This is a genomic window from Arthrobacter sp. HS15c (assembly GCF_040812005.1).
Taxonomy (GTDB): Bacteria; Actinomycetota; Actinomycetes; order Actinomycetales; family Micrococcaceae; genus Arthrobacter.
Map to the genome: position 1 here is coordinate 57672 of NZ_JBFOHM010000003.1, position 114527 is coordinate 172198.

Sequence of the window (114527 nt, forward strand, 5' to 3'; positions counted from 1 at the left end):
GCATCCGGTCACCCCGATGCGCGAGTCCGACCTCGCCAAGCATCTCTCGCTGCAGACCCGCCTTCCCATCGGCTCCATGCACCTCACCGAATACACGGACGCGTCGAACGTCGCCCGTAACCTCAGGCTCCGGACCGAGGCCGCAACCGTCCTGGATGCCATGACGGACGGGCACATTGAACTTGTCGCAGAAGCCGTGGTGGCCAACTCCCGATCGAACGCACCGCAGTTCGTGATCGGCTCCGGCGGGTTCAGCCGTGGCCTGGCGGCCGCCCTCTCCCACGGCAACACGACCCAGGTGGACATGGCCGATGAGCTGAACGCGGACGGGCCCGTGCTTGCGGTCTCGGGCTCCCAGTCACCCCAGACGTCGCGGCAGATCGACGACGCCCGCCGCCAGGGCTGGACCGTCCTCGCTTTGTCCACACAGGATGATGGTCCGCTGAAGGACCGCGTCATTGCTGAGCTTTCGGCCGGCCGGAGCGTGGTGGTGACCACCGGCGATGCGGCAGAACCGCGCGACGGCGGCAGCCTGGTGGAGGCGCTTTCGGCCCGCCTGTCGGGTGTCGTCGAAGCCGCGCTCCGGGTGGGCGGCAACAACCGGGTGATCGTCTGCGGCGGGGACACGTCCAGCCACGTCCTCCGGCAGCTCGGCGCCCGTTCCCTGTCGATCGCAGCGAACCCGGTGGGCAACGTGGTCCTGTGCCGGGTTGCATCCCCGACCAGCTGGCTGGACGGCACCGAAATGCTGCTCAAAGGCGGCCAGGTGGGTCCGGTCGACCTATTCGAGCTGGTCCGGACCCTCCAGGCCAGGCCGCGGGTCGCGCCGATCAGCTGAGCCAGGCGTTTCAGCTCCCGGCCTGGAAGCGTATGCTCCAGGCGGCCGCTTCACGCGGAAGCCGGTATTCCTCAGGCAGGGACGGCCCGCACGCCGCTGATCCCAGCCCGAGCTGTGCGTGGTCGATGTTCAGCCACACCCGGCCGGAATCCGCCAGATCGTGGGGGTGCCGGGCGCGTTCCAGTGCCTCGCCGGTCCAGCGCCGTGCCGTGAAGTCGAACAACGGCTCACCATCAACCCGCAGGGTGGGCAGCCCGGTGCCTGACATCTCCAGCCAGCGCGTTTCCACGTGGTTGCCGTTTTCCTGGGGCACCGGGTAGCCAACCTGCAGGGCGTCAATACTCGACGCATATGTCCCGACGGCGGCGGCCTCCCGCGAATCCGCGTATGACTCCCCCGGTCCACGTCCGAACCACCGCGCTTCCTCGTAGGCGCCCGGCAAGCCAAGCCGCAAGCCCAGCCGCGGCAAGACGATGTCCCGGTGCTGATAGGGCGTGTCCGCCCACGGGCCGGTGAAATCCACCGAGACCTGGAGCCGAAGTCCGGAGCCGTCGGCGGTCCAGTCAAACACGTACTCCATCGCATGCGGGTGGGTTGCCGCGGCGCAGCGCCCCGCTACGCGGAGGCGGTCGCCGTCGGCCTCGATGCGGTCGGTGCGGTGCTGCATCCGGTCGAGACCGACGGCGGACCACACCGCCGCGAGGTTATTGTTGCCGCCCTGCCCGCGGTCGTTCTCAGTGGGGGCCCGGTACACGTCGAGCTGCGGACCGTCGAGTTCCAGCCGTCCCAGCCGTATGAGCCGGCCGGACACCGAATCGAATACAGCGTCACCGAGCCGCAGCCCGCCGTCGGACGACACATGATGCCGTGCGGACACAGGCCCCCGCAAAGGTTCCACGCGCCGCTGCTTGGGACGGACGGCCAAGACACCCTGGGACCACGCCACGAGGTGCCCGGCCCGGGCCCAAGAGGTGTCTTCCTTGAGTTCGGCTTCGATGGTGAGCCACCACTCGCCCGGTTCGTCACCCGGGGCAACCGGGCATGGCACCGTGACGTTCTCCCCGGCGGCGACGGCCGGGACGGCAAGGACGCCGTTGCCGCGCGGGACACCATCGAGCTCAAGGCGCCATGTGAACGTGAGATGGTCGAGCCCGACGGCGTCGTGGTCGTTGCGGATCACGATCGTCTCCCCAACGGAAATCTCCACCGGCTGGAGCACTTTCTTCAGTTCGGCCAGGCCGGGCGACGGTGTGCGGTCCGAAAAGACCAGTCCGTCCAGGCAGTAGCGGCCGCCGTTCGGTCGGTAGTCAACGTCAGAGCCGTGCATGATGAACTCGCGGCCGGCGGCATCCCGGTGCGTGAAACCGTGGTCGATCCATTCCCACACAAAGCCGCCGCAGAACCTCTCGTGGGCCTTCAGGATGCGGTGGTAGTCCGCGAGCGAGCCGGGACCGTTGCCCATCGCATGGGCGTACTCACAGAGCAGGAACGGCAGCGAGCGCCGGCGCGCATCGTCGTCGTCGTTGATTCCCTGAGGCCGTGGATCCTCACGCCGGCCTATCTGCTCCAACAGCTCCAGGGATGGGTACATCAGCGACGCGAAGTCCGAGTTGCGGTAGCTCGGGTCGCGTTCGTAGTGGAGGGGACGCGACGGGTCGCGGTCCCGGATCCAGGCCTCCACGGCGTCGAAGTTTTCGCCAATCCAGCTCTCGTTTGCCAGGGACCAGGCCACGACGCTGGGGCTGTTCTTGTCGCGCTCCACCATGCGGCAGGTGCGGTCGAGCATGGCCCGCAGCCAGCGGGGGTCCGCCGGCGGATTGCCCTCCCAGCCGGCGTAGATAAAGCCGTGCGTCTCCAGGTCGGATTCCTCCACCACCCAGAGGCCGTACTCGTCGCACAGCCGGATGAACTCCGGGTGGGGCGGGTAGTGGCTGGTGCGTACGGCGTTGATGTTGTGCTGCTTCATCAGCACGATGTCGCGCACCATCGTCTCCCGGTCGAGCGTGCGCCCCGTGTCCGGGTGGTGTTCGTGCCGGTTCACCCCGCGGAAGAACACCGGCCTGCCGTTGACGCGGAGCACGCCGTCGGAGATCTCCACGGTACGGAAACCTATCCTCAGCTCCACCGTCTCGCCCGCTGACGTGAGCGTCCCCCGGTACAGCCGGGGCGATTCGGCGCTCCACGGTTGAACGGGCACGGCGGCGGTTTCGCCGGCGGCCATGCTGATCCCCAGCTCCGGGATCTCAACGCGGGCGTGGGTTGAGGCGTCCACCCGGAGGGTGCCCTGGCCGGTCCGGTGGTCGAAGCCGGCGTGGACAAAGTAGTCGTCAATCGCACCCGCCGGCCGTTCGAGAAGCTCGACGTCCCTGAATATCCCGGGCAGCCACCACATGTCCTGGTCCTCCAGGTACGTGCCTGAGGACCAGCGGTGGACGCGCACGGCGAGCACGTTCTCGCCCGGAAGAACGGGGGCGTCGAATTCGAAGGGCAACCGGCTTCCGTTGGAAAAGCCCAGTTCCTGCCCGTTCAGCCAGACCTTCGCGCAGGAGTCCACACCCTGGAACCGAAGAATGGCCTTGCCCCAGTCCTCAGCCACGTCGAAGACAAGCCGGTAGTCGCCGGTGGGGTTTTCGGTGGGCACCCGCGGCGGGTCCAGCGGCATGGGCAGTGCCGTGTTGGTATAGAGCGGCCCCTCGTCGGTCCCCAGCAGCGACCGCGCTGGTCCGCCGGCCAGCGGAGTGACCGGTTCAAGGACCCAGTGGGAGGGTACACGGATGGTGTCCCAGGCCGTGTCGTCGAACCTGGCCTTGATAAATCCGTCGCCGGTGCCAGCCGCAGTCGGCGAAAGCCGGAACCGCCAGCTTCCGTTGAGGCTGAGTCGGCGCGCATTACTGAGCGCATCCGCACGCGGCTCGCGGCGGCCGGATCCCGGGGCGTGGTCCTCCCAATATTGGCGCATGGCAGTCCTGTTCAGTGTGCGTTGTTTGCGGCGGATTGCCGGATTCGGCGGATGCGCAGGGCGAGCGCCTCGCCGCCAGGCAGCTGGACAGGATCCGCCCCCGCGGCGAAGGCATCATTCCGCTGGACGTCAGTCAGTTCGAAGGCCTGGTCAGCGGTCTTGATGGTCATGTTCCAGGTGTCGATCACGTCAACCTCGAAGCGGTCCCCGACCTCCAGCTGGATTCCCAGGCCCGTATTCGGCAGCCGGAACGTCCACGACGCAGGAGCCGACCGGCCAAGGTACTGGAAGTACACCTGACGTGGAATGCCGGCGACGAACCCTTCGTCCCACCAGTTGTCGATGGGGTTCAGACCCTCGCCATCCACCTCGTCCAGCAACCTCCGCAGGAAACCCAGCCGTTCCGGACTCTCGCCCTGCAGGCGGCCACCTTCGACAATGTGAAGGCTGCCGCCGTCGAGCACAAAGCTCTCACCGTGCGAGGCGTAGCAACCTGACACCGTGGCAATCCAGAACTGATGGACCAGTTCGCGGGCGGTGAGGTGCCCCCAGCGCTCGGGCACATCGCCTTCGTACTTGATCTCGTCGAGCACGATCGGCTTGAGGTAGGCGTCGCGGAACAGCGAAGCGCGGCCGAAGTCCTCGGTGGCCTGGCCGAGCTGGATCGAGGCGTGCGTGACCCACGGCTTGTTGTGGTCGTAAAAACGGACCCAGTTATGGATGGAACGCAGGTGGTCATGGGGATCCAGGGCGGCGAGCAGTTCACCGGCCGCATCCCACCGCTCGGTGGGGCGGTCAAGGATGTCGAACTCGTTGCACAGGGACCACCAGATGTTGGGATAGGCCGAGAGCCGGGCAACTAGGTAACGCAGGTACGCGGCGTCCTCGGCTTCGGTGAGTCCGTCGAGGCCGAAGCGGCCGTTGTCATAGGCGTTGTAGATGAGGACATCGGCCTGGATCCCGCGGGACTGGAGGAGCACGACGGCGGCGTCGAGCCGCCGGAAGAACGCCACCACCGGGCGCGTCACGTCGTAGCGACCGTCGGCCCTGCGTTCAAAGGGCAGCAGCTCGGGGAAATGCTCCACATAGCCGCCCGCCTGCGGGAAGACCATAAAGCGCAGCTTGTTGAAGCCGGCTTCAGCGACCGAGTCGACCGTCGCCGCAAACTTTTCCTTGGGCTGGTGCAGCCAGTTGTAAACAGTGGCGCCGACCGGGCGGAACGGAGCGCCGTCCGCGTGGGCGAAATGGAACGTGCCGGCCACCCTGACCGGGCCATGCTCCGGCGGTTCGGGGCGGACCACGTTGACCGTGCCGGTGACACCGGAAAGGCGGGCGTCCTCCGACGTTGTGGTCCAGGTCCAGCGGCCTTCACGTTCGGGGGCGAAGCGCGCCAAGTAGCGGTCGCCGCCGTCCCAGAACCCGGGCACCCTCCTGATGTCTCCGGATTCGTGCTCAAAGACGGCCCAGAACGGAACCTGATCCGCCGGAATGGGTTCCTCCGGTCCGGTGAGCCCGACCTCGAGCACCGCGTAGCGGGGGTGCGTCATGGAAAGTCCTTTCAGGCGAGCGCCGGCGCTCGGGAACGTTAGAGGGGCAGCTATTGAACCGTATCAATAGATAATCCCACGAAACAAGGCTCCGAGAACGAAACTCTTGAAACGTGTCAAGAACTGCGCCATGATGAGGAGGACCCCGGACACAGTTCCACTTCCCAGGCCTGGGCCGACAGGCCCGCCCCCTCAGGAGTTTTTATGAGCATCACCGTTGGTGCACCAACGTTCGAACACCACCGCCAGGCCCTCGGCACCGGCGTCGCCGCGCCACGGATCTCCTGGAAGACCCAGGCACCTGCGGGTTGGACCCAGGCCGCCTACGAGGTACGGGTGGACCGCGGGGGCACCGTTGACTCGCCACCGTCAGTCGGCTCGGCCGATTCGGTCCTGCAGCCCTGGCCTTCTGCGCCGCTCGGCTCCCGCGAGCAGGCAACCGTCCGGGTCCGGGTCACCGGTGCGGACGGCACGCGCTCGGAGTGGAGCGAACCGGGCACTGTTGAGGCGGGGCTGCTGGAGCCCGGCGACTGGCAGGCGATGGCGATCGGCGCAGGCTGGGAGGAGGATCCAGCGTCGGACGAACGGCGGCCGCCACTGCTGCGCCGCGAGTTTACTGTGGGCGGCGACGTCGCCTCTGCGCGGCTCTACGTCACGGCCCACGGCCTCTACGAAGTCGAAATCAACGGTCGGCGCGTGGGCGACGACGCCATGTCACCCGGCTGGACCACCTACAACCATCGGCTCCGGTACTACACCTACGACGTCACCGGCCATCTCGCTGCCGGTGCGAACGTCATCGGATCCTGGCTCGGGGACGGCTGGTACCGCGGGCGGCTCGGCTGGTACGGCGGCTTCCAGAACCTCTACGGCACCGACCTGTCACTGCTCGCCCAGCTTGAAGTCCGGTACCGCGACGGCTCGGTGGAGGTCATTGCCACGGATGGCTCCTGGCGGGCGGCGCCAAGTCCCATCGTCCGCAGCGGAAATTACGACGGCGAGCTGTACGACGCGCGGCTTGAGCTGGACGGCTGGTCCCGGCCCGGATTCGACGACGCCGGCTGGCACCGTGTTGTCGCCGCCCACCGCAACCCCGCCACGCTGGTGGCTCCGGAGGGACCCCCCGTCCGCTGCACGCAGGAGCTGACTCCTGCGGCGGTGTTGACTACCCCGGGCGGCAGGAAGGTCCTTGATTTTGGCCAGAACCTCGTGGGGCGCCTTCGCATTCGGGTTTCCGGCGAGGCGGGCAACTCAGTCCTCATCAGCACCGCGGAGGTGCTGCAGGACGGCGAGATCTATACGCGTCCGCTGCGCAGCGCGAAGTCGACCGACGAATACATCATGGCCGGCCGGCCGGACGAGGAATGGGAGCCGCGGTTCACCTTCCACGGTTTCCGCTATGCGGAGGTCAGCGGCTGGCCGGGCGACCTTGAGGCTGCCGTTGCCCGCGGCGACATCGTTGCCCGCGTTTATCACACCGACCTTGAGCGCACGGGCTGGTTCGAGAGTTCGAACCCCAGCGTCAACCGGCTCCACGAGAACGTCCTCTGGAGCATGCGGGGGAACTTCCTCGATATCCCCACCGACTGCCCGCAGCGGGATGAACGCGTCGGCTGGACCGGCGACATCCAGGTCTTCGCGCCCACCGCCTCGTACCTCTACGACGTCTCCGGCATGCTCTCGAGCTGGCTGAAGGACGTGGCGGCGGAGCAGCTTCCCGACGGAACGGTGCCCTGGTATGTCCCCGTTATTCCCGCGCACAAGATGTGGACTCCCATCCGGCCGGGGGCGGCGTGGGGCGACGTCGCAACGTTCACGCCGTGGACTCTGTACGAGCGCTTCGGCGACCCAGGGATCCTGGAAGCGCAATATGACAGCGCGAAACGCTGGGTGGAACTGGTGGAGCGGCTCGCCGGCCCCGACCGGCTCTGGAATGAAGGATTCCAGCTGGGCGACTGGCTCGATCCGTCCGCGCCGCCGCATGATCCGGCTGACGCCCGGACGGACCGGTACCTCGTGGCCACGGCGTACTTCGCCCGCTCCGCGGACCGGATGGCCCGCATGGCCGGGGTCCTGGGCCGGCCCGAAGACGGGGAACGGTTCGCCCGGCTGGCCGCCGACGTCCGCCGCGCTTTTGCCGCCGCGTATGTGCTCCCCGACGGACGCATGACCAGCGACGCCCAGACGGCGTACTCGCTGGCCATCGGCTTCGAACTGGTGCCCGAAGCCGAAATGGCCGCCGCAGGGCGCCGCCTCGCCGAACTGGTCGAGGACGCCGGGCACCGCATCGCCACGGGCTTTGTGGGAACGCCGCTGGTTTCTGATGCCCTCACGGTGACGGGACATGCGGACTCCGCCTACAGCCTGCTGCTGGAAGAACAGGCTCCGTCCTGGCTGTACGCCGTGATGCAGGGCGGCACCACGATCTGGGAACGCTGGGACAGCATGCTGCCCGACGGTACGGTGAACCCGGGCAAAATGACCTCGTTCAACCACTACGCCCTGGGAGCCGTGGCCGACTGGCTCCATCGCGTGGTGGCAGGCCTGGCGCCGGGCGCCCCGGGGTACCGGCACATCGTTTTCCGGCCGCAGCCGGGCGGCGGGCTCACCCACGCTTCCGCAGAACACGAGACGCCGTACGGACGGGCGGCCATCGCCTGGCGCATCGACGGCGGGACCCTGCGCGTGGACGTTACCGTACCCACGGGCGCGACGGCGACAGTGCAGCTTCCCGGGGACGGCGCCGTGGAGATCCACAGCGGTACGCATCACTTCGAAAGTGCGGCAGCCGCCGTCGACCGCGTTCCCGTGCCGGTCCGCGAAGCCTCCGCGATGTAGCCGGTGACGGCGGCGGGACCGAATCCCCGCCGCCGGACACCTCAGGCGAGAGTCGAGGCCCGGACCATCAGCTTCGGCTGGAAGACGATCTGCTTGGCGGACTTCGCGTCATTGGCGATGGCCGCATGGAGGAGTTCCACGGCTGCTATGCCGAACTCCTCATGGGGTGCCCGGACCGACGTCAGGGGAATCACCGAGGCTTCCGCGAACTCGATGTCGTCGTACCCCACGAGGAGGATGTCGGCAGGGACGTGCAGTCCGCTGTCCACCACAAGGCCGTGCATCAGGCCCAAAGCCAGGAGGTCATTGGCGGCGAAAATTGCCTCGGGCCTGCGCTCCGGTGAGCGTTTGGCGATCTCAATTGCGACCTCCCGGCCCACGGCGAGGGTCCGGCTGCCCACATTGATCACCTCAAGGGTGGCATCCACGCATTCGCGCACCGCCCGGCTGGCACCCTCGATCCGGTCCGAGATCTGCGGGACCCCCAGAGGCCCGCCGACAAAGGCGATGCGCCGCGCCGACTGCTCAATGAGATGCTTCGCTGCCAGGTATCCACCCATTTCATCATCCACCGACACGGAAGGCTGATCGCCGGCCAGGGCCCGCTGCCCCACAAGAACGCTCGGCGTGCCTAGCCTGCGGATGTGGGCCAGCCGGTCCTCTATAGGGCCATGCGATGCCACCAGCAGGCCGCGGACGCGGTGTGCCTGGAACATTTCCAGGTACGCGTCTTCCCGTTCCCTGCTCCTGTTGGAGTTGGCCAGGAAGACCGAGAGGCCGTCAGCCGCGGCGCGCTGCTCGACCCCCTCGGCAATGGTGGCAAAGAACGGGTTGCTGATGTCAGGCGCTATGTACGCGATCGTTGCGCTGCTGCCGCGGCGCAGCTGCGATGCGGCGTCGTTGCGGACGAAACCCAGTTCGTCGATGGCACGCTGGATCCGCTCGCGCTTCTCGGGGGACACCTTGTCCGGATGGTTGATGAAGTGCGAAACAGTGCCCTGCGCCACCTGCGCCAGCGCTGCGACTTCCCGGATCCCTACCCTTGAGGCCATGGCCTAGTAGAACTCGACGGTGTTGACCCTGTTCACGAGCGGCTCTCCGTCAAGGAGCCGGGTCGCGTTCGCGGCGAACAGTTCGGCGATGAGCCTTTCCTCGTCGTCGTTGATCGCCGCGGCGTGCGGGCTGATCAGGACGTTCGGCATTCCCCACAGCGGGCTGTCCGCGGGGAGCGGCTCGGTGTCAAAGACGTCGAGGGCGGCGAAGCCGATCCTGCCGTCAGCGAGTGCCTCCACCAGGGCAGGCTCATCCACTGTCGCTCCTCTGCCGACGTTCACGATCGTGGCCCCTGGCCTGACGCCGGCCAGGACGGCCCGGCTGACAATCCGGTGGGTTGCCTGGGTTCCCGGGAGGCAAACGACGATGGCGTCCGCCGTGCCGACGGCTTCTGCCAACTGTTCCATGGGGAAAATCCGTTCAATCCCTGGCACCTCCACCTGCCTGCGGTGGGCACCGATGACCCGTGCGCCAAGGGCCGCCAGCTTTGCCGCCACGGCCCGGCCGATGCCGCCAAGGCCCACCACGAGGACGGTCTGCGCTGACAGCTGTGCCACTGTGCGGCGCTCCCCCCACGTCCGGTTCCGCTGATCGGCCAGGAGCCTGCCGAGGTCCCTGGCGCCGGCCAGCACCCCGAATACCGCGAACTCTGCGAGCGGCTGGGCGTGGACGCCGCCTGACGTGGTGAAGGCAACGCGCTCCAGCTGCATCTGGCTCAGGCCTGCGGCCCGCACCTGCCCGCCGCCTCCGGCAGGCGTGGTGTGCACCCACAGCAGCCGCCCGTTGGCCTCAACCGCGCGTCTGAGCTGCGACGACGACTGGTCAGGCACGCCGTACAGCGCGTCTGCCGAGTCGATTAGTTCCTCAAACCGCGCCTGCTCCCGGGCGGTGCGCGTGAAGGTTTCGTCACCCCGGTGATCACCGGGATACCGCTGGGGCGGCAGCAGCGCCTGGTCGCGGACGACCTCCACGCGGGGTTCGGTCCGCTCAATCAGGCTGCACAGTTCCTCAGGCAGCGGGGTTGGCACAACAACGCGGAGGGTCTTCATGGGTCCACTCTAATTGAACAGCTTGACACGTTTCATTCCGCGGGCCGGGCTAAACCCCTACCCAACGCACCAGCCCCGGACTACACTCGGAAACCGAGAGTCCGTGCAGGCAGCCGGACGCCGGGAGGGATCGGAGGTGGTTTTGATGACTGTTACAGCCGCGCGCCCAGAGCGCCCCGCACCCATCAAACCAATCACCCCCGTCTCCAGCCTCCGCACCGCCTAAGGGCGCGCACCAACAGGCCGCTGCCCACCGGGCTGCGCCCCACCAGGTGCATGGGGACTTTTCCCGAGGACTCACCTTGAACAATTCGTCAGGCACCAGCCTGGACAGCTTTGCCGTATCCACTTCCAGCCACGACGGACCCGAAAATTACGGCTACTCCCCGTCCGTCGCCGAACACTTCGACACGCACCAATCCGAACACAACCGACACCACCGGCCGGGACGGGTGGTGCGCGTTGACCGCAACCTCGTCCTGACTGCCGTCGGCACGGAACTCCTCCACCTGCCCTACCCCCTCGACGCCGGCCCGCCGGTCACGGGCGACTGGGTCTGGATCGGGCCCAACCGCGCCGGCGACCGCCAGATCACCGGGATCCTGCCCCGCAGGTCCGAACTCAGCCGCAAGCGCGCCTTTGAAGACTCTTCGGAAGCGCAGGTCCTGGCCGCGAACATGGACGTGGTGGGCGTGGTGGTCCCGGTGGACCGGCCGCTCACGCACAACCGCCTGCAGCGCACGCTCGTTGCGGCCTGGGATTCCGGCGCGGTTCCGCTGGTGATCATCACCAAGGCCGATCTTGCGGACGTGGCGGACGACGTCGTCGGAAAGGTCATCCTGCAGGCGGCGGGCGTGGACGTGGTCACCACCTCGGCCGAGAACGGCGACGGGATCGATGCGCTGCTGGCGCACCTTCCGCCGCAGTGCACGCTGGTCCTCCTCGGCCCGTCGGGCGCCGGCAAGTCCACCCTCATCAACGCCCTCGTGGGCCACCAGGTCCAGCACACCGGCGAGGTCCGCTCCGGCGACTTCAAAGGCAAGCACACCACCACGTCCCGGGAACTCGTGCCGCTGTCCAACGGCGCCGTCCTCATGGACACCCCGGGCGTCCGGGGATTCGGACTGTTCGACGCCGGCGAAGGCATGGGCGAGATGTTCGCCGACGTGGAGGACCTGGCCAGCCGCTGCCGGTTCTCGGACTGCGCCCACCAGCAGGAACCGGGCTGCGCGGTTCAGGCGGCCCTGGCGGACGGGTCGCTCGATGAACGCCGCTGGCTCAGCTACGGGAAGCTCCAGCGCGAACTCGCCGCGCTGGCCCGCCGCACCGATGCGGCCGCCCGCCGCGCCTACCAGCGCGAGTGGCACCAGAAGGTGGTGGTGGCCGGGAAATCGCAGCGCTCCGCGGAGCGTGACAGTTCCGAGCGGCGGGAGGAACAGCGGTCCAAACGGAAGCGGCGCTGAGAGGGGCCTGATAAAGGCCGCTTCATATTGACGCGGGTCGGGAAAACCCTTCAGGTGCCAGCCTGCTTTGGGTAGGCTGAAAGCGCTTTCCCGACCCGCTCTTCCAGAACCCCCGCCATCCCGAAAGGGCCTCCATGAGCCACCGCTCGCCGTCGTTCCCGCTGTCCAGCGTCCGCCTTCTGCCCAGCGCGTTCAAGAATGCCCAGGACGTGGACCTCCGCTACGTCCTCAGCCTCGACGCCGACCGGCTGCTCGCGCCCTTCCGCCGGGAAGCGGGACTTCCGACGGCGGCACCCGGCTACGGCGGCTGGGAAGCCGACGGCCTGGACGGGCACATTGGCGGCCACTACCTTTCCGCCTGCGCCCAGCTCTTCGCGGCCACCGGCGATCCCCGCATCCGCGAAAGGCTGGACCACGTGCTCGGCGTCCTGGCCGAATGCCAGGCTGCGGCCTGCGACGGATACCTGGGCGGCGTACCAGGCGGCCGCAGGCTTGGCGAGGAACTGGCGGGCGGGACTGTGGACGCGGACCTGTTCACCCTGAATGGCCGCTGGGTTCCGCTGTACAACCTGCACAAAACCTTCGCCGGCCTGCTCGACGCCTACACCTACGCGGGATCCGCCCAGGCCCTCGCCATGCTGACCGGCCTGGCCGACTGGTGGCTGGGAGTCTCCGCAACGCTGGGCGACAACGCCTTCGAGGCAATGCTTCACTGCGAGTTCGGCGGGCTTAACGACACCTTCGCCGCGCTGGCGGACATCACCGGCCGCGACGATTACCTCCGCGAGGCGCACCGGTTTGCCCACCGCGCCATCCTCGACCCCCTGGCCGCCGGACGGGATGAGCTCGACGGGCTGCACGCCAACACCCAAATTCCCAAGGTGGTGGGCTACGCCGGGCTCGCCGCCACTACCGGCGACGCCGCCTCCACCAAGGCTGCGGACTACTTCTGGGACACCGTGCTCACGCGCCGCACGGTCTCCATCGGCGGCAACAGCGTGCGTGAGCACTTCCACCCGTCCGGTAATTTCGCGTCCATGGTCCAGGACGAGCAGGGCCCGGAAACCTGCAACACCTACAACATGCTCAAACTCGCCAAACTCCGCTTCGAACGCACCGGCGACCCCGCGGCGATCGACTTCTACGAGCGCGCCACGTACAACCACATCCTCTCCTCACAGCACCCGGAGAACGGCGGCTTCGTCTACTTCACCCCTATGCGGCCGGCCCACTACCGCGTCTACTCCAAGGCCCAGGAATCCATGTGGTGCTGCGTCGGGTCCGGACTGGAAAACCACGCCCGCTACGGCGAACTCATTTACAGCCACGGCCCGGATGAGCTCTCGGTGAACCTCTACATTCCGTCCGAACTGGACTGGGCAGCACACGGCGTACGCGTCAGGTTGGAGACGGACTTCCCCCGCTCGGACACCGCCACTCTGCACGTCACCGCCGACGCGCCTACCGCGTTCACGCTGCGCCTTCGCCGTCCCGGCTGGGCCGCGGGCATGGAGGCCGACGCCGGCGGGCAGCTTCTGGAAGCCGGGCCGGGGAGCCGGGAAATCGCCATCCGCCGGACCTGGGCAGGCGCCACCACCGTCACCGTCCGCCTGTCGGCCGAAGTGCGGGCCGAAGCGCTGCCGGACGGCTCACCCTGGGTCTCGTTCACCTATGGGCCGGTGGTCCTGGCAGCCCGCAACGGCGCCGACGGCGTCCCCGGCTTCGAGGCCCCGGACGAGAGGATGGGCCACGTCGCGTCCGGACCGAAGACTCCCCTTGCCGGCACCCCGGTGGTCACGGCACCAGCCCCACTGACGCCGTCGTACTCCTGGACCGCAAGACGCTCACGGCCGAACTGACCGCGGAGCTCGACGGCCGCCAGGTCAGCGTCCCACTGGAGCCGTTCGCCGGCATCCACGACGAGCGCTACACCGTCTACTGGCCCGCCGGGCCCTCGGCTGCGGAGGGCACCGCCGGGCTGGCCGCCCTCGACGCCGCCGCCGCCGGCGCCGCGGATGTCATTGACAGCGTCACCGCCGGCGAGCAGCAGCCCGAATCCGACCACCATTTCGCCGGGGAATCCACCCGCGCAGGCGGCAGCGAAGGGTTGCACTGGCGCAGTGCCACCGGCTGGTTCTCCTATGCGCTGGCCGGACCCGGAGATGCCCCGGCGGTGCTGCGCGTCAGGTTCCGCGCCGAGAGCCTCGACGGCAGGGGACACGAACTGCGCCTCGACGGCGTTCCGCTCGGCGAACCCGGCACTGCGTGGCGTAGCGTGGACGCGGACGTGCAGGATTTCGTGGTTCCCGCCGGGACCGCGGAGCCGCTCGTTTTCGCAGTCCATGCGCTGCCCGGGACGGCCACCGGCGACCTGCTGTCCGTCCAGCTCCTGCGGGGCGATGCAACGTTGTAAAATATCCGTGACAGGCCGCCCGGGCCTGGAACAGCATCAGGGGGAGGCAGGATGGCGGCAACGCTTCACGACGTGGCCCGCGTGGCAGGCGTGTCCTTCAAGACCGTCTCCAACGTGATCAACAACCATCCGCACGTCCGGGACACCACCCGCGCCAAGGTTGAAAAGGCCATTGCGGAGCTCGGCTACCGGCCCAACCTGACCGCCCGCAGCCTGCGCTCCGGGCAGACCGGCGCCATTACCCTGGCACTCCCCCAGCTGAGCCTGCCGTATTTCGCCGAACTGGCCGACGCCGTGATCGAAGCCGCCGCGAAGCATGGCCTGGTGGTGCTGATCGAACAGACCGGCGCCGACCGGACGCGCGAGCTCGAGGTCATGGCCAGCCCCCGGCTCAAGATGTCGGACGGCCTGATCTTCAGCCCCCTCGCCCTCGGCCAGGAGGACGCGGACCTGATCAAGGCTGACGTGCCGATCGTCCTGCTGGGCGAACGCATCTTCGGCAGCGCCTCGGACCACGTCACCATGCAGAACGTCACGGCCGCCCGGGCCGCCACCGAACACCTGCTGGACCTTGGGAAGAAACGGATCGCCGTCGTGGGCGCCCATGAAGGGGAAGTGATCGGCTCGGCCGGACTTCGCCTGCGCGGGTACCGGGAGGCGCTCGAAGCGCGGGGAATTCCGTACGACGACGGGATCGTCGCCTACGTGGTGGACTGGCACCGGTCCAATGGTGCGGCCGCCATGCATGACCTGCTGGACCGCGGCGCCGCCTTCGACGCCGTCTTCGGGCTCAACGACACCCTGGCCCAGGGCGCCGTTCGCGTCCTGCAGGAAGCGGGCTTCCGTGTCCCGGACGACGTCGCCGTGATCGGCTTCGATGACCTCGATGAAACCCGGTACACCCTGCCCACGCTCAGCACCGTCGATCCCGGCCGGACGGAAATCGCCGAGACCGCCATCCGGATGCTGATGGAGCGGATCAAGGACCCGAACGGGATGCCGCCCCGGGAGATCGAGACGGCGTTCCAGGTAGTGGTGCGCGAATCCACGGTGGGCTCAAGCGCGGCGTAGGCCACGGTGTGCCTGTGCCCGCCCCCGGGTTTGGCGTCAGCTCCTGGCCTGCGTGGCGTAGGCGGTGGCCGTCTCCCGAACCTGGTTCACGTAGGCATCGGACTGGTTGTAGGCATAGATCGCGTCAGCCCAACCTCGGTCCGTCACCAGATCCCGCCCGCCGCCGCACAGGTAAGCGGCAGCACTGACGGCGGCGTCGTCGATGTTGAAGGGGTCGGCGTTTCCGTCCCCGTTGCCGTCCCGGCCGGCGAACTTCCACGTGGAAGGGATGAACTGCATTGGCCCCACGGCGCGGTCCCAGTGGGGGTCGCCGTCGAGGGCACCTGCGTCCGTGTCGGCGATGGCGGCAAATCCGTCACCGTTGAGGCTCGGACCGACAATCGGCCCGGTGGCCTGTCCGGCGGCCGAGAGGCTTCCGCCACCGTACGTCCCGTGGGCTGACTCGACGAAGCCGATGGCCGCCACCGTGTTCCAGCCGATCCCGCACCCCGGGTTGCTCGAACTGGCGGCAGCGGCCGCGGTGGCATAGGCCTGCAGCGCCCGGGCGGGGATGCCCGTTTCGGCGGCCGCGCCAGCCAGCCACTGGCCGTCAACAACCCTCGTGACGTTCAGCGCAGGGGTGCTGGTGGTTGAGAGCACCTCAAGCCTGGCCGCGGACTGCGGCGGCGCGGGCAACATCACGGCCGCCGGCTGGCCGCCCATGCGGAGCGCCCAGAACAGAAAGCCGGTAATGACGCAAACGAGGACGACGCACAGTACGGCCATGCGCTTGAGGCGGAGCATGACTCATTCCTATCAAACTTGTGAGTCGCTTATATCCGCACGAAGATCACCCTTGGCCGCACAGGCACCGGAGGACCTTGCGTGGCAGCGGTCCGGTCAGGCCTTTTCAACCCATTGGGCGCGCCACTCGGGCGCGTCGAAGGGCTCACTCCAGTAGGCCGTTTCCTTGGCGATTCTGCCGTCCCGGAATTCGAAGATGAACACCGTTTCGTACTGCGGACCGGCGTAATCCAGCAGGGCCTCTGCGATCACCAGGTCCCCGCCGCTGGACATCCGCCGCGGGGTGATGGTGGGCAACTGCGGGAAGGCGTTATAGATGCCCCGCCGGTTCTCCGCGCCGCGCACGATTTCCCCGGATTGCGGCCAGTGCATCACCGCGTCGTCATGGAACAGCTCGTCCATGACCTCAATCCGGCGGTCGTTGATGCATGCGATCAGCCGGTTGACGACGTTTTCATTAGCGCTTGTTTCAACCACGGTGTTGACCTGATTCCTCGCGAGTTTTCCCTGTTCGGCCGGTGCTTCATTTCGGGTCATCCTAGCCCGACTCCGGTGGCGGCGGCAGGGCTGCGTCAGGGAAATCGCCGGCTGAATGCCCGCGCGCTCCTGCCCAGTTGCTTTTGGCGGCACCACCCGTAAAACGGTTTCCCCATCCGACACGCCGTGTCCTGACGCGGTCAACATGCTGCGGGCGGAAGCAACCGGGCAGGAACGCACGCAGGACCTACTCCCACCGCGCGGTTGGCCACCCGTCCTTCCATTCAAGGTCGGCCAGCCCCAGCCGGAACGCACCGTCGAGCTCCTCGGCGTAGTAGTGGAACGCGAGGGTGTCCCCGGAGACGGACTGGCCGCCCGGCCCCACGCGTCCGCCGTCGGTGGCCAACAAAGGCGTGCCGCCGCCGTCGAGCAGTTCCTTGCCCTCGGCATCCAGATACGGACCCGAGATGCTGTCCGACCGCCCCACGGCGATGTTGTACGTGCTCTCCAGCCCCTGGCAGCAAAAATCCCGCGAGAAGAACAGGTAGTACCTGCCGGCATGCGGCACGATGTAGGGCGCCTCGATGGCGTTCGGCGGCGCCTTCCGGTCTGCGATGGTTACCGGATCCCCCGGGCTGGCGCGCAACCCGGTGGGCCACTTGAGCTCCACGAGCTGCAGGCCGGTCCAGAACGAGCCGAAGGACACCCATGGCACCCCGTTTTCGTCCTCGGCGATGCCGGGGTCGATCGCATTGAACCTTTCCCCCTCGGAGGAAATCACTTGCCCGCGGTCCACCCATTCGTACGCGGGATCGGCGGGGTCCAAGGTGGTGTTGGTGGCCAGCGCGATCACGGAACGGTTCTTGCCGAACGTGGACGCCGAATAGTACAAGTACCAGGTGCCGTCGTGCCGGATGAGTTCCGGTGCCCACAGGTTGTCCACGCCAGGGACGGCGGCCTCCAGCCACGCCGGCTTCTCCTGCCAGACCTCGCCGGCGTACTCCCAGTCCACGCCGTCGTCGGAGCGGCGGACCTGGATGTTGCCGTCCGCCACCTGCCCATTGCCCGTGGAGTAGACGAACCACGGGTCCCCGTCCTCCCCTTTGACCAGGGCGGGGTCATGGGTGAAGAAGTCGCCGGTGAGGTCCGCTGGCCTTTCCTCGGGAGCCGGCGCCGCACCCGGAGAGGCGCCGCAGGCTGTCAGGACAAGGACGACGACGGCGAGCACCGCTGCCAGCCGCACTGCTGTCAGTCGAACAGCAGGGCGGCGGGCTGCGGGGCTTTTCGGCTGGGAAGGCACGTCAGCCAAGCGCGACGGCGGACCAGGACACGGGCGGCAGGGTCACCGTGAGCGTGCCCTCCTCCAGGACGGCGCCGTCGAGCTGCTTCAGGCCCACCCGGTCCTGGTCCTCGAGGGTGTTTTTGGCGTAGACGTCCGCATCGTGCAGGGTCACGGCCTCGGTGATCACCTTGGCGTTGAGGTCCGCGACGTTGATGGTGACATCGATCGCCTCGGTCTGGCTGCGGTTCACCAGGAAGAGGGCCGACTCGCCGGTGGCGGCGTCGGCGGTGGCCACGGCGTCCACCAGCGGGGCGTCGCCGTAGACCGCCGTTGTGTAGGTCCCGGCGTCGATGCGCGGGCGCAGCACCTCGCCGCGGGCCAGCCGGGAGGTGACGGAGAACGGGAAGAACGTGGTCTGGCGCCAGGTGTCGCCGCCGGGTTCGGTCATGATGGGGGCGATGACGTTGACCAGCTGCGCGAGGGAGGCCGCGGCCACCCGGTCGTGGTTCTTCAGGAGCGTGATCAGCAGGTTGCCGAACACCACGGCGTCGGCCACGGAGTAGGTGTCCTCCAGCTGGCGCGGCGCGTGGGTCCAATCCTCGTTGACCTCGTCAGATGCCTGGTGCTCGTCCAGGTACCAGATGTTCCACTCGTCGAAGGAAAGCTGGATGGTCTTTTTGCTCTTCAGCTTGTGCTTGACGTGGTCCGCGGTGGCCACCACGGTTTCGATGAAGTACTGCATGTCCAGCGAGGACGCGAGGTAGGAGCCAAGGTCGCCGTTGCGCTCCTGGTAGTAGGCGTGGCAGGAGATGTAGTCCACGTAGTCGTAGCTGTGCTCCAGGACCACACGCTCCCATTCGCCGAACGTGGGCATGGAGGACCCGGACGAACCGCACACCACCAGCTCCAGGTTCTTGTCCGCGGTTTTCATGGCGGACGCGGTGCGGGCCGCGATCTTGCCGTAGTCCTCCGCACTCATATGGCCGATCTGCCAGGGGCCGTCCATCTCGTTGCCCAGGCACCACATGCGGATGTTGTACGGGTCCTTGGCGCCGTTGGCGATGCGCTGGTCGCTGAGTGCGGTGCCGGAGGGGTGGTTGGTGTATTCCAGCAGGTCAAGGGCCGCTTCGATGCCGCGGGTGCCGAGGTTGACGGCCATCATCAGTTCGGAGCCGGTGAGCTCGCACCACCGGGCGAACTCGTCCAGGCCCACCTGGTTGGACTCGAGCGAGTGCCAGGCGAGGTCGCGCCGGACGGGACGCTGGTCGCGGGGTCCGACGCCGTCCTCCCAGCGGTAGCCGGAGACGAAGTTGCCGCCGGGATAGCGGATGGTGCTGGAGCCAAGCTCCTTGACGAGTTCGATGACGTCCAGCCTGAAGCCGTCCTCGTTGGCGGTGGGGTGGCCGGGTTCGTAGATGCCGTCGTAGACGCAGCGGCCCAGGTGCTCCACGAAGGAGCCGAAGATGCGGCGGCTGACGGGGGCAACGACGGCGGACCTGTCGATGGTGATGACGGTGGGTGCCACAACAGCCAAGTCGGTCTGTTCAGCAGCAGCGGAGGTGATGGTCACGGTTCTTTCCTGTTCTGTATAACGTTGTAGAAGTTGGGGGGGTTGGACGTTGGGGATCAAAACGTTGAGGCATTTAAGCGGCGGCCGGGGCGGTGGGCCGGGCAGATGCGGAATGTGCCGCGGCCGGCGTCTCCGCAGTTTCGAGGACGGCCAGCCGGCGCCCAACCACCCAGCCGGACAGCAGCAGCGGAAGCGAGGCTCCCACCAGCGGTACCAGCACAGGCAGTGCGGCAAAGACGACGACGGCCGCCGCCAGGGTGGCCAGCAGCGACAGGCCCATCAGCGGTGATACGAGCGGCAGCACAAACGCCGTCCGCCAGATACTGACAACCGAGTCGCGGTAGCGGCTGCACAGGGCAACGGCCGCCGCGGCCGCGGCAAGAGTGCCCACGCCGGCCAGCGCAGCCAGCACCAGAAACACGGCATAGACCGGCGAGGCCGCTGCCGTTGTTCGGGCCGCGGTCAGGACATTAAGGAAAAGCACGACGCCGGCCAGCCAGAAAATGCTGCCCACCCGGCTTGTGTGCCAAAACTGGGCGCGGTAGACCCTAATGAAGTCCCTCACCACGTGGTCACTGGAGCTGTTATCACCGGCATCACCAAGACGCAGGCGGGCGAGGACGGTGGTGGCGGCGACTGCGGCCGGGAACAGCCCGAAGAGCACCAATCCAGCCAGGGCGCCGGCCACAAACAGCACGTTGACCAGCACCAGCCGGGTGGCGAAGCCCAGCCACATCATCACGCGCCCAGCCCAGCCGAGCGGAACATCGGTCATGAGACGCCTCCCCTGGTTCCGCTCCAGGCCACCCCGCGCTGGTCGATTCCACTGAACGACAGTGCAGGGCGGCCACGGACCGGGTCCCACGCCCCGAACACCACAGCATCAAGCTCAACGGCCCCTCCGGATCCGTCCGGCTCCCCGGCGATTCGCAGCCGCGCCGGGGCGGGTGTCCCGTCGGAAACCATGGGAACCTCGATTGCCACTTCGGCGGCGACGGCGGCAACCAAGTCCGTCGACTCAGGGTCGAACCGGAGCACCTGCCAGGTGCCGTCAACATGCTCGGACGACGGCAACGTTTCGGATTCCCGGCCGGCGAAAGGCTGGGGTGAGACCACAGGCCAGCCGGCGGAGTTGAAGAACAAACGCCGCAGCTGCACCACATGCTCGGTGGGGTCAGCAGCGAACCGGACGTGGTGCACCATAAAGTGCTCCGGAGCCCCGTCCGGGCCGTCCTGGGTGAGGACCGAGTTGTGGCCGGGGGCAAGCCAGCCCGTGCCGCCGTCGAACTGGTGGCTGCCCAGCATCTTGGTGCCGACGGACCCCGGCGGTGCGTCCAGGTCCGTCATGAGGCGGCCGTGGAAGTCACGGTACGGGCCGGTGACGGCGTCCGCCACAGCCACCCTCACGTTGTAGGAGCTGAAGAGCGAATCGTAGGAGGCGAAGAGGACGTAGCGTCCGTCCTCGGGCCGGCGGAGGATAAACGCACCTTCCACGGCGCCTTCCACCGAATTTGGCCGGCGCGCAATGACCGCCCCGAGGTCGCCCTCCACCAGCGGCAGCCCGGACGTGCGGTCCAGCGGCAGGATGTAGATACCCGAGAAGAACGAGCCGTACGTCAGCCAGGGGGCGCCATCGGCATCAACTGTCACGGCGGCATCAATGGCGTTCTGGGAGTGCTGGCCCGACCGGGTGGCCACCACCAGGCCGCGGTCCTGCCAAGGACCGGACGGCGACGGTGCAACCGCCAGTCCGATGGCCGACGTGTTGGACCCGAAGGTAGAGGCGGAGTAGTACATGTGCCAGTCCCCGGACTCCCAGCGGACCACCTCAGGTGCCCACAGTCCCTTCGCACCGGACCAAACAGCTGCCGGGCCGGGGACGCCATCCAGTGCCGTCCCGGCATATGTCCACTCGACCAGGTCGTCAGACGTGCGGACATGTACTCCAGTGGGAATATATTCCGAGTTGGCCACGGAATCGGTGGAGAACATGTAGTAGGTGCCGTTGTCGTCGCGGACGACTGTGGGGTCATGGGCATGCCGGGCACCCCAGGCAGCCGGGTCTGCGCTGGGGTCAGCGCTGGTGATGTCTGCGGTTGTCATGGTTCAGCCCTTGGACCCGGAGAGGGCGATGGATTCGATGATCTGGCGCTGGAAGACAATGAAGACGATCAGCACAGGCAGCAGCGCGATGAACGAGGCGGCCATGATCAGGGGGTAGTCGGTCTGGATGGCGTACTGGGCGTTGAAGTTGGCGATGACCAGCTGCAGGGTCTGTGTACCGGGCGAGTTCAGGTAGATGATGGGCGCGAGGTAGTCGTTCCACACCGCCATGAACCAGAGGATGAACTGCGCGGCGAGGGCGGGCCTGATGGCAGGCATGATCAGCGTCCAGAAGATCTGCAGGTAGGACGCGCCGTCGATCCTTGCGGCTTCCACGATGGAGTCCGGGATGCTGTTCAGGAACTGGCGCAGGAAGAAGATCATGATGATGTTGCCGAAAAGACCGGGCACGATCAGCGGCAGCAGGGTGTCCACCCAGCCGATGCTGGCAAAGATGGTGAACTGCGGAATCATCAGCGTGGGGAACGGGATCATCAGGCCGGACAGCAGCCCCAGGAACAGGACGTTCTTGAACGGCATCCGCATCTTGGCGAACGCGAAGGCAGCCAGCGCCGAGGTAAGCGAGCCGATGATGGTTACCGAGCAGGCAACGATCAGGCTGTTCTGGATGCCGGTCAGGAGCGGGCCGGCCGTCCAGATCCGGGCGTAGTTCTCCCAGACAAACGGGTCCGGAATCCACTGCGGGGGAAGTTCGAACACGCCGTCCTTGGTCTTCAGGGACGTGGAGAACGTCCAGGCCAGCGGGGCGATCATGATGACGGCGCCCACGGACAGGATGAGCGTGGTGATGACGTTGCCCAGCTTCAATGAAGACTTGGCCGAGCGTTGGCCGTTCCCCCGCGGCGGGCCGGACGGGCCGCGCCTCGCGGGGGCGGGGATGGCGTCGGTGGGGTCCAGCGGAGGGGTGGTGATGACGTTCTGTGCGGACATGGCTGCCTGCCTCAATCGATCGAAAACTGGTTGCGGCGGTTGAGCCGGAACTGGATGAAGGTAATGGTGAACACCAGCAGTCCCAGGACCACGGACATGGCCGAGGCGTAGCCCATCTGGAGGTTGTCGAACGCTTTTTGCCAGATGTACCAAACGATGGAAGCCGACTCGAACTCCGGTCCGCCGGTGGGGGTCATGATGTTGATCTCCACGAAGATCTGCGAGCCGCCGATGATGGACGTGACAATCAGGAAGAACGTGACCGGGCGGACCATTGGAATGGTGATGTGGCGGAACTGCTGCCACGCTGAGGCGCCGTCCAGCGAAGCCGCCTCGTAGAGGTACCGCGGCACGGACTGCAGCGCGGCCAAGTACAGCAGCATGGAATATCCCAAGCCCTTCCAGACGGCCATGATGATCAGCGCGGGCTTCACGGTGGACGTGTCCTGCAGCCAGTTGGGGCCGTCAATGCCGATCAGGCCCAGGCCCTGGTTGATCAGGCCGAAGTCCCCGTTGAAGGCCCACTGCCACAGGATGGCGACGGCGGCGATCGAGGAGATGACGGGCAGGTAGTAGACGGTGCGGAAGAACGTGGTGCCGCGCATCTTGCGGTTCATGGCCAATGCCAGCGCCAGCGAGATGACCAGACCGACGGGAATGCCGATCATCATGAACAGCGTGTTCCACAGCGACTTCAGGAAGTAGCGGTCACCGAACATCTTGGTGTAGTTGTCCAGCCCCTTGAAGACCGGGGCGGAGATGCCGTTCCAGTTGGTGAAGGACGCGTAGACGGAGAACAGCAGGGGGAAAAGCGTGAAGAGGAGGAACCCGATCACCGGTATGGCAACAAAGAGCAGCGCGGCCTGGTGTTCCTTCCGGTGAAGCCGCGAGCGTCGCGGGCGCGTGATGGTTGTCATCGCTGGATCCTCTTTGATTCTTGATGGTGGCGCCGGTGGGGCACCAGGAAAAGAGTGGTGGGTAAGGTGCCGCGGCCACGCTCGGGCACGGCCGCGGCACCTGGTCTGCTGGGTTAGGTGCCGGCCTGCTGGTTGGCGGCGTCCAGGAATTCCTGCATCCTGGGCTGGGCTTCCTTCAGGTAGTCCGCGGCGGTCTGTTTGCCGTCCAGCACGGGCTGGATGTTGGTGAACAGTTCGTCGTACCACTCGGCGTTGTAGGTGTTGCCGCCGGGCAGGGCACGGCCGTAGTCCTTGACGATCTCCAGGAACTCGGCCTTGTTGGCCGGCTTGGTGGAGGTGTCCGCGGCCCAGGTTTCCGCCATGTCCTTCAGGTTGGGGATCTGGATCCCGGCGTCAACCAGGCTCTGCTGGGCTTCCTTGTTGGCCGTCAGGAATTCGACCAGTTTGACGGCGTCCTCCGGGTACTTGGTGCTTTCGGAGACGGCGATGCCGAGGGTGCCGATCCAGCTGGCGGTCTTGCCGGACTCACCTGCCGGGTAAGGGATCACATCCCAGTCAAAGCCCAGCTTCTGGTAGGTGGAGAGGTCCCAGGGGGCGATGGGGAAGAACCCGATCTCGCCCTTCATCCAGCGCTGGTAGGTGTCCAGGGTCTGGGCTTCGGCCGCGGCGGGCGTCACGCCGTGGACGTTCTGCAGGTCGGCGAACCACTGGAGGGACTCGGCAAACTCCGGGGTGTCCACAGTGACCTTGGTGCGGTCCGCGTTGAGCCAGTCCCCGCCGTTGGACCAGACGAACGGCTGCAGGTTCCACTGGACGTTCAGGCCGGTGCCCCACTGGTCCAGGGCGCCGTCGCCGTTGGTGTCGGCAGTGAGCTTCTTGGCCGCAGCCACGAACTCGTCGAAGGTGTAGGGCTTGTCCTTGTCCGGCAGCGGGATGCCGGCCTTTTCCAGCATGGTCTTGTTGTAGCCGAAGGAGAACGGTCCCACGTCCTTGGGCAGGGCGTAGATGGCGCCTTCGCCCACGCGCTTGCCGTCGAAGCGGTAGCTGTCCACGCCGTATTCCCAGATGTTGTCCAGGTCGATCGTGTCGGAGCCTTCCACGTATTCGGTGATGTCCTTGACGATGCCGTTCTGCACGTAGGCCTGGACGTCGCCGGGACCGATGTAGAACACGTCCGGAACCTGCTTGCCGGCGATGGCTGCCTTCAGCTTGGTGGCGTACTGGTCCGCGGTGGTGACGATGATGTCCACGTCCACGTTGTTTGCCGTTTCAAACTGCTGAACTGCTTTTTCGTAGGCCTTCTTCTCGTCCTCACCTCCGCGGAACATGAAGGTCAGCTTCTTTTCGCCGGTGTCCCCACCGGTGGGGGCGGAGCATCCGCCGAGCATCAGGCCGGCGGCGGTAAAGAGCGCCAGGGTAGCGGCCATGGGACGTGACTTCATCATCACGCAGTCCTTCCGGGTTGGGTTGAGCGATCAAGTTTATGGGCTGGTGGAGAGCCGGCCCCGCAGTCCGCTGTGGCGGACCCGCATCCGGGGCGGTTCGTTTGCAACGTTGTAAGAAACAATCACACAGCCACTCGGACGCCGTCAAGGGGATATCCGAAATTAGTTTCCCCTCCGCTACCGGGCGCCTTGACGGTGGCGGGGCCGCATGCAATATTTCTCTTTACAACGTTGCAACAATTGTTGGCCTCGGCGCATCCCCGACGCCCGTGAACACATTTCCCGAACAACTCTTCGGAAGGACCACGTGATGACGAAGTCACGTTCTTGGGCTGTGCGCGCCGCAGGATTGGCGGCCATTACCGGCCTCGCCCTGTCGGCCCTGGCACTGCCACCAGCCACGGCCTCAGCCCCCGCCCAGGCAGCAACGAACCCCATGACCGCAACGGCCACGAACGCACCGGCCGCCCAGCAAAAGGTGGGCCAGAACCTGCCCGCCGACCTCCCCGGCGGCAAATCCGTGGTCGGAGCGACCTCACCCATCCACGATCCCGCCCTGATCATCGCCGACGACGGCACCTGGTACGTGTACTCCACCGGACTCCTGAACCGGGAGAACGGCGGCACCATCCAGATCTTTTCGTCGCATGATGAAGGAACCACGTGGGAGTACACCGGCACCGTCTGGGACCGGATACCGGCCTGGATCGATCAGCATTTCTCCGACGGCGAGCTCCCCGGCAATCTCTGGGCGCCGGAAATCACCGAACATAACGGAACCTACTACCTGTACTACTCGGCGTCGCGCTTCGGCGGGAACAACTCCCTCACAGCACTGGCCACCAACACCACCCTGGACCCCAGCGATCCCGACTATGAGTGGGTGGACCAGGGCCTGGTGGCGTCCTCCCCGGCCACGGGCCTAGATCCGAACAACCCCGGCAAAACCTTTAATGCGATCGACGCCGGGATCATCGAGGATGCCGACGGCACCCCCTACATGGCGATCGGATCGTTCTGGTACGGGATCTTCCTCGTCCCGCTCGAGTGGCCCACGGGAAAGCCGGTGGAAGGCTGGCAGTCGCAGACCGTGAATATCGCGGACCGTTTTATGCCCGGCAACCCCGTCGAAGCCCCCTACATCACCGAGCACGACGGCTACTACTACCTGTTTGTCTCCTTCGACTCCTGCTGCCGCGGCGCCGACTCCACCTACAAGGTTGCGGTTGGACGCTCCACCTCGGTGAAGGGTCCGTATTTGGACAAGGACGGCCGCGACATGTTCGGCGGCGGAGGGTCGGTGGTCCTCGATTCACACGGCGCCATCACCGGTCCCGGCGGCCAGTCGGTCTTCGGCGATTACCTGGCGTTCCACTACTACGACGGCTCCAACGAGGAGATCCCCTACTTCCCCACACTGGGCGTGCAGAAGATCAACTGGATGGACGGCTGGCCGGAGTTCAATCAGACCGTGGAACTGCCGGCAGTCCAGAAGCAACCGAAGGACACGGCGGTGAAGGCGGGCAAGCAGGCCTCTTTCAGCGCCACCGCCACGGGAACACCCGGGCCGGTTGCCGTCTGGGAAACATCGTCCGACGGCGGCGCCTCCTGGCAGCCGATGGAATCCCAACCTGCCACCCGGCGGACGGATGAGGGCACCTACCGCTCCACGCTGGAGTTCACGGCGGGCGCGGAACAGGACGGACTGCAGGTCCGCGCGGTGTTCCGGAATGCCCACGGGAAGGTGACCACTGACGCCGTCGGACTTTCCGTGAAGCAGTAAACGCCGGGGATCCATCCCGGCCCGACACATGCGGCCACCGTAATACTGCACGCTGGAGTATTACGGTGGTCCGCTGCGCGGGATTCACCCTTTCACGGCAGGCAAGGCTAACCTAAGTAGTCCCCATTTTTCACCCGACGTCCCTCTCGGGTCCTGCTAGGCGGTTTTCGTGCGTCCACTCCACCGATCCCGGATCACTTTGGGCGTTGCCGCCCTCCTGACACTGAGCGGCTGCGGCTTCAGCGGCGGGCAGGCCCAGCAGGGCACTGCGACGGCCACGGCCGACACCAACCAGCGGATTGTGGTGGACAACTTCCGCGCACCGGTGGCCAACTGGGCGCTGGAATCCGACGCCGCGTACGTCCTGTCACTGTCCGGCTGCCTCGAGACGCTGACCAGCTACGACGCCGCCAAGGGCGAAGTGGTGCCCATGCTGGCCACCGAATGGACCCAGTCCAGCCCGCTCGACTGGGACTTCACCATCCGCGAAGGCGTGAAATTCCAGGACGGCACCGCCCTGACCGCCGAGTCGGTAGCCGGCGCCCTGAAGCACGTCCTGGCCGCCACCGTCCCGGCCCGCGCGTTCAACAGCAAGATGGTCAGCTCTGTGACCGCGCTGGATGCTGACACCGTCCGGGTCACCACCCCCACCGCGAGCCCGCTGGTCCCCTACCGGCTCGCCAGCGTCAACGCCGGCATCCTCGCACCGGCCGCCTACGCCGGAGTGAATCTGAATCCCTTCGGGACCTGCACCGGACCCTTCGTCCCCACGTCCGAGGTGTCCCAGCAGTCCCTGACCCTGGAGCGGAACGGGGACTACTGGGGCGGCGGCGTGCAGCTCGCCGGCGCCGAAGTCCGCTTCATCACCAACGGTGCCACCCGGGCCGCCCAGGTCCAGACCGGCGAGGCCGACATTTCCCTCTCCATCCCCGTGGCCAGCCTGTCCCAGCTTGAAAGCGCCGACGGCGTGAAGGTCCTCAAGGCCGATTCGCCTCGCACGGCCACCCTGTACCTGAACAACAGCAGGGAACCGCTGAACAACGTGGACGTCCGGGCCGCGATCCGGGATGCCCTGGACCTCGAGTCGCTGGCAGCCAGCGTGTACGAGGGTGCTGCTTTGCCGGCCAAGGGTGTCTTCGCGCCGTCCGAACCCTGGGCCGGCGACAAGCAGGAAGCCCCGAAGCAGGACCTGGACGCGGCCAAGAAACTGCTCGCCGACGCCGGCTACACCGCGGCCCGGCCGCTGGAGATCATCGCCATCGTGGAGCGGGCCGAGTTCGCCGACGTGGCAGCCGTCATCCAGGAGAACCTGAAGGCTGTGGGGATCCCCGTCAGTATCCAGGCCAAGGAATACGCCGCGGCGGAGCCCGCGGTCCTGGCGGGCAACTACGACATGCTGCTCAGCCAGCGGAACCGGCTGATCGACATCGCCGATCCGATCGGCTTCCTGACCGCCGACTACACCTGCACCGGAGCGTACAACCTCAGCCACTTCTGCAACGCGGAGTATGACCGGATCGTGGCCGAAGCAGCCAAGACCGTGGACGCCGACGCCCGCTACAAGCTGTACGCGGACGCCGGAAACATCCTCGCCGAACAGGCCGTCAACGTCTGGCTGGTCAACGAACAGGCAACCGATGCCGTCCGCACCAACGTGCTGGGCTACGTCCAGGACCCACTGTCCCGCTACGTCCTGACGGCCAAAACGGCCAAAACGGGTTCCTAGGAACCTTCCTCCGCCATGCTCCCCTTCATCGCCAAGAGAACAGCCACGCTGGTGGCGGCCGTTGTGGTGTCCTCTTTCGCGGTGTTCCTGATCCCTTACTTCACCCCCGGCGACCCCGTCCGCAAGATCATCAGGTCGCGGGTGTCCGGGGATGTGGTGGATGACGCCGCCGTGCAGTCGCTGAGCCTCAGCCTGGGCCTGCAGGATCCTCTGGCGCTCCAGTATTTCCGCTGGCTGGGCCGCATCGCCACCGGCGACATGGGCCTGTCCCACGTCAGCCGGACGCCGGTGGCGGACCAGGTCCTGCCTGCACTGGCCGTGACCCTCAGCCTGGTAGTCCTGTCCCTGGGCCTCGCCGTCGTGGTGTCGCTGCCGCTGGGGATCGCGGCCGGACTGCGGCAGGGGAAGGCCACGGACCGCGTGATCACCACCGTCACCCAGTCCTTCATTGCCATGCCGGAATACTGGGTGGCGCCGCTGCTCGTACTGGTCTTCGCGCTCAAACTCTCCGTCCTGCCCTCCGCGGGCTGGGCCGGCCCGGCGTCGATGGTCCTGCCCGCGGTCACTTTGGCCCTGCGCCCCATCAGTTACTTCACGTCCGCAGTCCGCTCCGGCATGATCGAAGCCGCCGCTGCGGAACACGTTCCGGCCGCCAGGGCGCGGGGGCTGAGCCAGGCCCAGGCGATCCTTCACCACGTGGTGCCCAACGGGCTGGTCCCGCTGTCCACGCTTTTCGCCGTCTGGTTTGCCGGCCTGCTGGGCGGTTCGGTGATTGTGGAGGTCATCTTCGCCGTGCCGGGCATGGGCCGGCTGCTGTTCGACGCCGTCATCAACAGCGACATACCGCTCGCCCAGGGCGGGGTGGTGGTGGTTGTGGCCCTCGCCGTCACCGTGACCACCCTCGCCGACCTCGTGCACCGCCTGCTCAGCCCGGCCGTGGAAGGCAGCTATGCATAAGCGAACAGGGCTGAACCGACCGACGACGAGGCGCGGGGTCGCAACCGTCGCGGCGGGCGCCGTGCTCGCCGTCGTGGTCTTGGCCGTGCTCATTGCACCCTGGATCTACCCGTACCCGCCCTCGGAGCAGAACCTTGCCGCGCGCCTCGCCCCGGCGTCCGCCGATCACTGGCTGGGAACCGACCACCTGGGCCGCGACACCCTGAGCCGGCTCCTCGAAGGCGGCCGGTTCTCGATGTCCGTGGCCGCCCTGGCCACGGTGCTGACGTGTGTGCTCGGCGTGGCCGCCGGTGTGCTCAGCGCCCGCCGGCGCGGCTGGCTGGACGAATTCCTCACCCGGACCAACGATGTGCTGCTCGCCGTTCCCGAAATGGTGGTGGCGCTCTTCATCGTGGCCACGCTCGGCACCGGATTCGGGCCGCTCCTGCTCGCCCTGACCGTCACCGGGTGGACGCCTTTTGCCCGGCTGGCACGGACCCTCGCCTACGACGTCTCCAGCCGCGGCTTCGTGGAGGCCGCGCGCGTGGTGGGCTGCCCGCCGTCGTTCATCATCTTCCGGCACGTCATCCCGCACCTGGCGGCCCCCATCCTGGGCCAGGCCACGCTCCGGTTCGGCCAACTGCTGATCAGCGTGGGCGCCCTGTCCTACCTGGGGCTCGGGGTCCAGCCGCCGCAGTCGGACTGGGGCTCCATGATGGCCGCCGCTCAGCCGTACACCGAACGCGCCCCGCTGGGGATCCTCGCGCCGGGCCTCGCGATCTTTGTGGTTGCGCTCTGCGTGACTTTGCTGGGCCAGCGCGCGGCCCACATGGCTGCCGGTCCGCTGCTGTTGCCCGCGGCGGAGGCGAAATGAGCGGCCTGAACAACGTGCTGGAGATCAGCGGCCTGGAGGTCCGGAACCTTGGGGCTGCCGGAACGTACGACGGCGGCGCGGCCGTGGGTGCCGCGGCTCCCCTCGTCCGGGACTTGTCGCTGTACGTCGGCGCCGGCGAATTCGTGGCGCTGGTGGGCGGCTCCGGATCAGGAAAGACCCTCACCGCGCTGTCCTGCCTGCGGCTGCTGCCGGCGCAGCTGGGCATCACGTCCGGCTCCATCCGGCTGGGTCCGGTGGACGTCACCGCCGCCAGCGAGCAGGAGCTGACGGCAGTCCGCGGCGGCCAGGTGGGCATGCTGTTCCAGCAGCCCAAGCGGATGTTCAACCCCAACCGGACCATCGGCCAGCACCTGCTGGAGCCGCTGCGGATCCACGGCGGCCTGCGCGGGACGATGGCCCGGGATGCCGCGGTGGAGATGCTTCACGAGGTCGGTTTCGCCGACCCCGCCCGGGGTTTCCGCGCCTATCCGCACCAGCTGTCCGGAGGGATGGCACAGCGGGCGATGACCGCCGTCGCCCTCGCCGGCCGTCCCCAGCTGCTGCTGGCGGACGAGCCGACGTCGGCCCTGGACAAGATGCTGGAACGGCAGGTGCTCCAGCTGCTGGACCGTGAGCGGCGGGAACGCGGACTCGGCGTCCTGTACATCACGCACAATATTGCGTCCGTGGCTCCGTTCGCCGACCGTGTGCTGGTGATGGATGCGGGCAGCATTGTGGAAAGCGGTCCCACGGCTAGGGTCCTGGCCGCACCGCAGCAGGACTACACGCGTGAGCTGCTCGCGGCGTCGCAGCTGGCGCCGGACTCCCGCCGCCGGCCAGCGCCGGCCGAACGCGACGTCCTCACCCTCGCCGGCGTGCACAAGACGTTCGGGCGTCGCAGGCGCAAGCACACCGTCCTTGAGGACGTGAGCCTGGAGCTGAAGGGCGGGGAAATCCTGGGCATCCTGGGCCAGTCCGGCTCGGGCAAAAGCACCCTGGCCCGCGCCGTCGTCGGGCTGGAAAAGGTCACCCACGGCACCATCAGCCGTCACCTGGAAGAAGCGGGCAGCGTCCCGGAGGCAACCGCCGTCCAGCTGGTGTTCCAGGAGCCGCACAGTTCCTTCGATCCGCGGATGACCCTGCGCGCCAGCATGGAGGCACCCCTCCTGCGGCGGCGGGGGCTCACTGCCGCGGCGCGCGCCCGGCGGATTGCTGAGGCCATGGCCGAGGTGGAACTGGACGAATCCATGCTGGACCGGCGGCCGGGGCAGTGCTCGGGCGGGCAGCTTCAGCGCGCCACGATTGCCAGGGCCCTGCTCCTGGATCCGCGGGTGCTGATCTGCGACGAGGCCACCTCGGCACTGGACGCGCTGACCCAGCGGACCGTCCTCAACCTGCTGCTGCGCCTGCAGCGTGACCACCGGCTGTCGCTGATCGTGATCTCCCACGACATGGACGTGGTCCGGTACATGTGCGACCGGGTGGCCGTGCTGCTGGAAGGACGGGTGATTGAGGTTGCCGAAACCCAGGCGTTCTTCGCCAGCCCCGCCCATGAGCACAGCCGCGCCCTGGTGGACGCTGCCATCCCCTGCCGCGGCGACCACCTCCGGTCTCTGATGCGCGGGACTGCTTCCGTCCAGGGCTGACTCCTGGCCCGTGCGCTTGCCCTTGAGGGGCAGGAGCGGCGCCGGTAGGGTTCGGTCATGGACATCATCCTGGTACCCGGATTCTGGCTGGACGCGTCGTCGTGGGATGAGGTCACTCCTCCCCTGGCCGCCGCCGGCCACCGCCTGCACCCGCTCACCCTCCCCGGCCTCGAATCAGCCGACGCGTCACGCGCCGGCATCGGACTGCGGACCCACATCGACGCCGTCGTGGCGAAGCTGGATTCCCTCGAAGGCAAGGCGGTCCTGGTGGGCCACTCGGGCGGCGGGGCCATCATCCACGGTGTGGCCGACGCCCGGCCGGACCGCATTGAGCGGAACATCTTTGTGGACAGCGGGCCGCTCGGCGAGGGGGATGTCATCAACAATGAACTGCCGGCCGACGGCGACGACATTCCGCTTCCGCCGTGGGACGGTTTCGAGGACGCCGACCTGGTGGACCTGACGGACGGGCTCCGTACTCAGTTCCGGTCCCGGGCCATCCCGCAGCCCAAGGGCGTGGCCTATGACAAGCAGCACCTCCACGACGTCCGCCGGTACGACGTCCCGGCCACGGTGATCGCGTGCGAGTTCCCGTCGTCGCTGCTGACCGAGTGGATCGACGCCGGCCATCCGTTTGTTGCGGAGCTCGCCCGGATCCAGGATGTGGAGTACGTGGACCTGCCCACCGGGCACTGGCCACAGTTCACCAGGCCGGCCGAACTGGGCCAGGCGATCCTGAAGGCGGTGGACCGCACGGCCTGAGGGCCGCCGTCGTACATCCTGCAAAAGTGACCCGTGCGCTTCGTGGACTTAGGGAATAGATTAGTAGTGCGACTTAGTGAACCGGCGGCCTGACTGCCGGTTCACTCCCAAGGTGGGGTTTGGGAAACATGCCGGGGCCGGCGGTGAGATGGCCTCAGGGTGAGACCAGGCCACGCTCCCCAGCCACCGCCGGCCCCCTGACGTGTCCGGCGTCGAAAAGGCTCTCGCGTTCGAACCGCCTCACTTGCGCGGCCGGCTGACCAGTCCAAGGCAAAGGACGGCCGCCGCTGCAGAAACAGACGCGACGACGCCGAACGGAACCGCATCGTTGGCGCCGCCGATGCCTACGAGGGGTGCGGCGAGTCCGCCGAAGGCAAAGCGTGCCAGCCCCAGGAGTGAAGAGGCCGTCCCGGCGATGTCCGGATAGTCCTTGAGCGCCAGCGAAGTGGCGGGCGGGCTGGTGACGGCCACGCCGCTGACCATGGTGAACAGGGACAGGATGATGGCGGCCAGCGGCAGGTGCAGGAGTGCGGTGGCAAGCAGCCCGAGAGCGCCCGAGGTTGCCATCATGAGGCCCAGGGTGAGCGTTCCGCGTTCGGACCACCGTTCAGACAGCCGGCCGGCGGCGAATCCGAAGACCATAAAGCCGAATGAATTCAGCCCGAACGCCAAGGAGTAACCCTGCGGGGACAGGCCGTACATGCCCTGGAGTATGTATGTTGCCCCGCTCAGGTAGGCGAAGATCGCGGCGTAGCTGAAGCCGGTGATCAGCACGGCTCCGACGAACACGCGGTCTGCGAGGAGTCGGCGGAAATCGTTGAGGGTGTGGGAGAAGCCCCCGGTGACGCGCCGGTCTGCCGGCAGGGTCTCCCGGAAGACCGCCAGACAAGCCGCCAGGATGGCGATTCCCACGGCCGCAAGGAACAGGAAGACTCCGCGCCAGTCGGTGACCGTTGCGAGCTGCCCGCCGATGACGGGTCCGATAATGGCGGCCAGGCCTCCGAGCACTGTGAGCCGGCCATAGTAGCGGAGCAGTTTGCCGCCCGAGTAGACGTCGCGGCCTGCCGCCTGCGCGATCACTATGCCGACGGCGCCGGCCAGGCCCTGGACGAACCTTGCCAGGATGAGTGTCTCGACGGTGGGGCTCACCGCACAGAGGGCGGAAGTCAGCGTGTAAGCCACCACCCCGATCAGCAGCGGCGTCCGACGGCCCAGGCGGTCCGAGAGCGGCCCGGCCACGAGCTGGCCTATGGCGAGGCCCAACAGGCAGGCGGTGATGGTCAACTGGGCCACCGACGTCGTGCTTCGAAGCTCTGCCGTGAGGGCAGGCAGGACGGGCAGGTAGAGGTCCATGGAGATCGGACCGAAGATTGTCAGGAGGCCGAGCACAACCGCGAGCGGGCGGCCGACCGTTTGCTCACGTGCGGGCGTCGGGGTGTCGAGGGCTGTCACGCGTGCTCCGTTCAGGGGTGATGGCACGGCCCGGGGCTGGGGGCCGGGGATTCCGGTGGAATGGGCCTTGTCCTCAATGCAACAGGGTCCGCCCGTTCCTAGCGAGGGCTCCGCTTATCCGGGTCCTGGCAGTACCTCCCTAACGTGCGGGTCCGGGGGTAGCGTGGACGGGTGGACAACAGGATGGAAGTGCGCGAGTTCCTCGCCTCACGGCGTGCCCGGATCACTCCGGAAATGGCGGGGCTGACGCTCTTTGGGGGCCGACGCCGCGTCCCGGGCCTGCGCCGCGAAGAGGTGGCGATGCTCGCCGGTGTCAGCGTGGACTACTACACCAAGCTGGAGCGCGGGAACCTGTCCGGCACATCCGAAAGCGTCCTTGACGCCATCGCCCGGGCGCTGAAGCTCGACGAGGCCGAACGGGACCACCTCTACAACCTTGCCCGCGCGTCCAGCCCTTCCGGCAGGGCACGACGGCGGCCCCTCCAGAGCGGCGCGGTCCGGCCGCCCCTCCAGTTCATGCTCGACGCCATCACCACGTCGCCGGCCTTCATCGGCAACCACCGCATGGACATCGTGGCCGCCAACCAGCTTGGCTTTGCCCTGTACTCGGAGATGTACCGTGGACCAGCCCGGCCCGCCAACCATTCCCGGTTCATCTTCCTTGACCCCAAATCCCGCGATTTCTACCCCAACTGGGATCTGGCGGCCAACACCAACGTGGCTATCCTGCGGACGCAGACCGGACGCAACCCCTTTGATAAGCGGCTGGCAGACCTCGTCGGGGAACTGTCCGTGCGCAGTGAAGAATTCCGGACCCGCTGGGCCGCCCACAATGTCCGGCGCCACTACGCCGGCACCAAGGTTTTTCACCACCCGGTGGTGGGCGAACTCGAGCTTGCCTACGAAGCGATGGAGCTGGCCGAGGACCCCGGCTTTACCCTCACCGTCTACCCGGCAGTGCCCGGATCCCCGTCAGATGAAAGGCTGCGCCTGCTCGCGAGCTGGGCAGCTACCGAACGGATCCAGGACGTGGCCAGTGCAGCCGAGCCGCAGGACAGCCGCCGCCCGTGAACGCCGCCACGGTTCGGTCGGGCTGGGTTGGACGGGGCTAGGCGGAGGGCACGAGCCTGAAAGCGTAGCGGCCCTGGGGTCCGCTGCCGGGATTCATCGAGAGGTCGACTCCCTCGGTGTCCAGCTGCACCTGCACCTTGAAGACGCTGCCCTCGCAAGGGACCTGTACGGGTGCCAGAACCTCGACGCCTGACCAGGAGGACACAGACAGCTCCGCCTCGGATGGTCCGTCGCAGATGAAGTGCAGTTCGTAGTTTCCAGGTTTGGCCGACAGCCCGGAGCCGATGGTGGTGTTTGAACTGGCGGACCCGGCCAACTGGCCAGGCAGGGGTGGTTGCAGCTGCTGTGATGACCATTCACGCATGTCATCGAAGCCAGAAGGCTTCGGGACGCTGTCCGCGTGGAACGGGGTCGGCTCCATTGATGCCTGTGGCGATGTTTGGACCTGCCCCTGACCCGGGCCACTGTACTCGCAGCCCGACAGCGGAATGACAAGCGCGGCCGCAACGAGCAGTGCCCGCTTGCGCTGAGTCTTCGTCCCCCAAAGAGCTGACATGCCCCGAGTCTAGGGCCTAAACCGCAGGGTGGTGGCATGATGGGGCACATGAGCCGAGTCACGTGTGATCTGACTATCTCCCTCGACGGGTTCGTCGCCGGCCCGAACCAAACCCCGACCGACCCGCTGGGTGACAACGGGGAGCTCCTGCACCGGTGGCAGTTCGAGGAACCCGAGGACAACGCAGCCGCACTGGAAGGCATCCTCGCGGCTGGCGCCTACATTATGGGACGGAACATGTTCGCCGGGCCCGGGGAGTGGGATGCGGAATGGCGGGGTTGGTGGGGTGAGGATCCTCCGTATCACGCACCCGTTTTCGTTCTCACCCATCAGCAGCGCCCGCCTGTGCAGATGCGGGGCGGTACAACGTTCAACTTCGTGGCCGACGGGATCGAATCGGCGCTGGCCCAAGCGCGGAAGGCCGCCGGAGGCAAAGACGTGGCCATTGCCGGAGGGGCGCAGACCGCCCGCCAGTACCTGTCGGCAGGGCTGATCGACGAGCTGAGGCTCCACATCGCGCCCATGATCCTTGGGGCGGGTGAACGGCTGCTCGACGGCGTCGGGAACCTCAACCTTGAGCCGACGGAAGTGAGCGGCACCCGCCTCGTCACCCACGTGCGCTACCGGGTCATCCGCTGACGAGCTACGCGAGGGCTTGTTCCCAGGCCGTTTGATTCCGCACGACGTATTCAGCTGCTGCGCGCCAGTGCTCGCCGTGTCCGTCGACGTACATGTCTGCCCACGGCTGGAACCCGGTCTCGTTCGAGGATTTCAGGAGGTTGAACATCGCTGCAGTCCGTTCCGCCATGGCGGCCGGCAATGCCTTACGCAGCGCGTCATCAGCTTGGTATCCGTCAACAACTGCTCGCAATCTCCGGGCGGCGTCTTTCACCGGCTGCCCCTCGCACAGCAGGCCGAACGACTGCGCGGCGTACGCCAGATCCCACAGCCGGGTGCTGGGCCCGGCGCCGTCCCAATCAATGAGCACCCACCGGTCGCCCATGATGAGGTTCCACGGCGCGAGGTCGTTATGGCACATCAGGTCCGGATTCTCAGCGGGCAGCAGCATTTTCCAGTCGCCCGGATTGGGAATGGGGACTGTTTCGCTCGCCTCATGGATTTGCCGAATCATCCGGCCGACCCGCCGCAGCTCGTCGTGCCCGAGCGGCAAATGATCCATCGCGAGTGCGCCTTCGACATACTCGACCACATTTCGACCGTCGTCGTCCCGGCCCAGTGGCTGGGGTACATCCACCCCGAACGACCGGAGCGCGCCAAGGTAGCTTTGCACGGCGGCTGAATTTTCCAGCCAGGGCTTTCGGACGGTGTAACCAACACGGACCACACGTCCGGACGCATTTCCGCCCGTCAGTTCCTGCTCGTCCCCGCCCATCCCAGCAGGCTACCGGATGCAGAACCCGGCGACGACTGGGCCCCTCACTCGCGCTCGACCGAATAACGGAGCGAAACCACGCCGTTGCTGAACGTCCGCGTCCCCTCAAGCTTGACGTTCAGCCGCAGATCCGGGACCTCGAACAGCCGCCGGCCCTGCCCCAGAACTATGGGATGGACGAAAATGTGAAAGTCATCGATCAGGCCGTGCCGCATGAACGTGGAGGCTAAATTGGCGCCGCTGAGGACGATGTCGCCGCCGGGCTGCGCCTTCAGTTCCGCTATCTGTTCAGGCACGACGTCGTGAATCACCGTGGTGTTCCAGCCCGCCCGTGTGACGGTCCGCGAAAACAGGAACTTGGGAATGTCGAGCCAGATTGCGGCGAACTCGATCTGGGGCGCCGAGAGGCCGGGATTCCTGTCGGCCGCGGGCCATACATCTGCCATCAGCTCATAGGTGACTCGCCCGAACATGAACGCTCCCGCCGTCCGGAACTCATCGTTCAAGTAACGGCTCAATTCGTCGTTCACCAGATGCCAGCTGATGTCCCGGTCCGGGCCCTCGAAGAATCCGTCCAGGGAAACCGACGACATCAGCATGATTCTGCGCATGGGACCTGATCAGCTCGCGGCGAGCGGCAGCACCATCAGGTAGCCGGCCGGCAGGTCGCTGCTCCACCGTCGCGGCTCGCGGACCACGAACTGCGTCGCCAGCTGCTCGGGGGTGAGCAGGGTGTTCGGCGCGGGCGAGGGGCCCCACTGCCCGCTGCCGTGCGGGTAGAGCGGATCCTGGACGCGGACGCCGGTGACGGAGAACTCCGGGAACTGGGCAGGGTCGCCGATCGACTCGAACCCGCTCATCACCCATGCGTGGCGACCGCTCCACATGACCAGCCCGACCGGCCGGCCCGTGGCGGCGATGGCGCGGGCCGCGGTCTGCAGGGCTTCGTCGCGGTCGACGATGCTGACCACGGTGTACGGCCCCATCCCAACCTCGGTCAGCACCTGCGCCCAACCGAGCGGGTTGGCGCCGTTGAACGAGTTGGACGACCGCGCCCGGGCCATCTCCCACAGCTCGCCCTGCTGGGCGGGATCGGCCCACGAGCCGCCGCCCGTGTCATCGATGAGGTTGTGCGCGATCTGGATGCTCGCCGCCACACACCAGTCGAAGGTGTACTGCGGCACGAAGTCCCCCTCCTGGTAGAGGTTGACGGCGAAGGCCTGGGGCACCGCCGGTGGTGTTGGAACCGGCGTCGGCGTGGCTGTCGGGGTGGGTGGGAGGGCGGGATCGACGTCGGCCGGCGGGGCCGAGGAAGACGTGATCGCTCGCTCGGTGGCGGTCTCGTCGAGGTCGACTGCGGGCGTGCAGGCCGTGAGGAGGGTCGCCAGGACAACGAGCCACGCCAGAAGACGGGCAGGGGCACCGGTCATGATCCAGTTTAGAGGCCGTAGTATCAGTCCGGCCAGCGATAAATATCGCTAGGGTGCAGGGTAGCTTTCAGCAGAATAGTCCTTCGAATACGATCTTGTGATGCCTCTCCTTATCGCTCCGGACGTCAGTTACCACTCCTCCTGGCTGGAAGGATCCGCAGAATTTGACGGCGCTCACCGGGACGGCGGCGGCGCGGAGGACTGGCCCCTGCAAGATCTCAAGGATGCCCGGTCGTTCCGTCGCTTCGTCGACGCCCTGCTCAACGATGCTTTGCCGGAGAGCCCGCGGAAGCCGGGGCATGTACCCTGCACGTACTTGTGGATCGTGGAGGGTGACACATTCCTTGGTTCCCTGGCCATCAGGCACGAACTGAACGATGTCCTTCTCAATCAGGGTGGACACATCGGCTATAGCGTTAGGCCCTCCGCGAGGCGCCGCGGCCACGCAGCGAAGGCGCTGGCTGATGCCCTGCCGATTGCCCGGGAACTGGGAATCTCCCGGGTTCTTCTCACGTGCGACGAGGACAACGCCGGCTCAAGGGCAACCATCGAACGGAACGGCGGTATCTACGAGGACACCCGCAACGGCAAGCGCCGCTACTGGGCAGCTACCGTATGACCGTGCTCGCCGTCAGTGAACTGTGAGCTGAGCCAGGTTTCTTTCGACTCGTGGTGGAAACACGCGAATACCGATGAGCATCTCCCGGGCATAGCATTTAGGGTCCCTTCCGCGGGCAGTTTTGCGGGCGGGTCATATGGGCGTGACTTTCGGCAGTAAATGGCGGCTTTTTCACGGCACTATTTGTCGCATGGCGCAGCCCGCAAGGGGATCCTCGTGCGGGACAACACCTTCTGGCACGATGTGATCATGAGCATCAGTGCTGCGCAGGCAAGCGCGTTTTACGACGAAGTCCTCGGACGCAGGATGGTTTGGGCTGTTCACGACCAGAACGGATATCCGGCACCTGTTGGGGAAAATGGGCAACGAAGCATGCCCTTTGGGTCGTTGATAACCCGCGCCGAAAAGATTGTGTCCTCGGCGGCTGCCTACAAAGACTTCCAGGTGGTCTCAATTCCCCTGGACGAATGGCGCTCAAAGTGGCTCCCAGGCCTCGAACAAGACGGGATCCTGGTAGGGCTCAATTGGTCCGGATCCCTCGCCACTGGGTTCGACGTGGCACCCTCCGCTGTATTGGACTCCCTGTCAGCCCGTGAATCCTCGTAAATGGCTTCGCATAGGATGCCAGTTCCGTAAGACGTTCCCTAGCGGGACGGCGGCAACTGCCATTTCCAAGTGGCCCCTTAACGGGACGTTTGGTGGCTGCACAACAATAATCCTTCGAGAATCGCCGGGACGCTCTAGGCTTAGGCACCAAGCAGCGTCAGCGAAGCATTTGAATTGGGGGCAACGTGAGAGATGGCACTGGCAATATCTTCTGGCGGATCTTCGGCTGGATCATAGTACTGGTCGTTGTGGGGTTCATCGTGGCGGGGTTGTGGGCCATTACAACTGTTATGCCGGCAAAATCGTGACCGGAGAGGGTTCGCCTTACGCCCAGGGGAAGCAGCAGCTGCGGCTCCTGTGTAGACGAGACCGTCTTGAGGGTAACGAACGCGAAGCCTAGACTCCCTTCAATCCATACGGAGGGTGGGAGTGCACATGGCGCCCGGAACACTGTTCGGCCTTGTTGTGGTCGTAGCGGGCATCTTGATCCTGCCAGTGTCACCGTTTCTAACGAATGTTGCGGCGAGAAGCCAGAAGTATTTGAGGCCTGGTCTGGACGAGGAAGCCTTCAGGCGGCGCAATCTCCGGATATTGAGGTTTATGGCAGGGGCTTGGATTGTGATCGGCGTAGGAGTCGCCATCTTCGGCTTGTTGACGGGACGGTGATTATGAGAGCGATGCCGGTCCTCTTCCTGATAATCGCGGGGAGTTTTTTCATTCTGGCCAGGCATTTCTACTCGCGTTTCCTCTTCTCCCTCATCCGGCAGATACCGCCGATGAGGAATAGTGAGAAGTCTTTCCTGAAGTTGATCGCGGCGGTTTCCGTGTGTTTCGGCGCAGCATTCATCGTTCTGGGAGTACTTATGGCCGCGAATGTTGCCTTCCCGTCGTGACAGATCTTGATGGCCGGCAAGGGTTGCATTGTCCTGGACCCGCTCATTCTCGGCCGTTTTGGGTGGGATGTGTGAAACGTGAAACGGCCCGGTAGAGGTTCCTATAACGGACGGTCTTGCGGGCACGGTCGAAGACGAGAAAGTCTGTCTTGAAACCCCTATGATCCAGTTATGCCCGTCGATGACCTTTCGTTCCTTGCAGCCGATCTTCAAAGCGGAGCACGACACGACCCCAACGGTGAGGTTATGTGGCCGGGTTCCCAGGCCCCCGCCGTAATCGAGGCACTCGCAAACGCAGGCCGATTGATCTTAGGGCTGGATATTAGAAACTATGGCGCTGACGGCACGTTTGTTGAGGTGCCGTGGTCGTCGTATACGGGTTCCGATCTGCAGGAAGGCCGTGATTTTGCGCTGGAAGTTCTTAGCCATGGGGATCTTCCGGGCGAGTGGGTCTTGATTACTTGGTGAACCAAGATCCATGCGCTGGCGACCCCCGAGAACGTCCCACTAGCGGATCGTCTACCGGCCGCCGACACCGTCGCGGGCCGGCCGTCTCGTATGTTTGGGGATTCAAGGCGCAGAGGTTTCGAGACACTGAATTCATAGTGACTGTTGGCCGGAGCAATGTTGAAACGCAGCTCACTTCAACCGAGTCAATGACGCCCCTATCCCGCCCGTGACACTTGTGGTCGATGACGATACCGGGTTGGATCAGGCCATGAACGTTATTATGGGGGTCGCCGCCATGGTCATCGGAGCACTGGGATTTTGGCAGCGGGACAGAATTTCTCAGATGAATCGTGATTGGAACAAGCGTTTCGGCAAACCGGGCGAGCTGGCGGCAGAAGTCGGGACCGCAAAGTACTTTGGTATAGGCGCCATGTTCATGGTTCTGGCGGGCGCAGCCACCGTTATTTACTCGCTGGTCACGGGGCAAATGGGTGGGTCAAGTGACAGATCTGCCGCACTAATGACTATCATCATTGCCGCCGTTGGGTTCGTCGTGCTGGGTGTGGTTTTCGCGGTGATGCTGTTTAAGCGTCGGTCGAAGTAGTCGGGCCAGCGGCAAGCGAGTGCTTCACCCCGACCAGATTCAGGAGAGCCCTCAAACGCTGGAGACTGCCCGTAGAGGGATCGGCTAACCGGGGACCTTAGCGCAAAAGCTGAGGGCTCCAACTGGGCCGGTAGGCTCTGGTTCGTGATTGCTCAAATCGTAGGAGAAGGCCTTCCACTCGTCGTGATTCACGGATTCGGCGTTGATCATCGGATCATGCTGCCGTTGGAGGACGCTATCGATGACTGCGGATGGCAGCGGATCTACATCGACCTAGCGTGGGCCGAAGGGAATGTTGACACCAATGTCTCCAGCGCGAACGAAGTCGCGCAAGGGGCTCTGGACGATATCCATGAGTATCTTGAAGACCGTCCCTTCTCGGTGATCGGCAACTCCTTCGGAGGCATGATTGCCCGGCACGTAGCCCACGTGCTTCGAGATCAGGTTCTTGGCCTGGCTACTCTGGCGGGTGTGTTCGAGCCGATCCATCAGGCGCGTAGCCTTCCCCGCCGACAGGTTGTCCGAGAAGACCCGTCCGTTCTGGCTTTGGCTGGCCAAGTAAGGGATGACTACGAGGAGATGTCCGTCGTTCAAAGCGAGGCCACACTCAATGCGTTCATCCGGTATGCACTTCCTGGCCTTCGCGGCGCGAATCAAGCTGTCCTCGAACGGGTGGCGGCAAATTACGCGCTCTCTGTCGAACCGGAGGTTGCACATCCTGCTCCCTTCGAGGCGCCCTCGCTGCACCTTTTCGGGCGTCAGGACCATGTGACTGGCTACGAGGACGGGTGGAAGCACCGGGACCACTATGTTCGGGGCACCTACGTGGTGCTGGACGCCGCTGGCCATAACGCTCATCTCGAACGTCCGGATCTTACTGCCGCGCTGGTGAAAGATTGGCTCGTACGGATCAGCACGTCTGCCCGGTGAGGGATCCCTTTCGTGCACTCGAGCTTGTCCGTTTAGCGTTCCTTTCGCAACCCAAGCTCCGGAGTAGTCTCGGAGACCAAAGAGCTTGCTGTGCCAGGATCGAGGGGGCCGAAATTGGAAGGCATCGTGTTCATGCTGGTCGCAACTGCTTGGTTCGTTTTGCGGAGGCGTATCGCGGAATATCAGGTGTACCTCGTTACCGAGAGGTTCAAAGTCCTTCCTGCAACGGGCAAAACGGAGCAAGTCCGGGCCATGCAAATTGTCGGCACCTTGTTCTGCACATTACTTTTCTGCGCCGGGGCAGTCATCGTGATCCTCCGAGTGTGGCTTAGATAGCCCCGTAACCCAGCCACGCCCGACAGTTGGCTTCAACGATGGGGTGCCCGGTGATAGCTACGCGGCCAGCCGGCAAAGGGTCGAGTTACGGGGCGACTTCGAGGCGGGTCTTTACGGGGCTCAGCGCCGTGAGACGCTCAGCGGAAGGTTGTCATCATGTGCTTCCTGACTGATAGTCGGGGTATCTCGTTGATAATCCAACCGTTGATGGCGGCCTGGTTACGTAGAGCACTCCGGTGGATACACCCCACATTTCGCGCGTATAGTCCGGCTATGAAGGTGCCCTGGTTACGACTGGTCACTCTTGGATTGGCCTTGCTGCTGCCTACGGTGGTCGGTGCCTGCGCATCCCCGCCGCGTTCGTCCTCTCTCCGGCTCGTCACTGTCGATATGCCGCAGGAACAAGGCATGGACGCGCGTTTTGAAGGCACGCTGGGAGTTGATGGCAACGGCTGTGTTCATGCCACGCTTCCAGACGAGACGGTATATACCCTCGTGTGGCCACAGGGGTACACGGTTCAAGGTGATTCGAGCTCCATTGAAATCCTCGACGCAAGCAGGAACGTGGTGGCGCGTTCGGGATCGAACTTTGTCGTCGGCGGCGGTCTTGTTCACGATGATGCGTCCAAAGACCAGTGGACCGAGCAGGACTGTGCCAAAGGCAGACTTTGGCTGGTATCGCAGGGGTGACACGTTCGAGGTTCCCCAAACGGAACCACACAACCACCAACCCAAGATGGGCCTGACATCCCTTGTAGCCAACTTCGGCTGATCAAAGTCTTGAAAGCTGGCTTATCCCGAGATCCGTTGACATAGAGACGAAGGCACGCTGACAGTAGTCAATGGACACATCGGCGCGGGATAGAAGGATTCGGATCGGTGCGGGACTGGTCATGGCCGGACTCGCCGTCACGTCGATGATCATTATTCTTGCCTCCGGCCCGGACCTCAGAACTGACGTCATTCCGATCATGGTCGCCTGCGTTCAAGCGCTCCTTACGTTTGGCCTCGGAGCCTGGCTTGCCTCCGGCAAACGCGGCACGGCAGAACTGGTTCCGGTCCCCGACCTCTGGAGGAGAATCTTTCTCTTCATTACTGTTCTGCTCGGCGTTTTACAGTTTGTGTGGCAGTTGATCGATGATCCCCGCCACCTGGTGCTGGCCGCGTCATGGGCCAGCTTGGTAGGCATGGGGATCATGCTGCAGTTCGGGACGGGCCGGCATCATTTCCAGAACGAGGAGCAATGGATCACCGCGTTATCCCCCCAGGACGCGGTGGACGCCTTGGCCCGGGCGTTCAGCCGGCCCGGATTGACCACGAAAATCACGGGTTCGGACATTTGGGTGGAAATTAGCCGAGAGTGGCAGGGCGACTGGCGCCACCGCGATGCTGCCAGGCACCTGAAGGTACGACCTCACATCCATTTCGTGATTGATGCCACCGACAGCGGAACCCGGGTTACAGCGTTCAGCCGGGAATTACAGCTAGGGATGTACGACGTGTTGAAGCTCGCGGAAGAAATGAGTGAATCAGGGGTTGCTCTGGCCAGACAGGCCACATCCTGACAGGAACGCTTATTTGTTTCGAGTCTTCAATGGCCACGGCGACGGCCTGACTAACACACCCTTTCCAGTCCAGAACGACCTGCAGCGCCTCAGGTTTAGCGCCTGAGATCCAACCCGCCCCGGGCCCGCGGACTGTGTCGTTCAAGGTTCCCCCAGCGCCCACTTCATGGCTGACTTCACGGCACGGCGACACCCGGACATCGCCGACGTGAGGATCCAACCTACTGGGAGCCGAGCCGCCGATTTTCGCTTCGCTAATAAAGCAGCTGGACGTTCTCGCACTCCGACTGGCTACACTTGGCACCACCATCAGGACGTCGGACTCGTGCAGCTTATTAGAAGTGACATCCACCGCGCGACCGGACATACCGGGGGATTCTCACTGAGGTAAATATGAAAAACGAATTCTTTGAAGACGACGAGTACTATACGTGCCCTCCGCTTACGCCTGACCTGGTTGACCGAGCTGAACGTTCCCTCGGATACCACCTTCCACGCGCGTACGTGGACCTCCTCCGAGAGCGAAACGGAGGCGTTCCTCGCAAACGCTGCTATCTAACCCAGTTTCCGACTTCCTGGGCCCCCACTCACTTCGAAATTTCAGCCGTGCTTGGACTCGGCGGACGCCTGGGTGTTGACTCTGAGGAAGGACAGGGGAGCGCTGATCTGATCCGTGAATGGGGTTATCCAGATCTGGGCGTAGTCGTATGTGACACGCCATCCGGAGGTCATGACACTGTGATGCTCGACTACACGGAATGCGGCGAGGTAGGGGAACCTCGCGTTGTTTATGTCGACGAAGACCGAGTCACTCGGGTTGTCGCCTCCTCATTTTCGGACTTTCTCCTTTCTCTCGTTACATGCTCTTACGCCGAATGATACGGCCGCCATTTGTCGCCGAAAGTCACACTTATTGCTGAGACTCACACGCGATTGGAGCCCCACAGGCGAAAGTGTCCCGTAGAAAGGTTCCTACAACGGACCGTCTATTGGGACAACCTGAGGGCGAGCCCTATTCGAGGGATAAGGCTCTGAACCTGACGGAGAGAAAGAGGTCCGAATGGTTGATGAGGGGGCCCGGTCAGACCAGCCAGCGCCACCAGCGTGACTTCTCCGGTGCCGCCGTCGGTTCTGGCTCCGGCTCCTCGCCCAAGGCCAGCGCGGCCTCGACGATGTCGTCCGCGGTGAGCGTCATGACGGCCTCACGGTCGAGCGCGTCGAGACTTTGTTTCTCGTCGAGCGACAGCCGCAGCGCCTGGCGGTTGAGCGCCTGCTCGAACAGAGTGCGGGCGAACCGTGCGTTGCCGGAGTCCTCGCCCGCGTGGAGCCCGGTGAAGATGCGGCGCAGCATCTGGTCCGCATCCGGCCCCAGCGTGTACTCGTGCTGGGCCAGCATCTGGTGGAAGATCGTCTGGAGTGCGTCGACGGAGTAGTCGGGGAACGTGATCTCGCGGGCGAACCGGGAGCGCAGTCCGGGGTTCGATAGCAAGAAGGACTCCATCAGCCGCGGGTACCCGGCCACGATCACGACCAGTCGGTGGCGGTGGTCCTCCATCCGCTTGAGCAGGACTTCGATTGCCTCGGGGCCGAAGTCCATCCGGCCGTCCTCCGGGGCCAGCGCGTAGGCCTCGTCGATAAACAGGACCCCGTCCAGCGCACGCCGGATCACCCGGTCCGTTTTGATGGCGGTCGAGCCGACGTACTGCCCCACCAGGCCCGAACGGTCGACCTCGACCAGGTGGCCTTTCTGCAGCAGACCGACCGCGCGGTACATCTCGGCCAGGAGCCGGGCCACGGTGGTCTTGCCCGTGCCCGGGTTTCCGAGGAACACCAGATGCTGTGATGTGGCCACCTCCGGCAGGCCGTGCGCTTTACGGCGGGCCTGAACCTGGAGCAGTGCGACGAGGGCCCGCACCTGTTCCTTCACGGTCTCCAGTCCGACCAGCGCGTCGAGCTCGGCCTGCACCTCGGACAGCGGCCGGCCCGGTCCGGGCCTCGCACCGATGAAATCGCCGACCAGGTCATCAACGCGCTCCGAACCGTGCAGCCTGAGCTGATCGGTCAGATGGCCGATGGTTTCGCGCAGGTCATCGAGCGGATTGCGGCTGCCAGCCATGCATCCACTGTAGTACTCGATACCCGACCGGGGTGGGGTTGGCCTCACCCAGTATCCATGGTGGTGACTTCCCGGCTACCCATCTGGAAACTCTCCTGTTCCTGGGGGCGTGGCACGTCGCGGCGATGTTTGGGTGTCGCGGGATCGGCGGTCCTCCGCTGGTGAGTGGAGCGGGGCCTTTCGGTGCGGTGAGGTTCGGCCCGACAAGGGGTCTTAATCGGCCGCGTCGTCCTCTGCTGACTTGCCGCTGTCGAGGTTGATCTGTTCGACTTCGCTGGGGGTGCAACAAGGGCGGTCACTCTTCTTCTGGTCGGGCTCGATCGAGCCAGTCGCCGAACAACGCGGCGAGCAGTTCGGGCCGCTCGTGCATGAGCGCATGGCCGGCGTCCTCGATGACAGCCAGGGTGGCGTGGGAGTAGCGCTCGAGCAAATCGGCCGCGTCGGAATACCCGACGACCGAATCGCATCGGCCCGCGACGACCAAGGTCGGCGCAGAGAAGGCAGCCGACCCGACGTCGACCGTCCACCCCGCGAAGATGCGCCCCAACGCAGCCTCGTCCACAAGCGCCGCACCCGGTGCAACGCGATCGCGGTACCGGCGGGCCGTAGCCTGTGTTCGCACAACAAAGTACTCCTCGAACCCCGCCCGCTGTGCGGGTTCGAGTTCGTCGTACGCATCGGCGTCCTGGCGAACCACGTCGTGGCCAGGCACGCTGCCCGACCGCTCGGCGACGGGGCACAACAACGCCAGACCGAGCACGGTGTCCGGTCGCCGCGCGGCCACCCCACGAGCCAGGTAGGCACCGTAGGAGTGCCCGAGCAGCATCACCGGTCCCGCGCCCAGGTGATCGATGAAATCGACGAGCAGCGTCACCACATCGTCGTTGCAGGTCAGGCCATCGGCCGTCGACAGGCCCATTCCCGGTAGATCCGGATAGATCCGCCGGTATCCCGTGTCGGGAAAGATGGCCTCGATCGCCGCCTCGATCTCGCGGTGATCAACACCGGCGCCGTGCAACGCAACGAGCGGCACGCCGACGCCATGCTCGACGTAATGGACCAGGACGTCGTTGATCCGGCACTCCATACCCGACACCCTAATCCAGGCCGACGAAATGAACCGCGCGGTTCCCCAAGGGACACCGCTCTTTTCAAAGGTCCGACTTCAGACGAGACTCGTCTCCGGCGCGGGCGGTTCAGGGGCGCAGCCGACCATCCACAGCACTAGTGAAAGGGAATCTCTGCGCCCTGCGGGAAAGGCAGGACGCCTTGCGCGGGGGTATGGGTGAACCACTCGCCGCGCTGCTTGGTCGCAAAGATGATGACTCTTTCAGCTGTATCGAGCGGATCGCCGTCCGGGTAGGTTTCGCCTCCAGTGCAGGTCGGGGGCATAGACGTGATACGCAGGTCCCCCTCTCCGGGATTCCCCTTGAGGACCTGCTCGACTTCTACAAGGTGGGTCGTGGCCTCGGAACCGTAAATGGTGGTTTCGCCGGCCCGGCTTACAGACTTTCCGATGAGCACGACGCTGGCTTTGTCGTATTGGTCTTGAGGGGTCTCGAACCGGGCCCAGTCAACGCACGCTACAGTGCCACCGCCTGTGACGGGGCTGCTGGCAGAACTGGCGGAGTTCGGCGTGGGTTCCGCAGTTCCCGGTCCACTAGTCACCTTGTCGCCGCATGATGTAAGCAGCATGGTGATAAGCACGTACGGAACTATGAATTGCCACAACCTAATCCGTTTCATTGCGCTCCCTCATAAGTGGATGCTGACCGGAGCATATAGGGTGCGTACCCGTATTCATAGGAGATGAAGGGATGAAATGATCATTGCCCCTGGCACCGGCCCAGTAATTGGAGAACGAAGCATCATTTTCTTATACAGCCTCGGCTTCGGGTCCAACGAAAATCCCCGGCCATACGGCCGTCTACTACCGAATTGTGCATAAACACCTCATTAAAGGTTCCGCTACTGGTCACCCCGATCTACGCTGACAGTAAAACCGGACTTAGTGAAAATGCTGGGGAGCAGAAATGGAACCAGTCACTGTTTATGGTGGCAAGGGCACAATCGAACTAGGCGTCAACGGAATAATCCATCTCAAATGGAAACCCGGGATCGTTCTGGACGGTGACGACGTGCACGCGGCCATGGCAACCCTCAACAAGATTGCCGACGGCTCCGAATACCCGATGTTGGTAGACATGGGGACCACCAAAGCTGTGACCCGTCAGGCCAAGTCCGCTTTCCAGATCCCCTGCGCCGCTTCGCGCATTGCCTTGCTTGGCTCAAGCCCGGTCGACCGCGTCATTGCCAATTTCACCATCGCACGGCAGACCCTGCCGTGCCCAACGCGGTTCTTCACCTCCCGCGATGAGGCCCTGACCTGGCTCCTCCTCAGTCCGCTTCCCTGACCAACGTCCCGATTTGCCTCTTTCGTCGCAGCTGCGATTCCGTCAAAGGAGCGCCACTGTCTCCCCCTGCCTGTACACTCAAAGTATCGAACATATATTCGAATAAAGGTGTGTTGTGGGCGTTGTTGTCGGTCCCCGTGTGATAGATGCGGGCCTCTCCTTGCGGCTGGTGCTGTTAGCCCCAGTAGCCGTCGCTGCCGGCTACCCGTCGCCTGCCCAGGACTATTTCGACGGCCGGATCGACCTGAATGAACACCTCATCAAGGACATCACCAGCACGTTCGTTGTCCGCGTGACAGGCGACTCGATGGAGCGGGCAGGAATCAGCGACGGCGACGAACTCATCGTCAACCGGGCGCTCGAACCCAAGGACGGCTCCGTGGTCATCGCCGTCCTGGACGGCGAACTGACCGTCAAGCGGCTCCGCATCACCGCCACGGGCGTGGTGCTGCAGGCAGAGAACCCCCGTTACCCGGACATCCGCGTACCCAGCCTCAGCGAGCTGACCATCTGGGGCGTAGCCACAAGGTGCCTGCACCATGTCTAATGCGCGGAATGACAGCGGGCGTCCGAGGGCGCGCTCAGAGGAGCCGCACCATGCGGATCTCGCGCACGCCGTCGTCCACCATCACCGTCCCGTCCGCCACGAACCCGTGCTTGCGATAGAACGCCTGCGCCCGGGGATTCGGATCGGCAACCCAGAGGGCGGCGGAGTCGTGCGGGCCGATGACGGCATCGAGGAGGGCGGCCCCGGCGCCGGTCCCGTGCTCAGCCGCGAGGACGTACAGCACATACAGGTGCGTCCCCCACTGCGCCGCGGAGTCCTGCGGCGGCCCCGCCATCGCAATCCCGACCACTTCGCCGTCGCGCTCGGCCACCGCGACGCGGTTCGCCTGATACCTCTCATCGCTGAGCGCGGCGGTCCAGAACCGTTCCCGGGCGGCGGGCAGCTCCGGGTCGTCGAGGACGCGGTCCGACATCACGCCGCGGTACGTCTCACGCCACGACCGCACATGCATGCGCGCCATCCCGGGAGCATCCTCGACGCGTGCCTGGCGGACTCGCACCTCGGTATCCATAGCCGAAACTCTACCGAGAGCACCGGCCGGTCCTATGTCTAAACCAGCACTGATGCGTCAAATGCAGGAAATAGCCCTGGTGGACGTGAACTGCTTCTACGCCAGCGCGGAACGCGCGTTTGACCCTTCCCTCGAAGGCAAACCGCTGGTGGTGCTGTCCAACAACGACGGCTGCGCCGTCACCCGCTCCCCCGAGGCCAAGGCACTGGGCATCGGGATCGGGGAGCCGTGGTTCAAGATCGCGCCCCGGGCGAAAGAGTGGGGGCTGATTGCCAGGTCCAGCAACTACGAGCTGTACGGGGACATTAGCGCCCGCGTGATGGAACTGCTGGGCCGGTACTCCGCCTGGCTGGAGGTCTACAGCATCGACGAGGCATTCCTCGGCGTCAAAGGCACCCCGGAGGCACTGCTCCAGCTGGGCCGGGACATGAAAGCCGCCGCCGCGCGGAACGTGGGTGTCCCCGTCTGCGTTGGCATCGCCCGGACAAAAACACTGGCCAAGCTCGCCAACAAATGGGCCAAACACAACCCAGCGTTCGACGGCGTCTGCCGCTGGGATTCGGTGCCTGCAGCCCGGCGGGAGGTACTGATGGCGGGCCTGTCCGTCGTCGAACTCTGGGGAGTGGCCACGCGCCTGACCAAACGCCTGAACGCGATCGGCATCCATTCCATCCTTGACCTCAGCCGGGCGGACCCCGTCCGGATCCGCGACAAATTCTCCGTGGTGCTGATGCGGACCGTCCTGGAACTGCAGGGCACCCCCTGCATTCCCATGGAGGAGGAGCGCGTGGGCCGGGACCAGCTGATCTTCTCCCGCTCGTTCTCCACGCCCATCACCACCACCGCCGAACTCCGCCAGGTCCTGAGCGTCTACGGCCAGCAGGCCAGCGCCCGGCTCGCCAAACACCACCTCCAGGCGAAGGTGCTCACAGCCTTCGCCGGCACCTCGCACTTCAACCAGAAAGACACCTCCTACCCGTCCGTCTGCGTCCCGCTCCCCATGCCCACGGCAGACCCGGTGATCCTGACCAAGGCCGCCCACGCCCTGCTCCCTGCCATCCACGAGGGCGTGAAGTACGCCCGTGCCGGGATCATGGTCACCGACCTGCGGCCTACCGGAAACCAAAAACCCCTGGAAATCTTCGAAAACCCGCACGAGGAACGCAACATCGGCCCCCTCCTCGAAGACATCGCCCGCCGGTACGGCCGCGGCTCCATCGGGCTGGGCCACGCAGGCATCCGCGGCGGACCGGACTGGAGCATGAAACGCGGCATGCGCTCCCCGCGCTACACCACCCACTGGGACGAACTCCCCCTGGTCAAAGCCGCCTGACAGCACGGCATCCCGGGAGTATTCTGGACCGCAGTGATTCTTAATATGTCTCTGTGACCCAGAGTTCCCGCAGCCTCCCACAGCTCCGCCGGCCGTCCCGTCCAGGAGCGCTGATTCCGCGTGCCCGCAAGGGGAACTCGCCACGAGTTCCCCCTCTCCCCGCACACACCGGAACCACCATCGGGAGAACCCATGTACATCACCACCAAAAACCATTCAGGCACCACACCTGGCCACGATCGGGACAGCCTTCGCCCGGACTGCAGCAACTGCTTCGCGCTGTGCTGTACTGCCTTCGGCTTCGCCCGGTCCGCGGATTTTGCCATCGACAAGCCCGCTGCCACGCCCTGCCCGAACCTGGACCAGGACTTTTCCTGCACCATCCATGACCGGCTGCGGCCCCGCGGATTCCGCGGCTGCACGGTTTTCGACTGCTTCGGGGCCGGCCAGGCCGTGTCCCAGCAGCTGTTCGCAGGCATCAGCTGGCGCGACGCCCCGGACTCGCGGCAGGACATGTTCGCCGCGTTCAAGGTCGTGCGGCAGCTGCACGAGATGCTCTGGCACCTGGCCGAGGCACAGGAAAGAACGTTCGACGCCGACAGCGCCCGGGAGGCGAAGGAGCTCCGGAAAATTATCGATGACCTTGGCCGTGGTCCCCTGCCCGGGCTGCTCGCCTGCGACCTCGAGAGCCTCCACTCGGCGGTCAGGACCATCCTCGTGGCGGTCAGCGAGGAAGTGCGCGCGGGCTACTTTGCCGCGGGAACAGACCAGTTGGATGCCACGCTCCGCCCCGGTGCCGACCTGGCGGCCGCCAACCTGCGCGCCCGGAAGCTGTGCGGGGCGGATCTGCGGGGTGCCTGCCTGATTGCCGCCGACCTGCGCGGCAGCGACCTTGCGGGCGCGGACCTGCTGGGTGCGGATCTTCGGGACGCAAGGCTCGACGGCGCCGATCTCACCGCTGCGCTGTTCCTCACCCAGCCGCAGCTCAACTCAGCCCGTGGCAGCAACGCAACGCTGGTTCCGCCGGACCTGTCCGCCCCGCCGCACTGGCAGGATGGCTGAACTGGCCAGCTCATCGGTTTATGCGCGAACGTACACTTGGGGCCCGGGCCGGAAGTGTACGTTCGCACTCCGGCGCGGGTGCTCAACTGTACGTTCGCGCTTAGTGGCCGGGGAAGCGATAGAGCTTCGCGCCGTGCGCGGGCAGCTTCACTTCGAGTGCTGGCAATCCGTCCTTGAGCCCGAGCGTGGCGTCATCCCCGCTCCATGCCTCCCGCACCTCGCCAGGGGAACCATCGGCCCCCACACCCAGATCCCCCAACGGAACCGTCCGGACGAGGTCCGCTTCCCCGGTGTTGAACGCCGCGACGAAGCGGTCCTCCGACGTCGTGCTGTCCGCCGCCCACAGCACCAGGTCGCCGTCGCGGAGCAGTTCACGGTTGTTGCGGCTCGCGTTGAGGACGTCCAGGAGGTCGGTGTTGGTCAGCAGCGCCAACGTTTCGGGCGGCGACGACGGCAGGTCGCAGCCGAGCATCAGCGGCGACCGTGAGACGCACCAGAGCGTCAGCATGGTCCGCTGCTCGTCCAGGGTCAGGCGGCTCAGCCGCTCACCGCCGCGCTCGGCCCGCAGCGCGATCCGCCCCACCGGGAGCATGTCGGCATCCGCCCACGCGCCTGCGCGCTGATGCGGGGCCCAGCGCGCCATCCGCGCGAACTGGGCTTCGACATCCTCCCAGACATCCCAGAGATCATCGGAGACGCGCCACATCTGGGCGTTGCCGCGGAGGTGTGCCAGGTGGGCCAAGGAGAGAGCGCGGCCCGGCGACAGGCTGAGCACCATGTCCCGGCCGCAGCGTGAGATGGCCCGCTGGTAGGCGGCGATCTCGGCCGCGAAGTACGGCCCCAGCATGTCGTCGGCCTTGACGAAGTCCACGCCCCATTCCGCGAACAGTCGCAGCTGGGAGTCGTAGTAGGCCTGCGCGCCGGGATGGCCGTGGTTAAGGCCGAAGTTATCGGTGTTCCACTCGCAGGTGGAGGACGTGTCGGCAATCTGGTCAGCGGTGGCGTCGGTCCCTTCAACGGGCAGCCCGTCCCGCACGGCCTGGCGGGGAATGCCGCGCATGATGTGAAGCCCGAATTTCAGGCCCATGCCGTGAATCCGCTCGGCGAGGGGCCCGAAGCCCCGGCCGCCCGCCGCGGAGGGGAAGCGGTTGACGGCGGGAAGCTGCCTGCCGAAACGGTCCAGCTCCAGTACGGCGCCGTCGTTGTAGCCGCCGGCCCGCGCCGCCGGCTCGTACCACTGGATGTCCACCACCACGGTGTCCCACCCATACGGCAGCAGATGCTCAGCCATAAAGGCGGCGTTAGCCAGCACCTCCTCCTCCGTCACGGTGGTGCCGTAGCAGTCCCAGCTGTTCCAGCCCATCGGCGGCGTCTTCGCAAGTGTCATCGGGCCAATTTACAACGATATAAACTGAAGCACCAGCACCCTCCGCTGGCCGGATTCTGAGAAACTTTACGAAATCCTTGACAACTTTCGTGAGCAAAGTAGCGTGGAAGCCACACCCTCCACCGGAAAGCGATCCAATGAAGAACTGGGCAGGAAACCTCGAATACTCCTCCGCCGAAGTCCACCGTCCGGACTCGGTGGCCGGGCTCGCCGAGGTGGTAGCCGGCGCCTCCCGCGTGAAGGCCCTCGGGTCGCGGCACTCGTTCAACCGCGTGGGCGATACCGATGGCGTCCACATCCTGCTGGACGCCCTGCCCCAGGAGATCGAGCTTGATTCGGAGCGGCAGACCGTCCGCGTCAGCGGCGGCATCAGCTACGGAGCCCTCTGCCGGACGCTGGAAAAGTCGGGCGTCGCCATCCACAACCTCGCCTCACTGCCCCACATCTCGGTGGCCGGCGCTATCCAGACGGGGACGCACGGCTCGGGTGTGGACAACCCCTCCCTGGCCGGCGCCGTCGAACGCATTGACCTGGTCCGCGCCTCCGGCGAGCAGGTGTCCCTGTCCCGCGGGGACGGGGACGAATTCCTGGGCAGCGTGGTGGGCCTCGGCGCCCTGGGCATCGTCACCGGCCTGGAGCTGTCTGTCCGGCCTAGCTTCCAGATGCGGCAGCGGGTCCTGGAAAACCTGCCGTGGGAACGGGCCCTGGCCGACTTCCCGGCCCTGGTGTCCAGCGCCTACAGCGTCAGCCTCTTCACCGACTACGCCGGGGAGGACATCAACCAGGTGTGGCTCAAGGCCCTCGATTCGGACCCTGTCCTGACCGACCTGTTCGGCGCCACCCCGGCCGTGGAGGCCCGGCACCCGCTGCCCGGGATGTCCGGCGAGAACTGCACGGCGCAGCTGGACGAACCCGGCCCGTGGCTGGACCGGCTCCCGCACTTCCGCCACGAATTCACGCCCAGCAACGGCGAGGAACTGCAGAGCGAGTACATCGTGCCCCTGGAGCACGGACCGGCGGCCATCCAGGCCGTCCGCGGCCTCGCGGGCAAGCTGGCGCCGCTGCTGTTCGTCTCCGAAATCCGCACGGGCGCAGCCGACGAGTTCTGGCTCAGCCCGTTCTACCGGCAGCAGAGCGTGGCCCTGCACTTTACCTGGAAGCCGCTTCAGGCCGAGGTGGAGGCCGTCCTTCCGGAGCTGGAGGAACTGCTCCGGCCGTTCGGGGCACGGCCGCACTGGGGCAAACTGTTCACCCCGGCCGGCCACGACTGGGAGGCGCTGTACCCGAGGTTCGCCGATTTCCGCGCCCTGGCAGCGGAGCACGATCCGGCCGGCAAGTTCCGCAACGGCCTGCTGGACAGCATCCTCGGCGCACCCGCGGCCAGCCTGCGCTGAACCAACGTCGTCCGCTTGAAGGGGAGGCGTCAGCCGATCAGCGCCAGCACAGCCCCGGCCATCACGACGCCGCCGGACTGGGCCCTCACGTCGGTGACCGTCCCGTCACGGTGGGCTGCCACCTGGGTTTCCATCTTCATGGCCTCGAGCACCACCACCGGATCGCCCGCCGAAACTTCGGCACCGGGCTCCACGAGCCACTTCACCACCGTGCCGGACATGCCGGCCCGGAGCTCACCGGGATCGGCGGCACCTGTGGTGGCACCGCCGTCGTACTCTCCCTCAAGGGAAACCCCCGCCGGAACGCCCCCGCCCGAGCGCGCCCAGCCATCCAGCAGGTCAGCGGGAAGGCCGACGGCGAGGCGCCGGCCGTCGACGTCGACGGTGATGGTGCGCCGCGCACCGTCCGGGACGGACGTGCCGAACTCCGGATCCGCGGTGATGGAATCGGCGAAGTCCGTCTCGATCCAGCGGGTATGGATGCCGAGCGCGGTCTCCGAGGTGAAGTCCGGGGCTTCGACGACGGCGCGGTGGAACGGCAGCACGGTGGCCACCCCGGTGATTTCCATTTCCGCGAGGGCGCGGCGGGCACGGCGGAGCGCCTGCTGGCGGTCGGCGCCGGTGACGATCAGCTTGGCCAGCAGGGAATCGAACTGCGGCGCCACGATGGAACCGGAGCGGACCCCGGAATCCAGCCGGATGCCGGGACCCGTAGGCCCGCTGAACGTGGCGATGGTTCCGGGCGACGGCAGGAAGCCCCGTCCCACGTCCTCCGCGTTGAGCCGGAATTCAAAGGAATGGCCGCGCGGCTCGGGGTCGGCGGTGAAGCGCAGCGGCTCGCCGGCGGCGATGCGGAGCTGCTCCTGGACCAGGTCGATGCCGGTGGTTTCCTCGGTGATGGGGTGCTCCACCTGCAGGCGGGTGTTCACCTCAAGGAACGCCACGGTGCCGTCGGCGGCCACCAGGAATTCCACCGTCCCCGCCCCCGAGTAGGCGGCTTCGCGGCAGACTGCCTTGGCGGCGTCGTAGATTTGCCGGGTCTGCTCTTCGCTCAGGAAGGGCGCGGGCGCCTCTTCCACGAGTTTCTGGTGCCGGCGCTGCAGCGAGCAGTCGCGGGTGCCCACCACCACCACGTTGCCGTGCTGGTCCGCCAGGACCTGGGCCTCCACGTGCCGGGGCCGGTCCAGGTACCGCTCCACAAAGCACTCGCCGCGGCCGAAGGCCACCACTGCTTCGCGGACGGCCGAATCGAAGGATTCCTCGATCTGGTCCATCTCGCGCACCACCTTGAGCCCACGGCCGCCGCCGCCGAAGGCCGCCTTAATGGCGATGGGCAGGCCGTGCTGTTCGGCGAATTCGCGGGCCTCGGCAGCCGTGGCCACCGGACCGTCGCTGCCGGCCACCAACGGGGCTCCGGCGCGGACGGCAATTTCGCGCGCGGTGATCTTGTTGCCGAGCTGGCGGATGGCTTCGGGCGTGGGGCCGATCCAGGTCAGTCCGGCGTCCAGGACCGCCTGGGCGAAGCCGGCGTTCTCGGACAGGAAGCCGTAGCCCGGATGGATGGCGTCGGCACCGGAATCCTCGGCTGCCTGCAGCAGTTTGGGGATGTCCAGGTAGGTTTCCGACGGCGCGTTCCCGCCCAGGCTGTACGCCTCGGTGGCGGCGGCCACGTGCATGGCATCGGCATCCACGTCCGCGTACACGGCCACGGATTCCAGGCCGGCGTCCTCGCAGGCACGGGCAATGCGGACGGCGATTTCTCCGCGGTTGGCGATCAGGACCTTGCGCATCAGTTGCTCACTTTGTCTGGGGATTTTTTGTCTGGGAATTGTCGAGGGAAGAAATGCTGGTGGGCAGCCCGTAGCCGGGAGCCCAGCGGAACCGGATGGAACCGCCGATCGGAACCTGGGCGGCCAGGTCCAGCTGGTGGTCCACCACCACGCCGATGACCGGGTAGCCGCCGGTGATGGGGTGGTCGGCCAGGAAAAGCACAGGCTGGCCTTCGGGCGGGATCTGCAGCGCGCCGGCCATGGTGCCTTCGCTGGGCAGTTCACCGTCCCGGCTCCGGCTCAGCGGCGTTCCGTCCAGGCGCATGCCCACCCGGTTGGAGCGGGGCGTGACGGCCCAGTCCTGGCTGCAGAGCGATTCCAGCGCGGCGGCCTCGAACCAGTCGTCGCGCGGGCCGGGCACGATGTCCAGCACGGTGACGCCGGTGTCCGGAAACTCCGGCTGCAGTTCGGGGTTGCCCACCACGTTGGAGGACATGGCAACGCCCGCGCCCAGCAGCTGCCCGGCGGCCAGCGGCGCAGGCCCGATCCCGGACATCGTGTCCGTGGACCGGCTGCCCAGCACCGCATCAGCCATCGCACCGCCGCGGATGGCAAGGTAGCCGCGGAAGCCGCGCTCGGGCGCCCCGATGGTCAGGATCTCGCCGTCCAGGAGGGCAAACGCCGTAGCCATGGGCACGGTGCGCACCTGCTCCGGCTGCCCGCCGTCGCTGTCCTGACCGTCTGATTCGGAAGCGTCCGACGGCGTCACTACAGTCAGTTCCGACGGCGCACCGGCGACCGCCAGGACCTGGTCCCCCACAGCCTGCACGCGCAGCCCGCCGGCAACGGATTCGACGACGGCGGCGGACGGCTCGTTGCCCACGACCCGGTTGGCGCGGCGCAGCGAGGAACGGTCCAGCGCCCCGGCGGACGAGACGCCCAGGCCGGCGTGGCCCGGACGGCCAAGGTCCTGGATCAGGCTCTGCAGTCCCGGCGAGAGGATCCGCAGGCCGGACTGCGTGTCCGCGGCGCCTGCGGCGGAGTCGGAGGCGGCGGCAATGGGTTCCGTCACGTCAACGAGCTCGCGCACTGCCCGGAACTGCACACGGTCTCCCGGTGCTGCCAGGGCGGGCTGTTCGCGGCTGAGGTCCCACATATGCGCCGCGGTACGGCCGATCAGCTGCCAGCCGCCCGGGGACTTCCGCGGGTACACGGCGGAGTAGTTACCGGCCAGGGCAACGGAACCTGCGGGGACGGCGGTCCGTGGCGAGCTCCGGCGCGGTACTTCAAGAGCCTGGTTCTCGCCCACCATGTAGCCGAACCCCGGGGCGAAACCGCCGAAGGCCACGGTCCAGATCTGTCCGGCGTGGGCGGCGATGACGCCCTCGGCGCTGAGGCCGGTCAGCCGCGCTACTTCGGCGAGGTCCTCGCCGTCGTACACGGTATCGATCTGCACCAGCTTGCCTTCGGCATGGGACTGGACCGCCAGGTCCATCCCCAGCAGCAGGGCCGCCATCCGGCGGGCGGCGGCGGGTGAGTCCGCCTTGACCATCACGGTTTCGGCGGCGGCGAGGACGTCCACCTGGCCGGGCAGCGGCTCCTCCAGAAGGAGAGCCTGCAGGGCCAGCACGTCGTGGAGCCCGGAGAGTTCGGCGAGCACCGCCGTCGTGCCTACCGGCCGGACGGCGAGCACGCGGGCTGCCGCGCTGGTTTTGCTGACTGTTTCCATGGTGATCATTCCGCGGCTCAGGCGAATGCCGAAATAGTGACGCCGGCGGCGGCAAGCGCGGCCTTGACGGCGGTGGCCATTTCCACGGCCCCCGGGGAGTCGCCGTGGACGCAGATGCTTTCGGCGTGGATTTTCAGGACGGAGCCGTCAACGGTGCGGACGGATGATTCGGTGGCCATCCGGAGCACGTGCTCGGCTACCTGCTCCGGGTCCTCCAGCACGGCGCCGGGCAGGGAACGGGATACCAGGGTGCCGTCGGGGTTGTAGGCCCGGTCCGCGAACGCCTCCGTGACGGGCCGCAGTCCGGCGGCTTCGGCCAGCCGGAGCACTTCGGACCCCGGCAGGCCAAGGATGGGAAGTGACGGGTCCACGGATTTCACGGCGTCCACCACGGCCTGCGCCTGGGCGGTGTGGTGGACGATGGCGTTGTAGAGGCCGCCGTGGGGTTTCACGTACCGGACCTGGGCACCCTCTGCGGCCGCCAGGGCCTGCAGGGCACCGAGCTGGTAGACGACGTCGTCAGCGAGTTCGCCGGGGCTGATGTCCAGGAAGCGGCGGCCGAAGCCGGCCAGGTCCCGGTAGCCCACGTGCGCGCCGATGACCACGTTGGCGGCCGCGGCCTGGCGGCAGGTGGCCCTGATGACGCTGGGATCGCCGGCGTGGAAACCGCAGGCCACGTTGGCGCTGCTGACGGAGCGGAACATGGCTGAATCGTCGCCGAGCGTCCAGCGCCCGAATGATTCGCCTACGTCACTGTTCAGGTCGATGCTTGCCATTGTGATCCTCATCTCATGGGTGTGCTCTACCAAGAATGCCTTAAAACCCTAAATTGTTCAACAATCCAACGATGTTGAATCTGAGGATTTTTTCGCTTCGTTAGGCTGGAGGAATGAAACGCTGCCTTGCCGCCCTGTCCGCCGTCCCCCTGATGCTCGTCCTCGCCGGCTGCGGATCCGTGCAGGAGGCCGCCGAAACGGCAGCCAGCGACGCGGCCTCCAAGGTTGCCACCGCCGCAGCCGATGAAGTGACCAGGCAGGTCTGCGCCGTGATCCAGGACGGCCTGGTCAGCGTTGAGGACAAGGCGGCGCTCGGCGGGCTCGTCGCAGCCGCCGAAACAGCCGGCGTCCCCGCCGAGATTACGACGCCGCTGGGCCAGATCGCGGATGCCGGCGACCAGGTTCCGGCCGAGTCAGTCAATGCCCTGAAGGCAGCCTGCCCCGCCTAATCCCGCCTAATTATTGGGCGCGGCGCTGGTCATCCGCGCCAGTTGTCGAGGTTGTCCACTCCGTGGAGTTTGGGGGCGTGGTCTCCCGCGTGGCGGGCGCGCCGGTCGTCATGCTCCGGGAACGGCACGACGGCGGTGCCCGGCCGCGGGCTCGGCAGGGAACCCACCAGCTTGGCCAGCTCCTCGTGGAGCACCTTCCAGCCAATGGCCGGGTCCTGGGGATAGGCGCGGATTTCGGCCTGGCCCGCGGCGGCCAGGGCGGCCGCGCCTGCTTCGGTGAGCTCCACCCGGAACTGCCTCCGGTCAACCGTCTGCCGCGTGCGCGTAATGTGGCCGGTCCCCTCCAGCCGGAGCAGGACACGTCCGAGGGTCTGGCTCTGCACGTGGACCACTTCCGCCAGCTGCTCCTGATTAAGGGGTCCGTCAGCAAGCCCCTCGAGGGCTATGACTGCGGCGCGGGTCAGGCCCAGCGGCGCGAGCGCGTCATCCTGCCGGCGCTGGACCATCCGTGCGGCGAGCGTCAGCAGGCGGTAGCTGTTCCGGGCATCTGGATCAAGATTGCTGGTCATCGGCCGCTGCCTCCTGTGGATCGCGGATCGGGCGCAATGCCACCTCGATTGGTGCATCACTTCCGCCTCCACCATAAGCATGCTTACCATGCACATTGCAAGTATGCTTATTATTCCTTGCCATACATGCGGCCGCTCCTAACCCTCTGTATTCTCGTTGAAGCTGCCGGCGCCCCGCGCCGGCTGCGTCCAGCGGTGGACGACTGCTGGTTTCAGCAAACGAAGGAGCTGCACCATGGGTGGAGTCATTGTCGTTGGAGTGGACAGCAGCGAAACGGCCAGCAAAGCCGCCGAATGCGCACGGGACCTGGCGGTAGCTCTGGGAGCCTCGCTGCACGTTGTGACCGCGTTCGAGAGTGAGCGGGCGGAGGTTATCGGCCGCGGCACGGACCAGATCGTCATCTCCGAGGCCGACAGTGCCGAACGCGTCGCCAAGAAGCTTGCCGGTTCAGCAGGGCAGGCGCTCAACGTGACTTTTTCGGCCACCCGAGGCAAGCCCGCCGAGGGCCTCATCAAGGAAGCAACCCGCCTGGATGCCACCATGATCGTGGTGGGCAACAGGAGGATGCGCGGCATTGGCCGGGTCCTGGGCAGCGTGGCCAACAGCGTTGCGCACAATGCCCCCTGCGACGTGTACATCGCCAACACCTACGACGACTGAGCCCCGGTCCGAACGGCCTAGCGCTTGCCCTTCTTCCGCGATCCCTTGCCCCGGCCCTTGTCGGGGTTGGGGGCGTAGCGCTGGGCCACCTTGGGCTTCTTGACGGCAGGCCCCCGCCGGTCCGGCTTCGGTTCCTTCTTGGGCTTCTCCTGCTGGGCTGACGGCTGCCGTGAGCTCTGCGCCGTCCGGCCACGGACTATGCCGATGAATTCCTCGATGATTTCATCCGTTGAGTCGCTCGGCCACGCCACCGCGATTTCCGTGGCGGGGGCACCGGTCAGGCGCCGGGCAACGGTGTCCTTGACGTTGAAGTGGCGCGCCACAGACATCGGGAGAATGATCAGGCCCGCCCCGGACGCCACCACCTGCATGGCCATTTCCGCGCCGCCAAGTTCAGCCACGTCCAGGAAGGTCTCCTGGGCCAGGTCAGCCAGGGCCACTTCCTCGAACACCGAGATCTCGTGCCCCTTCGGCGCCACCACCACGGGCTGCTCCTCATAGAGGGGGATCACGCTGAGGCCTTCGCGCTCCACGGGGAGCCGGACGAAGCTGAGGTCCGCGGAACCGTCACGCAGCACCTCCAGCTGCGCGCCGTCGTCGGACATAAACGACTGCAGCGGGATGTCCAGCACCCGCTCCTCCCAGCGGCGGATCCACTTGCCCGGAGTCACGCCGGCAACGTAGGCGAAACGAAGCACCCGCGGGGCCTCTTCCTCCGTTGATTCGGCGGGGCTGGGGTTCTGCGGGGATTCATTGTCAGCGGGCACGTCTTCACAGTACCGCCCGCCCGGATACCCTTGAAGCATGACCTCTGCAAACTCCCAGTCCATGAAGCCGGCCACCGTTGCCAAGAAGCTTGGCATCTACCTGCCCGCAACACCGCAGGAGTTCCAGGATTCAACCATCACCCGCGCCGATTTCGCCGAGCTCCAGGCCAACCCGCCGGAGTGGCTCGCCGAACTCCGCCGCAACGGGCCGCACCCGCGCCCCGTGGTGGCCCAGAAACTGAACGTCTCCATCAGCGGCCTGGCCCGCGGCGGTGTTGAGGAAGCGCTGACGACGGCGGAAATCACCGCGCTGCTGCAGGCTCCCCCCGCGTGGCTGGTCACCGAGCGCTCCACCCACGCCGCCGTCCGCGCCGAGGCCCAGCGGGTCAAGGACGAGGCAGCCAAGAAGGACGCCAAGAAAGCCCGCGCCAAGGCAGAGTAGACCGTTTCGCTCCGCGAATCCGAGGCTTGTTCGCGGATCCGAACCCTTCAGGGGCCGGATCCACGGACAAGCCTTTGTTATACCCGGCCTGGACTCCCGGAGGGAGTCAGTCCTGGTGCAGCTGCACGAAGTTGCCGCAGCCGTCGTCGAACACCGCACTGATCCCGGAATGGTCCTCGGACGGTTCACCCTTGAACGCCACACCTGCCTCGACGAGCCGGTTGTACTCCGCCTGCACATCCGGAACGCCGAAGACGATGGCCGGGATTCCGGCGTCGTGCAGGGCGTTCATGTAGTTTGCCCCGATCGGGTTGTCGCTGGGCTCCAGCAGGAGGCCCACCGACCCGGCGCCGGCACCCGGGTCCTTGACGATGAACAGGTTGTATTCGGGCATGGCCATCAGGGTCTCAAAACCAAGGGTCTGCGTGTAGAACGTGTGGGCGGCGGCGGGGTCCTGGACGTGGATGCTGCACATTTTGAGTCGCATGTTCCCACGCTACGCGGCGCCGCCACGGCTGAGTAGCTCCTCATCCCGGGGCTGCGTGCGCCGGGGCCTGCCCATTGACCCGGATGGCCGCAGGGGCTGGAATGGAAGTAGCAACCCGGAGTCCTGGGCCGGGCCTGACGCTGGAGGTGCCGCGGTGCCCGTCTTCACAGAATCCGTCCTTTCGGGAGCCTGGCAGCTGTTGTTCTGGGGGGCCGTGCTGGCCTGCGCGGTGGCCGCAACGGTTTTTGCCGTCCGGCTGCACTCCGCGCCGGAGCCGGCGGGCCGTGCTTCGGACACGCTGTTCTGGGACGTATTTATGGGCTCAGCAGTGGCAGTCCCCGCGCTCCTGATCCCCACGCTTGCCTCGCCATGGTCAGGGCTGGTGCTCGCCGCGGTGGGCGGGGCAACAGGCGTCGCTGCCTACAGGGGCCACCCGCGGATCATGGCGTGGCACACCAGCCGGCGGCAGCGCCGGCAGGAGCTTCCCCTCCATACGGCAGCGCAGGCGGAACACAGCACACTCCTGGCCCGCTGGAGCCGCTACGAACTGGACCCTGCGTACTGCATCGACTACCCGGCCATGACCGACGTCCGGCAGCCCGAAACCGCCGCGGTGATCAGGGCGATGCGGGAAGCCGAGCAACTACGGACCGTCCCCCAGCAGGGGTACGTCCCCGCCGTCGCGCGCCTTCGCCTGGCCCTGACGGAAGCCGAAAAAGCAGCCGGAATCCCGGCCGCTGCTGACTGAGCGCGCTGGCGCCAGCCCGGCGTCGCACTGGATGCGGGTGACCGGCCTAGCTATAGTCGACTCCTAGTCGACGGTGGCAACCCAGACGGTCCGGGTGGCGCGGGGTGACAGCTCAATGTCGCCGCCGAGCTGCTCCAGCAGGTTTTCCACCGCATCGCGGTCGTCTGCGGTCAGGGCCGCCAGGGACGAGAAGCGCGCGAACCACTGCCGGGCGTACTCCCTGGCAGCCGGGCTCACGGGTGCGGTTGTTGTCACCTCGGACCGCGTGACGCCGAAACCGGCGGCCTCAAGGACCGGGGTCCAGTCCGGGTGGTGGTTCCACCCCTCGGCGGCCGCGGCGGCGTGGCAGCACTGCTCCAGCAGGGCCCCGGGTGTGTCGCTGAGGAAGCGTGGCAGTGTGGCGAGCTCAACGACCACCAGCACCCCACCCGGCGCCAGTTCCCGGCGGACCCCCGACAGCAGCCGGGCGGGGTTGGCGACGTGGTGCAACGAGGATGATGCCCACACCAGGTCAACCCGCGCCTCCGCCGCTGTCTCCATCGCATCCGCCGTGATCAAGGTGCCGGCAAGAACAGGGAAGCCGTCGTCGAGGTCTGCCTCGAGCACGGCAAAGCCCTGCCTGCGCAGCAGCCCGAGCATCTGCAGGTCGTTGTCGATGCACGTCAGCGAGGCGTCCGGGTACCGGGCACGCAGCAGCCGGCTACCTGCGCCGGTGCCGGCACCGAGGTCAACGATGCTGCGCGCAGCTGCAGACCCGGCTAAGTCCAGTGCGGCTGCGAGGTTGTCCCCGAACACGTCGGCATCGAGGTCCAGGACGAGGTGCTGGTCGTGGCTGCCAGGGTGCTGGTGATGACGGTGGGAATGGTGGCCGTGGTCCCGAATCCCGCTTGGCTGGTTATCCATGCTGTTCAACTTTCTACTATCGCCGCAGGGCCCATGCCGGCCGTCTGGCGGTCTCCATCAAGGCCATGGCGCCGGTGACCCGCCACCAGCTCGGCGACCGCCGCTTCCGAGGCGGCCGAGAAGGGGCCGAAGTGCCCTTCAACCGCCCATCGGGTTTCTTCTTCGATAAGGTCGGCGTTGATTCTGGCGCCGGCCATGACACCCTCGGCGGCCGCGGTGATCACCTGGGCCATGGTGTTTGAGACGTTGCCCGCCGCATACACGCCGGGGACGGCCGTGGCACCCATAGCATCGGTCTCGATAAAGCACCCGGCCCCCGACGGGTGCACCTGGGACTCCAGCCCGAGTGATTCCAGAAGCGCGGATCTGGCCTCCATCCGGGTTCCGACAGCCACCGCCTGAACGTCAAAGGAGTGGCCCTGGCGGAGCGTGAGCCCCGTGAGGACACCGTCGACAGCGTCAACAGAGGCCACGGCGCCGTCAACGACCGTTACGGACCGGCCCGCGAGCTTTTCCCACTCCTCGTCGGTGGGTTCCACGGTGTCGTTGAGGAAGAGGGTGATGTCGGGGGACCACTGCCGGAACAACAGTGCCTGATGGACGGACAGCGGGCCGGTGCCCAGCACTCCAATCTTTTGCCCGCGGATTTCCCAGCCGTGGCAGTAAGGGCAGTGCACCACGCCCTTCCCCCACTGCTCCCGCAGCCCGTCGATGGGAGGCAGAACGTCTGTCAGGCCGGTAGTGACGAGGAGGCGCCTGCCGGAGAACCGGCGGGCATCCCCGAGGGCCACCTCGAATCCGTCGGCGGTTCGCCGCGCCGAGACGGCTTCGCCGTCAATGACTGTTCCGCCGTAGGAGTGCACTTCGCTGCGTCCGACGGAGAGGAGTTCCCCGGGGTTCATGCCGTCCCTCGAAAGATAACCGTGCACACCGGCCGCCGGCGCGTTCCGCGGAGCTCCGGAATCGATGACCAGCACCGAGCGCAACGCCCGGCCCAGCGTCGTGGCCGCGCTAAGTCCGGCCGCACCGCCGCCAACTATAACAACGTCAAACCGTGTGGTGTCCATAGTGCTGTGTTCCTTTCGTCGTGTCCTGAAAGTTCGCCGGCTGCGTCCTTTGGCGCTGACACCAGCTTTCACCCCACCACCAAATGTTGGCAAACATAATTGCCAATATGGCAAAATGGTGGAATGGCGAATGAACTTGACGACGTTCTCGGGGCGGTCGGCCCCCGGCTGCGGGCCCTCCGTGCTGAACGGAACCTCACCCTCGGAGAGGTGTCCTCCGCATCCGGCGTATCGGTGAGCACCCTGTCCCGGCTGGAGTCCGGCCAACGCCGGCCAAACCTCGAGATCCTGCTGCCCCTCGCAAGGCTGTACGGCGTTCCCCTCGATGATCTGGTCGGTGCCCCGCCCACCGGGGACCCGAGAATCCACCTCCGGCCCATCACCCACGCTGGCATGACAGCGGTTCCGCTCACGCGGCGCCCAGGCGGACTGCAGGCTTTCAAGATGGTGCTCGACGGTGACACCCGCGGAACCGAGCCCGACCCCCGCGTCCACGAAGGCTACGAATGGCTCTACATCCTCAACGGACGGCTGCGCCTGGTGCTGGGCGACAAGGACTTTGAACTTCGCCCCGGCGAAGCAGCGGAATTCGACACCCACACACCGCACTGGTTCGCCAGCGCTGACGGCAGGCCCGTCGAGTTCATCAGCCTGTTTGGACAGCAGGGCGAGCGGATGCACGTACGCGCGCGGCCCAAGCCCGCCTAGCCGAAGAGGTCCGCGGGACTTCGGGGGCCCGTGCGCCCAACCGTCGTCTAGACTCGTTGAAGCATCATCGGTACTGGGGGCAGCCGATCATGGATCCCCCGTGCTGTGAGCGCCATCGGCCAACAGAAACAGGATCCAGGAACCATGAGTCACCCCAGCTACCCTCACCCGCCCCAGAATGACACCGGAGCAGGCGCTCCGCCCATCCCGAATGCACCATCCACCTTCGGAGGGCAGTACTACCAGGGCGGACAGCAGGGCGGCTACCAGCCGGGACCCGACCAGGGCCCTTATGGACACGTTCCCTACGCCACTGGTCCGGGAAAGTCCTTCCTCACCACGTGGCTCCTGTCCCTGCTCCTGGGCAACCTGGGTGTAGACCGCTTCTACCTGGGCAAGATCGGCACCGGCATCGCCAAGCTGCTGACCGCCGGCGGACTCGGCATCTGGTCCATCGTGGACCTGATCATCACCCTGACCGGCAACACGAAGGACAAGGACGGCCGTCCGCTGGAGGGGTACCCGGAACACAAGGTGAAAGCCTGGATCATCACCGGCGTCGTCTGGGTCCTCGGCATGGTGGTGGGAACCGTGGTCACACTGGCGTCCATTGCGTCCACGGCCGCCGTGGTGAATGAACTTCAGAAGTCGACCGCGTCACAGTCTGCCGCTGCAAAGGACACCGCGGCTACCGAAGCGGCGCCCGCTCCGTCGTCCGGAACCGCTGATGCGAACGCCTTCGACATCACCGTATCCGAGGGCAACACGGTGAAGATCACCGTCATTGACTCCCTCTACGTGGCTGAGATTCCCACCATGTCCTACATGAAACCGAACAACGGTGGATTCCTCCTGGTGGAGGTCTCCTGGGAGACCCTGACCGGAACCAGTTCCCCGAACCCCGCAAACTTCGAGGCCTACGATGCAGAAGGCAAGGAAGGCGAATGGATCTCCCTGGAGACGGGGGGCCTGCAGGCCGAAGACAGCACGGCGGGACAGGTCCACAGCGGCGTCCTTGCGTTCGACATCAACAACGGACCGACCACCATCAACATCAGCAACGACTTCGGCGACAAGGCAGCCACCTTCACCCTGACGCCGCCCGTCGGTTAATAGCCGATCCACGCCTATCAAAAACCCGCGGCTCCCATTCCGGGGCCGCGGGTTTTTGATGCACGGCAGGACAGGCGGAGATTAAGTGCTGTGTCGCTGCGGCTGGAGTGCCGCGACAGAACGCCGGTAGCATCCGAGGATGGAACCCACACAAGCGGAAGTCCGTGACCAGTTCGGCAGGAACCTGGAGGACAAGGGTGCCTGGCGGCAGGCCACCACCCTTGACGCCGCCGGGGAACTGACGGCCCGCTGGCTCGAAGGAAAAAGCGAGTACCAGGCGGCCACCTTCACGGCCCGCTATGACGACGAAACGGAATCCATCGCCGTCGAACTGGCCGTCCTCAACAGGAGCGGCCTCTTCACCAAGGAATCCCAGCCCGGCCTCCAGGCCGACGGCACCGCCCAGCGCCAGTACGTCACAGGATTCTGCAGCGCCGAAACGGCCGCCGGTCTCCTGGCCCTGTCCACCCGGTCCGAACTGGTCACCGTGGCCCACGCCCCCGGCGAGGCCAGCAGCGCGTCCATCCCTGTCACCCTCGACGACGGCGAGGTGGTCACCGTCCTGGGCTCCAGCGAGAACCCGGTCACCGAGGACCAGATCAGGGACTGGGCCGAGGAAACCAACGAAAACCTGGCGCTCCTGCTCGCCGACTCCTGGTACGTGGAGATCCTGGACCCCGCCTGGGGCAGGAATGACGTCCTGTTGCCGGCCGTCCGCGCCGCGCTGACCGCTGCGAAATAACCGGTTCCGGTCAGCGGGCTGCTTTCCGCCTGTTATCCGGCAGGCTTGGCAGCCAGGTTCTCCCTGACGACGGCGACGATCTCCGTTTCATAGGCCTGCGATGACCGCATGGAGCCGCGGAACCAGCAAAGGGCGTGCACGCCGGTGTCGCCGGGAGCCACCATCGGCCGCAGGTTGTCCACGGCGGAATCCGCGGTGACGGCATCCCAGTCCCAGCCCGCGCCGCCGTCGGACGTCCGCCCCGAGTAGATCTCGTAGTGATCCGTCGGCTCGCCGGAGCGCGGATCCACCGGGGCTGAGATGTAGACATGGTCGAGATCGTATGGATCCACGGCCCCCAGACCCGTGTAGTCCTGCTCGTGCGGGAGGTATCCCGGGCCGGCCACGGCGAGCGGGTGCAGGGTCCAGGCAGAGCCGTCAAAGCGCGCATACAGCAGGCGGTGATCGTCGACGTCGAGCTGCTGGACCCGCTTGAGGACTCCAGTGACGTCGTTGGCCCGGCAGGTGATGATCGCGGCGAGCTGGGTTCCCTGCCGCCGCAGGTCCGCGGTCCAGCCATGGGTAAGGACGTCGCCGTCGAGCTCGGTGCCGGCCGCGAAAATGGTGGTCAGCTCAACCTGGCTGACTCCGGCGGACCCGATCACGGGCTTGCTGATGACCTGGCCGGCCGCGTCATGGAGCACGTCGCCCTGGATGTAGCCGTGGTAGATGCTGTTGTTGAAATCGCGGGGGTGGTGGTCAGTGGTGATCAGGTCGATCCGGTCCGTGCCGTTGGAGCTGTACCGGGTGTAGCCGTTGACGTAGCCCACCTTTGGGCGGGTGAAGAGCTTGCCCCCGTAGCTCCAGGTGCTGCCGTCGTCGTCGGAAACCATCAGGGTGGGGTCATCGTTGATGGCACGGACGAAGTTGTAGGTCCGCGATTCAGCGCCGAGGCGGTGCAGGTTGGAGTAGGTGGCTCCGCGTCCGTCCGCGAGTTCGGTCCAGTCGAAGACCTGCTCCGCCTCCCACTCGCTGGCGTCATGCGGCCGGACCGAGACGCGCCAGCGGGAGTAATTGTCCGTTTTGTGCTTGGCATACATCGCCAGGTAGCGGCCGTCCGGCCGGATCAGCAAGGCCGGCGCGTTGTGGTCATCCGATTCGAGTTGCTCATGGAGGACGTGGACCTTGCTTTCACCCGTGGCCAGGTCCAGGACCGCCACCTCAATGTTTCCGCCGCGGCTTTCACCACCAGTCCCTTCGGGAGCGGCGACCGATCCCACCAGGAGCGTGTTGTTCGCCGGATCCACCAGCGCCCGCTCGTCCTGGAACCAGCACCAGGCGCCGTTGTTGTTGAGCAGGACAGGAGCGTACGTCATTGGAGTTCCTCGCCGTGATGCATCGTTTCAGAAAGTTATCGATACTATCTTACACGGGATGTTAGCGCCAACAAGGGGCTGGGCTGGCCGTCAGTACGGCCAGCCCGCACCTTTCCCTACAGCTCCACGTTGCCGCTTTCGCCCACGCCCATCCGACTGTGGGTGACCTTGGACTTCACCCACTGCAGGACCGTGGCGACCGTCCCGCCGGGGCTGGTCCAGTATTCGGCGGAGTCCGAATCCACCCGGAGCAGGCACACCTCGGGCGTGTCTGGCCCGTCCGGGAACCACGCCTCAACAACCTGGTTCCACAGTTCGCGGATTTTGGCGCGGTCGGTGACCACCTCGGCTGTGCCGGCCACGGAAACCCATTCGGTGCGATTGCCAAAGGAAACATTCACGCGCGGGTCAGCCCGGACCTGGGACACCTGTGAGGTGCCGAGGCCCGTGAAGAACCACATGTCGCCGTCGTCCAGCACTTCCTGGACGGCGAGCGGCCTGCTGACCAGGGCACCTTCTGCATTGATGGTGGTCAACATCCCGATCCGGGAATCGTTGATGATGTCCGTAACTTTGCTGATGCTCTCGGAGTCCGTCATGCCCTCACCTCATTCTGGTCAACAGGGGAAGCTCCCCTGCGCCAGCCTATTGGTAAGCATGCTTATTTTCCAGTGAAGCCTTCGCCGGATCTGCCCGGCTACACCCATGCGGGCTCAGCGACGCGGGCCACTTCCGCGATGCGGGCTGCGGTCAGCCGGCCCATGCGAATGGCGCCGTCCACGTGCTGGTAGCCTTCGGCGGCGAGGTCGGAGGAGCACCAGTAGATGGGGCCCACCGCGGTGTGCTGGTCCTTCCCGTAGCGGTGGAGGCCGCCCAGGTCGTAGCTGGAGGCGTAGGCGCCGCGCGTCCACTCCTCGGAGCCCCAGTCCGATTCGTAGTACACCTCGGGCTTCAGGGCCCTGTCCCCCAGGAACCCGGCGATCGACTCCAGCACCACGCGCTTGCGCTCGTCGGCACCCAACTCGAAGACGGCGTCGGCCTTTTCATCCGAAATGAAACCCACCAGCGTTCCGCGGGTATCACCGTGGTTGGTGTTGTCGTAGACCTCCTGGACCAGCGAGCCGGCGCCGAAGCCCGTGCCGGACAGGCCGTCTTCGCGCCAGAAGGGCGTGCTGTAGACGGCGTGGACCTTGATGACCAGGCCCAGGGACTGGTGCTGGTGCATCTGGTGCTGGCGGCGCGGAAGCGGCGGGTTGAAGGACACGCGGGAGTACAGGTTGGGCGGCACGGCCATGATCACGAACCGCGCGTTCACTGTGGCCCGCTCGGAGACCACCCTGACGCCGTGGCCACCGTCGCTGCCTTCCATCCAGTTGATGGTGCGCACGGGACTGTCAAGGACGACGTCGTCACCCAGCTCCTGCGCCTGCAGCAGGGACACCTGCTGCATCCCGCCCACCACGCGCTTGTCCAGGATGAAGTCCTCGTCGGTGAGGTGTGTGAACGACCCGGCGGAAGCGGCCATCAGCACGGCCTGGAGGGCGGAGAAGGCGTGCGCGGGCTTGGTGAGCATGCCGCCTGCGATGAACAGTCCGATGTTGTTGCACGCTTCCTCGTTGTCGGAGTTGGCGCGCAGCCAGTGATGGAAGGAAATGGTGTCCAGTTCGCGGGCCTTCGGATGCGCCCACGGCTCGGTGGCACCGATTTCGGAGGCCAGCCCGTCCAGCAGGGCAATGAGCTTGTCCATTTCGACGGCGGTGGCCGGGTCCACCGGGAAGGAGTCGCCGGTGTATCGCACCGGCTTGCCGTCGGCGCCGATGTAGACGGACTCGCCGTCGCGGTAGCGGGAGTAGGTCTTCAGGCCCAGTTCGTCCAGCAGGTCCAGCAGAACGGTCTGGTCCGGCGAGACCCACTGGCCGCCGATCTCCAGCACGGCCCCGTCAACGGTGTCCGTCCAGGTCCGGCCGCCCACACGGTCGCGGGCTTCCAGCACAGCCACGCTTAGGCCGGCCTTTTTCAGTTCACGGGCTGCGGTCAACCCGGAGGGTCCCGCTCCCACGACCACAACGTCGCGGTTTAAGTTCAGCATGATGTCCTCTCTGCGGCTGCGCGGGTGATGCGCATCACTAAATGAATGGCATTCATTTATTAGAACTATAGCGGTTTGTCCGCGGCTCCGGAAGAGGCGGGTGGAATAATGCTGGGGAACCTCCACGAAAGGCCCGCACCATGCCGGCAGCCGCCGCCCCAGGAACCACCGCCGGAACGGCCGGCACCAGCACCGACTCCACTGACGCGTCAAAAGGCGTTCGACGCCGGGCGGGCCGCCCCTCTGCGGCCCTGCTGGACCATGCCGGGATCACGGCAGCCGCCCTGGAACTCATTGGCAGGAAGGGCTACGACGGCCTCACCATGGCTGCCCTGGCACGCCAGCTGGACGTGGCGCCGTCGGCCCTTTACAACCATGTGGCCTCCAAGCGGGATGTCCTGCTGCTGGTGGAGGACCACCTTGCGGCGCTGGTGGACGTTTCAGGATTCGGAGCGGGATCCTGGGAGGATGCCGTGCGGACGTGGGCCTGGAGCTACCGGGATGTTTTTGCCCAGCACACGCCCCTCATTCCGGTCATCGCTGTGCTTCCAGTGACTGATGCGCCGCAAACACTGGCCATGTACGAGACCGTGAGCGGCGGGTTCCTGGCGGCGGGCTTCCCGGAGGAACGGATCGTGTCAGCGATCGTGGCCCTGGAATCGTTCATCTTCGGTTCGGCCTACGACGTCACGGCGCCGGCGGATATTTTCGACGCGGGCAGCATGGCCAGTGCCACACCGCACTTCACGGCGGCCGTGCGGAGCCTGGCGGCACGGGGCGACGAGCGTCCTGCAGATGTGGCCTTCGGCCTGGGGCTGGAGGCCCTCATCACCGGACTCGGGGCACTGCGGGGCTGACGGCATTTCACTCTCCAAGATCCGTCGGTTGATACCAGAAAGGCACCATGTTTACCTTCGACCAACTGGCTGGATTCATCGCCGTGGCAGAGGAACTCCACTTCGGCCGGGCGGCCGAAAGGCTGAACATGACCCAGCCTCCGCTGAGCCGCCAGATCCAAAAACTGGAGAAAGCCATCGGCACGGAATTGCTGGAACGCGACAACCGAAAAGTGCAGCTCACTCCTGCCGGCACCGCATTCCTGGATGAGGCCAAACGGCTGATGGCACTGGCCAACCGCGCGCCGATGACCGCACGGAGGATCGCCACCGGACGCTCGGGCGTGCTGCGCGTCGGGTTTACGGCGGCCAGCGCGTTCAGCGTCCTGGGTCCGCTCCTGGAAGAGATTGCGTCAATTCTTCCCGAGGTGGACATCGACCTCCAGGAACTTGTCACCAGTGAGCAGATCCAGGGCCTGCTCACTGGTGAGCTGGACATGGGCCTGGCCCGACCCCCTTTCGACCGGGAGGTCTTCGATTCGCATCTGCTGAACCGGGAATCCATGGTGCTGGCCGTACCCGCCGGCCACAGGCTGACTGGGCTCTCCCGGGCCGTGGAGGACGAAGACCTGCGGGACGAACCCCTCATCATGCATTCACCAACCCAGGCCGCCTACTTCTACGACCTGGTGATCCGCATGCACAGTATCCAGCACGGCAACGTCATACACACCGTCAGCCAGATCCTCACCATGGTCTCCCTGGTTGCAGCCCGGCGGGGCGTAGCCTTCGTCCCCCATTCGGCCACACTCCTCGCAATCAAGGGCGTCGAATTCCTGCCGCTGGCCGGCAGCAGCAATGATGATCCGGTTGAGCTCCATGCCATCTGGAACCGCAAGGTGGCCAACCCTGCGCTGCGGCGGCTCCTTCAGGACTTCGAATTCAGGACGGAGTAGGACCGCGGCAGGGAGCCGGCAAACTCCGCACCTTGATGCAATTTGGGTATCAATCAATACGAAAAGGCACTTAGACAGGCATCACTTGGGCTGCCTACTCTGGACGGAACCAACACCCCCGCCGCCAGCGGCATTCACACAGAGGACAACATCGTGGCAAAGTACTCCCCCCAGGAACTGGCAGACACCCTCAAGGAAGGCCTGCTGTCTTTCCCTGTGACGTCGTTCGATGCCCAGCTGCAGTTCGATGAGGAGAACTACCGCAAACACCTCGCCTGGCAGGCCAGCTTCCCCGTCGCCGGACTCTTCGCAGCGGGCGGCACCGGCGAAGGCTTCTCGCTCACGCCGGCGGAATCCGAGCGCGTGGTCCGCACCGCCGTCGAGGAAGTCGGCAACCTGGTTCCCGTGCTGGCATCCGCCGGCGGCTCCACGGCCCAGGCCATCGAAAACGCCCAGGCCGCCGAAGCCGCCGGCGCCGACGGACTCCTGCTCCTCCCCCCGTACCTCACAGAAGCTGACCAAGGCGGCCTGATCGACCACGTCAGCGCCATCTGCAGCGCCACCTCGCTTGGTGTGATCATCTACAACCGCGCCAACGCCATCTACAAGGACACCACCGTGGCCATCCTCGCGGACCGCCACGAAAACCTGATCGGCTTCAAGGACGGCGTGGGCGACCTCGAACACGATGCCCGTGTCTACGCCAAGCTCGGCGACCGCCTCTTCTACCTCGGCGGCCTGCCCACGGCGGAAACCTTTGCCCTCCCGCTGCTCCAGCTCGGAATGAGCACGTATTCCAGCGCCATGTACAACTTCGTCCCGCAGTTCGCCCTGGACTTCTACCAGGACGTCCGCAACAACGACCGCGTCGCTGTGAACAAGAAGCTCAACGACTTCGTGATCCCGTACCTGGACATCCGCGACCGAGTGAAGGGCTACTCTGTCTCCATCGTCAAGGGCGGTCTGGACGCCATCGGCCGCTCGGCAGGCGGAGTCCGCCCGCCGCTGCAAAACCTGGCACCCCAGGACCTGGCGGACCTCAAAGCCCTCATCGCCACCGTCTCCTGAACATCCGCCTCCTGATTCCCCTCCCCTAGGAGTAACCACCGTGACACTCACCGGACATTCCCTGATCGCCGGGCAGCCCGTCGTCGGCGACGGCAAGACCGCCTTCGGCTTCAACCCCGCCACCAACGGGGCACTCGAGCCCACGTACACGCTGATCACCGAGGAACAGCTGGCGACGGCGACCTCCGCCGCCGCGGCTGCCTACCCGTCGTTCAGTACCCTGGACCCGGAGACGCACGCAGGCTTCCTGGAAGCCATCGCGGACAACATCGAAGCCATCGGCGATGAACTGGTCATCCGGGCCGGCCAGGAAACCGGCCTGCCCGCGGCCCGGCTGCAGGGTGAGCGTGCCCGCACCACCGGCCAGCTCCGCCTCTTCGCCACCGTGGTCCGCCAGGGTGACTTCCGCGGCGTCCGCATCGACCCGGCCCTGCCGGACCGCACCCCGCTGCCCCGGGCCGACATCCGCCAGCGCCAGATCCCGCTGGGCCCGGTTGCGGTCTTCGGCGCCAGCAACTTCCCGCTGGCCTTCTCGACGGCGGGCGGCGACACCGCCTCGGCCCTCGCCGCCGGCTGCCCCGTAGTCTTCAAAGCCCACAATGCCCACCCCGGCACCAGCGAACTCGTTGGCCAGGCCATCGTCAAGGCCGTCAAGGACGCCGGGCTCCACCCCGGCGTGTTTTCCCTGATCTACGGTCCTGGCAGCAGCATCGGCCAGGCCCTCGTTGCCGATCCGGCCATCAAGGCCGTGGGCTTCACCGGTTCCCAGAGCGCCGGGATCGCACTGATGCGCACCGCCGCCGCCCGCCCGGAACCCATCCCGGTGTACGCGGAGATGTCCTCGCTGAACCCTGTGTTCGTATTCGAAGGCGCCCTCAAGGGCGACGTCGACACCCTGGCCCAGCAGTACGTCACCGCCGTCACCGGCAGCTCAGGCCAGCTCTGCACCTCCCCCGGCCTGCTGTTCGCCCCCGAAGGCGAACTGGGCGACAAACTCGCCGCCGCCGTCGGACGCGCCGTCTCTGCCTGCGCGGGCCAGACCATGCTGACCGAGGGCATCGCCGGGTCCTGGCATGCCGGAACCGAGGCGCTCAGCTCCGCTGCCGGCGTCGACATCGTGGGGCAGGGCACCGCCGGACCCACCGAAAACGCGCCCGCTCCCACCATCTTCGGAACCGACGTCAGCGAGTTCGTGTCCAACCACGTGCTGCACGCCGAGATCTTCGGCGCCGCCAGCCTGGTCATCCGGTACGGCTCGGTAGAGGAACTGATCACAGCCACTGAACGGCTGGAAGGCCAGCTCACCGCCTCGCTGCAGCTCACCGAGGAGGACTACCCGACGGCGGCCCTGCTGCTTCCGGCCCTTGAGCAGAAGGTGGGACGCATCATCGTCAACGGCTGGCCGACCGGCGTCGAAGTGGGCCACGCGATGGTCCACGGCGGCCCGTTCCCGGCCACGTCGGACACCCGCACCACGTCAGTAGGCACTCTGGCCATCAGCCGCTTCCTTCGGCCGGTCGCCTACCAGAACCTGCCCCAGGAACTGCTGCCCGCCGCGCTGCAGGATGCCAATCCGTGGCACCTGAACCGCCGCATGGACGGCACGGTTGAGGCTGCAGCCGACGTAAAGGAAGGAATCAACGCGTGACCGCCCGCACGGCTGCATGAGGGCCGTGCCTGGTCCGGCAGGACTTTAGCTTCCGCACGGCCGACCCCTCCCGCAACAGGATGCGGCCGTGCGGAAACCCAACGTATTAATAGAAGGGCGCACTGTGGGCGGCGTTGTTTCCGGCATACTCATCGTCTCGGCTGTCATTGCTGTGGGATATTTCGCCGCCCGGCTGCGGATCCTCGGACCGGAAGTCCAGGGCGCGCTGACGCGGACGGCGTTCTACATCACCAACCCGGCGCTGCTTTTTACCGTTGTTGCCGGCAGTGATATCCGTGCCGCCCTGGGAACCGATGCCCCGCTCGCGCTGCTCTCCGCAGCGATAGTGGGGCTTCTCTATTGGTTGGCGAGTTTCCTGTTCTTCCGGCGGCCGGTGGCCGAAACCGCCGTCGGGGCAATGGCCAGCAGCTACGCCAACGCCAACAACATTGGCATCCCGGTATCCCTCTACGCAGTGGGGACTGCCCAGCACGTCGCCCCGGTGCTCCTGGTCCAGCTCCTGGTCATGGCGCCGTTCTATCTCACCGTCCTGGGCCTGGCCTCGGGCTCCAAAGTCTCGTGGAAAAAGGTCCTGCTCCAGCCGTTCGCGAGTCCCATGATCATTGCCTCCGGATTGGGTGTCGTCGTAGCCCTCACCGGCTGGACCGCGCCCGACCTGCTGCAGAAGCCCATCGACATGCTGGCCGGGGGTGCCGTGCCCATGGTGCTGCTCGCCTTCGGGCTGTCTCTTGCAGGCCGCGCACCCCTGCAAAAGGGCGACGGCCGCGTGGAAACGCTCGTGGCCACATTCCTCAAGATTGCCGGGATGCCCGTCGTGGTGTGGGTTCTTGGCCGGTTCGTTTTTGGGCTGGAGGGGCAACACCTGCTTGCCAGCGTGGTCATGGCCGCGCTGCCCACTGCCCAGAATGTCTTCCTCTTCGCTTCCCCGTATGGCCGCGGCATGACCGTGGCCCGGGATGTCATCCTGTGCACCACCGTGCTGAGTAGCGGCGCGCTGCTTGTAGTCGCGTGGCTTGTCTAGCCGCCTGGCCTGCTGTCGGGATCATCGACCAGTAACGAAGGGGTTTTAGTATCCGACGGCGGCATCCGGTTGAGTGCGCCCGCCTTCAAGTGCTCCCCGAGTGCGCCGGGCCTGGCCGCCGAGGTTGGCTTCGGTTTGCACTGACCCCAGCTGATTTTCTGGCCCCAAAAGGCCTCCAACCTTAAATGTCAGACCCCCTTGAGAGAGTATTCCTATGGAAGCTTTCAGGGTTCAGCGCGCGGAACACGGCGGTCAATCCGCCCTGCTCACGCGGGCTGAGTCGCCTATTGGGGGCGCTTCCAGCAAAAGACCCGACGGCGCCAGGACACTTCGGTTAAACCCCCGCTGCACTCCGTTGACTGAACCGGCGGAACTCGCGGACGCCGCCGGACCCTCAGCGTCCGCGGGGTTCCCGGGGCCTGGCGGGCGCCTGGGCGCCGAAGCCCCGGGTTCGTGCCTGCCCAGCGGTGTCGGGCTACCGGATGCTTCCAGGCTTACGGAGGTTTCCGGGCTTGCGGAGGCTATCGCCGTCGTGAAGGCGGCCGTTGCGGCCGGGCCGGACTTCCTGGCAATGGCGGGCTATGCGGAAGCCGCCGAGTACGCCAGCCAGGTCGAGGACCTCTCCCGGTCCGTGGACTACCTGCAGGTCCTTTCCGCCGGTGCCGTGGACCGCACCCGCACCCAGGCCATCACCTCCGCAGCAGCCGCCCGGACCAGGAACGGCCAGACCTGGATCACCGGCTGGGAAACCGGCACCGAAGCCCTCAATGAAACCGACGCCGACTGGCCTCATGGCACAGCCGATCCCGCCACGGTTGGCGACGCCGGCTTCACCGCCCCGGCTGTCCTGGCCGCTGCACCAACTGCGCCTGTCCCGCCCTCGCCGGCCGATGATGGGTGCCGGAACACTGAGGAGTTCCTGCGTGCCCGGCTCCGGATCACTGTCAGCGAAGCCCACCGCCGGATCCAGCTCGCACACGCGGTCCTTCCCCGGCCCGGGATCACCGGCCACACCCAGCCACCGGAACGCCCTGAACTCGCTACCGCCCTCGCCGCGGGGACCGTCGCGTCCCGCCCCGCAACCATCATCACCCTCGCGTTGGACCGCGTCCGGCACCACGCCACCGAGGACACCATCGCCCGAATGGAACACGCCCTCACACGCACCGCCGCAGAAAACGACACCGATTTCCTCACCCGCATCGCCCGCCGCTGGACCGACGCGATCGACCAGGACGGCGCCGAACCCACCGAACACGAACTCCACCACCGGCAGGGCGCCTTCCTCCGACCAGCCCGCCGCGGACTCAACCACGTCGAAATCTTCGCTACACACGACCAATACGAACACCTCCTGACCGTCATGAACACCGCCACCAACCCCCGCATCACCCCCACAACCAGCGGGAAAGCCGGGGACGCCGATGAGTCCGATGGCCCTGTTCACCCTGGCGTGGCCGGGGACCCTGATGTCAGCCTGGACCGGCGGACCCGGCCACAGCAGCTCCTCGACGGCCTCGTCGGAGCCTGCAAGGCAGCACTCACCACAGGTGCCCTCCCCGCAGCGGGAGGGCACCGCCCCCAGGTCATGGTCACCATCGACTACCGCGACCTCCTGAACCGCCTCGAACACACCACCACCCAAGGACCCCGCTACCGCCACCACACAACTAGCCCCACCACAAACCCCGGCAGCGGCACCGACCCCACCCAGGGCGCCCGCGGCGGCTTCGGCCTGGCCTCGAATCCCGGCAGCACTCCAGGGACCGGCCCGGATTTGGACTCAGACTCAGGCAGGATCCCCGGCACCGGGTCCTTCACGTTCACCGGCCCCGTCACCCCCTCCACGGTCCGAAAAATCGCCTGCGACGCCGACATCATCCCCGTCCTGCTCGGCAGCGAAGGACGCATCCTCGACATCGGCCGCACCACACGGATCTTCCCGCCCCACATCCGCAAAGCCATCACCGCCCGCGACCAAGGCTGCACCTTCCCCGGCTGCACCACCCCCGCGCCCTGGTGCGAAGCCCACCACATCACCTACTGGTCACACGGCGGATCAACAAGCACCGACAACGGCACGCTCCTGTGCACCCATCACCACCACCTCGTCCACAAAGAACAATGGCAAGTCCAGGTCAAAACCGGCATCCCCTGGTTCATCCCGCCACCCCACATCGACCCCCGCCAGAAACCCCAACGAAACCACCATCAGACATAAGGGCTGACCCCAGGTCACGTATTGGTGTGCGAAGGATGCCGTCCGGACCAATCACTTGTAATACAAGTTTTCTACTTGTACTCTAAGTGGGAGGGCAATGCAGCCCGGACATCCTGCTTTCGAGGAGCACCCATGAGCACCGTAGACCTCATCCGTCACGTCAAACTTTCCACCGCGAGGCTTCCGCTCGCCGTGCCGATCAGCGATGCCAAGGTGTTCACCGGCCGCCAGAAGCCCATGACGGAGGTGGTCTTCCTCTTTGCCGAGATCACCACGGAGCAGGGGCACAGCGGCATCGGGTTCAGCTACTCCAAGCGCGCCGGCGGCCCCGCCCAGTACGCGCACGCCAAGGAGGTCGCCGAGGGCATCATCGGCGAGGACCCCAACGACATCGGCAAGATCTACACCAAACTCCTCTGGGCCGGCGCCTCCGTGGGCCGCTCAGGAGTAGCCACCCAGGCGCTGGCCGCCATCGACATCGCCCTCTACGACCTCAAGGCCAAGCGCGCCGGCCTGCCGCTGGCAAAGCTGTTGGGCTCCTACCGCGACTCCGTCCAGACCTACAACACATCGGGCGGCTTCCTCAATGCCTCACTGGAAGAGGTCAAGGCCCGTGCCACGCAGTCCCTCGACGAGGGCATCGGCGGCATCAAGATCAAAGTGGGCCTGCCCGACAGCAAGGAAGACCTGCGCCGGGTCGCCGGCATCCGCGAGCATATCGGCTGGGACGTCCCGCTCATGGTGGACGCCAATCAGCAGTGGGACCGGGCCACGGCACTGCGCCTGGGCCGCCAGCTGGAGGAATTCAACCTCGTCTGGATCGAAGAGCCGCTGGACGCCTACGACTTTGAAGGCCACGCCCATCTGGCCAACGTCCTGGACACCCCCATCGCAACCGGCGAGATGCTCGCGTCCGTCGCGGAACACAAGGGCCTCATCAACGCCAATGGCTGCGACATCATCCAGCCGGATGCTCCCCGCGTCGGCGGTATCACCCAGTTCCTGCGCCTCGCCGCCCTTGCGGACGAACGGGGACTGGGCCTGGCGCCTCACTTCGCCATGGAAATCCACCTGCACCTCGCCGCCGCTTACCCGCGGGAGCCGTGGGTGGAGCACTTCGATTGGCTGGACCCGCTCTTCAACGAACGCCTCGAGACGAAGAACGGCCGCATGCTGGTTCCGGACCGCCCGGGCCTGGGCGTGACCCTGAGCGACCAGGCCCGCGCCTGGACCACCGAGTCCGTGGAGTTCGGCGCGTAACCTTGAACCCATGAGCCGGAACCTGACCGCGGACCTCGCCGCCGACCTACGCACCCGCATTGTGGACGGTGTCATCCAGCCCGGCGACAAGCTCCCCAGCGAAAACTCCCTGATGGGCGAATTCGGCGTCAGCCGCACCGTGGTGCGCTCGGCACTGACCCGGCTCCAGGCCGAGGGACTCGTCGAAACCGAACGGGGGCGGGGCAGCTTCGCGCTGACCCCGCCCGACGACGGCCCCCAGCCGGTCCCGGGCAGCCGGCCGGTGGCCAGCGTGGAAGACCGCCTCCACCTGCTCGAATTCCGGATGGGAGTGGAGGCCGAAGCTGCCGCCCTGGCGGCCCGCAACCACACCGATCGCCAACTCCGGGCCGTCAACGCGGCCCTGGAGCAGTTCACCAATAGCGCGGACCATCCAGGGCACGCGATGAAGTTCGATTTTGAGTTCCACCGCGCCATCGCCGCGGCCAGCGGCAATCCGTTCTACTCGGACTGCCTGGCGGCCCTGGGCCAGACGATGATCGCGATGCCGCGCACCCGGCTGATGACCGGCGTCGAGCATTACGCCCGCGACCACTTCGACCAGGTGATCCACGAGCACCGGTCCATCGCCGCGGCGATTGGCGACGGCGACGAGACGGCAGCAGCCGCCGCGATGCGCAGCCACCTGGCAAACTCCCGACGCCGGTTCAAAGCCTCGGTGCGACCCCCGACCGAGGCCCCACTCGCCGCCGACCACTGACGATGCACTGGGCACAGCCCGCTAAGCGTCTTTCCCCGTCGAATGGTCCAATCCCCCAGGCATTGCCGGGGGAAAAGACCGCGCGGCGGGGATAAGTCGTTGCGCTCCGCTTCCGCCCCAGACACAAAAGAGCCCCGGTCCTAAGACCGGGGCTCTTTCATTTGCGTGCGCGAGGGGGGATTTGAACCCCCACGCCCTTTCGGACACTGGCACCTGAAGCCAGCGCGTCTGCCGTTCCGCCACTCGCGCGCAACTTCTTTTCCATGAATTGCGGCCGGTTTCCCTGATCCTCAACTATGTAAAAGCAGCGAGATCAAGCATAACGGACATCAGCGGCAAAACACCAATTGGCGTCCGCAGCCCCGTCCGCGCGGTCATTGAACACAGGAATCGGCGGTAAGGCGGAGCCCCGGGCGGAAGCGCACCAAAGCCCCGGAAGACGTCCTGGACCGAACTTTTCCGCGGGCCGGGCCGTTGTGGATTAAGGTCATTCACAGGCCTGCCCAGTAGTATCTGATGTAGTAGTGCCTGCCACCGGCCGGCCTGCCGATCCGCAGTGAACTGTGTTGCTGGTTGAGTTCCGGAACGAAAACTGCCCCGCAGCCGGGGGGAAAGGAGAAGGACCATGGGTTTGCTGGACAAGGTCGAGCGCGGCATTGAAAAGGCCGTCCGCGGTGTCTTCTCCACAGGTTCCAAGGCACAGGTTGAACCTGTTGAAATCGCAAGCCGGCTTCGCCGCGAGGTGGACCACAAGGCCATCACCATCGCCGCGGGCCGGACCCTCGCGCCCAACGTTTTCGACGTCCTGCTCAGCGACGATGACTTCAAGCGGGCGCAGGAGTGGGGCACTCCGCTGGCTGAGGAACTGTGCGACGTTGTCATCAACCACGTCCGCAGCCAGGGCTACACACTCCAGGGATCCGTGCGGATCTCATTCCGCCGGTCCGAAGAGCTGCGCGCAGGCGACTTCGACATCAAGTCCTCCACGGAAAAGTCAGGCGGGGCCCCGGCCAGCGCGCCTTCCCGCCCCAACCTCCCCGCAGCACCGAGCCGCCAACCCACGCGCCTGCAGCCTGTCCTGGACATCGACGGCCAGCGCTACTCGCTTAATGCCCCCTCGATTATCCTGGGCAGGTCCTCCGAGGCCGACATCCTGGTTGACGACACCGGAGTTTCCCGCCGCCACCTTGAGATCCGCACGACGAACGGGGTGACCAGCGCCGTGGACATGGGTTCCACTAACGGCAGCTACGTCAACGGGCATAAAGTCTCCGGCAGCACCGAACTTACCGACGGCTCCACCATCACGATGGGACGGACAAAGATCATCTTCCGCTTGCTCCCCGCCAACACTGGTGGCCGCCCATGAGCGAACTGACCATTACCGCCCTCCGCTTCGGTTTCCTGCTCCTGCTCTGGGTGCTGATTTTCAGCATCGTGTCGGCCATGCGCCGGGACCTGATGGTGGGCCGCAAAGCCGCCGTCGGAACACCCACGGCGCGCCAGGTCAGGAAAAACCCGGAACTGGCCGAGGCCCCGCCGCAGCCGGTCAAGCAGCAAGCCCACCAGCTTGTGGTCGTGGAAGGGCCCCTCAAAGGCACCACCATTCCGCTGGCGGCCAGCCCCATCCTGCTCGGACGGGCCCAGGAAGCCACCCTGGTGCTCGAAGACGATTACGCCTCCGGCCGCCATGCCAGGCTGTTCCCCCAGGGCAGCCGATGGTTCATCGAGGACCTCGGTTCCACCAACGGGACCTACCTGGCGGACCAGCAACTGACCCGCGCCCTGCCCGTTGAGCTTGGCGTACCCGTGAGGATCGGCAAGACGGTCATCGAATTGAGGCCGTAGCCATGGCCGCCGCCGAAATTCCCGCAGACGACGCCCAGCCCGTGCAGCGGCCCCTCATCATGCGCTACGCAGCGCGCTCCGATGTGGGCCGCATCCGCGCCAAAAATGACGACTCCGCCTATGTTGGCCGCCACCTCGCTGTCGTCGCTGACGGCATGGGTGGCCACGCGGGCGGGGATGTGGCCTCTGCCGCCACCGTCCTGGACATGCTCCACCTGGATCACGGGGATTACGACGGCGACGCCGGCACGATCCTTGCCGATGAGATCCAGACTGCCAACTCGCTCCTGTCCGAGCTGGTGCACATCAATCCCAAACTCGCCGGGATGGGCACAACCGTCACGGCGCTGCTGCTGGCCGAAGGCAAACTGCACTTCGCCCATATCGGCGACTCGCGTGCCTACCGCCTGCGCGACGGCGTCTTCGAGCAGGTCAGCATCGACCACACCTTTGTGCAGCGGCTCATCGACGAAGGCCGGCTCCGGCCCGAGGAGGCCGAGACCCACCCGCACAAAAACGTCCTGATGCGTGTCCTCGGCGACGTTGATGCCAGCCCGGAACTGGATCTCGACACCCTGGAGGTCAAGCCCGGGGAGCGCTGGCTGCTCTGCTCTGACGGCCTCAACTACGTTGCCGGGCATGTGGTGGAGCGGACAATCCGGGAAACAAAGGACCTGCGCGAATGCGTCGAAACGCTCGTTAACCTGACTCTGGAAGCTGGCTCACCGGACAACGTCACCGTGGTGATGCTGGAGATAGTCGAGGAAACGCCCGACGACGTCAGCACGGCCGCCGTCGAAATCGTACCGGCGGTGCCGGTCACTGCTGCCGATGCTCCGGGGCCGAGCGCGACGAAGCCGGCGGCTGAAGCCGAACCGGACGCAACCGAGCCCGGCGCGGAAACGACCAGCGCGCAGAACGCCAGCGGCGAAACAACGGATGCAGGAAAGCCGGACGCCGAAAAACCCGGCGCCGGCCTATCTGATGCTGGCCAACCTGACGCCGGCAAGGCTGCGGCTGGACAAACCGAGGCTGCACAAACGGGCAAGGAACCCTCCGATTCCACCGACCCGCACCTCGGCGAACATCTCTCCGCCGAAGTCCTCCGGCAGGAGCTGGCATCACGCCCGCACGAACTCGTGGGCGCCGCGGCGTCTGCCGCCGAGTCCGGCTCCATTCCCACCATCGCCGGCCGCACCGTTGCCCGGCGTGCGGCGACCGTCCTCACGCACAAGGCCGACCAGCCGGCCGCGGAAGCGGATGATTCGGCGCAGCTTCCGAGGCCACGCCGCTGGGTCACCTGGTCCATCGCCGCCTCCGTCCTGGTGGTCCTCACGGTCGGGCTGTGGCTTGGGTACGCATGGACGCAGACGCGCTACTACATCGGGGAATTCGACTCCCGGGTAGCCATCTACAACGGAGTTTCCCAGCGCCTTGGCCCCATCCAGCTTTCCAGCCTCGAAGCGGTGACTGAGATCCGGATGGACTCGCTCCCGCCGTTCTCGCAGCAGCGTGTCCGGCAGACGGTCCCGGCTCGGGACCTCTACGATGCCCAGCGGATCGTCAAGAACCTGGAGCGCACGGGCACCACCTCCCCGGCGGACGAGTGCCCGGCACCGTCCCCCACTCCCGCGGCGACAACACCCGCGGCCACTCCTGCTCCAACTGACGCGGCTGCACCTGCGCCCGTTCCGTCGGACCCGGCGGCAGTACCCACCTCACCGACCCCCTCCCCAAGTCCCACAGTCACCTGCGAGGGGACCCCATGAGCCAGTTGAGCACCATACCCAAACCACGGCGCAACGTGGAGCTGCTGTTGCTGCTGCTCGCGCTGGCTGTCGGTATCGGCGCCAACATGCTGGTGGGCGTGGACCAGGAGAAGGCGTTTGACACCGACTTCTGGTTCCAGTCCAGCCTGCTTGCCGTCGCAGCCCTGGTGTTCCATGTTGTCCTGCGGATCCGGGCTAAATATGCCGACCCGGTAATACTTCCACTGGTCGTCGCGCTCAACGGTCTCGGACTTGCCATGATCCACCGGCTGGACGCGCCGGGGGACGATACCGGCAACAACCAGCTCCGCTGGACCCTGATCGCCATGGCCGTGGCCATCGCCGTCATCTGGTTCCTCAAGGACCACCGGATCCTCCGCCGCTTTACCTTTATCTCCCTGGCCGCCAGTGCACTCCTGCTGGTCCTCCCTCTGATTCCGGGAATTTCTGCCGGCGAAATCCTGGGCGCCCGTGTCTGGATCAAACTCGGCCCTATGACTTTCCAGCCGGGTGAAGTCGCCAAGATCACGCTTGCCATATTCTTCGCCGGCTATCTGTCCTCCAACCGGGACCTGATACTCCTGGCGGGCCGCAAAATCGGGCCGCTGCAGTTCCCGCGGTTCAAGGACATGGGCCCCATGATCACCGCCTGGCTGGTAAGCATCGGCGTCCTCATCTTCCAGCGCGACCTCGGCTCCTCCGTGCTGTTCTTCGGCCTGTTCATCGTGATGATCTACGTTGCCACCAGCCGGATCAGCTGGGTGGTCATCGGCGTAGCCCTGATCCTGGGCGGCGGATTTGTGGCCTCCAAGGTCTTTTCCCACGTCGGCCTGCGCATTGACGGCTGGCTCAACGCCTTCACCGACGAGGTCTACGGCCGCCAGTTCGGCGGCAGCTTCCAGATCGTGGAAGGCCTGTTCGGCATGGCCAACGGCGGCCTCGTAGGGACCGGACTCGGACAGGGCAGGCCCAACCTGGTGCCGTTTTCCAACAGCGACATGATCATCGCCTCGTTCGGCGAAGAACTGGGACTGATCGGCCTGTTCGCCATCGTCATGATGTTCCTGCTGCTCTTCACACGCGGCTTCCGCGCGGCCCTGGGCACCCGGGACGCTTTCGGCAAACTCCTGGCCTGCGGCCTCTCCTTCGCCATCGCCCTGCAGTGCTTCGTGGTGATCGGCGGCGTCACGCGGCTCATCCCGCTGACCGGGCTCACCACTCCCTTCATGGCGGCCGGTGGCTCCTCGCTGCTGGCCAACTGGATCATCGTGGGCCTGTTGCTGATGATTTCGCACACCGCCCGGGGCCCGGTGGATACCACGCCGCTGCCTCCTGCCAAAGGCGCCGATTCCAAGGGCATTGACACACCAACCGAGGCGGTGAAGCACCTGTGAACCAGGCAATACGAAACTCATGGGTCGCCGCGATCGCCATGTTCGCGCTGATCTTCGGCGCACTGAGCTACGTTCAGGTGATAGGCGCGGACGACCTCAAGGCCAACGCGTGGAACAAGCGCGCCATCCTGCAGGACTACTGCAATGACCGGGGCGCCATCATTGTGGGCGGCACGCCGGTCGCAGAATCCGTCGAAGGCTCCGAGACGTGCAAATTCCAGCGCACGTACTCCCAGCCTGAGCTGTACGCGGGCATCACCGGCTACTTCTCGCAGAACTACGGCGCCACAGGCCTGGAAGTTGCCATGAATGACCAGCTGGCCGGCAGCTCCGACCAGCAGTTCCTGGACCGGATAGGCCAGCTGTTCCTGGGCAACCAGCCCAAGGGTGCCTCGGTGGAACTGACCATCGATCCCAAAATCCAGAAGCTCGCCTACGATCTGATTCCGGACGGGCAGCGCGGGTCGATCGTGGTGACCAACCCCAAGACCGGCGCCATCCTGGCCATGGTGTCCAAGCCGTCCTACAACCCCAACCTCATCGCCACCCAGGACCCCACGGCGGAGAGCACCAACATCAACGAACTGGTCAAAATTCCCGGCATCAACCTGAACCAGTCCGTCAGCGGACCCACCGGTGAGCTGCTCGCCCCCGGTTCCGTCTTCAAACTCGTCGATACGGCGGCGGCGCTGAGTTCGGGGAAGTACAACAAGGACAGCGAACTCCCCAACCCGGCCGAGATGCCCTTCGACGGAATCTCGTACAAGCTACCCAACTACGCCGGCGGCAACTGCTACACGCAGAGCACCGCGAGCTTCGCCTTCGCCCTGCAGCAGTCCTGCAACACGCCCTTCGCGAGCATCGCCCTGGACCTTGGCCGGGATGCCATCGCGGAACAGGCGAAGAAGTTCGGTTTCGGCGAAAACCTGGGCGATCAGCTGAAGCTCGACTACGCCCTGCAGGGTTTCCCCGATGACCTGGACAAACCGGGGCTGGCCCAGTCCGCGATCGGCCAAAAGGACGTCCGGGCCACCCCGCTGCAGATCAACCTGATGACTGCGGCAATTGCCAATGGCGGGGTCCAGATGAGCCCCAGCCTGGTCAAGACGCTCCGCTCGCCGGACCTCCGCGTCCTGGACGAGCCCCAGCCCACGGCGCTGCGCACGTCCACCACGCCGGAAATCGCCAAACAGATCAACGAGTGGATGACCAGTGCGGTAAGCCAGGGCATTGCCCGCGGCGCGGCCGTCCCCGGCATCCAGGTGGCCGGAAAAACGGGCACCGCGGAACTGGGCAACGGCCTGAACAACTCCTGGTTCACGGGCTTTGCCCCCTCGAACAACCCGCAGGTAGCGGTGACCATCGTCATGGAAGGCGTGGACATCACTACCGGCGCACAGCTAACCAGTCCGAACGCGAAGAAGATTTTTGAGGCGGTGTTGAATAAGTGAGGCCTACAACAGGAATCACCCTCGGCGGCAGATTCCAGCTGACCACGCGGATTGCGATCGGCGGCATGGGAGAGGTCTGGAAGGCAAAGGACCAGGTCCTGGGCCGGATCGTGGCCATCAAGGTGCTCAAGGAGGAATACACCGGCGACCCCGGCTTCCTCCAGCGGTTCCGCGCCGAGGCACGCCACACCGCACTCCTGAACCACGTGGGCATCGCCAATGTCTTTGACTACGGCGAGGAGGAGGGTTCGGCCTACCTGGTGATGGAGCTCGTCCCCGGCCAGCCGCTGAGCAGCATCATCGAGCACGAGCAGGTGCTGTCCCCGGACCGGACACTGTCCATGATCGCTCAGACCGCCCGGGCACTTTCCATTGCCCACGCCCAGGGGCTGGTCCACCGCGACATCAAGCCGGGCAACCTGCTGATCACCCCCGACGGCCGGGTCAAGGTCACCGACTTCGGCATCGCCCGCCTGGCCGACCAGGTCCCGCTCACCCAGACAGGGCAGGTGATGGGCACCGCCCAGTACCTTGCCCCGGAGCAGGCAACGGGCCAGACCGCCACCGGCGCCTCTGACATCTATTCCCTCGGCGTGATCGGCTACGAGTGCCTGACCGGGCACCGGCCGTTCTCCGGCGAATCCCAGATCGCGATCGCCCTGGCCCAGGTCAACGACGCCCCGCCGCCGCTGCCCGAAACCCTTCCCAAGCCCGTCCGCGCCCTGCTGATGTCCATGCTGGCCAAGGATCCCAAGAACCGGCCGGCGAATGCCATCAAGCTGTCCGAGGCCGCCGAGGCCATCCGCAACGGCGACATCAGCGCGGCCCACGCCGCCGTCCCCGGAATGCTGCTGTTCGAAGCCGCCACCGGCCCCATCACCGCGCCGGTGAACGTCGCCACCGCGCCCACTGGAATCATCGGCGGGCACAAGGACAGCTCGGCCGCCTCCACTTCCGCTCTGCCGGTGCTCGGCGCCGGTGCAGCAGGTGCGGCTGCTGGCCTGGCTGCCGGCACCGCGGCAGCCAACGCTGGCACTGGCACTGGCACTGGCGCAGCCAGTACGTTGTCGCGGGCGGATGCCCTGGCCGCGGAACGCACGTGGGTCCAGGAAGAGGAAACGTACGACGACGAACCGGCCGACGAGCCCCAGCGCCGCGGCCGGAGCCCCTGGACCTGGCCCCTGATCGCCTTGGTCCTGCTGGTCCTGTTCGCCCTTGTTGGCTTCTTCCTGACACAGCAGGGAATCCTGTTCCCCTCCGGCGGCACCAAAACGTCCGGGCAGACCTCGGCCAGCACCAGCGCCACCAGCAGCCCGTCGGCTTCCTCGACGTCGGCCACACCCACGCCCACCCGGACCAGCGCCACCCCCACGCCGACCCCGACGCCCGAAACCGTGAACATCATTTCCGCGGCCTACCTGGGCAAGGACTACCGCCAGGTCCAGTCCTCCCTGGAGACGATGGGCCTCTCGGTCACGGTCCTTCCGCAGCAAAGCGCGGAGACGGCCGGCACTGTACTGGAAATCAATCCGACCGGAACCGTGCCGAAGGGGACAGCAGTCACCATCATCTACGCCGTGCCCCTCCCAACGGCCACCAGCGCTCCCGCCACGAGCTCGCCGTCGGCCACTGCCAGCCAGTCCGCCCTGCCAAATTGCACCACCGGACAGTTGCCGGGTGTGCCCGCCACCTGCAAGCCGTAGCCGCCGGGACACCCAGTGACTGACACGCCCCGCACACCGTCGCACCGTGAGGACAGCCTCCCGGTGGATAACCAGCGTGTCCTCAGCGGACGCTACGAGCTAGGCGCGCTGATCGGCCGCGGCGGAATGGCGGACGTCCACCGCGGGGTGGACCAGCGGCTGGGCAGGACCGTGGCCATCAAGCTGCTCCGCCCCGACATGGCCCGGGATCCGCAATTCCAGGCACGGTTCAAGCGCGAAGCCCAGGCTGTGGCTGCGCTGAACCACCCGTCCATCGTGGCCATCTACGACACCGGCGAGCACACGGTTCCCGACGGTACGGACGACAGTGTCCGGGTTCCGTACATCGTGATGGAGTTTGTGGAAGGCAAGACCATCCGCGACCTCATCAGGGCCAAGGAAGTCAGCATCGACCAGGCCATCGAGTTCTGCCTGGGCGTGCTCGCGGCCCTGGAGTACAGCCACAAGGCCGGCATCGTCCACCGGGACATCAAACCCGCCAACGTGATGTGCTGTGAGGGCACCAACGCCGTCAAGGTGATGGACTTCGGCATCGCCCGGGCCATCGCCGATTCCTCGGCCACCATGACCCAGACCCAGGCCGTGGTGGGCACGGCACAGTACCTTTCGCCGGAGCAGGCCAGGGGTGAAACCGTGGACGCCCGGAGTGATCTCTACTCGGCCGCGTGCCTGCTCTATGAAATGCTCACCGCACGGCCGCCGTTCATTGGCGACAGCCCCGTTTCGGTCGCGTACCAGCATGTCCGGGAGATCCCGGAGCCGGCCAGCAGCGTGAATCCCGAGGTATCGCCAGCGCTGGACAGCGTCCTGGCCAAGGCGCTGCTGAAGAACCGCGCTGACCGGTTCCAGGACGCGGCGGCCTTCCGCCGCGCCCTTCGCGCGGCCCGCGCCGGCGTGTCAGTCCCGGACGTTCCGGCCAACGAGGCGCCCACGGATCCGAACGACCACGTCCCGACGCCTGAACGCAGCCCCGCCACCGAAGCCTTCGCTTTCACCGGTGCCAGTTTCCTGGACGACGCCCCCACCGGACGGCTGCGGACCCCGGCAAACAACCACTCCAACGGCAACGGGCTGCGCGCGGAGGCGGCAGCCCTCTATGAACCACACGAAGCCGACGAACTCCCGCTGGGTCTCCCTCCTGAACGGGAGCGGAGCCCCCGGCAGAAGTCCCGCCGTCGTGCCTGGATCGCCACCTTCGTGATCTTCACCCTGCTGGTGCTGGCCGGCGGCGGTCTGTGGCTCTACAACACCGTCAACAGGCCTGCCCCCGCGGCGCCCAAGGTGCAGATCCCCGTGGTGGCCGCCATGACGGAGTCGGCCGCGCTGCAGGAACTTTATGGTGCCAACCTGCGCCCGCAGATCAAGCGTGCCCAACACGATACGGTTCCCAAGGGGACAGCCATCGGAACCGACCCCGCCGCCGGAACGTCACTGGATCCCAACTCCGAAGTTGTCCTGAACATTTCCGAGGGCCCCAGCGCTGTCAAGGTTCCGGAGAGCCTCCCCGGCAAGACTGAAGCCGCTGCCCGGGACGTCCTGCGCCAAAGCGGCCTTGTGGGTGCTCCGACCACCACCATGGCCAACAGCTCCACCGTGCCTGGGGGCATTGTGATCACCACCAGCCCCGCGCCCGGCCAGATCGTGGCCCCGGGCAGCACCGTGGAGATCGTGGTGTCCACCGGAAAGGTGGCCATGCCGGAGCTGCGCGGCCGCACCCGCGCCGAGGCCGAGGCGGCGCTGAAGGAGCTGGGCCTCGTCCCGAACGTCCAGGAAGTGGAGAACTCCCAGGTGGAGGCGGGCCGGGTCACGGATCAAAGCGATCCCGTTAACGCCGCCGTCGAACAGGGCAAGACCATCAACATTGTGGTGGCCAAGGAGCCGCCCCCGCCGGTGACCCCCACGCCGACGCCCACCCCGACAGCCACCAAAAAGGGCTGACCCCGCATTCCTTATGGAACACGGGGTCAGGATTTCCTGTCAGTAGGAACGCCTCGGGCCAGGCTGCGTCTCAGTGCTGGATCAGCGGGCTCAGCTTCGAGGCGCGGGACGCGGCACCGGCCATCCCCAGTGATTCGAGCCAGTTGCCCAGCATCTGGTAGCCGCCTTCGGTGAGCACGGACTCCGGGTGGAACTGCACGCCGCACAGCGGGGCCGTCCGGTGCTGCAGTCCCATCACCACACCGGTGGAGGTTTCGGCGGTGATCTCCAAGACCTCCGGGATGGTGTCCCGGACAGCCGCGAGCGAGTGGTACCGCGTAGCGGTGACGGGGGAGGGGAGGCCCTTGAAAACACTCGTGCCGTGGTGCTCCACCAGTGAGGTCTTGCCGTGCATCAGCTCGGGTGCGTGGGTCACGGTGCCCCCGTAGGCCTCGGCCAAAGCCTGGTGGCCCAGGCAGACGCCGAACATGGGCTTGTTGTTGTCCCCGCACCATTTGATCAGCTCGATGCAGACACCGGCTTCCGCAGGGTTGCCGGGACCGGGCGAGATCAGTACGCCGTCGCGCGTACCTGCCATCTCCGTCGCTTCGGCCAGCGTGACATCGTCGTTGCGCACCACCGTGGTTTCGGCGCCGAGCTCCTGGAGGTAACCCACCAGGGTGTATACAAAGCTGTCGTAGTTGTCTACGACCAGGATCTTGGTTGTGGTCATGGCTGGGTTGCGGAACCAATCGTTGAGTCGGTGAATTGGGTAAAGGTGGACATCCAGGGGAACAGGAACTGGACCATCAGGACCAGGGCAGCGGAGATCAGGACCGCGGACGTGAGAATCCGCAGCCATAAGGGGCCCGGCAGGTGCCGGAATATCCAGCCGTACATATTTAGCTCCCTCCGGTCGCGGCGGCCACCTGGGCCGCTATTTCAGCCGGCGGACCGGCCGAGGCAGGCTGCCAGCTTTCCAGCAGCGCATAGGCAATAATCCGTTCCTGGGAACCGAAGCGCGGATTGCAGCTGGTCATGGTGAGGAAGCTTTCCGTTGGAGTGACGCCGGGCTGGGTAGGCACCGGATCCAGCACATCGGTCCGGGACGGCAGGACAATTTGGTTGTTCCGGAAAACGTAGGCGTAGAAGCCGTCCCTGGTCTGGACGTAGATTTTGTCCCCGGGGACCAGGGTGTGGATGTTGTCCAGTACTGCGCCGTGGGTCTGCCGGTGGCCGGCCACCGCAAAGTTGCCCACCGCGCCGGGCATGGCGGTGTTGCTGTAATGGCCCAGCCCCAGGGTGTCCAGCACATCCCCGGTGGTGCCCTGGACGATGGGCCGGGTGTAGTTTGGGCCGAACCGTGGAATGTACATGATGCCGATGGTTCCGGCGTGCCCGGGCGCGGCGCCCACGACGGGTGGTCCGTAGTCCACGGGGGCCCCGGGCGTGGCGGCGGTTCCGGTGGGCTCCGGGCTGGGGGCCGGCGTGCCGAGGTCCTGGGCGAATTCCTTGATGATGGCGCTCTGTTTGGCGTCCGATTCCACGTTTGTCCACCAGAGCTGCCAGCCCACAAAAAGCAGCAGGATGATGCCCGCCGTGATGAGGAGCTCGCCCAGCACTTGGACAGTTCCACGCAGAATTACGACGCCGGGGCCCGGCGCAGTGCCGGCCCTCGCCTTCTCCTGCAATACCACGCGTTCTCCTCCGGGGCGGTCACCATGGGCGCTGGTTGGCCCTGAACTACGGCTAGAATTGGCTGCTAGTAAGAATCCAGATTTGACCAAGATCGCGCAGACCGCTGGCAATTTCCTTCTTGCAGGATATCAAGCCCGGGTCGCCGAGCTTGCCTCAGCCGCCAAGGAGAGCACGTGCCCGAGTCCAAGCCACGCAAGAAGACTTCCACCTCGGCCCAGCCGGCTGCGTCAACGCAGGCCTACAAGCCCAATCCCGTGTGGTTCAAGCCGGTTATGTTCGGCCTCATGATCATCGGCCTGCTGTGGATCATCACCTTCTACATCAGCGAAGGCCGGCTTCCCGTCCAGGCCTGGGAGTCCTGGAATATCGTGGCCGGTTTTGGCATCGCCATCGTTGGCTTCCTGATGACCACCCGCTGGCGTTCCTAGCCACGGCGCATGATCCCCGGCGCCAACGGCACCGTTCTGGGCGACGACGGCCTCGCGCGTCCGCCGTGGGCGTCCGCTGATCCGCTCCTGCGCGAGTATTACGACACGGAGTGGGGCCTGCCGGTCCGGGATGAACAGGGCCTCTACGAGCGCATCAGCCTGGAGGGTTTCCAGGCTGGCCTGTCCTGGGCCACCATCCTGCGCAAGCGCCCTGCCTTCCGTGAAGCGTTCCACAACTTCAACCCGGACATCGTGGCCGACTTTACCGAAGCCGACGTGGAGCGCCTGCTCCAGGATGCCGGCATCATCCGCAACCGGCTGAAGATCCGTGCCGCCATCACCAACGCCAAGGCTGTCATCGCCCTGCGCAGCGAGGGCGGGCTCGTGGACTTTGTGTGGAGCTTCCAGCCAGCCGACACCCCCCAGCCGCTCATGCATGCCGATATCCCCACGCAGTCGCCCGAATCGGTGGCCCTGTCCAAGGCCCTGCGCAAAAAGGGTTTCTCCTTCGTCGGTCCCACCACGATGTTCGCGCTCATGGAAGCGATCGGCATGGTGGACACCCACCTGGTGGACAGCCACCGCCGCGGAACATCCGGGGTGTGGCCGGCGGCAGGAGTCTGAGTTCCTCAGGCCGGGTTCTCCCCAGCTGTTCTTAAAGTTATCCACAGTGTGTATAACCGCCTTGCCGCAATTCGCCGCTGAGGACGCTCAAATGCCCGGAAACAGGACCTTTGGGGACGGCGGCGTTTTGGACGCAGTTATTAACAGTGTGGATTACCTGTGGATAAAAGCCTGGACGGGTCCACTGCACGGTTGGACTGCACGTTTGAAGCCCGCCGGCCTCCGATGACAGCCGCCCAGCGCTCACTCCTGGCGCCGCACCGGATGGTGACTGGTGATGGAAACCCTGTTGAAGGCGTTCATGGTGATCGCCAGCCAGCTGACAGCCGAGAACTCGTCTGCGGTGAGGTGCCTCCGGGCGTAGCCCTCCTCGCGCTCCCGTGAGCGCTGGTCCGGCAGTTCCGTGATGCTCTCCGCCAGCGCAAGTGCCGCACGCTCCCTGTCCGTGAACAGTGCCGTGTCACGCCACGCGGGAAGAACCGCCAGCCGCTGCGGGGATTCGCCGTTTGCCACAGCATCGCCCACGTGCAGATCAAGGCAGTAGGCGCAGCCGTTGATTTGGGAGATTCTGACGTACATCAGCTCAATGATTGTGCCCTCAATGCCGGCGGCTGCCGCGGCTTCCCGCGCCTTGAGCCCCAGGCCGTTCAGCGACCGCCACATGGCCGGGTGCTGCTTATCAAGGAAGATGTTTTCGGTGGTGCCGCTCATGAGTCCTCCTGCATTCTGGCTGGCTTCGGCGCTGCACTGAATCCGGCTGCCGATCCGCCCGGTTATCCACTTGCTAACACACGGCTACCCACAACTTATCCACAGTTGTGGACAACACGCGCCAGCACACGCGGATAACCCGCTGCATCGGCACCGCAGGGCCCTCGGCGTTCCCTGAACTACACCGCTGTAAGTTATTAACACTGTGAATAACCATGTTGAAATCTCTGGCGTGACGGCCGCTGGGGGCCTGTTTGGCCGTGAATCGACAGGGATATCCACAGCTGAGGACATCATCGCCATGTTTGTCCACTTAACCACAGGGACATCCCCAGGAGTTATCCACAATTGTGGACACCGGCCGACTGGTAATTCAGATACCGCCGCGTTTGCGGGCCTGCGGCCAATGTTGCTTCCGAACTACAACCATGTAAGTTACCAACAATGTGGATAACTCCTGTGGAAAACTTGCCGTGCCCCCTCGGAGACAAACCAGCACCTCCTGGAACACTGAAGACCCCGGTGTCCATGTGGACACCGGGGTCTTCAGTACGTGTGGGTAGAGCGCAGGAATCAGCCCGCTGAAACCCTGATCCAGCTCACGAGGACCAGCAGCGCAAACACGGCAGCGAGGCCGGCAGCCTGCAGGAGTCCCTGCCGCGGTCCGCGCGGCGTGTACGCCACCACCGCGGCGCACAGCGCACCGGTGATGAGGCCGCCGAGGTGGGCCTGCCAGGCGATCTGGGGGATGAGGAAACCGATGACGCCGTTGATGGCTATCAGGATCCACAGCTGGCGGGTTTCCCCGCCACGGTGCCGCTGGACCAGGAGCATCGCGCCGAAGAGTCCAAAGATGGCGCCGGATGCCCCCACCACGCCTGCCAGCTGCTGGCCGGGGACCAGCAGCGGGTTGAGGAGAAGGTAGCCCACTGAACCGCCAACGGCAGAGATCAGGTAGACAGCAAGGAAACGCACCCGGCCCAGGAGCGGCTCAAGGGCCTGCCCGAAAATCCACAGCGTGTACATGTTCAGCACGATGTGGAGGACGGAATCAGGCGAGTGCAGGAATGCAGCTGTCAGCATGCGCCACGGCTCGAACACGCCGTAGGCGGGCGTCGCGAACACGTTGTTGTACGCAAACTGTTCGTAGACAGCTCCGCCGGGGAGTATCCACTGCAGGGCGTACACCAGCGCGCACACCGCGATGATGCCGTAGGTGATGACGGGTTTGCCGGTAGTTACGGCACCGCCATAGACGGTCCGTACTGCCGGCGTCGAGCGCGCTGCTTCGTTGACGCAGTCAACACACTGGAACCCGACGGCGGCCGCCCGCTGGCAGTCGGGGCACGCAGGGCGCCCGCAGCGCTGGCACCGCACATAGGAGGGCCGGTCCGGGTGCCTGGGGCAGACCGGAATTTGCGCTGACGGCTCCACCGCCGGGATTCCGTAACTCATGGGTTGTGGTTAGAGCTGCTCGATGTCGATGCTGTTGATGGTGACGTCCTCGACGGGGCGGTCACCCATGCCGGTGCGGACGCCTTCGATGGCGTCGACAACCTTCTTGGAGTCCTCGTCAGCCACCTCGCCGAAGATGCTGTGCTTGCCCTGCAGCCAGTCGGTGGGGATCGTGGTGATGAAGAACTGGGAGCCGTTGGTGCCCTTGCCCATCTGGATGCCTGCGTTGGCCATGGCCAGCTTGTAGGGGGCGTTGAAGCTGAGCTCGGGGTGGATTTCGTCGTCGAACTTGTAGCCCGGTCCGCCGATGCCGCGGCCCAGGGGATCGCCGGCCTGGATCATGAAGTCCTTGATGATCCGGTGGAAGATGGTGCCGTTGTACAGCGGCGTGCCCGTCTTGTCCTCGCCGGTCTCCGGGTGGGTCCAGGCCTGCTCGCCGGTGGCGAGGCCGACGAAGTTCTTGACCGTCTTGGGGGCGTGGTTCCCGAAGAGGTTCACGACGATGTCGCCGAGGCTGGTGTGGATGGTTGCTTTTGCAGTTGCGATGGCAGTCATACTGCCCATTCTTTCATGGCCGGCCAAAGCGGATCGGGTGTGGCAGGCAGTTCCGCGCTGGGTGAAATCAGCCTGAATTCCGGGCGGAGAATAGCCGGTGAAGGTCAATCCACGTAGGCTAACAACAGAACCGTCACATTAATCGGGAGGTAGTTGTGAAGAAATCGGATCGTATTGCCCGTGACCTTGAGCAGTCAGTCAACAGCGCGGTAGAGAACGCCAAGGACTGGGCAGCCCCCCGCGTGGAAGCAGCCGTGGACTGGGCGGTTCCCCGCCTGCAGCATGGCCTGGATACCGCATCTCCCAAGATCCAGGAGGGGCTCAAGAGTGCCGCACACAACCTCGCCGACGGCGTCGCAACAGTAACGCCTCGCATCCAGGATGGTCTGGCCCACCTTGCTCCGAAGATCCATGACGCTGTTGAAGGCACCACTCCGCGTCTCCACGAGGCACTGGACAAGGCCACACCGGTCATCCTCAATGCGCGCGACCGTGTTGTCGTGGAGTACCTGCCGCGCCTCTCGGACCAGATCGGCCAGGCTTCCGAAGCGGTTCACCGCACGCTGGAAAACGCTCCGTCCCACGTGGACGCCGTAGCCCAGAGGCTTGCCGATTCCGGCGTGGTGCACTCCATCCAGGAACAGGCCCACACCGCAGGCACCCAGCTCAGGGCAGCAGCCCACGAAGCAGGCAAGGCCGTCGGCGTCCAGATTGCCCAGCCCGAGAAGCCCAAAAAGCGCGGCTGGCTGGTCTTCGGGATTATCGCCGCCGGAGTGGCCGCCGGTGTTGCCGCCTGGAAGGCGTCCAAGCCGGTTGAAGACCCGTGGAAGACCCCTTCCCCGGTGACGCCCACTCCGGCCCCGGTTCCCGCCACCACGGTGAACGACATCAAGGAGACCGCTGCCGACGCCGTCAGCAACGCGGCAGCAGCTGCGTCGTCCGCTGCGGGCGCCGTCGCTGACAAGGCCAAGGAAGTCGCGGCAGACGCCAAGGAAGCTGTGGAAGACGCAGCTGACACAGCCAAGCATGTCGCCGAGGATGCCAAGGACGCCGCCGCCAAGGCTGCAACGGATGCCAAGACGGCGATGAAGAACATCGCATCGAACGTGAACGGATCCGCGGACAAGGACAGCGTCTAGCAGTTCCAGGCGCTTTGCGCCGTCAGCTGAAGGGGTTCCGCCTGGTGCGGGGCCCCTTCAGTGTTTTCCCAGTGTTTGTCCGGACTCCCGCCGCCTCCCGGCAGGACGGACCCCGATCGGTGCTAAATTTGAACTGATGTCAGCCGATAAATCCTCCGGGGATGCCTTGAACGACGCAGCTCAGCTGCCGCGCGTGTCCATTGTCATCCCGGCATATAACGAGGAAAGTGTGATCCGGCAGTGCCTCATCGCTGCCGTCTACCAGTCGGTCCCCGCGCACGAAATCATAGTGGTGGATAACCTCTCCACAGACCGCACCGCGGCCATCGTGCAGCAGATGCAGCTGGAGTACCCGGAAAGCCCCATCATCCTGCTGAGCCAGGACCGCGACCAGGGACTTATCCCCACAAGGAACTTTGGCCTTAACCACGCCACCGGTGATGTCCTAGGCCGGATCGACGCCGATTCCGTCGTGGAGCCGGACTGGGTGGAGCAGGTCCAGAAGGCCTTCGCGGACCAGTCGGTCCAGGCCGCCACCGGACCCGTTGTCTATTACGACATGCCCATGCGCCGCTTCGGACTCAAGGCCGACGACAAGATGCGCCAGCTGATGCTCAAGCTCGCCAAGCACCAGTACCATTTCCTCTTTGGCTCCAACATGGCCCTGCGTGCTTCAGCCTGGAAAACCATCCGGGACGAAACCTGCCGTGACGAGAAGGACGAGATGCATGAGGACATTGACCTTTCCCTGCATCTCGCCGACCACGAACTCAAGGTGCAGTACTGGCCCCAGATGGTGTCCGGCATGTCCGCCCGCCGGCTCGAGGACTCACCCAGGGATTACCGCTACTACGTGACGCGCTTCGACCGGACGTACAAGGCGCATAACGTGAAGAAGATGGCCCTCAAGGCCCCGATGGTGGTCTTCTTCTCCGTCTACTTCCCGGCCAAGCTGCTGCGGGCGATCCACACCGTCAACACGGCCCAGCCGGTTCGCCGCGGCGGCCAGTAACAGCGTTCAGTCAGTCCCCAGCTCCGCGAGGCGGTCCGACGGCGGTTCGTCGCCCCGGGTGCGGCTCGCTGAGGTCTCGCGCTGCTTCCTTTTAGAGCCTGACCGCTGCCCCAGGACTACGACGGCGAGTCCCACCAGGATCAGCGCCAGCCCGGCATAGGTGCCCACTGGAAGGGTCTCGTTCAGGAAGATGGCCGCCAACAGGGCGGCTCCAGGGATCTCCAGCAGGATGATCATCGAGACCAGCAGCGGGCTCATCGTGGCCAGCAGGTGGTTGAACGCCGTGTGGCCCACCAGCTGCGCACAGACGGTGATGGCGATAATGCCCAGCCAGCCGCCGGCGTCGAACCCGGTCAACGGCTGGCCGCTGAACACTGCCAGGACCGCCACCAGGGCGGCGCACATTCCGTAGCACAGCGTGGTGTAGGTCCCGGTGGTCATGCTTTGCCGGGCCTTGCCGCCCGCCAGCGTATACAGTCCCGCCAGCGCTCCGCCGGCCACCGCCAGCACGTCGCCAAGGAGCGCCTCAGGTGAGCTCCCCATATCAAACCCGGTAATGGCCACCACGCCGCCGAAAGCGGTGCCGAGGCCGGCCAGCACCGGCCACCGGTGCCTGGTGCCGCGAAAGAGCTGGAAGACGGCGATCCAGCCGGACTGCAGGCACACCAGGGCCGTGGCGGCGGCCACGGAGGTCAACTGCAGCGAAGTGATGAAGCACGCGAAGTGCAGGGCCAGGGCGCTGGCGGCCAGCAAGGACCAGCGGAACTCCTGCCAGGAGACCTGGCCGAACTGCCGCGGCTCACGCGCCAGGGTGGGGGTGGCCATCACCACGGCACCGATGGCGTTGCGCCAGAAGGCGATGGCCAGGGCACTGACCGTGGTGGCACCCAGGGTGGCGGCGATCAGCGGACCGGATGAGGCAACGCCCAGCACACCGAGCGCCGCGAGGAAGAAGTTCACTGTCCAAACCCTACTGTGGCGACTTAACCAAAAAGTCCCGGACAGCGTTTCCGCTGTCCGGGACCTTCCTTATGGTGGAGGCACGGGGACTCGAACCCCGAACCCCCTGCTTGCAAAGCAGGTGCGCTACCAATTGCGCCATGCCCCCATAAGAAGCAACCCGTCAATCATACCCTAGAACCGGGAAGCCTTTAGCCAGCTTCCGGTCCGGGAATCCGGGCTAATCAACCGTATCGGTTGACTCGCTCCAGACCGTTTTCCGGGCCTCGGATTCCTGTGCTTTCCGGTAGAGCAGGACGCCTGCGATCGCAGCTGCAAGAACCAGCAACTTCTTCACATGCACCCCGTTCCGGTCCAGCCGGGCTGGACCTTTACTGGAACCTGCACAGGTTCCGTGGGCGTACCAGGACTTGAACCTGGGACCTCTTCGTTATCAGCGAAGCGCTCTAACCGCCTGAGCTATACGCCCCGATGCCTCATCGGGCCGAGACATGACTTTACAGCACATCCCGGCCCGATCTCAAATCGAGGCCCTCCGGCGGAAATTTCCGCCGGAAATATGGGATTTTCAGTCGTCCGTGAGGGTAACGCCGATGCCGCCCACGAGGGTGGCAGAGATGTTGTACAGCACAGCGGACAGCATGGACAGGGCCGTCAGCAGGACCACGTTCACCACGGCGATGATCGTGGCAAAGGAGGCCACCTGTCCCAGCGAGGCGACCTTCTTCAGCTCAAACCCGCCGCCTTCGGACCCGGCGAGGGTTCCCAGGAGGCTGTCCACCTGGTCAAAGATGCCGGTGAGGTCCAGGACAGTCCAGAGGACGATGGCCGCAACGACCGTGACGATTCCCAGCGCTACGGAGAGCAGGAACGCCATTTTCAGGACGGACCAGGGATCGACCTTGCTGACAAGGAGGCGCGCACGCCTGACCTTGGCTTTGGGGGCGGGCTTGACCAGCCCGGGGCCGCCCTGCGCGGGACGCTGCCCCGCGCTGGCAGGCCGCTGGCCCTGTCCGGGCTGGACCTGCGGACGCTGGCCCGCTGCGGCCGGGCGCTGGCCGGGCATGCCCGCCGGAGCCGCCGGACGCTGCTGGGGACGAACGGGGGCGTTCACCCGGGGAGCGGCCGCGGGCTGGCCCGTTCCACCTGGAACATTGCTGTTCTGCTTGGGATATGAGTCGGGATTACTCACTCGTTACCTCCGGTGTAGTCTTCGTTCGGCTCAGCGTCGCCGGAGGCGTCCTCTGACTCAACGGCCGGTGCTGTCTCTGCCACTTCTTCTGACCCTGCGGAACCCTCGGGGGATCCAGCCTCTTCAGCCAACGTTACGTCATCCTCCAGGGATTCATCGCCCTCAAGTCCGCGTTCGCTGTTCCGGGCCACCTCGATGATCCGGTCGTTCTTGTCCGGTTTTGCGAAGATGACGCCCATGGTGTCACGGCCCTTGGCGGGAACGCCCGACACGGAGGAACGGACCACCTTGCCGCCTTCCATGACCACCAGGACTTCGTCTTCCTCCTGGACGATCAGGGCGCCCACCAGGTCTCCGCGTTCCTCTGCCAGCTTCGCGACCTTGATGCCGAGGCCGCCGCGGCCCTGGAGCCGGTATTCCTCCACGGCTGTGCGCTTGGCGTAGCCGCCCTCAGTCACGATGAAGACAAAGGAACCGTCCGTGACCACGTTGGCGGCCAGCAGTTCGTCGTCCTCCCTGAACTTCATGCCGGTGACGCCGGACGTGGCCCGGCCCATCGGCCGCAGCGCGTCATCGGTGGCGGTGAACCGGATGGACTGGCCCTTGCGGGACACGAGCAGCATGTCGTCCGTCTCCGAGACCAGCTGTGCGGACACGAGTTCGTCTTCATCACGCAGGTTGATGGCGATGACGCCGGCGGAGCGGTTGGTGTCGTAGTCCTCCAGCCGGGTCTTCTTGACCAGGCCGCGCTTGGTGGCGAGGACGAGGTACGGCGCGTGCTGGTAGTCCTTGAGGTCCAGTACCTGGGCGATGTGCTCGTCCGGCTGGAAGGCCATCAGGTTGGCGACGTGCTGGCCCTTGGCATCACGGCCGGCTTCGACCAGCTCGTAGGCCTTGGCGCGGTAGACCCTGCCCAGGTTGGTGAAGAAGAGCAGCCAGTGGTGGGTGGTGGTCACAAAGAAGTGCTCCACGACGTCGTCGCCGCGCAGCTGGGCACCCTTGATGCCCTTGCCGCCGCGCTGCTGGGAACGGTAGTTGTCGCTGCGGGTCCGCTTGACGTAGCCGCCGCGGGTGATGGTGACTACCATCTCCTCTTCGGGGATCAGGTCCTCCATGGACATGTCGCCGTCGAAGCCCATCAGGATCCTTGTGCGGCGGTCATCACCGTGCTTCGCCACGATCTCGGCCAGCTCGGTGCTGATGATCTCGCGCTGGCGTTCCTCGGAGGCGAGGATCGAGTTGTACTCGGCGATCAGGGCCTCAAGTTCGGCATGGCGGTCCTGGATCTTCTGGCGTTCCAGGGCTGCCAGGCGGCGCAGCTGCATGTCCAGGATGGCCCTGGCCTGCAGTTCATCGATGTCCAGCAGCTGCATCAGTCCGTCGCGGGCCGCTTCAGTGGTGTTGGAGGCGCGGATGAGGGCAATGACCTCGTCCAGCATGTCCAGCGCCTTGAGCAGCGCGCGCAGGATGTGAGCTTCTTCCTCGGCCTTGCGCAGGCGGTAGCGTGTGCGCCGGGCGATGACGTCCATCTGGTGCGTCACCCAGTGACGGATAAAGGCGTCCAGGCTCAGCGTCCGCGGGACACCGTCCACGATGGCCAGCATGTTGGCGGAGAAGTTGCTCTGCAGCTCGGTGTGCTTGTAAAGGTTGTTCAGCACCACCTTGGCCACGGCGTCGCGCTTGAGCACAATGACCAGGCGCTGGCCTGTGCGGCCGGAGGTCTCGTCGCGGAGGTCCGCGATACCGGAGATCTTGCCGTCCTTGACCAGCTCGGCGATCTTGATGGCCAGGTTGTCCGGGTTGGCCTGGTACGGCAGTTCGGTGACCACCAGGCAGGTCCGGCCCTGGAGTTCCTCCACATTGACCACTGCACGCATCGTCACGGATCCGCGGCCGGTCCGGTAGGCGTCCTCGATGCCCTTGTGGCCCAGGATCGTTGCCCCGGTGGGGAAATCTGGTCCCTTGATGCGGAGCAGCAGTTCTTCCAGCAGTTCCTCGCGGGTGGCCGTCGGGTTGGCCAGGTACCACTGGACGCCGTCAGCCACTTCGCGGAGGTTGTGCGGCGGAATGTTGGTGGCCATGCCGACGGCGATGCCGGAGGAACCATTGACCAGCAGGTTGGGGAACCGTGCCGGCAGGATGGTGGGTTCCTGGTTCTTGCCGTCGTAGTTGTCCTGGAAGTCGACGGTTTCCTCGTCGATGTCCCGGACCATCTCCATGGCGAGGTGGGCCATTTTGGTTTCAGTGTAACGCGGCGCGGCCGCGCCGTCGTTGCCCGGCGAGCCGAAGTTTCCCTGTCCCAGCGCCAGCGGGTAGCGCATGGTCCAGTCCTGGATCAGGCGGACCAGGGCGTCGTAGATGGCGGTGTCGCCGTGGGGGTGGTACTGGCCCATGACTTCGCCCACCACGCGGGCACACTTGTTGAACGACCGGTCCGGGCGGTAGCCGCCGTCGAACATCGCATACAGCACCCGGCGGTGGACTGGCTTGAGCCCGTCGCGCACGTCGGGAAGGGCGCGCCCAACAATAACGGCCATCGCGTAGTCCAGGTAGGAGCGCTGCATCTCCGTCTGCAGGTCCACCTGCTCAACGCGGTCTACCAGCACATCGCCTTCAAGTACGGTTTCCGGAAGATCGGCGGATTCCGCCTGGTTCTCTGGTGTCTCGTCACTCATCGTCTATATTTTCCGTTTCAGGTATATGTCAGTTGTGGAATATCAGCGGGTAAACCGTCTAGATATCCAGGAACCTGACGTCCTTGGCGTTCTGCTGGATGAAGTTTCGGCGCGATTCCACGTCCTCGCCCATCAGGACAGAGAAGATCTGGTCGGCTGCCAGGGCATCGTCCATGGTGACCTGCAGGAGGGTGCGGTGGTCCGGGTCCATGGTGGTGTCCCACAGTTCCGTGTAGTCCATCTCGCCGAGGCCCTTGTAGCGCTGGATGCCGTTGTCCTTGGGAATGCGGCGGCCCGCAGCCTGGCCGGAAATCAGCATGGCATCGCGCTGCTTGTCGCTGAAGACGTAGTCGTGCGGGGCGTTGGACCACTTGATCCGATACAACGGCGGCTGCGCCAGGTAGACGTAACCGTTCTCGATGAGGGGCCGCATGTAGCGGAAAAGGAGGGTCATCAGCAGCGTGGTGATGTGCTGGCCGTCGACGTCGGCATCTGCCATGAGGACGATCTTGTGGTACCTCAGTTTGCTGAGGTCGAAGTCCTCGCCGATGCCGGTACCGAATGCGGTGATCATGGACTGGACCTCGGCGTTGCCCAGGGCTTTGTCCAGGCGTGCGCGCTCCACGTTCAGGATCTTGCCGCGGAGCGGCAGAATGGCCTGGGTCTCGGGGTTGCGGCCGCGCTTGGCGGAACCGCCGGCGGAGTCACCCTCCACGAGGTACACCTCGCACTTGGCCGGGTCCTTGGAGGAGCAGTCCGAAAGTTTGCCCGGCATACCGAAGGACTCCAGCGGGCTCTTGCGTCGGGCGTTGTCGCGGGCCTTGCGGGCAGCCATACGCGCCTGGGCAGCGGAAATGGCCTTGCGAATGACGTCGCGTGCGGGTCCGGGGTTTCTTTCCAGCCAGTCACCCAGCCCGTCGGTGACCACGCGCTGGACGAAGCCCTTGACCTCGGAGTTGCCCAGCTTGGTTTTGGTCTGGCCCTCGAACTGCGGCTCGGCGAGCTTGACCGAGATAACCGCGGTCAGGCCTTCGCGGATGTCGTCACCGGTGAGGTTGTCGTCCTTTTCCTTGATGATGCTCTTTTCCCGGGCGTAACGGTTGATGAGCGAGGTCATGGCGGCGCGGAAGCCCTCTTCGTGCGTTCCGCCCTCATGAGTGTTGATGGTATTGGCGTACGTGTGGACGCTTTCGGAATACGCGTTGGTCCACTGCATGGCCATTTCCAGCGCGATGCGACGGTCCTTGTCCTCGGTCTCGAAGGCGATGACGTCCTCGTGGACCACATCCACTTTCTTGCCCGAGTTCAGGTGCTTCACGTAGTCCAGCAGGCCGTCGTCATACTGGTAGACCACGGTGCGGTGCTCAGCGGTGACCTCACCTTCGGTGACCACGGCATCCAGGTCGAGGTCGCCGTCGTTGTCCGCAACGGAGGTTCGCTCATCAGTCAGGGTGATGCGCAGGCCCTTGTTCAGGAATGCCATCTGCTGGAAGCGGGCGCGCAGCGTCTCGAAGTCGAAATCGGTGCTTTCGAAGATGCCGGCATCCGGGTAGAACGTCTGGGTGGTTCCCGTGCGGTCGGTTGCCTCGCCCTGGACGAGGCCGCCCTGGGGCTTGCCGCCGTCGGCGAAGGACATGCGCCAGACGTGTCCCTGGCGCCGGACTTCAGTGTCAACGCGGCTGGAGAGCGCGTTCACCACGGAAATACCCACACCGTGCAGGCCGCCGGACACTGCATAGCCGCCGCCGCCGAACTTGCCGCCGGCGTGGAGGATGGTCATAACAACTTCGACGGTGGGCTTGTGCTCGGTGGGGTGCATGTCCACGGGGATTCCGCGGCCGTCATCAACCACCTTGACTCCGCCGTCGGCCTGCAGCACTACCTCGATGTGTGTGCAGTATCCGGCCAGGGCCTCATCAACAGAGTTGTCCACCACTTCATAGACGAGGTGGTGGAGTCCGCGGGGACCGGTCGAGCCGATGTACATGCCGGGACGTTTCCGCACGGCTTCCAGGCCCTCGAGGACGGTGATGTCGCTTGCGCCGTATTCACGGGGCGTCGCAGCGTCTGCCGGGGTGTCGGGGGTACGGGCATCCTCAACTGCGGGTTCCACTGCCTGGATATCTGTATTGTCGTTAGCCACAGGCGCTGTCGACTCCTCTGTTTTCGATGATGGCCGGCCGAGTCAGTTCCGCCAGGAATTGCTTCGGCCAACAGGCACAAACTGATGGCGCTGGCGAGTAGGAAGACATGCGGAACCGCGTTCCGCTCGGCTGTCAGCGTGCGGAAAACGGACTCAGTCAACGTTTCACCGGCGCCCAGTTATCTGATGTGATTCTATCGTGAATCAGGGCGTAAACCCGCATTCCAGGGCCCTCGGCGGCACGGAATGTGCCCATGTGAGGCCATTGACCCCGCCTAGGGCGCCCCAGCGGTCCGGTCTTTGGGTTCCTATACGCCCACGGGGCGTTATAGCGCCCTACACGCCCTTAGGCGAATATTCAAGAGTCCGACGGCGGCGTCGCCGGCTGTCACCGGTTACCCGTACGTGTCGCGCGGGCCCCGGCCGTTTACGGTCCGCCCGCCCTTGCGCCAGCTGGGGGCCGAGGGCCCCAGCACCTGGATGCTGGTGACCACGCCGTCGCCGAGTTCGGTGCGGAATTTTTCCAGCAGGCTGATGCTCAGCAGCCGAAGCTGGGTGGCCCAGGCGGTTGAATCCGTGCGGACATGGAGCGTGGTGTCGGTGAAGCTTTCCGGGGTGCAGTGCGCGGAGATCTCGGGGCCCACCAGGGTGGCCCATTCGGCCATCACGGATCCGACGGCGACCGGGGACGTCCAGCCGCGTTCGGCCACCAGGCGTCCCACGACTTTGCCAAGTCCCAGCGGGTCCCGGCCGGTGGAGTGGAACTGGCTGAAGCCCCGGGTGTCGCTGATTCCCCGTTTTTTCTTGCCGGCGCCGGCGGCGGGCGGTGCCTTGCGGCGGATTTCGCCGCGGGCGGCCGCGGCTTCGCGCATCCGGTTCAGCGCGGCCTGGGGCGCGTCGATGCTGTCAGGATCCCGGCCGGGCTGGAGCCCGCCGTTTTCATCCTTATTCATCGATTCCTCCCGGGATGACCTTCACCCGCCGGCCGGAGAGTTCCTCCGGAATATCGGCGTCGACGGCGGCGGTCACCAGGACCTGTTCCGCGCCGGAGACTATTGCCGCCAGTTTACGCCGGCGCTGGACATCGAGTTCGGCAAAAACGTCATCCAGGATCAGGATGGGAGCGGATCCGCCGGTCCGGGCGTCGTCGAGCATCACGTAGTAGGAGGCCAGCCGCAGGGACAGGCACATGGACCACGTTTCGCCGTGCGAGGCATACCCCTTGGCTGGCGCTTCACCCAGAACGAGTTCCAGTTCGTCCCGGTGTGGGCCCACCAGCGAAATGCCCCGTTCGAGTTCCTTCCGGCGGGAGGCGGCGAAAGCCCTGACATACGCGTCCGTGAGCTCCTGGACGCTCAGCGTCCGGAGGTCTTCCTGGCCCGGTTCGCCGTCGGAGGACGGAAGAGCTGCACCCGGTGCCGCACCGCCGTCGTCGTCCAGCATGTTCTGGAGGCTTGAGCGGTAGGCCGCATCGGCAGCCTTTGACCCGTCGGTGAGCTGGGCGTACGCGCCGGCCAGGTGCGGGCGCAGCCGTTCCACCAGTTCCAGCCGTGCGTGCAGCAGTTCGGCCCCGGCGCGGGCCATGTGCTGGTCCCACACATCCAGGGTGGCCTCATGTCCGGCCGTGAATTTTCCGGTCCGGGCAGATTTCAGCAGGGCATTGCGCTGCTTCAGGACCCGGTCGTAGTCGCTGCGCGTTGCCGCGTGCCGCGGGATCAGGCTGACGAGCAGTTCATCCAGGAACCGCCGCCGGTTGGACGGATCTCCCTTGACCAGGGCCAGGTCTTCGGGCGCGAACAGTACGGTCTGGCAGATCCCGAGGAGATCGCGGGCACGCACGGGATTGCTGCGGTTGATGCGGCCGCGGTTTGCCCGGCTGGCATTGATTTCCAGTTCGAGGACGGTGGTCTGCCCGCCGCGGACCAGCCGGGCCCGGACCAGCGCCCGGTCGGTGCCGAACCGCAGCAGCGGGCCGTCCCCACTGACGCGGTGCGAGCTGAGCGTCGCGAGGTAGCCGATGGCTTCCATCAGGTTGGTCTTGCCGATTCCGTTGGATCCGACCAGCACCGTGACGCCGGGTTCCAGGGCAAGGTCAACCTGGGCGTAACTGCGGAAGTCAGTCAGCGAGAGGTGTTCTAGGTACACGCGGTCTTCAGGTTTCTCGGGACCCGCAGGTCCCGGGGATTGGTGTTACTTGGCAGAGCGGGTGGCATGCCCGCCGAACTGGTGACGCAACGCGGAAACCATCTTCATGGCTGGGGAATTGTCTTCACGCGAGGAGAAGCGGGCAAAAAGTGCCGCCGTGATGGCGGGAGCCGGCACTGCGTTGGCGATCGCTTCTTCCACGGTCCAGCGGCCTTCGCCGGAATCCTCGACGTAGTCGTCGATGGTGGCCAGGCCGGGATCTTCGTCCAGTGCCTTCACCATCAGGTCCAGAAGCCAGGACCGGACAACCGTTCCCTTTTGCCAGGCACGGAAGGTGCCGGGGAGATCGGTAACGATGTCCTTGGCAGCGAGTAGTTCGTAGCCCTCGGCGTAGGCCTGCATCAGACCGTACTCGATGCCGTTGTGGACCATCTTGGCGTAGTGTCCGGCACCGACTCCGCCCACGTGCACAAAGCTGTCGGCCCGTTCACCTTCCGGGCGAAGGGCATCGAAGACGGGGAGGGCACGTTCAATGTCGTCCGCATCGCCGCCGGCCATCAGGCCGTAGCCGTTCTGGAGGCCCCACACACCGCCGGATACACCGCAGTCGGCGAACCGGATGCCCTTTTCGGCCAGCGCGGCACCATGTTTCTGGTCCTCGGTGAATCGTGAGTTGCCGCCGTCGATCACGAGGTCGCCGGCGTCGAGCTTGTTCCCGAGCTCCGTTATGACTGCATCCGTGATGAGGCCTGACGGGACCATGACCCAGATGAGCCGTGGCGCCGGAACAGCGGCGATCAGTTCGTCCATCGAGGAGACATCGGTGATGTCCGGGTTGCGGTCGAAGCCCGTGACTTCGATTCCACCCTTGCGCAGGCGTTCGCGCATGTTGAAACCCATTTTGCCAAGGCCGATCAGTCCGATATGCACGGTGGAACTCTTTTCTGCGCTGGGTGTCGGTTGTCGTTCTGGGCCCACGCCGCCAGGTTTCCCTGGCCGAGCTTGCGAGGCGAGGGTGGCGGTAGGGACTAGTTGGGGAGGCGGACGGGCATGACCAGGTAGCGGTAGTCGTCCTGGTCTTCGCCATCGATATCAGCCTGGGCGGTGATCATCGCTGGCTTGGGCGCGGTGGTGAAGGAGAACCGGACGTACTTGGTTTCAATGACGCTCAGCCCTTCCACGAGATAGTGCGGGTTGAACGCAACTGTGATGTCTTCACCGGACAGCTGCGCTTCAAGCTCTTCGGAGGCCTGGGCATCCTCGCCGGTGCCGGCGTCGAGGTGCAGCTGTCCGTCGGTGAACGCGAGTCGGACCGGCGTGTTGCGCTCGGCAACCAGCGACACACGGCGCACGGCATCAACCAGCTCCTGCGTCTGCACGGTGGCGTGGATGGGGGTGCTGTCGGGGAAAAGCGAACGGATCTTGGGGTAGTCACCGTCCACCAGCAGCGAGGTGGTGGTGCGGCCGCCGCTTTCGAAACCGATCAATCGGCTGTCGTCATCCGCCAGGGCCAGGTTGATGTCGCCGCTGTTGCCCAGGGTTTTGGCGACCTCATTGAGGGTCTTGGCCTTGACCAGGGCGCTGGTGGAAATGCCGGGAGTGACCGGCTTCCAGGGCACTTCACGCATGGCCAGCCGGTACCTGTCAGTGGCCAGGAGGGTGATGAGGTCGTCTTCGATTTCCATCCTGACGCCGGTCAGGATGGGCAGCGTGTCGTCCTTGCTGGCGGCGATGATCACCTGGGAAACGGCCTGCGCGAAGGCGTCACCTGGGACGGTGCCGCTGATGGTGGGCAATGCCGGCAGGGGCGGGTACTCGGCTTCCGGCATGGTGGCCAGGTGGAAACTGCTGCGGCGGCAGGTGAGCGTGACTTTGTTGCCGTCAGTTTCCACTTCCACGGGAGCGGAAGGAAGGCTGCGGCAGATGTCGGCGAGGAGACGGCCCGATACCAGGATGGTTCCTTCCACCGCGATATCAGCCGGGATTTCAAGCCTTGCCGAGGTCTCGTAGTCAAAGCTCGAGAGGCTTACGGTGCCGGCTTCAGCCTTGAGGAGCAGGCCGGAAAGGACCGGTACGGGCGGCCGCGGAGACAACGACCGGGCTGTCCAGGTGACGGCTTCTGCCAGGACGTCCCGATCGACTCTGAACTTCACGGAAGGGTGCCGCCTTTCATTGCTGCTGCCATGTCTGAACCGGAAACTCCATCGTGGAGTTCCAAAAGTGGGTGCCCCAAACTCCTGAACCTGCATGGTCCGTGCTTGCTGAACCACAAAGAAACCCAGGGATGGGAGCGCTGCTGACAGCTTAGCCGGAAGATCCGGGATTAACCCATCCCCGGCGAGGATCCTGGCCCTCCGGGGCCGCCGGCCCCTGGCAGGTTCGTCGTGTGGATCGAGATTGTTGTTTGAGGGAATTCAATTTTTTGGGATTAGTAGTGTTAATAACTGCTGTGGAAACTGTGGATAACCCTGTTTCGCCGCAGGATCCGGCGGTTAAGCCCTGTTCATGGACTGTGGGCGACGCAGGTTTTAAACAGGGTGTGGATGGGGATAAGAATTTTGGCGGTTTCGCTGATCCACAGGTGGCTTAAGGGTTTTAAGCCCATTAACCGCACTTGTCCCCTTAACTGTCCACAGGGTTATCCACATGCACCTGTTAATAAGGTATAGAGGCGGCGGGTCAGGAGTCGCGCTGCTGCTGCTTGATCCGGTTTGTGAGCTCGGTGACCTGGTTGTAGATCACACGGCGCTCGGCCATCAGCTCGCGGATCTTGCGGTCCGCGTGGATCACCGTGGTGTGGTCGCGGCCACCGAGCTCCTGGCCAATCTTGGGAAGCGACATGTCCGTCAGTTCACGGCAGAGGTACATGGCGATCTGGCGGGCGGTCACCAGTGTCCTTGTGCGTGACTTGCTGCAGAGTTCTTCCATACTGAGCTTGAAGTACTCAGCCGTCTGCGTGAGGATCTGGCTGGAGGTGATCTCCTGGGCGCCGTCGTCGGTGATGAGGTCCTTGAGGACCATCTCGGCCAGGGCCACGTCCACGGGCTGGCGGTTCAGGCTGGCGAATGCCGTGACCCGGATGAGGGCGCCTTCAAGCTCGCGGATGTTGCTGGAGATCTTGGACGCAATGTATTCCAGGGCATCGTCCGGTGCGGAGAGGCCTTCGCTGAGGGCCTTCTTCCGGAGAATGGCGATGCGGGTCTCCAGTTCCGGCGGCTGGATGTCGGTGAGCAGGCCCCACTCAAAGCGTGATTTCATCCGGTCCTCGAAGCCGGCCAGGAGCTTGGGCGGCTGGTCCGAGGTGATGACAACCTGCTTGTTGTTGTTGTGCAGGGAATTGAACGTGTGGAAGAACTCCTCCAGCGTCCGGTCCTTGCCGGCCAGGAACTGGATGTCATCGATCAGCAGCACATCAACATTGCGGTACGTGGTCTTGAAGCTGGCGCCTTCGTCGTCGCGGATGGAGTTGATGAAGTCGTTGGTGAATTCCTCGGAGTTCACGTACCGGACGCGGATGCCACTGTAGAGGCGGCGGGCGTAGTGGCCGATGGCGTGAAGGAGGTGGGTTTTTCCCAGACCCGAGTCGCCGTAGATGAAGAGCGGGTTGTAGGCCTTGGCAGGCGCTTCGGCCACTGCCACCGCGGCCGCGTGGGCAAACCGGTTGGAGGACCCGATAACGAAGGTGTCGAAGACGTATTTGGGGTTCAGCCGGCCGAATTCGTGGGAGGTGCTCGGCAGCATGGGCTGCGGCTTCTGCTCGATCAGCTGGTCCGAGGTGAAAGAAGGTTCGACGACGAGCTCCGGCTCTTCATGGATGGGCACCAGATCGGTGTCAACATCGATGGCACAGCGGATGTCCTCGGAGAAAACGTTGTGCAGGGCGTCGTCCAGCGCGTCCTTGACCTGCGTCTGCAGGACTTCGCGGGTGAGTTCGTTGGGGACGGCCACCAGGAGGGTGGAACCGATCAGGCCCTGGGCCTGGGCCAGGATGACAAAGCCCCGCTGCCTGGGTGTTACGCGGTCGTCCTGTTCCAGCAGGCTGACAACGCGCCGCCAGGAACTTCCGACAGTATTGGCGTGGTTGGCTTCGTCTACTGTCATCAATCAGTTCCTCAAAACTTGCTTTGCCTGCATTACCTGCAGCCCCAAGTCCGGAACCAGGATGCTGGTCCAGCTTCATCCACAGGGTTATGCACAGTCCGTGGATAATCGGCTACTGAGCCACTCTAGGGGATCAAAACGCTAGAAGATAGCTGGGAAGTAGCTTGTGGATAATTACACCGTTGTGGTTCTGAAACCGGGCCTGTGAGGCACTTCATCCACAGGCTGGCGGGGGCGGTTAACCACAGCTGGGGACAAGGACCGCGTGCCGTCCCGGTTTGACTCGGGGGCTTAATTTGCCCTAACGTTGTGAAGTCCTTTGTGTCCGCTTTTTGGCCCCATCTGAATCTCTCAAACGCACCGCGTTCGAGCAGCCGGGGGAAGCGAGTGCACATACAAAACTTAGCGTCGGCCAGTTCTTCCCCTTTTTGATCGGGTGGGCGCACCTTTGATCCACTGGAGTAACTAACGTGAGCAAGCGGACTTTTCAGCCGAATAACCGCCGTCGAGCCAAGAAGCACGGCTTTCGCCTTCGTATGCGTACCCGTGCCGGCCGTGCCATCCTGGCAGCCCGTCGTGGCAAGGGCCGCACCGAACTGTCGGCCTAAATAACTGACTCGTCGGTTTACATTTCTTTGCGAGTTTAAGGTGCTGGCCACCCGTAACCGTTTGAGGACTGCATCCGATTTTTCAACAACCGTACGTTCCGGTGTCCGCAATGGACGCCGGAACGTAGTGTTATATGCGGCAGCTATTGCTGCCGACGAACCCAGCCGGATCGGGTTCATCGTTTCCAAAGGTGTCGGGAACGCTGTGGTCAGGAACCTCGTTAAGAGGAGACTGAGGGAAGCCGGTGCTGCCTCGCTGCGCGAGTACGGTACCGGGTTCGCCATAGTGGTCCGGGCTCTGCCTGCGTCTGCGGCCGCGAGCTGGGACCAGTTGTTGGCAGACTATAACGCCGCGCTGGAATCGACCATGAGCCGGTTGGGCAGCCGCCTTCCGCGGGCTGCTGTTATCGGTTCAACCGGCACAACACAGGAAGGGACACAGCGTGCATAACGTGACTGCCGCCGTCGTCCATTTCCTACAGCCTGTTGCCATCACCCTGGGCAAGGCCGTCTGGAACCTGCCCCGCAACATCCTCATTCTGCTGCTTATGGCCTACCGCAAGGTGATTTCCCCCTTGTACGGCCAGGTATGCCGCTTTTTCCCTTCATGCTCGGCGTACGCCCTTGAAGCGATCACCGTCCATGGTGCCGTCAAGGGGAGCTGGCTTGCCGTCCGCCGCCTCGCGCGCTGCCACCCATGGAATGCCGGCGGTGTGGACCATGTCCCCGCCGGCCACCGGGAATGGCCTGAAAACCGGACCCCCACAATTGTTGTGCTGAACAACCCGGACAAGTACCTGGCTGCTCAGACTGATGGAGAAGGCCGCCTTGCGGCCTGACGAGTAGGGATATCGTATGGACTTCTTTGAAACAATCATGTTTCCGTTCAAGTGGCTGGTTTCCGTCATTATGGTGGGCTTCCATGACGGCCTGAGCGCCATTGGCCTGCCTGCCGCCAACGGTTGGACGTGGACGCTGTCCATCATCGGGCTGGTGCTGGTCATCCGTGCCGCCCTGATTCCCGTGTTCGTCAAGCAGATCAAGGCCCAGCGCGGCATGCAGCTGCTGCAGCCGGACCTGAAGAAGCTCCAGGACAAGTACAAGGGCAAGACCGACCAGCTCTCCCGCCAGGCCATGGCGCAGGAACAGATGGCCATGTACAAGAAGCACGGGACCAACCCGTTCTCGGCCTGCCTCCCCATGCTGATCCAGATGCCGTTCTTCTTTGCCCTGTTCCAGGTGCTTTCCGGTATCACCGCCGCAAAGGACCAGGGCAAGGGCATCGGCGCCATGAGCCATGAGCAGGTGGTTCAGTTCGACTCCTCAAGCATCTTCGGTGCTCCGCTGTCGGCCTCGCTGCTGCACGGCGGCGCCGGCGGTAATGAGGTAGCGGTGTGGATCCTGTCCATCGTGATGATCCTGGCCATGACGGCCTCGCAGTTCATCACCCAGAAGCAGATCATGGCCAAGAACATGTCCGAAGAGGCCATGGCCAGCCCGTTCATGCGCCAGCAGAAAATGATGCTCTACATCCTGCCGCTGGTGTTCGGTGTGGGTGGCATTAACTTCCCCATCGGTGTGCTGATCTACTGGACCACCACCAACCTCTGGACCATGGGACAGCAGTTCTTCGTCATCCGCCGCATGCCGACGCCGGG

General features: G+C 65.6%; 108 protein-coding genes and 3 tRNA genes (2 of these 111 cut by a window edge). 58 read left to right on the forward strand and 53 right to left on the reverse strand.

Annotated features, from left to right (window positions below):
* Positions 1-838, forward strand: partial view of a four-carbon acid sugar kinase family protein gene (locus ABV518_RS05390; protein ID WP_367765806.1) — the 3' portion only. 464 nt of this gene lie to the left of the window's left edge; only the last 838 of its 1302 coding nucleotides appear in the window; its start codon lies off the left edge, out of view; its stop codon occupies positions 836-838.
* Between the two features lie 10 nt (positions 839-848).
* On the opposite strand, the gene ABV518_RS05395 is transcribed toward ABV518_RS05390, so the two are convergent.
* Together ABV518_RS05395 and ABV518_RS05400 are read right to left on the reverse strand one after the other, a co-directional pair.
* A complete protein-coding gene (locus ABV518_RS05395; RefSeq protein WP_367765807.1) occupies positions 849-3797 on the reverse strand; it encodes a glycoside hydrolase family 2 TIM barrel-domain containing protein in 2949 nt (982 codons plus the stop codon).
* 11 nt (positions 3798-3808) lie between these two features.
* Entirely contained in the window at positions 3809-5344 is a 1536-nt protein-coding gene (locus ABV518_RS05400; protein ID WP_367765808.1) for a DUF4038 domain-containing protein, read from the reverse strand.
* 204 nt (positions 5345-5548) lie between these two features.
* On the opposite strand from ABV518_RS05400, the gene ABV518_RS05405 reads away from it, so the two are divergent.
* Positions 5549-8182 carry a family 78 glycoside hydrolase catalytic domain gene (locus ABV518_RS05405; protein ID WP_367765809.1) on the forward strand — a complete coding sequence of 878 codons (2634 nt, stop codon included), beginning with the start codon at positions 5549-5551 and terminating at the stop codon, positions 8180-8182.
* 41 nt (positions 8183-8223) lie between these two features.
* Here the strand turns inward: ABV518_RS05405 and ABV518_RS05410 are convergent, their stop codons facing one another.
* Together ABV518_RS05410 and ABV518_RS05415 are read right to left on the reverse strand one after the other, a co-directional pair.
* The gene (locus tag ABV518_RS05410) at positions 8224-9234 is read right to left on the reverse strand and encodes a LacI family DNA-binding transcriptional regulator (RefSeq protein ID WP_367765810.1); all 1011 of its coding nucleotides are present in this window, start codon (positions 9232-9234) and stop codon (positions 8224-8226) included.
* A 3-nt stretch (positions 9235-9237) separates the two neighbouring features.
* Complete coding sequence (locus ABV518_RS05415) at positions 9238-10284, reverse strand: D-2-hydroxyacid dehydrogenase (protein ID WP_367765812.1); 1047 nt, start codon at positions 10282-10284, stop codon at positions 9238-9240.
* A 302-nt stretch (positions 10285-10586) separates the two neighbouring features.
* Between ABV518_RS05415 and rsgA the strand changes: the two genes are divergently transcribed.
* The 4 genes from rsgA to ABV518_RS05435 all read left to right on the forward strand — a co-directional run bounded on the left by rsgA (position 10587) and on the right by ABV518_RS05435 (position 15231).
* Positions 10587-11747, forward strand: coding sequence for a ribosome small subunit-dependent GTPase A (gene rsgA, locus ABV518_RS05420; protein WP_367765813.1), 1161 nt, complete (start codon positions 10587-10589; stop codon positions 11745-11747).
* 134 nt (positions 11748-11881) lie between these two features.
* Entirely contained in the window at positions 11882-13606 is a 1725-nt protein-coding gene (locus ABV518_RS05425) for a beta-L-arabinofuranosidase domain-containing protein (protein ID WP_367765814.1), read from the forward strand.
* Positions 13607-13767: 161 nt separating this feature from the next.
* Positions 13768-14160: a DUF6805 domain-containing protein gene (locus ABV518_RS05430; RefSeq protein ID WP_367766151.1), complete on the forward strand. Its 393-nt coding sequence runs from the start codon at positions 13768-13770 to the stop codon at positions 14158-14160.
* Positions 14161-14211: 51 nt separating this feature from the next.
* Positions 14212-15231 carry a LacI family DNA-binding transcriptional regulator gene (locus ABV518_RS05435; RefSeq protein WP_367765815.1) on the forward strand — a complete coding sequence of 340 codons (1020 nt, stop codon included), beginning with the start codon at positions 14212-14214 and terminating at the stop codon, positions 15229-15231.
* Between the two features lie 36 nt (positions 15232-15267).
* Here the strand turns inward: ABV518_RS05435 and ABV518_RS05440 are convergent, their stop codons facing one another.
* From ABV518_RS05440 to ABV518_RS05480, 9 genes are all read right to left on the reverse strand, one after another.
* The gene (locus ABV518_RS05440; protein ID WP_367765816.1) at positions 15268-16014 is read right to left on the reverse strand and encodes a lytic transglycosylase domain-containing protein; all 747 of its coding nucleotides are present in this window, start codon (positions 16012-16014) and stop codon (positions 15268-15270) included.
* A 96-nt stretch (positions 16015-16110) separates the two neighbouring features.
* Positions 16111-16491, reverse strand: coding sequence for a nuclear transport factor 2 family protein (locus ABV518_RS05445; protein WP_367765817.1), 381 nt, complete (start codon positions 16489-16491; stop codon positions 16111-16113).
* Positions 16492-16738: 247 nt separating this feature from the next.
* On the reverse strand, positions 16739-17734 hold the full coding sequence (locus tag ABV518_RS05450; protein WP_367765818.1) for an arabinan endo-1,5-alpha-L-arabinosidase: 996 nt from the start codon (positions 17732-17734) through the stop codon (positions 16739-16741).
* Positions 17735-17792: 58 nt separating this feature from the next.
* The gene (locus tag ABV518_RS05455) at positions 17793-19298 is read right to left on the reverse strand and encodes an alpha-N-arabinofuranosidase (protein WP_367766152.1); all 1506 of its coding nucleotides are present in this window, start codon (positions 19296-19298) and stop codon (positions 17793-17795) included.
* A 118-nt stretch (positions 19299-19416) separates the two neighbouring features.
* Positions 19417-20118 (reverse strand): DUF624 domain-containing protein, encoded by a 702-nt coding sequence (locus ABV518_RS05460; RefSeq protein WP_367765819.1) that lies wholly within the window; start codon positions 20116-20118, stop codon positions 19417-19419.
* A complete protein-coding gene (locus ABV518_RS05465) occupies positions 20115-21446 on the reverse strand; it encodes an arabinan endo-1,5-alpha-L-arabinosidase (protein WP_367765820.1) in 1332 nt (443 codons plus the stop codon). The genes ABV518_RS05460 and ABV518_RS05465 overlap by 4 nt, the downstream gene beginning before the upstream one ends.
* A 3-nt stretch (positions 21447-21449) precedes the next feature.
* Positions 21450-22397: a carbohydrate ABC transporter permease gene (locus ABV518_RS05470; RefSeq protein WP_367765821.1), complete on the reverse strand. Its 948-nt coding sequence runs from the start codon at positions 22395-22397 to the stop codon at positions 21450-21452.
* Between the two features lie 11 nt (positions 22398-22408).
* Positions 22409-23314: a carbohydrate ABC transporter permease gene (locus ABV518_RS05475; RefSeq protein WP_367765822.1), complete on the reverse strand. Its 906-nt coding sequence runs from the start codon at positions 23312-23314 to the stop codon at positions 22409-22411.
* Between the two features lie 113 nt (positions 23315-23427).
* The gene (locus tag ABV518_RS05480) at positions 23428-24759 is read right to left on the reverse strand and encodes a sugar ABC transporter substrate-binding protein (protein ID WP_367765823.1); all 1332 of its coding nucleotides are present in this window, start codon (positions 24757-24759) and stop codon (positions 23428-23430) included.
* Between the two features lie 310 nt (positions 24760-25069).
* Here ABV518_RS05480 and ABV518_RS05485 point away from each other — a divergent pair, with 310 nt between their 5' ends.
* From ABV518_RS05485 to ABV518_RS05510, 6 genes are all read left to right on the forward strand, one after another.
* Entirely contained in the window at positions 25070-26542 is a 1473-nt protein-coding gene (locus ABV518_RS05485) for a glycoside hydrolase family 43 protein (RefSeq protein WP_367765824.1), read from the forward strand.
* A 169-nt stretch (positions 26543-26711) separates the two neighbouring features.
* On the forward strand, positions 26712-28268 hold the full coding sequence (locus tag ABV518_RS05490; RefSeq protein WP_367765825.1) for an ABC transporter substrate-binding protein: 1557 nt from the start codon (positions 26712-26714) through the stop codon (positions 28266-28268).
* 15 nt (positions 28269-28283) lie between these two features.
* A complete protein-coding gene (locus ABV518_RS05495) occupies positions 28284-29225 on the forward strand; it encodes an ABC transporter permease (protein ID WP_131132108.1) in 942 nt (313 codons plus the stop codon).
* Positions 29218-30078, forward strand: coding sequence for an ABC transporter permease (locus ABV518_RS05500; RefSeq protein WP_367765827.1), 861 nt, complete (start codon positions 29218-29220; stop codon positions 30076-30078). The genes ABV518_RS05495 and ABV518_RS05500 overlap by 8 nt, the downstream gene beginning before the upstream one ends.
* Entirely contained in the window at positions 30075-31724 is a 1650-nt protein-coding gene (locus ABV518_RS05505) for an ATP-binding cassette domain-containing protein (protein ID WP_367765829.1), read from the forward strand. The genes ABV518_RS05500 and ABV518_RS05505 overlap by 4 nt, the downstream gene beginning before the upstream one ends.
* Positions 31725-31781: 57 nt before the next feature.
* Entirely contained in the window at positions 31782-32486 is a 705-nt protein-coding gene (locus ABV518_RS05510) for an alpha/beta fold hydrolase (protein ID WP_367765831.1), read from the forward strand.
* Positions 32487-32726: 240 nt separating this feature from the next.
* On the opposite strand, the gene ABV518_RS05515 is transcribed toward ABV518_RS05510, so the two are convergent.
* The gene (locus ABV518_RS05515; protein WP_367766153.1) at positions 32727-33875 is read right to left on the reverse strand and encodes a multidrug effflux MFS transporter; all 1149 of its coding nucleotides are present in this window, start codon (positions 33873-33875) and stop codon (positions 32727-32729) included.
* A 234-nt stretch (positions 33876-34109) separates the two neighbouring features.
* Here ABV518_RS05515 and ABV518_RS05520 point away from each other — a divergent pair, with 234 nt between their 5' ends.
* Positions 34110-35009, forward strand: coding sequence for a helix-turn-helix transcriptional regulator (locus ABV518_RS05520; RefSeq protein ID WP_367765832.1), 900 nt, complete (start codon positions 34110-34112; stop codon positions 35007-35009).
* A gap of 37 nt (positions 35010-35046) precedes the next feature.
* Here the strand turns inward: ABV518_RS05520 and ABV518_RS05525 are convergent, their stop codons facing one another.
* Positions 35047-35565, reverse strand: a complete 519-nt coding sequence (locus ABV518_RS05525; protein WP_367765834.1) for a hypothetical protein — start codon at positions 35563-35565, stop codon at positions 35047-35049.
* Between the two features lie 48 nt (positions 35566-35613).
* On the opposite strand from ABV518_RS05525, the gene ABV518_RS05530 reads away from it, so the two are divergent.
* Positions 35614-36204, forward strand: a complete 591-nt coding sequence (locus tag ABV518_RS05530; protein ID WP_367765835.1) for a dihydrofolate reductase family protein — start codon at positions 35614-35616, stop codon at positions 36202-36204.
* 4 nt (positions 36205-36208) lie between these two features.
* On the opposite strand, the gene ABV518_RS05535 is transcribed toward ABV518_RS05530, so the two are convergent.
* The 3 genes from ABV518_RS05535 to ABV518_RS05545 are packed head-to-tail and all read right to left on the reverse strand — an operon-like array spanning position 36209 to position 38388.
* A complete protein-coding gene (locus ABV518_RS05535; protein ID WP_367765837.1) occupies positions 36209-36958 on the reverse strand; it encodes a phosphotransferase in 750 nt (249 codons plus the stop codon).
* A gap of 44 nt (positions 36959-37002) precedes the next feature.
* Complete coding sequence (locus ABV518_RS05540; RefSeq protein ID WP_367765839.1) at positions 37003-37569, reverse strand: dihydrofolate reductase family protein; 567 nt, start codon at positions 37567-37569, stop codon at positions 37003-37005.
* Positions 37570-37578: 9 nt separating this feature from the next.
* On the reverse strand, positions 37579-38388 hold the full coding sequence (locus ABV518_RS05545; RefSeq protein WP_367765840.1) for a hypothetical protein: 810 nt from the start codon (positions 38386-38388) through the stop codon (positions 37579-37581).
* Positions 38389-38488: 100 nt separating this feature from the next.
* Here ABV518_RS05545 and ABV518_RS05550 point away from each other — a divergent pair, with 100 nt between their 5' ends.
* From ABV518_RS05550 to ABV518_RS05590, 9 genes are all read left to right on the forward strand, one after another.
* The gene (locus ABV518_RS05550; RefSeq protein ID WP_367765841.1) at positions 38489-39007 is read left to right on the forward strand and encodes a GNAT family N-acetyltransferase; all 519 of its coding nucleotides are present in this window, start codon (positions 38489-38491) and stop codon (positions 39005-39007) included.
* A 249-nt stretch (positions 39008-39256) separates the two neighbouring features.
* Positions 39257-39613, forward strand: a complete 357-nt coding sequence (locus ABV518_RS05555; protein ID WP_367765842.1) for a DUF2750 domain-containing protein — start codon at positions 39257-39259, stop codon at positions 39611-39613.
* Positions 39614-40677: 1064 nt separating this feature from the next.
* Positions 40678-40974, forward strand: a complete 297-nt coding sequence (locus tag ABV518_RS05560; protein WP_367765843.1) for a hypothetical protein — start codon at positions 40678-40680, stop codon at positions 40972-40974.
* A 250-nt stretch (positions 40975-41224) separates the two neighbouring features.
* The gene (locus ABV518_RS05565; protein WP_367765844.1) at positions 41225-41560 is read left to right on the forward strand and encodes a hypothetical protein; all 336 of its coding nucleotides are present in this window, start codon (positions 41225-41227) and stop codon (positions 41558-41560) included.
* 144 nt (positions 41561-41704) lie between these two features.
* On the forward strand, positions 41705-42490 hold the full coding sequence (locus ABV518_RS05570; protein ID WP_367765846.1) for an alpha/beta fold hydrolase: 786 nt from the start codon (positions 41705-41707) through the stop codon (positions 42488-42490).
* A gap of 609 nt (positions 42491-43099) precedes the next feature.
* Positions 43100-43516, forward strand: a complete 417-nt coding sequence (locus ABV518_RS05575; RefSeq protein ID WP_367765847.1) for a hypothetical protein — start codon at positions 43100-43102, stop codon at positions 43514-43516.
* A 203-nt stretch (positions 43517-43719) separates the two neighbouring features.
* A complete protein-coding gene (locus tag ABV518_RS05580; protein WP_367765849.1) occupies positions 43720-44391 on the forward strand; it encodes a hypothetical protein in 672 nt (223 codons plus the stop codon).
* 166 nt (positions 44392-44557) lie between these two features.
* Entirely contained in the window at positions 44558-44782 is a 225-nt protein-coding gene (locus ABV518_RS05585; protein WP_367765850.1) for an HNH endonuclease, read from the forward strand.
* 2 nt (positions 44783-44784) lie between these two features.
* Complete coding sequence (locus tag ABV518_RS05590) at positions 44785-45270, forward strand: SMI1/KNR4 family protein (protein WP_367765851.1); 486 nt, start codon at positions 44785-44787, stop codon at positions 45268-45270.
* A 202-nt stretch (positions 45271-45472) separates the two neighbouring features.
* Here the strand turns inward: ABV518_RS05590 and ABV518_RS05595 are convergent, their stop codons facing one another.
* The 3 genes from ABV518_RS05595 to ABV518_RS05605 all read right to left on the reverse strand — a co-directional run bounded on the left by ABV518_RS05595 (position 45473) and on the right by ABV518_RS05605 (position 48214).
* Positions 45473-46507 (reverse strand): AAA family ATPase, encoded by a 1035-nt coding sequence (locus ABV518_RS05595; RefSeq protein WP_367765852.1) that lies wholly within the window; start codon positions 46505-46507, stop codon positions 45473-45475.
* Positions 46508-46802: 295 nt separating this feature from the next.
* Positions 46803-47594, reverse strand: coding sequence for an alpha/beta fold hydrolase (locus tag ABV518_RS05600; protein WP_367765854.1), 792 nt, complete (start codon positions 47592-47594; stop codon positions 46803-46805).
* Positions 47595-47731: 137 nt separating this feature from the next.
* Positions 47732-48214, reverse strand: a complete 483-nt coding sequence (locus ABV518_RS05605; RefSeq protein WP_367765855.1) for a hypothetical protein — start codon at positions 48212-48214, stop codon at positions 47732-47734.
* Positions 48215-48540: 326 nt separating this feature from the next.
* Between ABV518_RS05605 and ABV518_RS05610 the strand changes: the two genes are divergently transcribed.
* Complete coding sequence (locus ABV518_RS05610; protein WP_367765856.1) at positions 48541-48921, forward strand: STAS/SEC14 domain-containing protein; 381 nt, start codon at positions 48541-48543, stop codon at positions 48919-48921.
* A gap of 115 nt (positions 48922-49036) precedes the next feature.
* Complete coding sequence (locus ABV518_RS05615) at positions 49037-49468, forward strand: LexA family protein (protein WP_367765857.1); 432 nt, start codon at positions 49037-49039, stop codon at positions 49466-49468.
* Positions 49469-49502: 34 nt separating this feature from the next.
* On the opposite strand, the gene ABV518_RS05620 is transcribed toward ABV518_RS05615, so the two are convergent.
* Entirely contained in the window at positions 49503-49940 is a 438-nt protein-coding gene (locus ABV518_RS05620) for an N-acetyltransferase family protein (protein ID WP_367766155.1), read from the reverse strand.
* Positions 49941-50034: 94 nt separating this feature from the next.
* On the opposite strand from ABV518_RS05620, the gene ABV518_RS05625 reads away from it, so the two are divergent.
* Both ABV518_RS05625 and ABV518_RS05630 read left to right on the forward strand, forming a co-directional pair.
* On the forward strand, positions 50035-51333 hold the full coding sequence (locus ABV518_RS05625) for a Y-family DNA polymerase (protein WP_367765858.1): 1299 nt from the start codon (positions 50035-50037) through the stop codon (positions 51331-51333).
* Positions 51334-51525: 192 nt separating this feature from the next.
* Positions 51526-52395, forward strand: a complete 870-nt coding sequence (locus ABV518_RS05630) for a pentapeptide repeat-containing protein (protein ID WP_367765859.1) — start codon at positions 51526-51528, stop codon at positions 52393-52395.
* A 100-nt stretch (positions 52396-52495) separates the two neighbouring features.
* On the opposite strand, the gene ABV518_RS05635 is transcribed toward ABV518_RS05630, so the two are convergent.
* Positions 52496-53782, reverse strand: a complete 1287-nt coding sequence (locus ABV518_RS05635) for a glycoside hydrolase family 27 protein (protein ID WP_367765861.1) — start codon at positions 53780-53782, stop codon at positions 52496-52498.
* Between the two features lie 137 nt (positions 53783-53919).
* Here ABV518_RS05635 and ABV518_RS05640 point away from each other — a divergent pair, with 137 nt between their 5' ends.
* The gene (locus ABV518_RS05640) at positions 53920-55176 is read left to right on the forward strand and encodes a D-arabinono-1,4-lactone oxidase (protein ID WP_367765862.1); all 1257 of its coding nucleotides are present in this window, start codon (positions 53920-53922) and stop codon (positions 55174-55176) included.
* Between the two features lie 29 nt (positions 55177-55205).
* On the opposite strand, the gene ABV518_RS05645 is transcribed toward ABV518_RS05640, so the two are convergent.
* From ABV518_RS05645 to ABV518_RS05655, 3 genes are read right to left on the reverse strand one after another with little or no spacing between them, the layout of a single operon-like run.
* A complete protein-coding gene (locus ABV518_RS05645) occupies positions 55206-56966 on the reverse strand; it encodes a biotin carboxylase N-terminal domain-containing protein (RefSeq protein ID WP_367765863.1) in 1761 nt (586 codons plus the stop codon).
* Between the two features lie 7 nt (positions 56967-56973).
* A complete protein-coding gene (locus tag ABV518_RS05650; protein ID WP_367765864.1) occupies positions 56974-58674 on the reverse strand; it encodes a carboxyltransferase domain-containing protein in 1701 nt (566 codons plus the stop codon).
* 17 nt (positions 58675-58691) lie between these two features.
* Positions 58692-59450, reverse strand: coding sequence for a LamB/YcsF family protein (locus ABV518_RS05655; protein WP_367765867.1), 759 nt, complete (start codon positions 59448-59450; stop codon positions 58692-58694).
* A 113-nt stretch (positions 59451-59563) separates the two neighbouring features.
* Between ABV518_RS05655 and ABV518_RS05660 the strand changes: the two genes are divergently transcribed.
* A complete protein-coding gene (locus ABV518_RS05660) occupies positions 59564-59899 on the forward strand; it encodes a hypothetical protein (RefSeq protein ID WP_367765868.1) in 336 nt (111 codons plus the stop codon).
* A gap of 29 nt (positions 59900-59928) precedes the next feature.
* On the opposite strand, the gene ABV518_RS05665 is transcribed toward ABV518_RS05660, so the two are convergent.
* Positions 59929-60468, reverse strand: coding sequence for a MarR family winged helix-turn-helix transcriptional regulator (locus tag ABV518_RS05665; RefSeq protein WP_367765869.1), 540 nt, complete (start codon positions 60466-60468; stop codon positions 59929-59931).
* A gap of 235 nt (positions 60469-60703) precedes the next feature.
* Here ABV518_RS05665 and ABV518_RS05670 point away from each other — a divergent pair, with 235 nt between their 5' ends.
* Entirely contained in the window at positions 60704-61129 is a 426-nt protein-coding gene (locus tag ABV518_RS05670; protein ID WP_367765870.1) for a universal stress protein, read from the forward strand.
* Positions 61130-61146: 17 nt separating this feature from the next.
* Here the strand turns inward: ABV518_RS05670 and ABV518_RS05675 are convergent, their stop codons facing one another.
* Entirely contained in the window at positions 61147-61896 is a 750-nt protein-coding gene (locus ABV518_RS05675; RefSeq protein WP_367765871.1) for a LysR family substrate-binding domain-containing protein, read from the reverse strand.
* A 37-nt stretch (positions 61897-61933) separates the two neighbouring features.
* Between ABV518_RS05675 and ABV518_RS05680 the strand changes: the two genes are divergently transcribed.
* On the forward strand, positions 61934-62338 hold the full coding sequence (locus ABV518_RS05680) for a DUF5997 family protein (RefSeq protein ID WP_066288419.1): 405 nt from the start codon (positions 61934-61936) through the stop codon (positions 62336-62338).
* A gap of 106 nt (positions 62339-62444) precedes the next feature.
* Here the strand turns inward: ABV518_RS05680 and ABV518_RS05685 are convergent, their stop codons facing one another.
* Positions 62445-62825 carry a VOC family protein gene (locus ABV518_RS05685; RefSeq protein WP_367765872.1) on the reverse strand — a complete coding sequence of 127 codons (381 nt, stop codon included), beginning with the start codon at positions 62823-62825 and terminating at the stop codon, positions 62445-62447.
* Between the two features lie 154 nt (positions 62826-62979).
* Here ABV518_RS05685 and ABV518_RS05690 point away from each other — a divergent pair, with 154 nt between their 5' ends.
* On the forward strand, positions 62980-63573 hold the full coding sequence (locus tag ABV518_RS05690) for a hypothetical protein (protein ID WP_367765873.1): 594 nt from the start codon (positions 62980-62982) through the stop codon (positions 63571-63573).
* A gap of 63 nt (positions 63574-63636) precedes the next feature.
* Here the strand turns inward: ABV518_RS05690 and ABV518_RS05695 are convergent, their stop codons facing one another.
* Together ABV518_RS05695 and ABV518_RS05700 are read right to left on the reverse strand one after the other, a co-directional pair.
* Positions 63637-64476 carry a trans-aconitate 2-methyltransferase gene (locus ABV518_RS05695; protein ID WP_367765874.1) on the reverse strand — a complete coding sequence of 280 codons (840 nt, stop codon included), beginning with the start codon at positions 64474-64476 and terminating at the stop codon, positions 63637-63639.
* 5 nt (positions 64477-64481) lie between these two features.
* Positions 64482-65543 carry an NAD(P)/FAD-dependent oxidoreductase gene (locus ABV518_RS05700; protein ID WP_367765875.1) on the reverse strand — a complete coding sequence of 354 codons (1062 nt, stop codon included), beginning with the start codon at positions 65541-65543 and terminating at the stop codon, positions 64482-64484.
* A 123-nt stretch (positions 65544-65666) separates the two neighbouring features.
* Between ABV518_RS05700 and ABV518_RS05705 the strand changes: the two genes are divergently transcribed.
* The 3 genes from ABV518_RS05705 (at position 65667) to ABV518_RS05715 (ending at position 68106) form a co-directional block, all read left to right on the forward strand.
* Positions 65667-66251, forward strand: a complete 585-nt coding sequence (locus ABV518_RS05705; protein WP_367765876.1) for a helix-turn-helix domain-containing protein — start codon at positions 65667-65669, stop codon at positions 66249-66251.
* Between the two features lie 144 nt (positions 66252-66395).
* Complete coding sequence (locus ABV518_RS05710) at positions 66396-67364, forward strand: TM2 domain-containing protein (RefSeq protein WP_367765877.1); 969 nt, start codon at positions 66396-66398, stop codon at positions 67362-67364.
* Positions 67365-67503: 139 nt separating this feature from the next.
* A complete protein-coding gene (locus ABV518_RS05715) occupies positions 67504-68106 on the forward strand; it encodes a hypothetical protein (protein ID WP_367765879.1) in 603 nt (200 codons plus the stop codon).
* 32 nt (positions 68107-68138) lie between these two features.
* Here the strand turns inward: ABV518_RS05715 and ABV518_RS05720 are convergent, their stop codons facing one another.
* From ABV518_RS05720 to ABV518_RS05730, 3 genes are all read right to left on the reverse strand, one after another.
* The gene (locus ABV518_RS05720) at positions 68139-69461 is read right to left on the reverse strand and encodes a BNR-4 repeat-containing protein (protein WP_367765881.1); all 1323 of its coding nucleotides are present in this window, start codon (positions 69459-69461) and stop codon (positions 68139-68141) included.
* A 116-nt stretch (positions 69462-69577) separates the two neighbouring features.
* The gene (locus ABV518_RS05725) at positions 69578-70060 is read right to left on the reverse strand and encodes a pyridoxamine 5'-phosphate oxidase family protein (protein ID WP_367765882.1); all 483 of its coding nucleotides are present in this window, start codon (positions 70058-70060) and stop codon (positions 69578-69580) included.
* A 98-nt stretch (positions 70061-70158) separates the two neighbouring features.
* On the reverse strand, positions 70159-71550 hold the full coding sequence (locus ABV518_RS05730; RefSeq protein WP_367765883.1) for a flavin monoamine oxidase family protein: 1392 nt from the start codon (positions 71548-71550) through the stop codon (positions 70159-70161).
* 140 nt (positions 71551-71690) lie between these two features.
* On the opposite strand from ABV518_RS05730, the gene ABV518_RS05735 reads away from it, so the two are divergent.
* From ABV518_RS05735 to ABV518_RS05770, 8 genes are all read left to right on the forward strand, one after another.
* Positions 71691-72407: a TetR/AcrR family transcriptional regulator gene (locus ABV518_RS05735; RefSeq protein ID WP_367765884.1), complete on the forward strand. Its 717-nt coding sequence runs from the start codon at positions 71691-71693 to the stop codon at positions 72405-72407.
* 47 nt (positions 72408-72454) lie between these two features.
* Entirely contained in the window at positions 72455-73342 is an 888-nt protein-coding gene (locus ABV518_RS05740) for a LysR family transcriptional regulator (protein ID WP_367765885.1), read from the forward strand.
* Between the two features lie 153 nt (positions 73343-73495).
* Complete coding sequence (gene kdgD, locus ABV518_RS05745) at positions 73496-74410, forward strand: 5-dehydro-4-deoxyglucarate dehydratase (RefSeq protein ID WP_367765886.1); 915 nt, start codon at positions 73496-73498, stop codon at positions 74408-74410.
* A 40-nt stretch (positions 74411-74450) separates the two neighbouring features.
* Positions 74451-76058, forward strand: coding sequence for an aldehyde dehydrogenase (NADP(+)) (locus ABV518_RS05750; RefSeq protein WP_367765887.1), 1608 nt, complete (start codon positions 74451-74453; stop codon positions 76056-76058).
* Positions 76059-76182: 124 nt separating this feature from the next.
* Positions 76183-77100, forward strand: a complete 918-nt coding sequence (locus tag ABV518_RS05755) for an AEC family transporter (RefSeq protein WP_367766156.1) — start codon at positions 76183-76185, stop codon at positions 77098-77100.
* Positions 77101-77671: 571 nt separating this feature from the next.
* Entirely contained in the window at positions 77672-79321 is a 1650-nt protein-coding gene (locus ABV518_RS05760; protein WP_367766157.1) for a DUF222 domain-containing protein, read from the forward strand.
* A 132-nt stretch (positions 79322-79453) separates the two neighbouring features.
* Positions 79454-80581 carry a mandelate racemase/muconate lactonizing enzyme family protein gene (locus tag ABV518_RS05765; RefSeq protein WP_131132061.1) on the forward strand — a complete coding sequence of 376 codons (1128 nt, stop codon included), beginning with the start codon at positions 79454-79456 and terminating at the stop codon, positions 80579-80581.
* 10 nt (positions 80582-80591) lie between these two features.
* Positions 80592-81320 carry a FadR/GntR family transcriptional regulator gene (locus ABV518_RS05770; protein WP_367765888.1) on the forward strand — a complete coding sequence of 243 codons (729 nt, stop codon included), beginning with the start codon at positions 80592-80594 and terminating at the stop codon, positions 81318-81320.
* A gap of 166 nt (positions 81321-81486) precedes the next feature.
* On the opposite strand, the gene ABV518_RS05775 is transcribed toward ABV518_RS05770, so the two are convergent.
* Positions 81487-81569, reverse strand: a tRNA-Leu gene (locus ABV518_RS05775).
* A gap of 376 nt (positions 81570-81945) precedes the next feature.
* Between ABV518_RS05775 and ABV518_RS05780 the strand changes: the two genes are divergently transcribed.
* The 7 genes from ABV518_RS05780 to pknB are packed head-to-tail and all read left to right on the forward strand — an operon-like array spanning position 81946 to position 91444.
* Positions 81946-82689, forward strand: coding sequence for an FhaA domain-containing protein (locus ABV518_RS05780; RefSeq protein ID WP_367765889.1), 744 nt, complete (start codon positions 81946-81948; stop codon positions 82687-82689).
* The gene (locus ABV518_RS05785; RefSeq protein ID WP_310163189.1) at positions 82686-83168 is read left to right on the forward strand and encodes an FHA domain-containing protein; all 483 of its coding nucleotides are present in this window, start codon (positions 82686-82688) and stop codon (positions 83166-83168) included. The genes ABV518_RS05780 and ABV518_RS05785 overlap by 4 nt, the downstream gene beginning before the upstream one ends.
* Positions 83169-83170: 2 nt before the next feature.
* Positions 83171-84937, forward strand: coding sequence for a protein phosphatase 2C domain-containing protein (locus ABV518_RS05790; RefSeq protein ID WP_367765890.1), 1767 nt, complete (start codon positions 83171-83173; stop codon positions 84935-84937).
* The gene (locus tag ABV518_RS05795; RefSeq protein ID WP_367765891.1) at positions 84934-86331 is read left to right on the forward strand and encodes an FtsW/RodA/SpoVE family cell cycle protein; all 1398 of its coding nucleotides are present in this window, start codon (positions 84934-84936) and stop codon (positions 86329-86331) included. The genes ABV518_RS05790 and ABV518_RS05795 overlap by 4 nt, the downstream gene beginning before the upstream one ends.
* The gene (locus ABV518_RS05800; RefSeq protein WP_367765893.1) at positions 86328-87782 is read left to right on the forward strand and encodes a peptidoglycan D,D-transpeptidase FtsI family protein; all 1455 of its coding nucleotides are present in this window, start codon (positions 86328-86330) and stop codon (positions 87780-87782) included. Before ABV518_RS05795 ends, ABV518_RS05800 begins: the two co-directional genes overlap by 4 nt.
* Positions 87779-89485, forward strand: a complete 1707-nt coding sequence (locus ABV518_RS05805; RefSeq protein ID WP_367765894.1) for a protein kinase — start codon at positions 87779-87781, stop codon at positions 89483-89485. The genes ABV518_RS05800 and ABV518_RS05805 overlap by 4 nt, the downstream gene beginning before the upstream one ends.
* A gap of 15 nt (positions 89486-89500) precedes the next feature.
* On the forward strand, positions 89501-91444 hold the full coding sequence (gene pknB / locus ABV518_RS05810) for a Stk1 family PASTA domain-containing Ser/Thr kinase (RefSeq protein ID WP_367765896.1): 1944 nt from the start codon (positions 89501-89503) through the stop codon (positions 91442-91444).
* 70 nt (positions 91445-91514) lie between these two features.
* Here the strand turns inward: pknB and ABV518_RS05815 are convergent, their stop codons facing one another.
* Genes ABV518_RS05815 through ABV518_RS05825 form a run of 3 tightly spaced genes read right to left on the reverse strand, consistent with a single transcriptional unit; the run spans position 91515 to position 93120 of the window.
* Positions 91515-92156, reverse strand: coding sequence for an aminodeoxychorismate/anthranilate synthase component II (locus ABV518_RS05815; RefSeq protein WP_367765897.1), 642 nt, complete (start codon positions 92154-92156; stop codon positions 91515-91517).
* Positions 92153-92323: a hypothetical protein gene (locus tag ABV518_RS05820; RefSeq protein ID WP_165478256.1), complete on the reverse strand. Its 171-nt coding sequence runs from the start codon at positions 92321-92323 to the stop codon at positions 92153-92155. Before ABV518_RS05820 ends, ABV518_RS05815 begins: the two co-directional genes overlap by 4 nt.
* A gap of 2 nt (positions 92324-92325) precedes the next feature.
* On the reverse strand, positions 92326-93120 hold the full coding sequence (locus tag ABV518_RS05825) for a class E sortase (protein ID WP_367765899.1): 795 nt from the start codon (positions 93118-93120) through the stop codon (positions 92326-92328).
* 174 nt (positions 93121-93294) lie between these two features.
* Here ABV518_RS05825 and ABV518_RS05830 point away from each other — a divergent pair, with 174 nt between their 5' ends.
* Both ABV518_RS05830 and ABV518_RS05835 read left to right on the forward strand, forming a co-directional pair.
* Entirely contained in the window at positions 93295-93549 is a 255-nt protein-coding gene (locus ABV518_RS05830) for a cell division protein CrgA (protein WP_367765900.1), read from the forward strand.
* Positions 93550-93558: 9 nt separating this feature from the next.
* The gene (locus ABV518_RS05835; protein ID WP_367765901.1) at positions 93559-94173 is read left to right on the forward strand and encodes a DNA-3-methyladenine glycosylase I; all 615 of its coding nucleotides are present in this window, start codon (positions 93559-93561) and stop codon (positions 94171-94173) included.
* Positions 94174-94416: 243 nt separating this feature from the next.
* Here ABV518_RS05835 and ABV518_RS05840 read toward each other — a convergent pair whose 3' ends face one another.
* From ABV518_RS05840 to ABV518_RS05850, 3 genes are all read right to left on the reverse strand, one after another.
* Positions 94417-94884: a carboxymuconolactone decarboxylase family protein gene (locus ABV518_RS05840; protein ID WP_367765903.1), complete on the reverse strand. Its 468-nt coding sequence runs from the start codon at positions 94882-94884 to the stop codon at positions 94417-94419.
* 573 nt (positions 94885-95457) lie between these two features.
* On the reverse strand, positions 95458-96339 hold the full coding sequence (locus tag ABV518_RS05845; RefSeq protein WP_367765904.1) for a rhomboid family intramembrane serine protease: 882 nt from the start codon (positions 96337-96339) through the stop codon (positions 95458-95460).
* Positions 96340-96348: 9 nt separating this feature from the next.
* On the reverse strand, positions 96349-96894 hold the full coding sequence (locus ABV518_RS05850) for a peptidylprolyl isomerase (protein ID WP_367765905.1): 546 nt from the start codon (positions 96892-96894) through the stop codon (positions 96349-96351).
* A gap of 155 nt (positions 96895-97049) precedes the next feature.
* Between ABV518_RS05850 and ABV518_RS05855 the strand changes: the two genes are divergently transcribed.
* Positions 97050-98033, forward strand: a complete 984-nt coding sequence (locus tag ABV518_RS05855; RefSeq protein WP_367765906.1) for a hypothetical protein — start codon at positions 97050-97052, stop codon at positions 98031-98033.
* A gap of 136 nt (positions 98034-98169) precedes the next feature.
* Entirely contained in the window at positions 98170-99045 is an 876-nt protein-coding gene (locus ABV518_RS05860; protein ID WP_367765907.1) for a glycosyltransferase family 2 protein, read from the forward strand.
* Positions 99046-99051: 6 nt separating this feature from the next.
* Here ABV518_RS05860 and ABV518_RS05865 read toward each other — a convergent pair whose 3' ends face one another.
* The 12 genes from ABV518_RS05865 to dnaA form a co-directional block, all read right to left on the reverse strand.
* Complete coding sequence (locus ABV518_RS05865; protein ID WP_367765908.1) at positions 99052-100005, reverse strand: DMT family transporter; 954 nt, start codon at positions 100003-100005, stop codon at positions 99052-99054.
* Positions 100006-100077: 72 nt separating this feature from the next.
* A tRNA-Ala gene (locus tag ABV518_RS05870) sits at positions 100078-100153 on the reverse strand.
* Positions 100154-100225: 72 nt separating this feature from the next.
* A complete protein-coding gene (locus tag ABV518_RS05875) occupies positions 100226-100342 on the reverse strand; it encodes a DLW-39 family protein (RefSeq protein ID WP_242633290.1) in 117 nt (38 codons plus the stop codon).
* A 58-nt stretch (positions 100343-100400) separates the two neighbouring features.
* Positions 100401-100474 (reverse strand) — tRNA-Ile (locus ABV518_RS05880).
* Positions 100475-100573: 99 nt separating this feature from the next.
* Positions 100574-101197, reverse strand: a complete 624-nt coding sequence (locus ABV518_RS05885; protein ID WP_367765909.1) for a DUF3566 domain-containing protein — start codon at positions 101195-101197, stop codon at positions 100574-100576.
* The gene (gyrA, locus tag ABV518_RS05890) at positions 101194-103872 is read right to left on the reverse strand and encodes a DNA gyrase subunit A (RefSeq protein ID WP_367765910.1); all 2679 of its coding nucleotides are present in this window, start codon (positions 103870-103872) and stop codon (positions 101194-101196) included. The genes ABV518_RS05885 and gyrA overlap by 4 nt, the downstream gene beginning before the upstream one ends.
* Positions 103873-103930: 58 nt before the next feature.
* The gene (gene gyrB / locus ABV518_RS05895) at positions 103931-106015 is read right to left on the reverse strand and encodes a DNA topoisomerase (ATP-hydrolyzing) subunit B (RefSeq protein WP_367765911.1); all 2085 of its coding nucleotides are present in this window, start codon (positions 106013-106015) and stop codon (positions 103931-103933) included.
* A 395-nt stretch (positions 106016-106410) separates the two neighbouring features.
* Positions 106411-106968: a DUF721 domain-containing protein gene (locus ABV518_RS05900; RefSeq protein WP_131132038.1), complete on the reverse strand. Its 558-nt coding sequence runs from the start codon at positions 106966-106968 to the stop codon at positions 106411-106413.
* Positions 106961-108160: a DNA replication/repair protein RecF gene (gene recF, locus ABV518_RS05905; protein WP_367765912.1), complete on the reverse strand. Its 1200-nt coding sequence runs from the start codon at positions 108158-108160 to the stop codon at positions 106961-106963. Before recF ends, ABV518_RS05900 begins: the two co-directional genes overlap by 8 nt.
* Positions 108161-108205: 45 nt before the next feature.
* The gene (gnd, locus tag ABV518_RS05910) at positions 108206-109090 is read right to left on the reverse strand and encodes a phosphogluconate dehydrogenase (NAD(+)-dependent, decarboxylating) (RefSeq protein ID WP_367765913.1); all 885 of its coding nucleotides are present in this window, start codon (positions 109088-109090) and stop codon (positions 108206-108208) included.
* A gap of 98 nt (positions 109091-109188) precedes the next feature.
* A complete protein-coding gene (gene dnaN, locus ABV518_RS05915; RefSeq protein WP_367765914.1) occupies positions 109189-110313 on the reverse strand; it encodes a DNA polymerase III subunit beta in 1125 nt (374 codons plus the stop codon).
* A 526-nt stretch (positions 110314-110839) separates the two neighbouring features.
* Positions 110840-112261 (reverse strand): chromosomal replication initiator protein DnaA, encoded by a 1422-nt coding sequence (dnaA, locus tag ABV518_RS05920; protein WP_131132034.1) that lies wholly within the window; start codon positions 112259-112261, stop codon positions 110840-110842.
* A 470-nt stretch (positions 112262-112731) separates the two neighbouring features.
* Between dnaA and rpmH the strand changes: the two genes are divergently transcribed.
* The 4 genes in view from rpmH to yidC are tightly spaced (at most 40 nt apart) and all read left to right on the forward strand, a layout consistent with a single transcriptional unit that may run on beyond the window.
* Entirely contained in the window at positions 112732-112869 is a 138-nt protein-coding gene (gene rpmH / locus ABV518_RS05925; protein WP_003800212.1) for a 50S ribosomal protein L34, read from the forward strand.
* Positions 112870-112909: 40 nt separating this feature from the next.
* Positions 112910-113320, forward strand: coding sequence for a ribonuclease P protein component (rnpA, locus tag ABV518_RS05930; protein ID WP_367765915.1), 411 nt, complete (start codon positions 112910-112912; stop codon positions 113318-113320).
* A complete protein-coding gene (gene yidD, locus ABV518_RS05935; protein ID WP_367765917.1) occupies positions 113313-113708 on the forward strand; it encodes a membrane protein insertion efficiency factor YidD in 396 nt (131 codons plus the stop codon). The genes rnpA and yidD overlap by 8 nt, the downstream gene beginning before the upstream one ends.
* Positions 113709-113724: 16 nt before the next feature.
* Positions 113725-114527, forward strand: the 5' portion of a protein-coding gene (gene yidC, locus ABV518_RS05940; RefSeq protein ID WP_367765918.1) for a membrane protein insertase YidC. Its footprint extends 175 nt past the window's final position; the window shows 803 of its 978 coding nt (coding positions 1-803); the start codon lies at positions 113725-113727; its stop codon lies off the right edge, out of view.

Coding starts and splice junctions, on each gene's coding strand:
- ABV518_RS05395 (WP_367765807.1), bottom strand. CDS start 3,797: ATGCGCCAATATTGGGAGGACCACGCCCCGGGATCCGGCCGCCGCGAG.
- ABV518_RS05400 (WP_367765808.1), bottom strand. CDS start 5,344: ATGACGCACCCCCGCTACGCGGTGCTCGAGGTCGGGCTCACCGGACCG.
- ABV518_RS05405 (WP_367765809.1), top strand. CDS start 5,549: ATGAGCATCACCGTTGGTGCACCAACGTTCGAACACCACCGCCAGGCC.
- ABV518_RS05410 (WP_367765810.1), bottom strand. CDS start 9,234: ATGGCCTCAAGGGTAGGGATCCGGGAAGTCGCAGCGCTGGCGCAGGTG.
- ABV518_RS05415 (WP_367765812.1), bottom strand. CDS start 10,284: ATGAAGACCCTCCGCGTTGTTGTGCCAACCCCGCTGCCTGAGGAACTG.
- ABV518_RS05425 (WP_367765814.1), top strand. CDS start 11,882: ATGAGCCACCGCTCGCCGTCGTTCCCGCTGTCCAGCGTCCGCCTTCTG.
- ABV518_RS05435 (WP_367765815.1), top strand. CDS start 14,212: ATGGCGGCAACGCTTCACGACGTGGCCCGCGTGGCAGGCGTGTCCTTC.
- ABV518_RS05440 (WP_367765816.1), bottom strand. CDS start 16,014: ATGCTCCGCCTCAAGCGCATGGCCGTACTGTGCGTCGTCCTCGTTTGC.
- ABV518_RS05460 (WP_367765819.1), bottom strand. CDS start 20,118: ATGACCGATGTTCCGCTCGGCTGGGCTGGGCGCGTGATGATGTGGCTG.
- ABV518_RS05465 (WP_367765820.1), bottom strand. CDS start 21,446: ATGACAACCGCAGACATCACCAGCGCTGACCCCAGCGCAGACCCGGCT.
- ABV518_RS05470 (WP_367765821.1), bottom strand. CDS start 22,397: ATGTCCGCACAGAACGTCATCACCACCCCTCCGCTGGACCCCACCGAC.
- ABV518_RS05475 (WP_367765822.1), bottom strand. CDS start 23,314: ATGACAACCATCACGCGCCCGCGACGCTCGCGGCTTCACCGGAAGGAA.
- ABV518_RS05480 (WP_367765823.1), bottom strand. CDS start 24,759: ATGATGAAGTCACGTCCCATGGCCGCTACCCTGGCGCTCTTTACCGCC.
- ABV518_RS05485 (WP_367765824.1), top strand. CDS start 25,070: ATGACGAAGTCACGTTCTTGGGCTGTGCGCGCCGCAGGATTGGCGGCC.
- ABV518_RS05495 (WP_131132108.1), top strand. CDS start 28,284: ATGCTCCCCTTCATCGCCAAGAGAACAGCCACGCTGGTGGCGGCCGTT.
- ABV518_RS05500 (WP_367765827.1), top strand. CDS start 29,218: ATGCATAAGCGAACAGGGCTGAACCGACCGACGACGAGGCGCGGGGTC.
- ABV518_RS05505 (WP_367765829.1), top strand. CDS start 30,075: ATGAGCGGCCTGAACAACGTGCTGGAGATCAGCGGCCTGGAGGTCCGG.
- ABV518_RS05510 (WP_367765831.1), top strand. CDS start 31,782: ATGGACATCATCCTGGTACCCGGATTCTGGCTGGACGCGTCGTCGTGG.
- ABV518_RS05525 (WP_367765834.1), bottom strand. CDS start 35,565: ATGTCAGCTCTTTGGGGGACGAAGACTCAGCGCAAGCGGGCACTGCTC.
- ABV518_RS05530 (WP_367765835.1), top strand. CDS start 35,614: ATGAGCCGAGTCACGTGTGATCTGACTATCTCCCTCGACGGGTTCGTC.
- ABV518_RS05535 (WP_367765837.1), bottom strand. CDS start 36,958: ATGGGCGGGGACGAGCAGGAACTGACGGGCGGAAATGCGTCCGGACGT.
- ABV518_RS05540 (WP_367765839.1), bottom strand. CDS start 37,569: ATGCGCAGAATCATGCTGATGTCGTCGGTTTCCCTGGACGGATTCTTC.
- ABV518_RS05545 (WP_367765840.1), bottom strand. CDS start 38,388: ATGACCGGTGCCCCTGCCCGTCTTCTGGCGTGGCTCGTTGTCCTGGCG.
- ABV518_RS05550 (WP_367765841.1), top strand. CDS start 38,489: ATGCCTCTCCTTATCGCTCCGGACGTCAGTTACCACTCCTCCTGGCTG.
- ABV518_RS05555 (WP_367765842.1), top strand. CDS start 39,257: ATGAGCATCAGTGCTGCGCAGGCAAGCGCGTTTTACGACGAAGTCCTC.
- ABV518_RS05560 (WP_367765843.1), top strand. CDS start 40,678: ATGCCCGTCGATGACCTTTCGTTCCTTGCAGCCGATCTTCAAAGCGGA.
- ABV518_RS05565 (WP_367765844.1), top strand. CDS start 41,225: ATGAACGTTATTATGGGGGTCGCCGCCATGGTCATCGGAGCACTGGGA.
- ABV518_RS05575 (WP_367765847.1), top strand. CDS start 43,100: ATGAAGGTGCCCTGGTTACGACTGGTCACTCTTGGATTGGCCTTGCTG.
- ABV518_RS05580 (WP_367765849.1), top strand. CDS start 43,720: ATGGCCGGACTCGCCGTCACGTCGATGATCATTATTCTTGCCTCCGGC.
- ABV518_RS05585 (WP_367765850.1), top strand. CDS start 44,558: ATGGCTGACTTCACGGCACGGCGACACCCGGACATCGCCGACGTGAGG.
- ABV518_RS05590 (WP_367765851.1), top strand. CDS start 44,785: ATGAAAAACGAATTCTTTGAAGACGACGAGTACTATACGTGCCCTCCG.
- ABV518_RS05595 (WP_367765852.1), bottom strand. CDS start 46,507: ATGGCTGGCAGCCGCAATCCGCTCGATGACCTGCGCGAAACCATCGGC.
- ABV518_RS05600 (WP_367765854.1), bottom strand. CDS start 47,594: ATGGAGTGCCGGATCAACGACGTCCTGGTCCATTACGTCGAGCATGGC.
- ABV518_RS05610 (WP_367765856.1), top strand. CDS start 48,541: ATGGAACCAGTCACTGTTTATGGTGGCAAGGGCACAATCGAACTAGGC.
- ABV518_RS05620 (WP_367766155.1), bottom strand. CDS start 49,940: ATGCATGTGCGGTCGTGGCGTGAGACGTACCGCGGCGTGATGTCGGAC.
- ABV518_RS05625 (WP_367765858.1), top strand. CDS start 50,035: ATGTCTAAACCAGCACTGATGCGTCAAATGCAGGAAATAGCCCTGGTG.
- ABV518_RS05630 (WP_367765859.1), top strand. CDS start 51,526: ATGTACATCACCACCAAAAACCATTCAGGCACCACACCTGGCCACGAT.
- ABV518_RS05635 (WP_367765861.1), bottom strand. CDS start 53,782: ATGACACTTGCGAAGACGCCGCCGATGGGCTGGAACAGCTGGGACTGC.
- ABV518_RS05640 (WP_367765862.1), top strand. CDS start 53,920: ATGAAGAACTGGGCAGGAAACCTCGAATACTCCTCCGCCGAAGTCCAC.
- ABV518_RS05645 (WP_367765863.1), bottom strand. CDS start 56,966: ATGCGCAAGGTCCTGATCGCCAACCGCGGAGAAATCGCCGTCCGCATT.
- ABV518_RS05650 (WP_367765864.1), bottom strand. CDS start 58,674: ATGGAAACAGTCAGCAAAACCAGCGCGGCAGCCCGCGTGCTCGCCGTC.
- ABV518_RS05655 (WP_367765867.1), bottom strand. CDS start 59,450: ATGGCAAGCATCGACCTGAACAGTGACGTAGGCGAATCATTCGGGCGC.
- ABV518_RS05660 (WP_367765868.1), top strand. CDS start 59,564: ATGAAACGCTGCCTTGCCGCCCTGTCCGCCGTCCCCCTGATGCTCGTC.
- ABV518_RS05665 (WP_367765869.1), bottom strand. CDS start 60,468: ATGACCAGCAATCTTGATCCAGATGCCCGGAACAGCTACCGCCTGCTG.
- ABV518_RS05670 (WP_367765870.1), top strand. CDS start 60,704: ATGGGTGGAGTCATTGTCGTTGGAGTGGACAGCAGCGAAACGGCCAGC.
- ABV518_RS05680 (WP_066288419.1), top strand. CDS start 61,934: ATGACCTCTGCAAACTCCCAGTCCATGAAGCCGGCCACCGTTGCCAAG.
- ABV518_RS05685 (WP_367765872.1), bottom strand. CDS start 62,825: ATGCGACTCAAAATGTGCAGCATCCACGTCCAGGACCCCGCCGCCGCC.
- ABV518_RS05695 (WP_367765874.1), bottom strand. CDS start 64,476: ATGGATAACCAGCCAAGCGGGATTCGGGACCACGGCCACCATTCCCAC.
- ABV518_RS05700 (WP_367765875.1), bottom strand. CDS start 65,543: ATGGACACCACACGGTTTGACGTTGTTATAGTTGGCGGCGGTGCGGCC.
- ABV518_RS05705 (WP_367765876.1), top strand. CDS start 65,667: ATGGCGAATGAACTTGACGACGTTCTCGGGGCGGTCGGCCCCCGGCTG.
- ABV518_RS05710 (WP_367765877.1), top strand. CDS start 66,396: ATGAGTCACCCCAGCTACCCTCACCCGCCCCAGAATGACACCGGAGCA.
- ABV518_RS05715 (WP_367765879.1), top strand. CDS start 67,504: ATGGAACCCACACAAGCGGAAGTCCGTGACCAGTTCGGCAGGAACCTG.
- ABV518_RS05720 (WP_367765881.1), bottom strand. CDS start 69,461: ATGACGTACGCTCCTGTCCTGCTCAACAACAACGGCGCCTGGTGCTGG.
- ABV518_RS05725 (WP_367765882.1), bottom strand. CDS start 70,060: ATGACGGACTCCGAGAGCATCAGCAAAGTTACGGACATCATCAACGAT.
- ABV518_RS05730 (WP_367765883.1), bottom strand. CDS start 71,550: ATGCTGAACTTAAACCGCGACGTTGTGGTCGTGGGAGCGGGACCCTCC.
- ABV518_RS05735 (WP_367765884.1), top strand. CDS start 71,691: ATGCCGGCAGCCGCCGCCCCAGGAACCACCGCCGGAACGGCCGGCACC.
- ABV518_RS05740 (WP_367765885.1), top strand. CDS start 72,455: ATGTTTACCTTCGACCAACTGGCTGGATTCATCGCCGTGGCAGAGGAA.
- ABV518_RS05760 (WP_367766157.1), top strand. CDS start 77,672: ATGGCGGGCTATGCGGAAGCCGCCGAGTACGCCAGCCAGGTCGAGGAC.
- ABV518_RS05765 (WP_131132061.1), top strand. CDS start 79,454: ATGAGCACCGTAGACCTCATCCGTCACGTCAAACTTTCCACCGCGAGG.
- ABV518_RS05770 (WP_367765888.1), top strand. CDS start 80,592: ATGAGCCGGAACCTGACCGCGGACCTCGCCGCCGACCTACGCACCCGC.
- ABV518_RS05780 (WP_367765889.1), top strand. CDS start 81,946: ATGGGTTTGCTGGACAAGGTCGAGCGCGGCATTGAAAAGGCCGTCCGC.
- ABV518_RS05785 (WP_310163189.1), top strand. CDS start 82,686: ATGAGCGAACTGACCATTACCGCCCTCCGCTTCGGTTTCCTGCTCCTG.
- ABV518_RS05790 (WP_367765890.1), top strand. CDS start 83,171: ATGGCCGCCGCCGAAATTCCCGCAGACGACGCCCAGCCCGTGCAGCGG.
- ABV518_RS05795 (WP_367765891.1), top strand. CDS start 84,934: ATGAGCCAGTTGAGCACCATACCCAAACCACGGCGCAACGTGGAGCTG.
- ABV518_RS05815 (WP_367765897.1), bottom strand. CDS start 92,156: ATGACCACAACCAAGATCCTGGTCGTAGACAACTACGACAGCTTTGTA.
- ABV518_RS05820 (WP_165478256.1), bottom strand. CDS start 92,323: ATGTACGGCTGGATATTCCGGCACCTGCCGGGCCCCTTATGGCTGCGG.
- ABV518_RS05835 (WP_367765901.1), top strand. CDS start 93,559: ATGATCCCCGGCGCCAACGGCACCGTTCTGGGCGACGACGGCCTCGCG.
- ABV518_RS05840 (WP_367765903.1), bottom strand. CDS start 94,884: ATGAGCGGCACCACCGAAAACATCTTCCTTGATAAGCAGCACCCGGCC.
- ABV518_RS05845 (WP_367765904.1), bottom strand. CDS start 96,339: ATGAGTTACGGAATCCCGGCGGTGGAGCCGTCAGCGCAAATTCCGGTC.
- ABV518_RS05850 (WP_367765905.1), bottom strand. CDS start 96,894: ATGACTGCCATCGCAACTGCAAAAGCAACCATCCACACCAGCCTCGGC.
- ABV518_RS05860 (WP_367765907.1), top strand. CDS start 98,170: ATGTCAGCCGATAAATCCTCCGGGGATGCCTTGAACGACGCAGCTCAG.
- gyrA (WP_367765910.1), bottom strand. CDS start 103,872: ATGAGTGACGAGACACCAGAGAACCAGGCGGAATCCGCCGATCTTCCG.
- ABV518_RS05900 (WP_131132038.1), bottom strand. CDS start 106,968: ATGAATAAGGATGAAAACGGCGGGCTCCAGCCCGGCCGGGATCCTGAC.
- dnaA (WP_131132034.1), bottom strand. CDS start 112,261: ATGACAGTAGACGAAGCCAACCACGCCAATACTGTCGGAAGTTCCTGG.